This window comes from Mucilaginibacter sp. P1_A3 (genome assembly GCF_056406855.1).
The window spans coordinates 1-115,343 of sequence record NZ_JBFTZJ010000015.1 but is presented as its reverse complement, the minus strand read 5'-3'; the positions used below and the strand labels follow the sequence as shown (position 1 = coordinate 115,343).

91 protein-coding genes and 3 tRNA genes are annotated in these 115,343 nt (G+C 42.4%); 57 read left to right on the top strand and 37 right to left on the bottom strand.

Annotation, left to right across the window (positions count from 1 at the left end):
• Positions 1 to 174 precede the first annotated feature (174 nt).
• Entirely contained in the window at positions 175 to 720 is a 546-nt protein-coding gene (locus AC1D0K_RS27280; protein WP_477392020.1) for a GreA/GreB family elongation factor, read from the top strand.
• A gap of 860 nt (positions 721 to 1,580) precedes the next feature.
• Entirely contained in the window at positions 1,581 to 1,973 is a 393-nt protein-coding gene (locus AC1D0K_RS27275) for an RNA recognition motif domain-containing protein (protein ID WP_477392021.1), read from the top strand.
• A gap of 141 nt (positions 1,974 to 2,114) precedes the next feature.
• Here the strand turns inward: AC1D0K_RS27275 and AC1D0K_RS27270 are convergent, their stop codons facing one another.
• Positions 2,115 to 3,335 (bottom strand): GAF domain-containing sensor histidine kinase, encoded by a 1,221-nt coding sequence (locus AC1D0K_RS27270; RefSeq protein WP_477392022.1) that lies wholly within the window; start codon positions 3,333 to 3,335, stop codon positions 2,115 to 2,117.
• 141 nt (positions 3,336 to 3,476) lie between these two features.
• Between AC1D0K_RS27270 and AC1D0K_RS27265 the strand changes: the two genes are divergently transcribed.
• The 3 genes from AC1D0K_RS27265 to AC1D0K_RS27255 are packed head-to-tail and all read left to right on the top strand — an operon-like array spanning position 3,477 to position 7,255.
• Positions 3,477 to 4,121, top strand: a complete 645-nt coding sequence (locus AC1D0K_RS27265; RefSeq protein WP_477392023.1) for a (2Fe-2S)-binding protein — start codon at positions 3,477 to 3,479, stop codon at positions 4,119 to 4,121.
• Positions 4,118 to 5,098, top strand: a complete 981-nt coding sequence (locus AC1D0K_RS27260) for an FAD binding domain-containing protein (RefSeq protein WP_477392024.1) — start codon at positions 4,118 to 4,120, stop codon at positions 5,096 to 5,098. Before AC1D0K_RS27265 ends, AC1D0K_RS27260 begins: the two co-directional genes overlap by 4 nt.
• Before the next feature lie 6 nt (positions 5,099 to 5,104).
• Positions 5,105 to 7,255 (top strand): xanthine dehydrogenase family protein molybdopterin-binding subunit, encoded by a 2,151-nt coding sequence (locus AC1D0K_RS27255; protein WP_477392025.1) that lies wholly within the window; start codon positions 5,105 to 5,107, stop codon positions 7,253 to 7,255.
• Between the two features lie 393 nt (positions 7,256 to 7,648).
• On the opposite strand, the gene AC1D0K_RS27250 is transcribed toward AC1D0K_RS27255, so the two are convergent.
• The 3 genes from AC1D0K_RS27250 to AC1D0K_RS27240 all read right to left on the bottom strand — a co-directional run bounded on the left by AC1D0K_RS27250 (position 7,649) and on the right by AC1D0K_RS27240 (position 10,667).
• Positions 7,649 to 8,647 (bottom strand): glycoside hydrolase family 43 protein, encoded by a 999-nt coding sequence (locus AC1D0K_RS27250; protein ID WP_477392026.1) that lies wholly within the window; start codon positions 8,645 to 8,647, stop codon positions 7,649 to 7,651.
• A 160-nt stretch (positions 8,648 to 8,807) separates the two neighbouring features.
• Positions 8,808 to 10,055 carry a DEAD/DEAH box helicase gene (locus AC1D0K_RS27245; protein WP_477392027.1) on the bottom strand — a complete coding sequence of 416 codons (1,248 nt, stop codon included), beginning with the start codon at positions 10,053 to 10,055 and terminating at the stop codon, positions 8,808 to 8,810.
• 183 nt (positions 10,056 to 10,238) lie between these two features.
• A complete protein-coding gene (locus AC1D0K_RS27240; protein WP_295715923.1) occupies positions 10,239 to 10,667 on the bottom strand; it encodes a CBS domain-containing protein in 429 nt (142 codons plus the stop codon).
• Positions 10,668 to 11,149: 482 nt separating this feature from the next.
• Between AC1D0K_RS27240 and AC1D0K_RS27235 the strand changes: the two genes are divergently transcribed.
• The 6 genes from AC1D0K_RS27235 to AC1D0K_RS27210 all read left to right on the top strand — a co-directional run bounded on the left by AC1D0K_RS27235 (position 11,150) and on the right by AC1D0K_RS27210 (position 19,211).
• On the top strand, positions 11,150 to 12,124 hold the full coding sequence (locus AC1D0K_RS27235; protein WP_477392028.1) for a hypothetical protein: 975 nt from the start codon (positions 11,150 to 11,152) through the stop codon (positions 12,122 to 12,124).
• Between the two features lie 384 nt (positions 12,125 to 12,508).
• Positions 12,509 to 13,171, top strand: a complete 663-nt coding sequence (locus tag AC1D0K_RS27230) for a 3-keto-disaccharide hydrolase (RefSeq protein WP_477392029.1) — start codon at positions 12,509 to 12,511, stop codon at positions 13,169 to 13,171.
• 129 nt (positions 13,172 to 13,300) lie between these two features.
• Positions 13,301 to 15,037: a GMC family oxidoreductase gene (locus tag AC1D0K_RS27225; RefSeq protein ID WP_295715926.1), complete on the top strand. Its 1,737-nt coding sequence runs from the start codon at positions 13,301 to 13,303 to the stop codon at positions 15,035 to 15,037.
• Between the two features lie 22 nt (positions 15,038 to 15,059).
• Positions 15,060 to 15,695, top strand: a complete 636-nt coding sequence (locus tag AC1D0K_RS27220; protein ID WP_477392030.1) for a gluconate 2-dehydrogenase subunit 3 family protein — start codon at positions 15,060 to 15,062, stop codon at positions 15,693 to 15,695.
• Positions 15,696 to 15,890: 195 nt separating this feature from the next.
• On the top strand, positions 15,891 to 17,579 hold the full coding sequence (locus AC1D0K_RS27215; RefSeq protein WP_477392031.1) for a serine hydrolase domain-containing protein: 1,689 nt from the start codon (positions 15,891 to 15,893) through the stop codon (positions 17,577 to 17,579).
• Positions 17,580 to 17,750: 171 nt separating this feature from the next.
• Entirely contained in the window at positions 17,751 to 19,211 is a 1,461-nt protein-coding gene (locus AC1D0K_RS27210; RefSeq protein WP_477441348.1) for a serine hydrolase, read from the top strand.
• Between the two features lie 63 nt (positions 19,212 to 19,274).
• Here the strand turns inward: AC1D0K_RS27210 and AC1D0K_RS27205 are convergent, their stop codons facing one another.
• Positions 19,275 to 21,773, bottom strand: coding sequence for a M1 family aminopeptidase (locus AC1D0K_RS27205; protein ID WP_477392033.1), 2,499 nt, complete (start codon positions 21,771 to 21,773; stop codon positions 19,275 to 19,277).
• Positions 21,774 to 22,094: 321 nt separating this feature from the next.
• Here AC1D0K_RS27205 and AC1D0K_RS27200 point away from each other — a divergent pair, with 321 nt between their 5' ends.
• From AC1D0K_RS27200 to AC1D0K_RS27160, 9 genes are all read left to right on the top strand, one after another.
• Entirely contained in the window at positions 22,095 to 24,857 is a 2,763-nt protein-coding gene (locus tag AC1D0K_RS27200) for an ABC transporter permease (protein WP_477441346.1), read from the top strand.
• Positions 24,858 to 24,975: 118 nt separating this feature from the next.
• Complete coding sequence (locus AC1D0K_RS27195; RefSeq protein WP_477392035.1) at positions 24,976 to 27,405, top strand: ABC transporter permease; 2,430 nt, start codon at positions 24,976 to 24,978, stop codon at positions 27,403 to 27,405.
• Between the two features lie 113 nt (positions 27,406 to 27,518).
• Positions 27,519 to 29,906: an ABC transporter permease gene (locus AC1D0K_RS27190; protein ID WP_477392036.1), complete on the top strand. Its 2,388-nt coding sequence runs from the start codon at positions 27,519 to 27,521 to the stop codon at positions 29,904 to 29,906.
• A gap of 118 nt (positions 29,907 to 30,024) precedes the next feature.
• Positions 30,025 to 32,397 (top strand): ABC transporter permease, encoded by a 2,373-nt coding sequence (locus AC1D0K_RS27185; protein WP_477392037.1) that lies wholly within the window; start codon positions 30,025 to 30,027, stop codon positions 32,395 to 32,397.
• A gap of 168 nt (positions 32,398 to 32,565) precedes the next feature.
• Positions 32,566 to 34,938, top strand: coding sequence for an ABC transporter permease (locus tag AC1D0K_RS27180; protein WP_477392038.1), 2,373 nt, complete (start codon positions 32,566 to 32,568; stop codon positions 34,936 to 34,938).
• Between the two features lie 185 nt (positions 34,939 to 35,123).
• Complete coding sequence (locus AC1D0K_RS27175) at positions 35,124 to 37,484, top strand: ABC transporter permease (protein WP_477392039.1); 2,361 nt, start codon at positions 35,124 to 35,126, stop codon at positions 37,482 to 37,484.
• A 106-nt stretch (positions 37,485 to 37,590) separates the two neighbouring features.
• A complete protein-coding gene (locus tag AC1D0K_RS27170) occupies positions 37,591 to 39,978 on the top strand; it encodes an ABC transporter permease (RefSeq protein WP_477392040.1) in 2,388 nt (795 codons plus the stop codon).
• A 107-nt stretch (positions 39,979 to 40,085) separates the two neighbouring features.
• Positions 40,086 to 42,485, top strand: coding sequence for an ABC transporter permease (locus AC1D0K_RS27165; protein WP_477392041.1), 2,400 nt, complete (start codon positions 40,086 to 40,088; stop codon positions 42,483 to 42,485).
• A gap of 17 nt (positions 42,486 to 42,502) precedes the next feature.
• Entirely contained in the window at positions 42,503 to 44,029 is a 1,527-nt protein-coding gene (locus AC1D0K_RS27160) for an alpha/beta hydrolase-fold protein (protein ID WP_477392042.1), read from the top strand.
• A gap of 97 nt (positions 44,030 to 44,126) precedes the next feature.
• On the opposite strand, the gene AC1D0K_RS27155 is transcribed toward AC1D0K_RS27160, so the two are convergent.
• Positions 44,127 to 44,537, bottom strand: coding sequence for a BrxA/BrxB family bacilliredoxin (locus tag AC1D0K_RS27155; RefSeq protein ID WP_477392043.1), 411 nt, complete (start codon positions 44,535 to 44,537; stop codon positions 44,127 to 44,129).
• A gap of 197 nt (positions 44,538 to 44,734) precedes the next feature.
• On the opposite strand from AC1D0K_RS27155, the gene AC1D0K_RS27150 reads away from it, so the two are divergent.
• The 7 genes from AC1D0K_RS27150 to AC1D0K_RS27120 all read left to right on the top strand — a co-directional run bounded on the left by AC1D0K_RS27150 (position 44,735) and on the right by AC1D0K_RS27120 (position 52,043).
• Complete coding sequence (locus tag AC1D0K_RS27150) at positions 44,735 to 45,607, top strand: peptidoglycan DD-metalloendopeptidase family protein (RefSeq protein ID WP_477392044.1); 873 nt, start codon at positions 44,735 to 44,737, stop codon at positions 45,605 to 45,607.
• Between the two features lie 94 nt (positions 45,608 to 45,701).
• On the top strand, positions 45,702 to 46,067 hold the full coding sequence (locus AC1D0K_RS27145; protein WP_295715960.1) for a bactofilin family protein: 366 nt from the start codon (positions 45,702 to 45,704) through the stop codon (positions 46,065 to 46,067).
• Positions 46,068 to 46,365: 298 nt separating this feature from the next.
• Positions 46,366 to 47,682: an adenosylhomocysteinase gene (ahcY, locus tag AC1D0K_RS27140; protein WP_295715964.1), complete on the top strand. Its 1,317-nt coding sequence runs from the start codon at positions 46,366 to 46,368 to the stop codon at positions 47,680 to 47,682.
• 323 nt (positions 47,683 to 48,005) lie between these two features.
• Positions 48,006 to 49,895 carry a T9SS type B sorting domain-containing protein gene (locus AC1D0K_RS27135; protein ID WP_477392045.1) on the top strand — a complete coding sequence of 630 codons (1,890 nt, stop codon included), beginning with the start codon at positions 48,006 to 48,008 and terminating at the stop codon, positions 49,893 to 49,895.
• Positions 49,896 to 50,237: 342 nt separating this feature from the next.
• Positions 50,238 to 50,606: a DUF1304 domain-containing protein gene (locus AC1D0K_RS27130; RefSeq protein WP_295715968.1), complete on the top strand. Its 369-nt coding sequence runs from the start codon at positions 50,238 to 50,240 to the stop codon at positions 50,604 to 50,606.
• A 424-nt stretch (positions 50,607 to 51,030) separates the two neighbouring features.
• Positions 51,031 to 51,471, top strand: coding sequence for a DUF4844 domain-containing protein (locus AC1D0K_RS27125; RefSeq protein ID WP_477392046.1), 441 nt, complete (start codon positions 51,031 to 51,033; stop codon positions 51,469 to 51,471).
• Between the two features lie 134 nt (positions 51,472 to 51,605).
• Positions 51,606 to 52,043 (top strand): hypothetical protein, encoded by a 438-nt coding sequence (locus AC1D0K_RS27120; RefSeq protein ID WP_477392047.1) that lies wholly within the window; start codon positions 51,606 to 51,608, stop codon positions 52,041 to 52,043.
• A 271-nt stretch (positions 52,044 to 52,314) separates the two neighbouring features.
• Here the strand turns inward: AC1D0K_RS27120 and AC1D0K_RS27115 are convergent, their stop codons facing one another.
• The 12 genes from AC1D0K_RS27115 to AC1D0K_RS27060 form a co-directional block, all read right to left on the bottom strand.
• Entirely contained in the window at positions 52,315 to 52,542 is a 228-nt protein-coding gene (locus tag AC1D0K_RS27115) for a hypothetical protein (RefSeq protein WP_477438865.1), read from the bottom strand.
• Positions 52,543 to 52,677: 135 nt separating this feature from the next.
• Positions 52,678 to 54,195, bottom strand: a complete 1,518-nt coding sequence (locus tag AC1D0K_RS27110; RefSeq protein WP_477397517.1) for a trypsin-like peptidase domain-containing protein — start codon at positions 54,193 to 54,195, stop codon at positions 52,678 to 52,680.
• 1 nt (position 54,196) lies between these two features.
• Positions 54,197 to 55,324, bottom strand: a complete 1,128-nt coding sequence (locus tag AC1D0K_RS27105) for a redoxin domain-containing protein (RefSeq protein WP_477397515.1) — start codon at positions 55,322 to 55,324, stop codon at positions 54,197 to 54,199.
• A gap of 905 nt (positions 55,325 to 56,229) precedes the next feature.
• Complete coding sequence (locus tag AC1D0K_RS27100) at positions 56,230 to 58,974, bottom strand: ligase-associated DNA damage response DEXH box helicase (protein ID WP_477397513.1); 2,745 nt, start codon at positions 58,972 to 58,974, stop codon at positions 56,230 to 56,232.
• A 179-nt stretch (positions 58,975 to 59,153) separates the two neighbouring features.
• Positions 59,154 to 61,955, bottom strand: a complete 2,802-nt coding sequence (locus AC1D0K_RS27095; protein ID WP_477397511.1) for a PKD domain-containing protein — start codon at positions 61,953 to 61,955, stop codon at positions 59,154 to 59,156.
• Between the two features lie 207 nt (positions 61,956 to 62,162).
• Positions 62,163 to 62,930: a LytR/AlgR family response regulator transcription factor gene (locus AC1D0K_RS27090; RefSeq protein WP_477397509.1), complete on the bottom strand. Its 768-nt coding sequence runs from the start codon at positions 62,928 to 62,930 to the stop codon at positions 62,163 to 62,165.
• Positions 62,911 to 63,957, bottom strand: coding sequence for a sensor histidine kinase (locus AC1D0K_RS27085; RefSeq protein ID WP_477397507.1), 1,047 nt, complete (start codon positions 63,955 to 63,957; stop codon positions 62,911 to 62,913). Before AC1D0K_RS27085 ends, AC1D0K_RS27090 begins: the two co-directional genes overlap by 20 nt.
• A complete protein-coding gene (locus AC1D0K_RS27080; protein ID WP_477397505.1) occupies positions 63,954 to 64,436 on the bottom strand; it encodes a hypothetical protein in 483 nt (160 codons plus the stop codon). Before AC1D0K_RS27080 ends, AC1D0K_RS27085 begins: the two co-directional genes overlap by 4 nt.
• A gap of 2 nt (positions 64,437 to 64,438) precedes the next feature.
• Positions 64,439 to 65,401, bottom strand: coding sequence for a heme-binding domain-containing protein (locus AC1D0K_RS27075; RefSeq protein WP_477397503.1), 963 nt, complete (start codon positions 65,399 to 65,401; stop codon positions 64,439 to 64,441).
• Between the two features lie 201 nt (positions 65,402 to 65,602).
• Complete coding sequence (dnaA, locus tag AC1D0K_RS27070) at positions 65,603 to 67,030, bottom strand: chromosomal replication initiator protein DnaA (RefSeq protein WP_091150538.1); 1,428 nt, start codon at positions 67,028 to 67,030, stop codon at positions 65,603 to 65,605.
• A 432-nt stretch (positions 67,031 to 67,462) separates the two neighbouring features.
• Entirely contained in the window at positions 67,463 to 69,007 is a 1,545-nt protein-coding gene (locus tag AC1D0K_RS27065) for an acyl-CoA mutase large subunit family protein (protein ID WP_477397501.1), read from the bottom strand.
• Between the two features lie 5 nt (positions 69,008 to 69,012).
• A complete protein-coding gene (locus tag AC1D0K_RS27060) occupies positions 69,013 to 69,543 on the bottom strand; it encodes a DUF7935 family protein (protein ID WP_295715998.1) in 531 nt (176 codons plus the stop codon).
• A 93-nt stretch (positions 69,544 to 69,636) separates the two neighbouring features.
• Between AC1D0K_RS27060 and AC1D0K_RS27055 the strand changes: the two genes are divergently transcribed.
• Both AC1D0K_RS27055 and AC1D0K_RS27050 read left to right on the top strand, forming a co-directional pair.
• Entirely contained in the window at positions 69,637 to 69,984 is a 348-nt protein-coding gene (locus AC1D0K_RS27055) for a HesB/IscA family protein (protein ID WP_295715999.1), read from the top strand.
• A gap of 369 nt (positions 69,985 to 70,353) precedes the next feature.
• The gene (locus AC1D0K_RS27050; protein WP_477397498.1) at positions 70,354 to 71,238 is read left to right on the top strand and encodes a patatin-like phospholipase family protein; all 885 of its coding nucleotides are present in this window, start codon (positions 70,354 to 70,356) and stop codon (positions 71,236 to 71,238) included.
• Between the two features lie 81 nt (positions 71,239 to 71,319).
• Here the strand turns inward: AC1D0K_RS27050 and AC1D0K_RS27045 are convergent, their stop codons facing one another.
• Positions 71,320 to 71,475, bottom strand: coding sequence for a lmo0937 family membrane protein (locus AC1D0K_RS27045; RefSeq protein ID WP_295716004.1), 156 nt, complete (start codon positions 71,473 to 71,475; stop codon positions 71,320 to 71,322).
• Positions 71,476 to 71,750: 275 nt separating this feature from the next.
• Here AC1D0K_RS27045 and AC1D0K_RS27040 point away from each other — a divergent pair, with 275 nt between their 5' ends.
• Complete coding sequence (locus AC1D0K_RS27040) at positions 71,751 to 71,981, top strand: DUF4287 domain-containing protein (protein ID WP_477399688.1); 231 nt, start codon at positions 71,751 to 71,753, stop codon at positions 71,979 to 71,981.
• An 84-nt stretch (positions 71,982 to 72,065) separates the two neighbouring features.
• On the opposite strand, the gene AC1D0K_RS27035 is transcribed toward AC1D0K_RS27040, so the two are convergent.
• The gene (locus AC1D0K_RS27035) at positions 72,066 to 73,058 is read right to left on the bottom strand and encodes a hypothetical protein (RefSeq protein ID WP_477399690.1); all 993 of its coding nucleotides are present in this window, start codon (positions 73,056 to 73,058) and stop codon (positions 72,066 to 72,068) included.
• Between the two features lie 115 nt (positions 73,059 to 73,173).
• Here AC1D0K_RS27035 and AC1D0K_RS27030 point away from each other — a divergent pair, with 115 nt between their 5' ends.
• Positions 73,174 to 73,587: a hypothetical protein gene (locus AC1D0K_RS27030; RefSeq protein ID WP_477399692.1), complete on the top strand. Its 414-nt coding sequence runs from the start codon at positions 73,174 to 73,176 to the stop codon at positions 73,585 to 73,587.
• Positions 73,588 to 73,613: 26 nt separating this feature from the next.
• On the opposite strand, the gene AC1D0K_RS27025 is transcribed toward AC1D0K_RS27030, so the two are convergent.
• The gene (locus AC1D0K_RS27025) at positions 73,614 to 74,498 is read right to left on the bottom strand and encodes a PhzF family phenazine biosynthesis protein (protein ID WP_477399694.1); all 885 of its coding nucleotides are present in this window, start codon (positions 74,496 to 74,498) and stop codon (positions 73,614 to 73,616) included.
• A 104-nt stretch (positions 74,499 to 74,602) separates the two neighbouring features.
• Between AC1D0K_RS27025 and AC1D0K_RS27020 the strand changes: the two genes are divergently transcribed.
• Entirely contained in the window at positions 74,603 to 74,971 is a 369-nt protein-coding gene (locus tag AC1D0K_RS27020) for a winged helix-turn-helix transcriptional regulator (RefSeq protein ID WP_477399696.1), read from the top strand.
• 194 nt (positions 74,972 to 75,165) lie between these two features.
• On the opposite strand, the gene AC1D0K_RS27015 is transcribed toward AC1D0K_RS27020, so the two are convergent.
• From AC1D0K_RS27015 to AC1D0K_RS27000, 4 genes are all read right to left on the bottom strand, one after another.
• Positions 75,166 to 75,239 (bottom strand) — tRNA-Cys (locus AC1D0K_RS27015).
• A gap of 81 nt (positions 75,240 to 75,320) precedes the next feature.
• Positions 75,321 to 75,393, bottom strand: a tRNA-Ile gene (locus AC1D0K_RS27010).
• Between the two features lie 3 nt (positions 75,394 to 75,396).
• A tRNA-Pro gene (locus AC1D0K_RS27005) sits at positions 75,397 to 75,470 on the bottom strand.
• A 172-nt stretch (positions 75,471 to 75,642) separates the two neighbouring features.
• The gene (locus AC1D0K_RS27000; protein WP_477399698.1) at positions 75,643 to 75,999 is read right to left on the bottom strand and encodes a hypothetical protein; all 357 of its coding nucleotides are present in this window, start codon (positions 75,997 to 75,999) and stop codon (positions 75,643 to 75,645) included.
• 320 nt (positions 76,000 to 76,319) lie between these two features.
• Here AC1D0K_RS27000 and AC1D0K_RS26995 point away from each other — a divergent pair, with 320 nt between their 5' ends.
• Entirely contained in the window at positions 76,320 to 76,793 is a 474-nt protein-coding gene (locus tag AC1D0K_RS26995; protein ID WP_477394190.1) for a hypothetical protein, read from the top strand.
• A 22-nt stretch (positions 76,794 to 76,815) separates the two neighbouring features.
• Here AC1D0K_RS26995 and AC1D0K_RS26990 read toward each other — a convergent pair whose 3' ends face one another.
• A complete protein-coding gene (locus AC1D0K_RS26990) occupies positions 76,816 to 77,226 on the bottom strand; it encodes a DUF1801 domain-containing protein (RefSeq protein ID WP_477394192.1) in 411 nt (136 codons plus the stop codon).
• A gap of 557 nt (positions 77,227 to 77,783) precedes the next feature.
• Between AC1D0K_RS26990 and AC1D0K_RS26985 the strand changes: the two genes are divergently transcribed.
• From AC1D0K_RS26985 to AC1D0K_RS26940, 10 genes are all read left to right on the top strand, one after another.
• Positions 77,784 to 78,359, top strand: a complete 576-nt coding sequence (locus AC1D0K_RS26985) for a TerD family protein (protein WP_295716023.1) — start codon at positions 77,784 to 77,786, stop codon at positions 78,357 to 78,359.
• 8 nt (positions 78,360 to 78,367) lie between these two features.
• Positions 78,368 to 79,042, top strand: a complete 675-nt coding sequence (locus tag AC1D0K_RS26980) for a TerD family protein (protein WP_477394195.1) — start codon at positions 78,368 to 78,370, stop codon at positions 79,040 to 79,042.
• Positions 79,043 to 79,152: 110 nt separating this feature from the next.
• Positions 79,153 to 79,845, top strand: coding sequence for an HAD family hydrolase (locus tag AC1D0K_RS26975; protein WP_477442016.1), 693 nt, complete (start codon positions 79,153 to 79,155; stop codon positions 79,843 to 79,845).
• Positions 79,845 to 80,690 (top strand): phosphoribosyltransferase family protein, encoded by an 846-nt coding sequence (locus AC1D0K_RS26970; protein ID WP_477394199.1) that lies wholly within the window; start codon positions 79,845 to 79,847, stop codon positions 80,688 to 80,690. Before AC1D0K_RS26975 ends, AC1D0K_RS26970 begins: the two co-directional genes overlap by 1 nt.
• Complete coding sequence (locus AC1D0K_RS26965) at positions 80,680 to 81,234, top strand: TerD family protein (RefSeq protein WP_477394201.1); 555 nt, start codon at positions 80,680 to 80,682, stop codon at positions 81,232 to 81,234. Before AC1D0K_RS26970 ends, AC1D0K_RS26965 begins: the two co-directional genes overlap by 11 nt.
• 4 nt (positions 81,235 to 81,238) lie before the next feature.
• Complete coding sequence (locus AC1D0K_RS26960) at positions 81,239 to 81,853, top strand: TerD family protein (protein ID WP_295716033.1); 615 nt, start codon at positions 81,239 to 81,241, stop codon at positions 81,851 to 81,853.
• A 76-nt stretch (positions 81,854 to 81,929) separates the two neighbouring features.
• Complete coding sequence (locus AC1D0K_RS26955; RefSeq protein WP_477394205.1) at positions 81,930 to 83,072, top strand: toxic anion resistance protein; 1,143 nt, start codon at positions 81,930 to 81,932, stop codon at positions 83,070 to 83,072.
• A 254-nt stretch (positions 83,073 to 83,326) separates the two neighbouring features.
• Positions 83,327 to 84,247 (top strand): hypothetical protein, encoded by a 921-nt coding sequence (locus AC1D0K_RS26950; protein ID WP_477394207.1) that lies wholly within the window; start codon positions 83,327 to 83,329, stop codon positions 84,245 to 84,247.
• A gap of 37 nt (positions 84,248 to 84,284) precedes the next feature.
• Positions 84,285 to 85,106 carry a TerC family protein gene (locus AC1D0K_RS26945; RefSeq protein WP_477394209.1) on the top strand — a complete coding sequence of 274 codons (822 nt, stop codon included), beginning with the start codon at positions 84,285 to 84,287 and terminating at the stop codon, positions 85,104 to 85,106.
• Positions 85,107 to 85,252: 146 nt separating this feature from the next.
• Entirely contained in the window at positions 85,253 to 85,717 is a 465-nt protein-coding gene (locus AC1D0K_RS26940) for a phosphatidylglycerophosphatase A family protein (protein ID WP_477394211.1), read from the top strand.
• A 191-nt stretch (positions 85,718 to 85,908) separates the two neighbouring features.
• Here AC1D0K_RS26940 and AC1D0K_RS26935 read toward each other — a convergent pair whose 3' ends face one another.
• Entirely contained in the window at positions 85,909 to 87,147 is a 1,239-nt protein-coding gene (locus AC1D0K_RS26935; protein ID WP_295716046.1) for an ABC transporter permease, read from the bottom strand.
• A gap of 475 nt (positions 87,148 to 87,622) precedes the next feature.
• Positions 87,623 to 88,303: a LuxR C-terminal-related transcriptional regulator gene (locus AC1D0K_RS26930; protein WP_477394214.1), complete on the bottom strand. Its 681-nt coding sequence runs from the start codon at positions 88,301 to 88,303 to the stop codon at positions 87,623 to 87,625.
• Positions 88,304 to 88,793: 490 nt separating this feature from the next.
• Between AC1D0K_RS26930 and AC1D0K_RS26925 the strand changes: the two genes are divergently transcribed.
• Entirely contained in the window at positions 88,794 to 91,685 is a 2,892-nt protein-coding gene (locus AC1D0K_RS26925; protein ID WP_477394216.1) for a gliding motility-associated C-terminal domain-containing protein, read from the top strand.
• A gap of 475 nt (positions 91,686 to 92,160) precedes the next feature.
• Here the strand turns inward: AC1D0K_RS26925 and AC1D0K_RS26920 are convergent, their stop codons facing one another.
• Entirely contained in the window at positions 92,161 to 92,565 is a 405-nt protein-coding gene (locus AC1D0K_RS26920; RefSeq protein ID WP_477394218.1) for a hypothetical protein, read from the bottom strand.
• A 568-nt stretch (positions 92,566 to 93,133) separates the two neighbouring features.
• On the opposite strand from AC1D0K_RS26920, the gene AC1D0K_RS26915 reads away from it, so the two are divergent.
• Both AC1D0K_RS26915 and dinB read left to right on the top strand, forming a co-directional pair.
• Entirely contained in the window at positions 93,134 to 93,316 is a 183-nt protein-coding gene (locus AC1D0K_RS26915) for a hypothetical protein (protein ID WP_477463124.1), read from the top strand.
• Between the two features lie 76 nt (positions 93,317 to 93,392).
• Entirely contained in the window at positions 93,393 to 94,511 is a 1,119-nt protein-coding gene (gene dinB / locus AC1D0K_RS26910; RefSeq protein ID WP_477394222.1) for a DNA polymerase IV, read from the top strand.
• A gap of 18 nt (positions 94,512 to 94,529) precedes the next feature.
• Here the strand turns inward: dinB and AC1D0K_RS26905 are convergent, their stop codons facing one another.
• From AC1D0K_RS26905 to recJ, 3 genes are all read right to left on the bottom strand, one after another.
• The gene (locus tag AC1D0K_RS26905; RefSeq protein ID WP_295716061.1) at positions 94,530 to 96,053 is read right to left on the bottom strand and encodes a GH3 auxin-responsive promoter family protein; all 1,524 of its coding nucleotides are present in this window, start codon (positions 96,051 to 96,053) and stop codon (positions 94,530 to 94,532) included.
• Positions 96,054 to 96,059: 6 nt separating this feature from the next.
• Entirely contained in the window at positions 96,060 to 96,800 is a 741-nt protein-coding gene (lptB, locus tag AC1D0K_RS26900; protein WP_366087120.1) for an LPS export ABC transporter ATP-binding protein, read from the bottom strand.
• A gap of 276 nt (positions 96,801 to 97,076) precedes the next feature.
• Entirely contained in the window at positions 97,077 to 98,783 is a 1,707-nt protein-coding gene (gene recJ / locus AC1D0K_RS26895; RefSeq protein WP_477394225.1) for a single-stranded-DNA-specific exonuclease RecJ, read from the bottom strand.
• A gap of 85 nt (positions 98,784 to 98,868) precedes the next feature.
• On the opposite strand from recJ, the gene AC1D0K_RS26890 reads away from it, so the two are divergent.
• Complete coding sequence (locus tag AC1D0K_RS26890) at positions 98,869 to 99,642, top strand: MBL fold metallo-hydrolase (protein ID WP_477394226.1); 774 nt, start codon at positions 98,869 to 98,871, stop codon at positions 99,640 to 99,642.
• Here AC1D0K_RS26890 and AC1D0K_RS26885 read toward each other — a convergent pair.
• Entirely contained in the window at positions 99,639 to 100,058 is a 420-nt protein-coding gene (locus AC1D0K_RS26885) for a response regulator (protein WP_477394228.1), read from the bottom strand. The two genes, AC1D0K_RS26890 and AC1D0K_RS26885, sit on opposite strands and share 4 nt — an antisense overlap.
• 442 nt (positions 100,059 to 100,500) lie before the next feature.
• Here AC1D0K_RS26885 and AC1D0K_RS26880 point away from each other — a divergent pair, with 442 nt between their 5' ends.
• The 3 genes from AC1D0K_RS26880 (at position 100,501) to AC1D0K_RS26870 (ending at position 103,957) form a co-directional block, all read left to right on the top strand.
• On the top strand, positions 100,501 to 101,511 hold the full coding sequence (locus AC1D0K_RS26880) for an LLM class flavin-dependent oxidoreductase (protein ID WP_477394230.1): 1,011 nt from the start codon (positions 100,501 to 100,503) through the stop codon (positions 101,509 to 101,511).
• 169 nt (positions 101,512 to 101,680) lie between these two features.
• On the top strand, positions 101,681 to 102,415 hold the full coding sequence (locus AC1D0K_RS26875) for an acyl-CoA desaturase (protein WP_295716071.1): 735 nt from the start codon (positions 101,681 to 101,683) through the stop codon (positions 102,413 to 102,415).
• A gap of 285 nt (positions 102,416 to 102,700) precedes the next feature.
• Entirely contained in the window at positions 102,701 to 103,957 is a 1,257-nt protein-coding gene (locus AC1D0K_RS26870) for a pyridoxal phosphate-dependent aminotransferase (protein WP_477394233.1), read from the top strand.
• Positions 103,958 to 104,134: 177 nt separating this feature from the next.
• Here AC1D0K_RS26870 and AC1D0K_RS26865 read toward each other — a convergent pair whose 3' ends face one another.
• Both AC1D0K_RS26865 and folP read right to left on the bottom strand, forming a co-directional pair.
• Complete coding sequence (locus AC1D0K_RS26865; protein ID WP_477463123.1) at positions 104,135 to 107,032, bottom strand: DEAD/DEAH box helicase; 2,898 nt, start codon at positions 107,030 to 107,032, stop codon at positions 104,135 to 104,137.
• Positions 107,033 to 107,438: 406 nt separating this feature from the next.
• Positions 107,439 to 108,290: a dihydropteroate synthase gene (folP, locus tag AC1D0K_RS26860; RefSeq protein WP_477394237.1), complete on the bottom strand. Its 852-nt coding sequence runs from the start codon at positions 108,288 to 108,290 to the stop codon at positions 107,439 to 107,441.
• A 162-nt stretch (positions 108,291 to 108,452) separates the two neighbouring features.
• Between folP and AC1D0K_RS26855 the strand changes: the two genes are divergently transcribed.
• Genes AC1D0K_RS26855 through AC1D0K_RS26835 form a run of 5 tightly spaced genes read left to right on the top strand, consistent with a single transcriptional unit; the run spans position 108,453 to position 112,531 of the window.
• On the top strand, positions 108,453 to 108,932 hold the full coding sequence (locus tag AC1D0K_RS26855; protein WP_295716905.1) for a DUF1599 domain-containing protein: 480 nt from the start codon (positions 108,453 to 108,455) through the stop codon (positions 108,930 to 108,932).
• A gap of 1 nt (position 108,933) precedes the next feature.
• Positions 108,934 to 110,085, top strand: a complete 1,152-nt coding sequence (locus tag AC1D0K_RS26850; RefSeq protein WP_477394239.1) for a BT_3928 family protein — start codon at positions 108,934 to 108,936, stop codon at positions 110,083 to 110,085.
• A 3-nt stretch (positions 110,086 to 110,088) separates the two neighbouring features.
• Positions 110,089 to 111,147 (top strand): ABC transporter permease, encoded by a 1,059-nt coding sequence (locus AC1D0K_RS26845; protein WP_477394241.1) that lies wholly within the window; start codon positions 110,089 to 110,091, stop codon positions 111,145 to 111,147.
• A 7-nt stretch (positions 111,148 to 111,154) separates the two neighbouring features.
• Positions 111,155 to 111,655, top strand: coding sequence for a shikimate kinase (locus AC1D0K_RS26840; protein WP_477394243.1), 501 nt, complete (start codon positions 111,155 to 111,157; stop codon positions 111,653 to 111,655).
• Positions 111,656 to 111,691: 36 nt separating this feature from the next.
• Positions 111,692 to 112,531 (top strand): maleylpyruvate isomerase N-terminal domain-containing protein, encoded by an 840-nt coding sequence (locus tag AC1D0K_RS26835; protein WP_477394245.1) that lies wholly within the window; start codon positions 111,692 to 111,694, stop codon positions 112,529 to 112,531.
• Here AC1D0K_RS26835 and AC1D0K_RS26830 read toward each other — a convergent pair whose 3' ends face one another.
• Positions 112,532 to 112,717, bottom strand: a complete 186-nt coding sequence (locus AC1D0K_RS26830) for a hypothetical protein (protein WP_295716914.1) — start codon at positions 112,715 to 112,717, stop codon at positions 112,532 to 112,534.
• Between the two features lie 160 nt (positions 112,718 to 112,877).
• Between AC1D0K_RS26830 and AC1D0K_RS26825 the strand changes: the two genes are divergently transcribed.
• A complete protein-coding gene (locus AC1D0K_RS26825; protein WP_477394247.1) occupies positions 112,878 to 113,750 on the top strand; it encodes an SPFH domain-containing protein in 873 nt (290 codons plus the stop codon).
• A 20-nt stretch (positions 113,751 to 113,770) separates the two neighbouring features.
• Positions 113,771 to 114,322, top strand: a complete 552-nt coding sequence (locus AC1D0K_RS26820) for a DUF922 domain-containing protein (RefSeq protein ID WP_477394249.1) — start codon at positions 113,771 to 113,773, stop codon at positions 114,320 to 114,322.
• Positions 114,323 to 114,741: 419 nt separating this feature from the next.
• On the opposite strand, the gene AC1D0K_RS26815 is transcribed toward AC1D0K_RS26820, so the two are convergent.
• On the bottom strand, positions 114,742 to 115,343 hold a 602-nt coding region (locus tag AC1D0K_RS26815; protein ID WP_477463122.1), incomplete at its 5' end, for an OmpA family protein.

The window sequence follows — 115,343 nt, the reverse complement described above, 5'->3', positions numbered from 1 at the left end:
TTCCGGTTCCTTCAGAAATATCATTTTTTTGTCAATTAGTCATGGCTGTTTATACAATTTTCACTAATTTGAACGTTTAACTACTTTGTAGGTTCTAACCTGCAAATAGTGATAAGGTTTAGGTTTAAAGTCCCCAAGCAGCGAGTGCAAGGGGACTTTTATTTTTTAAGGAAGATGCCTGGTGAAACAGCTCATGTATCAGGTAAACCCATCAATTATTGCTTTATTTGCAGCTTACAAAAATATCCGGCACCTGTTAATACACAAATGAGCGATCTGAAAAAAGAATTATATGATTTGTGTGTTGCCCATGTGCGCAGAAGCATGGATGCGGCCGAGCTGGCTATCCAGGAAGCTCAAAAAGCATCAAACGATGATACCAAAAGCAGCGCCGGTGATAAATACGAAACCGGACGCGCCATGATGCAGCAGGAAACCAACCGCAACCTGGCCCAGTTAAATGAAGCCAATAAACTTATGGTTGCCCTAAACCGCATCAGTACCAACGGCACATCTGCCGTTGCCGAGCTAGGGAGTGTAATTATTACTAATAACGGAAATTTTTACCTGGCTATTAGTGCCGGTAGCCTGCCGCTTGCGGGTAAAACCTATTTCGCGGTTTCTCCCGGATCGCCGGTTGGCCTTAAACTTAATGGTAAAAAGAAGGGTGATAGCTTTACGCTGAATGGTAAATTATATGTTATTGAACTGGTAAGTTAAGCGTTATGCTTTTAGCAGGTATACCGGGTGTGAATTTTATGGCATTACCGACCTGGTTTTGGATGATAATATTTAAATGATTTTGCTCTGCAATAACCATTTGATCTCCATCATAGATATGGTGAATATAATTTGCTTATTTTTTTGCCGGGAAGCCGGATACCGAAAGTATCTCATCAACTACGCCAGTAATATTTAAGCTGTTTTTTCAATATTAATTTTTTTTTTGCTGACTGTTTGCCCACGCCGGCATATTATTTACCATATTATTATATCTTCAGAAAGAATGGATTTAATGGGGCGCTTGATAGATGCGAAACAGCCTGGCAGGTCATTGCTGATAACAGAAAATAAAAGATCTTTGGTATGGTTAGGGTCATCAAGCGCTTCCTTTGCCTCGATATTTCCAGGCTTTGTTGTTTTAACTCCTTGTTTAGCTCGGTGTTATGTAAATTGCTTCTGCTGATGATTGAAAGAATTACATCGCCAACCTCTCAGTAGCCATAGTAGGAAGACTTGCCGCAAAATTTTATATAACGTTGTTTTAAAAGAATTGCGAAGGCTAATGGCGTTGAAAATATAAAAATTAATTAATTCATCTCGTTTAAAACAATAAATGGTATTGGTTTTATAATTTATGGTATAAATAGGTCCTTATTTAAAAAGTAACCTATATCATATTTTAATTTTATGTTAAAAAACAAGCCGTTTTAACCTAAAATCGATAAAAATTAACTTTTTTTAAAAATAAAACCCCTCATTCATCAAATGATGCAGTAATCATCAAATATCTATTACTATATTTGATGTTAACAAAACTGGGCAACTAAATAACCTTGCCTTTTATAAATTAAAGATTGATGAACATATTTGTAGGAAGCCTTCCTTTTCAATTAGAGGAAGCCGATTTAAAAGAGCTTTTTGAAGCGTACGGTGAAGTAAGCACTGTAAAAATTATTATTGACAGGGAATCTGGCAGAAGCAAAGGTTTCGGATTTGTTGAAATGTCTGATGATGAGGCTGCACAAACAGCAATCACTGCCTTAAATGGTTCAGAAGTAAAAGGCAGATCAATTGCAGTTAGCCAGGCTGAAGATAAAAAACCAAGTGATCGCAGAAGCGGTGGCGGCGGTGGTTATGGTGGCAACCGCGGCGGCGGTGGTGGCTATGGCGGCGGCGGCGGTAACCGTGGCGGCGGTGGCGGCGGCTACTCAAAAGATAACAGAGGCGGCGGCGGCGGTAGCCGTTGGTAAATTATAATTAAAGTAAAACGCCGGGTAGTTTTACCTGGCGCTTTACTTTAAATGTGCTATCTACTTACGTTATTTTCGGAAATGATTTTGCGGGTTAATTTTACCCGCCGTGATTTTATTTTACCCAAAATCCGGTCTGTATTATTTTTCCTGTTTGGGTTGCTGCGGTAGTTTTACCTCAAAAGTGGCACCATCTCCCTGCGTTGATGTAATATTAAACGTTCCCTTTAGGCTTTCTACCAGGTGCTTTACCAGCGCCAGGCCAAACCCATATCCGTTTTCGCCGCTTGTGCCGTTACTTGATGTGGCATTGCCATTAAGTATGGTTTCAATTAGGTCAATATTTATGCCCACTCCCGAGTCTTTTACCTTTATCTGCAATACGTTTGCATCTTTATTTTCTACCAAATCCAGGCCAACAGTAACACTGCCGTTATCGGGTGTGAATTTTATCGCGTTCGAGATCAGGTTGCCGGTTATCTGCAGCAATTTATTTTTAGAGAAAGGAATGGTTTCTGATGCCGAAGAGGTATTCACCGTAAATCTGATGTGCTTGTTCATGGCCTGGGGCACATAAAGTTTTTCCAACTTATCTTTAAATACCAGCAGGTTAAATTCATTTGCTTTTAGTTCGGGCAAATTTTTGTTTTTATCATCGGCACTTAATATTTCATCTGCAAGCTCCAGTATTGATCTCCCACTTTTGTGAATCAGGTTCATAAACTCCAGTATTTCCTCCATCTGGTTCTCCTCGCCCTGTTCCTGTATTAATTTCGCCAGTCCAATAATTCCGCTTAACGGTCCGCGAATGTCATGAGCAACTTTTCTTTGCGTTTCTTTGGCTTCTGATAAATTATTTTTCAAGTCATCAATCACCTTCATGTAGTTAAGTCTTTTTACTATTTCGGCGGCTATTATCGTAAGCAGCTCAACTTTTTCAGGGTTAAGATTCTTTGCTGCATGCTGGTCAACCACGCAGAGCGCCCCAATATTGTGGTTGTTTACATTTAGGGGGATACCAAAGTAGTAGCGCAGATGTGGTCCGCCGGTAACGTAGGTACGGTCTTTAAAGCGCTCATCGGCACTCAAATCTGTCACCTCCAGGGTTTCATCACCCATGAGCACATACTGACAAACAGATTCTTCGCGGGGCATTTGCTCAAGCTCCAGGTTGTGGCTTGATATTGTCCATTGGGTATAGGAATCTATGAGGTTAATTAATGACATTTCTGTGCCGGCAACCTTGGCCGCCAGTTTAGTAAGATCCTTAAAATTGTCTTTTTGTCCGGCGTAATCTAAATCAAAGTCCGACAAGCTCATCAGCCTGCCCATTTCATTTTCTGGAATCGGGGGAGTTAGCATATAGTCAATTAGTTATACGTTTATACGAAATTTTAACACTCAAGGTTTTGTAAGCTGATACTAACGCCCGGTAAAATTGCATGGCCGACCAATGCTTTTTGTTAAAAATGTTTAACTTAACAATTCCAAAAGCCAATTATTATGGAAAGCAAAAAAACTTGTACCGGACCCGATGATGGGCTGGATATAAAGGACAGTTCGCGCAGGAATTTTCTGAAACAATCTACCCTGCTCACCGCAATTGCCCTTACTCCCGGAACTGCTATTAAAGCAGCTGCCGATCATGTGGACGAGCAGTTTGCCGCGGTTTTTGAAAAAATGCCGTTAAAAATGGAGGTAAACGGAAAGCAGCAAAGTTTATCTGTTGAACCCAGATCAACCCTGCTTGATATTTTACGCGAACAGCTTGATCTTACCGGCACCAAAAAAGGTTGCGATCATGGCCAATGCGGCGCATGCACCGTACATGTAGATGGGCATAGAGTAAATTCATGCTTAACATTAGGCGTAATGGTAAACGGTAAAAAGATCACCACTATTGAGGGTCTTGCCAAGGGCGATCAGTTACACCCCATGCAGGAAGCGTTTATAAAACATGATGGTTTTCAGTGTGGGTATTGTACTCCTGGGCAAATCATGTCGGCAGTAGCCTGCATCCGCGAGGGGCATGCCAATTCCGAACATGAGATACGGGAATACATGAGCGGTAATATTTGCCGCTGTGGTGCTTACCCTAATATAGTTAACGCCATACAGGAAGTTAAAGATGGAGGGATGAAAGTATGAAGCAGTTTCAATACGTTCGCCCGGCCACGCAACAAGGTGTGTTGGATGTTATTAATAAACCCGGTACTAAGATCATAGCAGGCGGCACCAATCTTGTCGACCTGATGAAACGTGGTGTTACTGCACCAGATAAGCTGGTTGATATTAATCAGCTGCCGTTAAAAACCATAGCAGCAACAAAAACAGGATTACACATAGGTGCGCTTGCACTCAATAGTGTTGTATCAGAAAATGCGCTGGTTGGGGAGAAACACCCACTTTTGGCCATGGCGCTTAAAGCCGGCGCATCACCGCAACTGCGTAATATGGCTACCGTGGGTGGTAATATGATGCAGCGTACCCGTTGTGGCTATTTTTATGATGTAACTATGCCTTGTAATAAGCGTGCGCCCGGAACGGGATGCGGTGCCATAGAAGGCATTAACCGGATGCACGCCATTTTTGGTGCGAGCCCGCAATGTATAGCTGTGCACCCAAGCGATATGTGTGTGGCCCTTGCCGCGCTGGATGCTACTGTGATAATTGCCGGTAAAAAGGGCGAACGCCGTTTGCCATTTACTGAATTTCATCGCTTGCCGGGAGATCATCCCGAACTGGATAATCATTTGGCTAAAGAGGAATTGATAATGGGTATAGAGATTCCCGATAACAACTTCAACAAAAATAGCTACTATTTAAAAATCCGCGACAGGCAATCATACGCCTTTGCGCTGGTGTCAGTAGCGGCTGCCCTTGATATAGAAAATGGTATTATTAAAGATGCCCGTTTAGCTATGGGCGGTGTTGCCCACAAGCCATGGCGCTTGTTTGATGCCGAAAAATCGCTCATAGGCAAAAAGGCAACCGAAGAAAATTTTGAGCATGCGGCACAGCTGGCTATGCAGGGCGCCAAAGGCTACGGCAACAATTCGTTTAAATTAAAACTTGCCCCGGCCATCATTGCCGAGGCTTTAAAACATGCAGCAGGCTTAGTTTAACACCCTATGAAAAAAGCGATAGACTCCATTATGCCATCTTCATCAGCAGGCATGAGCCGGATAGACGGGCGGTTAAAAGTAACCGGCGCGGCTAAATACTCGGCAGAATATACACCGGCAGGTTTAACTTACGGGGTTTTGGTGGGGAGTACAATCACCAAAGGCTCCATAACATCCATTGATACCAAAGCCGCCGGGCAAGCGCCGGGGGTACTTGCCGTAATTACCCATTTAAACGCGCCAAAGGTACCGGGCGATCAGCCTGAAAGTGGTAAGCCAGTCCCGCCCAAAGGCGCATTCAAAGTGTTTTATGATGATAAGATATATTACAACGGGCAACCCATCGCCCTGGTAATTGCTGATACTTTTGAGCGTGCTTTGTTTGGCGCATCGCTGGTAAAGGCGCAATACCATACCGATAAGCATATTACCAACCTGCCGGATAATATGAGTAAAGGTTTCCCTCCACGTGGCGAAGGGACTTATAAACGCGGTACAGAAGATGCCTGGAAAGCGGCGCCGTTTAAGGTGGAGCAGGAATATATTGTACCTACAGTGACCCACAACCCCATGGAATTGCATGCCATTATAGCCAATTGGGATGCTGATAATAAATTATCTGTTTGGGACAAAACCCAGGGGGTAAAGGGCACACAGGAAGATTTGGCCCACCTGTTTAAACTCCCTGTTGAAAATGTGCAGGTACACTCGCAGTTTGTGGGCGGCGCTTTTGGCAGCGCATTGCGTACATGGCCGCATGAAGTTGCCGCCATTATTGGTGCTAAGGTTGTTAAAAAGCCGGTTAAGTTGGTTTTAAGCCGTGCAGATATGTTCACTTCGGTGGGCTACCGGCCGTTTACGTGGCAAAAAATTGCCATTGGCGCTACTGCCGATGGTAAACTCACGGGCATTACCCATGAAGCTGCCGGGCAAACATCATCCTACGAAAACTTTACTGAAGGGCCAACGGGTGTGAGCCAGAATTTATATGCCTGCCCAAATGTGAACACTAAATATCATTTGGTTGCATTGGATATTGCCACCCCAACCTGGATGCGCGGACCGGGCGAAGCTACAGGTTCCTTCGCGCTGGAATCTGCGCTGGATGAGCTGTCATATAGCTTAAAGCTTGATCCGGTTGAATTAAGGCTTCGGAATTATGCAGAAAAAGATCCCGATAGCGGCAAGCCGTTTTCCAGCAAGTTCCTGAATGAAGCATACCAGTTGGGTGCCGACCATATAGGATGGAGCGAGCGTAAACAAGAGCCCGCATCAGTGAAAAAAGACGGCTGGCTTGTTGGCTATGGCATGGCAGGGGGCATGTTTGGCGCCTATCGCAGCGGGGCGACTATAAGGGCAAAGATGAATACAGACGGTACATTGTTATTGCAAAGCGCCGTTAGTGATATTGGGCCCGGAACAGGAACCGCAATGGTTTTGATCGCATCTGAACAAATGGGCATTCCGGCCGAAAAGATCAGGTTTGAAATGGGAGATTCATCGCTGCCCAATGCACCAACCCAGGGTGGCTCGGCAACCACGGCCAGTGTTGGGTCTGCAGTATACCAGGCCTGCGCCGATTTGAAAGAGAAATTCCAAAAGCTTGTTGGAAACGGAGGTGCCGATAAGCCCGATTATGCCAAAATATTAAAAGAGCACAGCCTGCCATCGCTTGAAGTGGTTACAGAAACAGGCGGCGGCAATGGGATGGAAAAATATGCCATGAACTCATGGTCGGTTCATTTTGTAAAGGTGTTGGTAAACGCGGCAACCGGTGTTGTTAAAATAGATAAAGTAGCCTGTGTGGCCGACTCGGGCCATATTATTAGTCCAAAAACAGCGCGCAGCCAGGTAGTGGGTGGCGCTATAGGTGGTATTGGCATGGCTTTAATGGAAGAATCCATTATTGATCATCGCTATGGCCGATACATCAACAATAATTTTGCTGATTATCATGTACCAGTAAATGCCGATATCCCGCAGATTGACGCCCTGTTTGTTAACAAACCCGACCCGATCATTAACCCAATGGGTGCAAAAGGTATGGCCGAGATCGCCCTTATCGGCATGGCCGCCGCAGTAGCCAACGCGGTTTATAACGCCAGCGGTAAACGGGTAAGGGATTTGCCTATCACACCTGATAAGGTGATGGCGTAGGGTTAAAATTCGGAAAGCTCTAAAGAATGAAATGAGGTGAGAAGCCTGTGAAATATGCCTCATATCATTGTGACCGCAGCGTGGCAATCGCGAACTATGCAGGATAGACTTGAATGGTTCGCGATTGCTTCGTTGTTCCTTCTCGCTATGGCATGGTCGCAAAAAAAACTTTTTGTCATCCTGAACGCAGTGGAGGATCTGCTATTCGTCATGCTTCTTCGCCCTGTAAAGTCGGCGAATAGATCCTTCGTTCCTCAGGATGACAAACTTTTTAAGGTCATTTCACCTTCAGCGTTTCCCGAAATTTTATCACTCGTAATGGCATTTTTTAATTATTTCATTCAGCAAAGGTTTTTAAAAAATCCGCACATCTGAAATCTATAATCTGCACATCTACAATTTCCTCGCTGCTACACCCTCATTGGTGATCTTAACCGGCTGTATCAATCCATCCTTATCAAAGTATATTTTATCAATACACATTACACGGTGGTTTGCATCGGTTTCGGTTAGCGGGCGACGATGGTAAACAATGTACCATTCATCGGTGCCGGGTACATTGATCATCGAGTGGTGGCCTGCGCCGGTGGCAATACTGGCATCTTGTTTTAATACGGTGGCTATGCGTTTAAACGGACCGAAAGGAGTATCGCCAACGGCATACGCAACGCGATAGTCAGGGCCTGTCCAGCCGCCTTCGCTCCACATAAAATAGTATTTGCCATTGCGTTTAAACATTACCGGACCTTCTACATAGCCTTCTGGAGTTATTTTTTTATAAGTTACACCATCCTCAAACGGAACAACACCTGTAAAATCATTTTTAAGTTTAACGATATTGCACTGGCCCCAGCCGCCATATATCATATAATACTGGCCGTCATCATCTCTAAAAACAAACTGATCAATTGGTTGCGCTTTATTGATGATCTGATCTATGAGTGGTTTGCCCAGATAATCTTTGAAGGGGCCAGCGGGGTTATCGGCTACAGCGACACCAATGCCGCCTTTTTCGTTATTGTTCTGGATATCATTAGCGCCAAAGAAGATATAATATTTACCATCTTTTTGAGTAACTGCCGGTGCCCACAGCGCGCGGCGAACCCATTTTACACCGCTGGTGTCCACAATGTGAGAGTGCTTGGTCCAATGCACCAGGTCGGGTGATGAAAAGGCATCCATGTATACCTGCTCATTGTATTTGGCCGAGTAGGTGGGGTATAGCCAGTATTGGTTATTGAAAATTTTAGCTTCGGGATCGGCGTACCAACCTTCAACAACCGGGTTGCCGGATGTTTTCTTGTCTTGTGCAAAAGCACGGCGTGCCGGCGCGGCAATGGCGGCAACCATTGTTAGCACTAAAACCATTTTTTTATAGAGGCCCTTTTTCATAGTAGATAATTATGTTTTAAGACCGCTAATATAATAGCTAAAATGGTTTAGTTAAACATGCACCCGCTTTTTTCCGTAGAGACGCATCTCATTGCATCTCCAGCGTGCAAATCAACCTTGCAAAGCGGCTCTGTATAGCCGGAGACGCAATTATAGTTCTCTACGAAGCACTGCCGCCGCTATTATTGCTGTTGGTTTTCGGTTTCTTTTGACCCCAGCGTTTGTTGGGCCTGCTTGGCTTTCTTTTATCGTCGGTATGGGATTGCGGAGCTGCTTGTATAGAAGCCAGTTCATCGGGCAGGCCAACTACACGGATAGGTCGCTCTATCAGTTGCTCTATGTTTTTAAGCTTTCGCTCATCGCGGTGGTTAACAAAGGTGATAGCAGTACCGGTGGTTAAAGCCCGTGCTGTACGACCTATGCGGTGGATATAATCCTCCGGATCGCCGGGTACATCATAGTTGATCACCAGGTCGATGCCTTCCACATCAATACCGCGCGAAAGGGCATCGGTACCAATAATAACCGGCAGCTGTTTGTTTTTGAATTTTAACAGGATCTCTTCACGTTCCTTTTGCTCCAGATCGGAGTGGAAGGCCATGGCGTTGATCTTGATAGCTTTCAGTTCTTTGTATAATGATTTTACAATTTCCTTGCGGGATGCGAAAATGATGGTGCTTGCATAAGCCGAATCGCGCAGGATGAGTTGTAGTAAAGGCGTTTTCTGCTGATCATGCAAACGGTAGATCTGCTGATCGATACCCACTGCTGGTTGCGAAATAGCGATATTGATCTGTTGCGGATCTTTCAGGATAGCCTTAGCCAATGAGCGGATACGCCCGGGCATGGTTGCAGAAAATAACAGCGTTTGCCTGGTTTTGGGCAGGTAGCTGATGATCTTCATAATATCGTCAGAGAAACCCATGTCCAGCATGCGGTCGGCCTCATCCAATATTAGGTGCGTTAAATGGTTAAGCTTTAATACGCCAGATGTAAGGTGCGCAATTAAGCGACCTGGAGTAGCTATAATGATGTTTACATTATTTTGGATGCCACGGCGCTGTTGCTCGTAAGCCATACCATCGCCACCACCAAAAACAGCTAAAGAGCTAACACCGGTAAAATAAGCCAAACCTTCAACCTGTTGGTCAATTTGTTGGGCCAGTTCGCGGGTTGGCGCTAAAATAAGCACGCTTGTTTGGTGTTTGGCTGTACCGGTAATGTGGTTTAGCACAGGCAGTAAATATGCGCCTGTTTTACCTGTACCGGTTTGGGCGCAGGCAATAAGGTCTTGTCCGGCCAAAACAACCGGTATGGCCATTTCCTGTATGGGGGTAGGGGTAGTAAAACCCATACTCTCTATGCCTTCAAATAATTGTCCGTTGAAATTAAAATCCTGAAAAGTCACTATATCTTATAAGTAAATTATGCAAGGTATGAAAATTTAATTGGATATGGTTGCCGTTTAAACATGGATGGTGTTTATAGCCAGTATTTAAGATAAAGCCAATGGCAATAAAGCACAGCCGCTATGAACGCTACATGTTAGATAGCTTCGTCAACACTTACCATATACCAATAAATACACTCCTTATGAACTTATATAATCTCTTAGCTGCTCAATAGTTTCCTGTTGATGCAGGATTGTTTCCTTTACCAGGTCATTGATAGAAATGATGCCGCATAATTTATCGGCCATAAAAACGGGCAGGTAACGGATATTACTGTCACTCATGAGGTGCATGCAGGTGTCAATAGAGGTTTCGGGCACAATGCGGGGCAGGCCGGTACTCATGATCTCGCGTACCAGGGTTTCGTACGATGCTTTTCCTTTCAGGATCACTTTACGGGCATAATCACGTTCGGTGAGCAGGCCAAGGTATTCATCATCCTGGGTTACAACTACAGAACCGATATTTTTTTCGGCCATAAGTCTTAGCGCTTCTAAAACTGATACATCTGCATCAATACTAATGGCTCCGCCACCTTTACGGGCAAGTACGGTTGAAACTTTTATCATGGTAAAAAATTTATAATGAGAGGATTGGCCTTTACCAAATATAATAAATCAGAATTAAAAGTATACACTTTTTCATCATTTAATATCAATGATCCGGTAGCTGGTTTTGGGCTTGTATGTTTTTAGGAGTTTTAGTAATCTCTTCCGCAATTAAGGTATAGTTATTAACAACCGGCGATCAACTGTAATTGTACTGTAAAAACCTCCGGATGTAATATGCCGTATCTTATCTAATAGGGCTATTGCTTGTAAGCTTTACGTTGAACTGACAGTGGTTTGCCTGTATAAAAATGATTAATATTTAATATTGCAGCATCAAATTTAACAATGCAGCGATAGGGCATTTGCCGTGCATTCTTGATTAATTCAACAACGATTTATAAAAAATAATACTTACTAAATTGATTTCATCTTTACTTTTTAAGGCATCATTTAAAAATACTGCTTCACCATTTCAACATAAAATTAAGTTAATTTTAAAATTGATTTGCTGCATAGTGTTGCTGGTTTTGTACGGCAGCTTTATAGCAAAGGCCACTACTTTAGGTAGTGATACCAGCAAATCAGATTCGGCGCGTTTAACACGGCACATTATCAATCATGCGTTTGATAATATATTTGAGGAGAACATGAGGTTATCCATAGCCGGTAATGAATATTTCAATAAAGATAAAACACAGCTGACTGCCGATCTTTCGCCAAATTTTATCTTGTTCAGCTCTCCAAAATCGCGGTTCTTTTTTGTGTTCAGTTCAAGGGTGAAAATTCGTTTACTGGATACAAGGGATGCCCCGGTAAAGTCGCCAAGCTATATGCCCAACGCAACAGTATTTTTCAGGGTTAATGAGGATACCTTTAAGCCCAAGTTTTTGTCGTTAGCCTATTCGCACCATTCAAACGGTGTACGGGGGCCATCGTTAAATAAGGATGGTAGCTTTAATACCGATAGCGGTAAATTCACAACTAACTTTTATACCCTTACCTATTTTACAGGTAAACGGGTTGATAAGCCCGGGCTTACCATTAATCGTTATGATAATATAGGCTTAGAGGTACATGCCGGTTTGTTTAACTTAGGGCTATCGCAGGGCTTAAAAGATCACTATGGTTTCATCAGGGTAAACGGCAGCCGGATGTATAATTTTGTAAAAGCCTATAAAGATCCTTTGGAGGAAGGGCGAATGACCTACCAAAACTGGCAGCGCATCCAGTTTGATTTTACTTACATTGCCGATAAGTACGATAACTACTCTACCGTTGATATCAAAAAACGGTTAAACGTGAGCCTTAAATATTATTACTCCTTTCCTTTTATGCAGGGTACGGCATTTATGGTTGGCGGCGGTTACCGCGGGCAGGATGATTATAACCAAAGTTTTCAGGATAGCTATGGCTATGTTACCGTTGGTATAGCAGCGGGCTTATCTTTTGGTTTCCATAAACATGCCAGAGATTAACAAAAAAACGCTTTTAAAGTTAAATTAAAACTTTCACCATAGCGATGGGTTTCAACCCATCGCTATTTGCCAATATTCTGTGCCAAACAGTATCATCTAATAGATTTTTCTGGCATTTGACCCTTAAATATTTTAAAAGCGATTTCCCCAGCAGGGATTAAGTTTTTAATATTTTTTCATTCACTTATTTGCACATTGCCGGCTGGTTTTTAGCTTTCGGCCAGGTACATTATGCCTTCAGTTTTGTATATCCATATTTTTACAAAGCCAATCGTGCTTGTATGTAATTTATTTTTCCGATAATCGTTTTAGCATTAACAAAAAGCAGATATATTTAACCAATTAAAAAGGTATATCTTCCTAATTAATTATAAAACGAAACCAATGAAAAAGATCTTACTAAGCCTTATGGCTATCCCTGCCCTGCATTTTGCTGTATCGGCCCAAACCAAACCATTGTTTGATGGTAAAACAACCACCGGCTGGCACACTTATTTAAAAACAGGTGCCGGTGCATGGAAAGTTGTTGACGGCGCTTTGCAGCTTGACCCAAAAGCCGAACAACAGGGCGACCTGGTTACTGATGGCGAATATGAAAACTATGAGCTAACCCTGGAGTGGAACATCACAAAAGAAGGTAACAGTGGAGTTATTTTTGGCGTTCATGAAGATCCTAAGTTTAACGAAACCTATGTTACAGGTATTGAAATGCAGGTACTTGATAATAAAGATGCCAGCGATAATAAAAAAGCCAACCACCTTGCAGGTTCATTGTATGATATGAAAGCCCCTTCAAAGGATGTTGCGAAACCTGCCGGCGAATGGAACAAAGTGAAATTGCGTAAAAAAGACGGTCATCTTACTTTTTGGCTAAATGGTACCAAAATAGTTGATACCCAAATGGGCAGCGAAGAGTGGAAAACAATGATTGCCAACAGCAAATTTAAAACCTGGACAGATTTTGCCGCCTATCCTAAAGGCCATATCGCGCTGCAGGATCACGGTCATGTGGTAGCGTTCCGCGATATTTCAATTAAAGAATTATAAAATTTTTAACAACATATATTTTACGCACAGCGTTCAATATATTTGTACACACATAATCCCATTCAATTAATGCATGCCTGCAGGGCATGCATTTTCCTGTTTAACAAAAAAGGGTATTTTTGAGATAATATGAGCGATCTACAAATTAAAAAATCATCGGAAACCTACGATGTAGTAATTGTTGGTTCTGGTGCCGGCGGGGGTATGGCCGGTTATGTTTTGGCGCATGCCGGTGTAAAAGTACTGATGCTTGAGGCAGGTGCTTATTTTGATCCGCAGAAGGATTCACAACAATTAAAATGGCCATGGGAGTCGCCTCGCCGCGGTGCAGGTACAACCCGTCCGTTTGGTGATTTTGATGCAGCTTTTGGAGGCTGGGAGATTGATGGCGAACCTTATACCACAAAAGATAAAACCGAGTTTTACTGGTTCCGTTCGCGCATGCTGGGCGGGCGTACCAATCACTGGGGACGTATTTCTTTACGTATGGGGCCGCTTGATTTTCAAGCCAAAGATGGCCTGACCGATGACTGGCCAATAACGTATGATGAAGTTAAACCTTACTATGATAAGGTTGACCGGATGATAGGTGTTTACGGTACTAAAGAAGGTTTGCCAAATGAACCGGATGGTATTTTTTTACCTCCGCCAAAACCACGATTAAATGAATTATATATTGTTAATGGTGCAAAAAAAGCGGGTGTAACTATTATTCCGGGTCGAGGCGCTGTACTTACAGAGGCTTTGCCTGGTAATAAAGATCGTGGTGCTTGTTTCTTTTGCGGCCAATGCGGGCGCAGCTGTAAAATTTATGGCGATTTCTCGGCATCATCATGCCTGGTTATTCCGGCCATAAAAACAGGTAACCTAAAAGTGATCACCAATGCCATGGTGCGCGAAGTGATCACCAATAAAGAAGGTTTAGCAACCGGCGTATCCTATGTTAATAAGGAGGATATGCAGGAATACCAGGTAAATGCAAAAACAGTAATACTTGGCGCCAGTGCCGGTGAATCGGCCAGGATCCTGCTTAACTCCAGGTCAGAAGCCCATCCGGGTGGTTTGGCTAACAGCAGCGGTGTGGTTGGCCGTTATCTGCATGATTCAACCGGATCAAGCGCGGGTGGCTTTTTGCCTCAGTTAATGGATAGAAAACGCTATAACGAAGATGGCGCAGGCAGTGTGCACATTTACTCGCCATGGTGGCTTGATAATAAAAAACTTGATTTTCCACGTGGTTACCATATTGAATATGGTGGCGGTATGCACATGCCATCGTACGGCTTTGGTGGCGGTATCCATAATATGAATGGCGCTGTACCGGGCAGAGATGGTAAAGTGAAAGAAGCCGGTGGCTATGGTGCATCATTGAAAGATGATTACCGCCGTTTTTATGGTACCCAGTTTGGTATGGCCGGCCGTGGTACCGCTATTGCCCGTTATGATAACTATTGCGAGATAGATCCTAACGTGGTTGATAAATACGGTATCCCGGTTTTACGCTTCCATTATAAATGGGCGCCTGATGAAATTAAACAAGCCAAGCACATGCAGGAAACCTTCCAGGAAATTATGCATAATATGGGTGGTGCTATATATGGTGGTCCGCAGGGTCCCGAAACCAATTATGGTTTAGAGGCACCGGGTAAGATCATTCATGAGGTTGGTACAGTACGTATGGGTAACGATCCTAAAAAATCAGCCTTAAACAAGTACTGCCAGGCACATGATTGTAAAAACCTTTTTGTGGTTGATGCCGCTCCGTTTGTACAACAGGGCGATAAAAATGCAACATGGACAATTCTTGCTTTATCTATGCGTACCGCGGAATACATATTACAGGAAAGAAAAAAATTAAACGTTTAACAAGCTAATCCAATAAAATATTATGAACAGACGTGACTCCCTAAAAGCATTAGGCTTTACCACACTTTCAGCAGGATTATTACTGGAAGCTTGTAAACCAGGTGCCCCAAAAGTTGATGAAGCGGCCCCGGCAGCAGAAGCCGCGGCAGGCAGACAGCCCTTTGAGGTTGAACGTGATAAAAAACTTAATGCTGATAAGTTTTTCACCACGGCGGAAATGGCTACCATTACAGTTTTGGTCGATATTATAATTCCTAAAGACGAAAAATCTGGTAGTGCATCAGATGCCAAAGTGCCCGATTTTATTGAGTTTATTGTGAAGGATATGCCCGATCATCAAACCCCAATGCGTGGCGGCCTGCGCTGGCTGGATATGCAATGTCTTAACCGTTACGGTAAAGTTTTTACCGATAGCAGCAAAGCACAGCAAATTGAATTGATAGATATGATAGCTTACCCCAATAAGGCCAAACCAGAAATGGCCCAGGGTGTTGCATTCTTTAACCGCATGCGCGATTTAACTGCATCGGGCTTTTTCACCAGCGAGATTGGTGTTAAAGACATAGGTTACGCCGGTAACACCCCCAACAAATGGACAGGTGTGCCTGATGATGTGTTGAAGCATTACGGTATGCAGGATGTAAAAGCCGGAGTTTAAAATACCAACAAAAAAGAGGCCGTCTCATAAGTGATTATGAGGCGGCTTTTTTGTTGGGTTAGTTTTTTACTAGGGGCAAAGATGTTTTGCCGGATACCTGATCAAATCAAAAAGGTTGAGGTTTTTTTTGTTAAATTTAACCCAGTCCGCTTGCGGCGATTATCCCAACCAAAAACAAACCTAATTATCACGTAAATGCTTAAAACACGTGTATTTTGCCTTTTCCTTTGTTTGATCTTAACAGCGGATACTAAATTAGGTGCCCAGGCATTACCTGAGCCTATTGTTAAAAAAATCAATTCTCTTTTCAAAAGCTGGGACAATGCTCAAAGCCCCGGTTGTGTGGTAGGCATTGTCAGAAACGACTCCCTTATTTTTTCCAAAGGATATGGCATGGCAAATCTGGAATATGCTATACCCAACTCACCAGAAACGGTATATCATTTGGCATCAGTGTCTAAACAATTCACAGCCTACGCTATTGTTTTACTGGCACAGCAAGGTAAGCTTAACCTCGACGACGATATTCGTAAATATCTGCCCTGGTTTCCAAATCTCAAACAAAAGATAACCATCCGTAATCTGCTAAACCATACAAGCGGAATAAGAGACCAATGGCAACTGCTCGGCATTTCGGGAACCCGGATTGATGATGTGATCACCCAGGAACATATCATCAAAATTTTAAGTAAACAGCAGGGACTCAATTTTAACCCCGGCGATAAATTCATTTACTCCAACAGCGGATACACCTTACTGGCAGAAATTGTGAAATCGATATCCGGCCAGTCGTTAAGGAAATTTACAGACTCGGCGATATTTAAACCTTTGGGAATGAGCAGTACTCATTTTCATGATGATTATACCGAGATAGAAAGGAACAGGGCATACTCTTACGACAGGAAAGACAATACCCATTTTAGTAATAGTGTTTTAAGCTATTCTACTGTGGGGCCCACCAGTCTTTTTTCTAATATTAATGACCTGGCCAAATGGGTTATGAATTTTTACGATACCAGGGTTGGGAATCAACAATCCATATTGCAGCTTACTCAAAAAGCCAAACTAAATGACGGAACTGAACTGGACTATGCAGCAGGAATTATTGCTGCAAATTACAAAGGTTGGAAACAATACAAACATGACGGGGCGGATGCCGCTTACCGTACCTATATTACTGTTTTCCCGGAGCTGAAAACAGGGATTATTGTTTTAAGTAATTTGAGTGAAATATATGCGCAGGAAAAAGCCGGCCAAATTGCCGATCTTTTGATTTCGGAAAAAACGGCCGTACCAAAAGCGGAAGAAAAGAAAAGGGATGTCAAAATACCTGTTGCGGAGCTGCCCTTTATGGCAAAACAACAAGGGGATTATTTTAGTAACGAAGTGAATATGACTATGAGTTTGACGCTTAAAAATGATAGTTTGTATCAGCATATGGGAACGAATACCAATGATTACCTGATGACAAGGGAATCGAAAAGCACTTATTCTATTTTTTATGTTCCCAGTATTAAATTCAATTTCAATCAACAATCAGATTACGATTTGACCATGAATACTCCGGGTGATGCGTACCATTTTACCAGATTACCAACTAAGATGCAAGTCGACGATAAAAGCTTGTTGGAATACACCGGTATTTATTATAGCCCCGAATTAGATTGTACTTATAAAATAACATTAAAAGACCATCAGCTTTATTTAACTAACAGCAAATATAACGACACGAAGTTGACGCTATTTGGCCCCGACCATTTACTTAATGATACCTGGTATATGAAGCACCTTTTAGTCACCCGGAATAGAGCAAAGAAAATTACAGGTTTTGAAGTGGATAGCTGGCGGGTAATGCATTTGAAGTTTGTTAAAATTAAAGCTTGATGATTACTACGTAGCCGAACTTTTTGTTTACACCGTTCAATATCGCACAGCGCTGTTCACATGCGAACATATTTATAATGGGATGCTTTGTAATGTATTGATTGTTAATTTGTTAAATACTGGCTTTGTATTTGAGGCGGGATAATTATACACCTATATTTAATCACTCATATGAAAACTTTACGTTTGTTTTTTGTGTTAATGGCATTGGCTTTCAGCCAATCATGTGTTTATGGGCAGGATGATACCAATGATAAAATTAAGCAGGTTGAATCCAATTTAATCAGCACCATACAATTCAAAGATGAAACACCCAAAACTTTGGAGGAACGTATGGCTTATTACAAAGTACATGGATTAAGCCTGGCCGTGATTCAAAACTATCACATACTTTGGGCAAAGGGCTACGGAACGGCAGACGATAGTTTAAAAATACCCGTCACCCCGCAAACACTCTTTCAGGCTGCTTCCATCAGTAAATCTATCAATGCCGTTGGCGTTCTGAAACTGGTGCAGGAAAAGAAAATAGACTTATATGCAGATATTAATACCTATTTAAAAAGCTGGAAATTTCCTTACGATAGCCTTGCCAAGGGTAAAAAAATAAATATGGCAAACCTGTTGAGCCATACCGGCGGCTTAACCGTTCATGGTTTTCCTGGTTATGAACAAGGCAAGCCATTGCCATCAGTGGTTCAAATATTAAACGGACAAAAGCCGGCAAACTCCGACCCAATTCGTTCGATGTATCAACCTGGTTTAAGGTCGGAATATTCCGGTGGAGGTATTACCATTTCTCAAATGATAGTGATGGATGTTACCCAACAGCCGTATGCAGATTATATGAAAAAAAATGTGCTGCAGCCTTTGGGCATGACCTCCAGTACTTATGCACAACCTCCGGTTGGTGTAGCACCCTCTTTGTTATCTGCCGGTTATGATCCCAATGGAAAGACTATTCCCGGTAAGTACCATATTTATCCCGAGCAGGCCGCTGCCGGTTTGTGGACAAATCCAACAGATCTGGCTAAGTATATTATTGAAACGCAACTGGCTTATGAGGGTAAGTCGGCTAAGGTATTGGATCAGGAAACTACAAAGCTCAGGTTAACGCCCTTCCAAAATGCCGATGCGGCTTTGGGCGTATTTATTACAACCACTAATGTGGATAGTACAAAATACTTTCAGCATGGGGGCGCAAATGAAGGTTTCAGGTGCCAGTATTACGGAAGCCTTAAGGATGGTAATGGTATCGTTGTGATGGTTAACTCGGATAATGGTGAAATTTTGCAGGAGGTGATTAACAGCGTTGCCAAAGTTTATAACTTTAAAGGCCTGCTTTTAAATACCGTAAAAACATTGGTGAAGGTTAGTGACTCGGATCTGGAGAGTTATACAGGTCAATACGCGCTTAAACCCGATTTTATTATAACGCTAAGCAGGGATGGAAACCAACTGTATGCGCAAGCTACAGGTCAGCCTAAATTTCCTATCTACCCCGAAGCGCAGAATAAATTCTTCCCTAAAAATTTCCTTGCCGATTTAGAAGTAATTAAAGATGCCACAGGGAAAGTAACTTCGGTTATCCTCTATCAAAACGGGCATAAAAACGAGGCAAAGAAAATTAAATAAGGAGGTGTTATTAAAGCCATATGAAGTTTTCAAAACTTCATATGGCTTGTTTTATTCATCAGTCTACTTAGCGTCTGTTATCAGTTTTATCGCCTCCTCGGCAGCTTTTATTGTTGCATCATCATGCAGCTTTTCGCTGTGGGCTTTAATATCAGTAATCAGTTTAATAGCGATATCGCCGGCGCCAAAGGCTTTGTATTTTATGCCAAGGTCCTTAAGGTCATTGATCCCTTGCTGGGCGTATGCCGGTTTTTCAACGCGGGCAGCCAACGCTCCAAATTTTCTTACCGTATTAAATTTACCCTGGGGGGTAGCATCCTCAAATTGCTTAGCTACAAACGGCCATTGGGCGTCGTTGCCATTGGTGCTGTAAACATCCATTATGGCAACGGTAAGGTTGCCTTTGTTATCCTTTTCAAAACCATTGGCCAGTGTCATAGCCTGTGCAGGATCTAACAAGGCAATAGCATTTAAGGCAGCGCCTTGTACCGCGTATGATTGGCTGCTTAATGCCTGTTTAAATATATTCATATTACCTGATGCCTTTAAACCACCTAAAGCGGTAATGGCTGCAGCACGTACCAGTGTATTATCATCTGTTTGCGCCAATGAAGCCAGGATAGGCTGGGCAGCATTGCGGATTGCATCATTATCAAGCTTTAACGTTCTGATGGCTTTATTGCGCAAACCGTAGTGTTTATCCTTTAATGCGGCAATCAATATCCGTTGTCCATCTTTTTCTGTTTGCTTATCAGCGGCAGCGTTAATGGCTTCCAGCCTGTCTAAATAAAGCGGCGCGTTAAAGTATTGGAACGCAAATTCTTCCAGTGTTTTATGGTCGGTTTTTTTGGTCAGTAATATTTTATCGCCATCAACATTCACAAGGTCTGGTTTTGAGGCCAGTTTAAAAGTGAGTGTATCATTCTGGTCGTTCATCCATACTTTGTGGCGTGTTTTTTTGCCGCCCGCGTAGATGTCAATAGCCATTGGCAGTTTAAAGATCTGTCCGTCCTGGCTTTGCTGCAGGTAAACGGTTTGGGTTTTAGTGGCATCATCCCATTTATAGCTAATATCCAATATAGGGTGACCAGCACCATAATACCATTGATTAAAGAACCAGTTAAGGTCAATGCCGCTGGCTTGTTCAAGGGCTAATCGTAATTGCTGGGCTTCGCCATTTTTAAAGGCGTTGGTAGTAAGGTAAATGTTCAATCCTTTATAAAAGGCTTCATTACCTAAATAGTTGCGCAGCATATTCAGGATCCTGCCGCCTTTTTGATAGGTAACTACATCAAAAACATCCTCCTTATCGGCATAATGAAAACGAACCAGGTTCTTGTTGCGGGCATCAGGCGATCTTAAATAGTTTTGCATATCAGCATAGTTATGCTCATCGGCCACATCTTTGCCATATTTATGCTCGGCCCAAATGGTTTCGCTAAAGTTGGCGAAAGACTCATTAACGGTAAGGTTGCTCCAGCTTTCGGCGGTTACATAATCGCCAAACCATTGGTGGAAAAGTTCATGAACAATGGTGCTGCGGCCATCATTGTAATAGGCATCCAAAAGCTCGCGCGGAGTGGCCTGTACGTAAGCGCCATGCAAGGTAGCAGAAGTGTTTTCCATAGCTCCGCTTACATAATCGCGCACTACAATTTGCGAATACTTGTTCCACGGATAATCAACCCCTAATGTTTTGGAGTAAAATTCAATAGCCTCGGGTGTCATCCCAAAAATTTCTTTGGCGTATGGGGCATATTTGGGTTCCAGGTAATAGCTCACCTCTTTATTGCGCCATTTATCTTTATATATTTTAAAATCACCAACAGCCATCATGAACAGGTATGGCGAGTGCGGCAATTCCATTTTCCAGGTATCAGTGCGGGTGCCATCGGCATTCTTCTGTTGCGATGCCAGCCTGCCGTTTGATAGCGTAACGTATTTGGCAGGTACGGTCATGCTGATCTCTTCGGTAGTTTTTTGACTTGGCTTATCAATGGTAGGGAACCAGGCCGATGAGCTTTCGGTTTCGCCCTGTGTCCATATCTGGGTTGGTTTATCCTTTTCTGTACCATCGGGATTAATAAAATACAGCCCCTTGGCATCATTTATGGCAGCGCTGCCTTTTTCTTTCAGCTCGTTTGGCTTGGCGGTGTAATCAATATAAATGGTATAGCTTTCGTTGTCATGATAAACCTTATCCAGTTTAATGGCAACGCTCAGGCTATCCTCATAAGTAAACTTAAGCGGGATATTTTTGCCGTTTTTTACAACCGAAATGTTTTTAAGGTCCATACCCTTGGCATCAAGCCTAAGGCTATCGGTAGGGTAAAAATGAGGTTTTAAAGTAACCCATTCTTTGCCATACATATAGCGTTTTTTGTAATCGAAACGTACATCAAGTTTGGTGTGAATTAAATCGTTAACCTTTTTTGGTGTTTCGCGGTAAATTTTCAGTGCCGGGTTTTCGGCCGGGGGCGCTTGCTGCGCCTGGGATGAGGTGAAAACTGCTGTGAGCATGCATGATAGCAGCAGTGTGGAAATGGGTTTCAGATCAGTCATATTTTTTTGTAATGATGCAAGGTAACAATGGATGGATAAAACAAATATACATCCGCAGGGCCAAAAAGTTTTCGGCCATAAAATACCTAAGACGCTGCAAAATATTTTATGTTACCAACGATAGCATTTTTTTGCCCGCTCTATCTGGTCCGGAAAAAACTATACACCATGTAAAAGCGTACACCACCTGTTCGTATTCGTACAGTAAGGAGGATTAAAATCATATAATATACTGATAGTAAGTTATTTAAATAAATGGCACATATTTTATTCTATGTGTTTGGTAGAATATGCGCATTTACCTTAAGCAATTTACAAAGTATGAACATAGAAGATCATGTTTGGAACCTTGCAGCAAAAAAAATGGCTAACGAAGCGTCGGAAGATGAGCTGCAGGAGTTAGATAGGCTGCTAATGAAAAATCCACACCTGAAAACTGCAGTAATGTTAATGTATGACTGGTGGGAGGATGAGCCGCAAGATAACGAAACCAATAATTATTTGCTTTTTGAGCGAATAATGAAAAAGATAAAACCGGTTGAAGAGGGTGCAAAACTAAATTCAATTACACCTGAGCCTCCGCGACCCAAATATATAGAAACAAAGAAGCCGATAAATAAAATTCACTTTTTAATTAACACGGGGATGATTAAAAATTATGTAAAGATCGCTTTTAGGCAATTGCGCAAACAAAAAATGTACACGGCTATAAAAATTGGTGGCTTTGCATTTAGCATTGCTGCTTGTTTACTCATTGCCTTGTATATCCGTAACGAAGTTAGCTTTGACAAAAGCTACCCCGATGCCAACCGAATTTACCGTATTGTGGGAGAGTACCAGGATGTTGGCATTCACGAAAAAGGTGTGGATTGGCCCGCGGTGATGGGCAGAACGGTAAAGTCTGATTTTCCGGAAGTGGAGAAGTTTGGCCGGCTGATGCCTAATTCGCTGTTTTGGGGCGCCGGCAGCAATGAGCTTAAACGTGCCGATGGAGTGGAGAACACGCACGAAGAAGGTTTTGCTTATGCAGATCAATCATTGCTGGATATATTAAAATTACCTATGGCTTATGGTGATAGGGCGCATGCGCTTACCGAGCCTTTAACCATGGTGATATCAAAAAGCAAAGCCAGTAAATACTTCCCTGGTCAAAACCCTGTTGGCAAGGTAATGTACCTTAACAATAATAAAAACAGGCCATATAAAATTGGCGGTGTGATGGAGGATCTTCCCGAAACATCGCATTTACGCTATGATTTTTTACTGACACTTACCGGCGTTGAGTATTGGAATGGCGAGCAGACAACCTGGGGAGCAAGCAACTATAGCGTTTACCTGCTGATGAAACCGGGAGCCGATATCCCGGCTTTTAACAAAAAACTAACCGATGGCATCATTAAAAATTATTATATCCCCGATATGTTAAAGAACGGGGATAAAAACGCGCTTAGGATTGCCGGACATATGAAAATGTTCATGCAGAATGTAAAAGATATCAACCTTAAATCATATGATATTCATGATGGCATGTCGCATGGGGATATTCGTTTTGTATGGCTGTTTGGTGCTGTTGCTGGTTTTATATTACTTATCGCTTGTATCAATTTCATCAACCTTTCTACTGCTAAATCTGCCAACCGGGCAAAAGAGGTGGGCTTACGTAAAGTGGTAGGCTCGCAGCGCAGCGGGCTCATCAGCCAGTTTTTAACAGAATCATTATTGTATAGTTTTTTCTCGTTTGTGCTGGGCTTAATATTGGCTGCAATACTGCTGCCTTATTTTAATGTGCTGGCGTCAAAAACACTCAGCATACCATGGCAACAATGGTGGTTGCTGCCCACGGTATTGGTTTCGGCAACGGTAATTGGGGTTGTTGCGGGTATCTACCCGGCATTTTACCTGTCGGGCTTTAAGCCTGTAGAAGTGCTTAAGGGCAGGCTAAGCGTGGGCAGTAAAAGTTCGGTGCTTAGAAACGGCTTAGTGGTTTTTCAATTTACCACATCCATTATTCTCATCATTAGCACAGTTGTTATTTATAACCAAATGCAGTTTATCCTCAATAAAAAGGTTGGATTTGAGAAAGACCAGGTATTAATGATCCAGGGTACAAACACGCTGGAAAATGAGGTGAAGAATTTTAAAAACGAATTGCTAAAACTCTCATCGGTAAAAAGTGTATCCATCAGCGATTTTCTGCCTGTATCGGGCACCAAGCGTAATGGCAACGAGTTTCACAACGAAGGGAAAGAAAAAATAGAGGCGGGTGTCGGCGGGCAGTTCTGGGATGTAGATGCGGACTATATCAAAACCTTCGGCATGAAGATAGTTGCCGGGCGTAACTTCAATCCAACCATGAAAACCGATTCGGACGCGTATATCATCAATCAAACGATGGCTAAAAAGCTCAACCTCAAAAATCCGATAGGAAAACGGATCTCCAACTACGGGCGGCCAAAGCTGATCATCGGTGTGGTACAGGATTTTAATTTCGAATCGCTGAGAGACAGGTTAGATCCTTTGGTAATGCACCTCGGTAACAGTAATTCCATTGTATCTGTAAAAATAAAAACCGGCGATGTGAAAAGCACACTGGCGCAGATCACCTCAACCTGGAAAAACTTTTCGCCTAATCAGCCTATTCGTTACACTTTTATGGATGAGCGCTTTGCCAATATGTATGCCGATGTACAGCGCATGGGCCGCATATTTACCAGCTTTGCCATACTCGCCATTATTATAGCCTGCCTTGGCCTCTTTGCTTTAGCCGCCTTTATGGCCGAGCAGCGCAGCAAGGAGATAGGCATCCGCAAGGTGCTGGGCGCAAGCATCGGTAACATAACAACGCTGCTGACAATGAATTTTATAAAACTGGTATTCCTGGCCATTATTATAGCATCGCCAATAGCCTGGTGGGCTATGAACAAGTGGCTGCAGGATTTTAACCCCAGCAACCGCATCAGCATAAGCTGGTGGATGTTTGCACTTGCGGGGATAACGGCTATACTGATAGCGGTATTTACGGTGAGTTACCAAAGCATAAAAGCAGCGTTAATGAACCCGGTAAATAGTTTAAAGGCGGAGTAGAAAAGAATCAAGAGTTAAGAGTCAAGAATCAAGATAGAAAGCATTGTGGATTTAGGATGGCAATAGCCAGCAGACAAGACCAATGAACTAATGAACATTGAACCAATGAACTAAAATTATGTTAAAGAGTTATTTAAAAACAGCATGGCGGTTTTTGTTGAAAAACAAAACATTTAGCTTCATCAATATTATTGGCCTGGCTACGGGCACATTGTGTTGCCTGTATATTTTGTTGTATGTACAGGATCAGTATAACTACGACAAGCAACATAAAAATGTAAAAGACATTTACCGTATTACTACCGATTTGGAGTTAACCGGCGATAAGCACCATGGCGCGGCAAGCTCGCCACCTATTACACCGGCCATGAAAAGTGATTTTGCCGAAGTGGTACAATATACCCGAGTGGTAACTACAGAAGGCTTTGGGGCCAAACAACACCTGCTGCGCTACAAGGAAAAATCATTTTATCAACAAGACGCGGCTTACGTCGACTCTACTTTTTTTGATATGTTTAACTATCACTTTGTTGGTGGTAACGCCTCAAGAGTATTGGCCGAACCTTACTCCATTGTGCTTTTAAAACCCGTTGCCGATAAGCTTTTTGGGAAAGAAGAGCCGGTAGGTAAAATGATATCCATCGATAACTCATTTGGTAAACATGATTTTAAGGTAACCGGCGTGATTGATGAAAGCGCAGGCAAAACGCATATTCATGCCAATATGTTTATGGCGATGAACAGCGGCGGTCTGGGCCAATATGTGCGCCAAAACAATACCTGGGGCGGCAATAACTTTTTGTATGCCTACATTAAGCTGCGCCCGGATGCCAACCCAGCGACATTTGAAAAAAAGCTGCCCGAGTTTTTAAATAAATACGGCGCCGCCCAAATGAGGGAGATAGGCATGAAGAAATCGCTGCACCTGCAGCCGGTTTCTACTATACACACCACGCCTGGTTTTGAACATGAGCTTACCAAAACGCTCGATCCTTCGTTTCTTTATATCCTGATATTGATTGCAGTAATGATCCAGGTTATTGCCTGTATCAATTTCATGAACCTGTCTACCGCCCGCGCATCCAAACGGGCTAAGGAAGTTGGCGTGCGCAAAGTAATAGGCGCCGGCCAGGGCGATTTGATTAAACAGTTCTTGGGTGAATCGTTTCTGCTGGCGTTAATTGGCGTAGCTATAGCGCTGCCATTGTTAATGGTGTTGCTGCCGTATTTAAACCAGATCACCAATACCGAGATCCGCTTGTCTCTTTTTACCAATTACAAGCTTTGGATCATGCTGATCAGCCTTGTGTTGGTTACCGGGTTGGTGGCGGGCAGCTATCCTGCATTTTACTTATCGGCATTCAAGGCTATAAAAGTGATAAAAGGGAATTTTACCAGTCATATCTCGGCAGCGGGTATCCGCAAGTCGTTAGTGGTTTTCCAGTTTGTGTTATCCATAGTGCTGGTTACCGGCATCATTGTTATCTACAGTCAGCTTAGTTTTATTAAAAATAAAGATTTAGGCTTTGATGTAAAGCAAAAGCTCATCTTCAACTTTTATACGGGTGGTACACAAGCCAAAATGAAAAATTTCGCGAATGATTTAAAGTCGTTGGCCGAGGTTAAGATTGTAAGCAACGCCGATAATTATTTAAGCCAGTTTGTACCGCACGACCATGGCGTTTACCCGGCAGGTGGTAACATGACCACTGCTATTGATGCCCAAAATATAAATACCGACGAATTTTTTGCAAAGGCCAATGGCATCAAAATCATCAGCGGCCGCGATTTTCGGGATCATGATTCAACCCGGGTGCTGATCAACGAAACGCTGGCCAAAAGGCTGGGCTTAAACCCGCAAACCGCGCCAGGTAAAAGATTGTACACCAAATACGAGCCAAACCCCGAAACATTCGTTGAAGTGGCCGGCGTAATGAAGGATTTTAATTACAACTCGCTGCACAGCGAAGTAAAACCATTTATGCTGGTGTATGATAAAAGCATCAACGATTTTAATACCATGGTTGTAGCTACCGATAGCAAAAATTATAAGGCATTATTAACCAAAATAGAAGCCCTTTGGCGTAAAGATATTGCCGATGCCCCTTTTGAATACTCGTTTTTAGATACCGAAGTACAAAAACAGTACGAAAACGAGGTCATGCTATCGCGCATCATCAACACCTTCACGCTGGCAGCCATTGTGATTTCATGTTTGGGCTTGTTTGGTTTAGCCGCATTTAGCGCCGAGCAACGGAGTAAAGAAATTGGCATCCGTAAAGTATTGGGCGCAAGCGTAACCGGCATCGTGCAACTATTATCAACCGACTTTTTAAAACTGGTTACTATAGCCTTCGTTTTAGCCACACCTTTAGCCTGGTGGGGCATGAACAAGTGGCTACAAGCATTTGAATACCGCGTGCCCATCAGCTGGTGGATGTTTGCCCTTGCGGGCATCCTGGCGGCTATTGTTGCCCTGTTCACGGTAAGTTTCCAGGCCATAAAAGCCGCGCTGATGAACCCGGTGAAGAGTTTGAAAACGGAATAGGGAAAGAGTTAAGAATCAAGAATCAAGACAGAAGCATTGTGGATTTGTGGTGACCTTAGCCAACAGACAGGACTAATGAACCAATAAACCAGTGAACCAATGAACTAAATATTATGATAAAAAACTATTTAAAAACAGCCTGGCGTAACCTTATAAAAAACAAGGTTAACTCATTTATTAATATCGCGGGCCTATCTGTTGGTATGGCTGTGGCTATCCTTATTGGGCTATGGATCTGGGACGAATTATCGTTTGATCAATATCACCAAAACTATAACCGCATTGCCCTGGTTGAGCAAAATTTAAAAAATAACGGCAACATCGATACCTGGGCAGCTACGCCCTACCCATTGGCTAATGAACTGCGCAAAAATTACGGCAGTAATTTTAAAGCTGTGGCAATGGCAGCAGGTTTGGGCAATCACCTGTTAAGTTTAGGCGATAAAAAGCTGAATAAAAGGGGCGTTTATTTTGAGCCGCAAGCACCCGAAATGCTTACACTAAAAATGTTAAAGGGAACCCGCGATGGGCTTAAAGATCCTTACTCGGTTTTAATATCCGCATCAAATGCTAAAGCCTATTTTGGTGATGCTGATCCGATGAATAAAATTTTAAAGATTGATAACAAGCTTGATGTAAAAGTAACCGGGGTTTATGAGGATCTGCCCCGTAACTCAACCTTTGCCGATGTCTCGTTCATTGCGCCATGGCAACTCTATTTTAATAATACCGAATGGGTGCGCACGGCAACCGACCCATGGCGGCCAAATGCTTTCCAGATCTTTGTCCAACTGATTGATAATACCAGCTTTGCCGATGTATCGCTAAAAATAAAGGATGCCAAATTGCGCAACCTCAATACCGAACTGGCCAAAAAGAAGCCGCAGCTATTTTTACAGCCCATGAGCAAGTGGCATTTATACAGCGATTTTAAAAATGGTGTAAACATTGGTGGTCGGGTTAAATACGTTTGGTTGTTTGGTATTATTGGGGTGTTTGTATTGCTGCTGGCATGCATCAACTTTATGAACCTGAGTACTGCCCGGAGTGAAAAACGAGCCAAAGAGGTAGGTATCCGCAAGGCTATTGGTTCATTACGCAGCCAGCTCATTTACCAGTTTTTTAGCGAGTCGCTATTATTTGTGGTATTGGCGCTTGCCTTATCTATATTGCTGGTTCAGCTCAGCTTACCATTTTTTAATTCGGTATCTGATAAAAGCATGTCTGTTTTATGGAGCAGCCCTTTGTTTTGGTTAATGGTCGTGGGCTTTAGTTTATTTACCGGGTTAATAGCCGGCAGTTATCCCGCATTATACTTGTCATCATTTGAGCCTATTAAAGTTTTAAAAGGCTCGTTTAGGGTAGGTCGGTTTGCCGCGGTACCGCGCAAGGTGCTGGTTGTAATCCAATTTACGGTATCTATTACGCTCATCATCGGTACTATAATTGTTTTCAGGCAGATCCAGTTTGCTAAAGACAGGCCTATCGGCTATAGCCGCGATGGCCTGGTTTCTATACCGGTACTTAATGAGGATATTCATAAGCACCTGGATGTGGTAACAGCCGAATTGCTAAAGAGCGAAGCCGTTGTATCTGTGGCCGAAGCTGGTGCCTCCCCAACAGAATATAGTTCAAGCAGCAGTGGCTTTGACTGGAAGGGTAAAGACCCTAATATGAGCGTTGATTTTCCGACTGAAGGCGTTTCTTATGATTATGAAAAAACCATTGGCTGGAGCTTTAAGCAGGGCAGGGGTTTCTCCCGGTCGTTCCTTACGGATTCCTCAGGCCTGGTCATCAATGAAACCGCTGCGCGCTTTATGGGCTTTAATAATAATGCTGTTGGCGAAACCATTAAGTGGAACGGCGATCAATTAAAAGTAATAGGCGTAATTAAAGATATGATTGTAAACTCGCCTTATGAAGAGGTAAGGCCGTTCATTTACTACCTCTCCAAAAATTCGGAATCTACCATACTGTTAAAAATTAACCCAAAAGTTAGTGCAACCGAAGCCCTTGGTAAAATTGAGCACGTTTTTAAACTATATAACCCTTCACAGCCTTTTGAATACCATTTTGTTGACGATGAATACGCCAAGAAGTTTGGCAACGAGCAACGGATAGGTAAGCTGGCGGCTTGTTTTGCCGGTTTAGCCATCTTTATCAGTTGTTTGGGTTTATTCGGCATGGCATCCTTTTTAGCAGAGCAGAGAATTAAAGAGATAGGTGTGCGCAAGGTTCTTGGCGCATCGGTATTTAGCCTGTGGCGTTTAATGTCTACAGATTTTGTGGTGCTGGTTATTATTGCCATACTGATAGCAACCCCGGTTTCTTATTACTTTATGTATGGCTGGCTGCAAGGTTACCAATACCACGCCGGCATGGCCTGGTGGATATATGCCGCTGCTGCTATTGGCGCCATGGCAATCACTTTATTAACAGTGAGCTATCAAAGCATCAGGGCAGCCATGCTAAACCCGGTGAAGAGCTTGAAAACAGAGTAATTGAGGTGAATAGTGAATGGTGAATAGAGAGTAGTGAAAATTCAGGATACCATGTTTGGTTTCAATTTTAGAGTTTATTTTTTAGCTTTTGGGGTTTAGGTTTTAGAATTTATATATCATGATCAGGAATTATTTAAAAATAGCGTGGCGTAACATCATCAAAAACAAGGCGCACACTTTTATTAATATCGCGGGGCTGTCGGTAGGCTTGGCTTGCAGCCTGCTCATTTTGCTTTGGGTGCAAAACGAATTGGAGATTGATGCGTACCATAAAAATAGCAAATGCCTGTTTTCGGTATTTGAAAGGCAGTACTACGATAACAAAGTTTTTGGACAATATGGTACACCTGGATTGCTGCCCGATGAACTTAAAAAACAAATACCCGAAATTGAAGCCGTTACCGGGATAGCCTATGGTGGCGATAATACCTTTAAGGTTGGTGACAAAGTTTTGAAGATGAGCGGTACTTCCGCCGGCGAAGATTGCTTTAAAATGTTCTCCATCCCTTTATTACATGGCGACGTTAAAACAGCATTAAGTTCTCCTTTAAGTTTAGCAATATCGCGCAAAATGGCAGAGGCTTTTTTTGGCAGCGCACAAACGGCTGTTGGTAAAACTATCCGCTACGAAAACCGAAAAGACTTTACCGTTACCGCTGTTTTTGAAGATATGCCCAAAACATCCTCGCAACGCTACGATTTTTTAATCAACTGGACCAGCTTTTTGGCCGACAACAGCTGGGCTGCACAATGGGGGAACAACGGGCCGGCAACTATTATAATGCTGCGGGCTGATGCCGACCCAGCAAAAGTTGAAAAAAAGCTGACTCATTTTTTAGATAACCTGAATAAAGACCAGAAGAAGGGCACGTTTACTCTTGAGCTTGGCATGCAGCCTTTTGCCGATGGATACCTGCATGGTAATTTTGAAAACGGCAAAATTACAGGCGGGCGAATAGAATATGTACACCTGTTCTCTATTGTAGCTGTTTTTATATTACTGATAGCCTGTATCAATTTTATGAATTTGAGTACGGCACGGTCGGTAAAACGGGCACGCGAAATAGGTGTTCGTAAAGTAGTTGGCGCTGTTCGTTCTGTACTGGTAAAACAGTTTATAGGCGAATCTATGCTCATCACTTTATTGGCAGTTATAGTTTCGTTGCTGCTATTGGTGTTGCTATTACCTGTATTTAATCAAATTACCCAAAAAGAGATCGATTTGCCGTTTCGCCAGTTTGATTTTTGGCTTAAGCTTGTAGGATTAACACTTGTTACCGGGTTTATATCCGGCAGCTATCCTGCCTTGTTTTTATCATCTTTTAACCCGGTGAATGTTTTAAAGGGGACAATTAAATTAGATAGCGGCACCACTATATTTCGCAAGGGCTTGGTAGTATTTCAGTTTACTTTATCAGTAATATTGATAACTGCCACCATTATTGTTTCAAAACAAATGGCCTTTGTACAATCAAAAAACCTGGGATATGATAGGGAAAACCTGATCTATATTCCAATGGATGGCGAGCTTATACCCAAATATGCCGCCTTTAAAAACGAAGCGCTTAAAACGCCGGGCGTTCAATTGGTGACCCGGATAACCGCTACGCCAACTAATATGCAAAACGGCACAGGAGGCGTAACCTGGGATGGTAAAGATCCTAATGTAAATATCGAGTTTACCCAGGCATCTGTAGGATACGATTTTGTAAAAACCATGAAATTAAAAATGGTAACGGGACGCGATTATTCTACGGCTTTCGGCACCGACTCGGCCGGATATCTTATCAACGAAGCCGCTTTAAAAAGAATAAATTATAAAGATCCGATAGGTAAACCGCTTACACTTTGGGGTAAGCACGGTAAGATCATTGGCGTACTAACAGACTTCCATTTCCGATCGATGCATGAGCAAATTCCACCCTTAGTGATCAGGTTTGGCGAAAAAGAGGGTTATGGCAATATCCTGGTACGTACACAGCCAGGCAAAACCCGCGAAGCTTTAGCCGGTATCGAAAAACTTTGTAAACAGCTCAACCCTTCGTTCCCTTTTTCCTATACCTTTTCGGATGAAGAGTACCAGAAAATGTATCAAAACGAACAGATCATCAGCAAGCTGTCGGATGCATTTGCTTTCCTGGCCATATTTATATCATGCCTTGGCTTGTTAGGTTTGGCCATGTTTACCGCCGAGCAGCGAATTAAAGAGATTGGCATCCGTAAAGTATTTGGCGCAAGTGTACGTTCGCTGTTTAGCCTGCTATCGTCGGAGTTTTTAATATTGGTAGTGATATCCTTATTTATAGCCTTGCCTGTATCATGGTATGCTATGGGGGCCTGGCTGCAGGGTTTTGCTTACCAAACGCCCATGCAATGGTGGGTATTTGCCCTGTCTGGGGGTATCATCATGATAATAGCCCTGGCAACAGTAAGTTTCCAGGCTATAAAAGCGGCATTAATCAACCCTATAAAAAGTTTGAGAAGCGAGTAGGAAAGAGTTAAGAATCAAGAGTCAGGAATCAAGACGGAAAGCAACTGGGAAGGGCTGATAAAAAGTTTGAGAAGCGAGTAGGAAAGAGTTAAGAATCAAGACAAAAGTTAAGTATGGTTATTGAAAGCTCAGCAAATTGACAGAACCAATGAACATTGAACCAACGCGATGATAAAAAATTATTTAAAAATAGCGTGGCGCAATCTTGTTAAGAATAAGGCGCACTCGTTTATAAATATTACCGGTCTTTCGGTTGGCCTGGCTTGCAGCCTGCTTATTTTATTATGGGTGCAAAATGAGCTGAGCATTGATGGCTATCATCAAAATGGCGACCGGCTATATAAAGTTTATGAACGGGAATATTATGATCATAAAATAGATGGCAATTATGATACACCGGGCATGATGGGCGCCGAATTGAAAAAAGGACTGCCCGAAGTGGAATATGCCATCAACATGGAGGATGGAAATGATGATCACACTTTTAGGGTAGGTAATAAAATATTGAAGGTGAATGGCACTTTTGCCGGGGCCGATATTTTTAATATGTTCAGCTACCCGCTTGTAAAGGGCGAAGCAGGTACGGCATTAAATTCGCCTTTGAGCATGGCTATATCGCAAAAAATGGCAGCTATGTTTTTTGGCAATCCCGATATGGCCATGGGCAAAACCATCCGGTTTGAAAACAAGAAGGATTTTACAGTTACAGCTGTATTTAAAGATCTGCCGGAAAATACTTCACGGAAATTTGAATACGTAATTAATTGGGACGCCTATTTAGCCGAAAATCCCGGTTCGAAAAGTTGGAATAACAGCGGGCCTTTAACGTTTGTAATGCTACGCAAGGATGCAAACCCCGTGTTGGTAGATAAGAAAATAACACACTTTTTAGATACTTACCGGACCCAGGAAAAAAGCTATCGTGTTGAACATGGCCTGCAGCGTTTTGACCAGGTTTACCTGCACTCCAATTTTGAGGATGGCAAAATAACCGGCGGCCGTATTGAATATGTACGTCTGTTTAGTATCATAGCCTTATTTGTATTGCTTATTGCCTGTATTAATTTCATGAACCTTACAACAGCACAATCTGTTAAAAGGGCCCGGGAGATTGGAGTACGCAAGGTAATGGGCGCTGTAAGAGGCGTGTTGATCAGGCAGTTTATTGGCGAATCGTTACTGCTTACCATGCTGGCTGTTTTAGTTGCATTGGTTTTAACGGCTGTGCTTTTGCCGGCATTTAACCAAATTACCCAAAAGCAAATAGTTATGCCTTTAGGAGAGGCTTCTTTCTGGCTAAAACTAATTGTAATTACGTTAATTACCGGCTTAATTTCTGGCAGTTACCCGGCCCTTTTCCTGTCATCATTTAACCCGGTTAAAGTACTGAAGGGGACATTAAAGCTTGATGCCGGTGCGGTATGGTTTCGCAAGGGACTGGTTGTAATGCAGTTTATATTGTCCTCTGTATTGATCATTGCTACCATAGTTGTATCAAAACAGATAAGCTTTATCCAAACCAGGAACCTGGGTTATGATCGTGAAAACCTGGTGTATATTCCTATCGAGGGCGATTTGGGTGCCAAATACGATATTTTTAAAAACGAAGCTATGGGTATGCCCGGTATTAAATCGGTTAGCCAAATGTCAAATAACCCTACATTTATTGATAATAGTACTATTGGTGTTACCTGGGAAGGTAAGGACCCTAACAACACGGTGGCTTTTCCGAATATTGCAGTTGGGTATAATTTTGTGCATACCATGAAGCTGAAAATGTTGTTGGGGCGCGATTTTTCTGAAGATTACCCTACCGATTCCAATAACTATATCATTAACCAGGTAACGCAGCAAAAATTAGGTTTTGCAGATCCCGTTGGAAAATCGATAACGATGTGGGGGAGGAAAGGAAAAATTATCGGGCTGGTAAAGGATTTTCATTTTCAATCACTACATAAACAAATCCTCCCGTTGATCATTCGCCCGGTTCGGGGAAAACTGGATCGCGGCAACATCCTGGTACGCACGCAGCCAGGAAAAACAAAAGAGGCATTAGCAGCCCTTTCAAAACTTTGTAAAGAGATAAATCCAAATTTTCCTTTCAACTATAATTTTTCTGACGAGCAATATCAAAGACTATACAAGAGTGAACAGATCGTTGGTCGCCTGTCGAACATATTTGCGTTCCTGGCCATATTTATATCGTGCCTGGGGCTGTTAGGTTTAGCCATGTTTACGGCCGAACAGCGGATTAAAGAAATAGGTGTACGCAAGGTACTGGGAGCGAGTATTGCATCCATATTCGGATTACTGTCGTCAGAGTTTTTGGCCTTGGTAATAACTGCGATGCTCATCGCAACGCCTATTGCCTGGTACGCCATGAATAGCTGGCTACAAGGTTTTGCTTACCGCACTACTATACAGTGGTGGATGTTTGCCCTATCGGGAGCACTTATAGTATTAATAGCCCTGGCAACAGTAAGTGTACAGGCCATAAAGGCTGCGTTGGTTAACCCGATAAAAAGTTTGAGAAGCGAATAGAAAAGAGTTAAGAATCAAGACAGGGAACAAGACAGGGAACAACAGGGAAGGGCTGAAAGAACGGCTTGAGAAGCGAGTAAGGAGCTGAAAGCCGAAGGCTTAAAGCTAAAAGCAATGGACAGGATTATATTATATAAAAGGCTTTAGGCTTTTGGCCTTTAGCATTAGGCTTAAAAATCAACACGATGATAAAAAATTATTTAAAAATCGCATGGCGCAACATTGTAAAAAATAAGGTTCATACCTTCATCAATGTGGCGGGGCTTTCTGTTGGTATGGCGGTGGCCATGCTTATCGGGCTGTGGATCTGGGATGAACTATCCTTTGATAAGTATCACCAAAACTATAATCATGTGGCGCAGTTGATGACCACTCAAACGGCCAACGGCGAAACGGTAACTTTCGGATCAACCGTGGTGCCGCTTAGTGCAGAACTGCGAACCAAATACGCGGCCGATTTTAAAATGACTGCCCTTACTTGGGAAGGTACACATATACTGGCCGTTGGCGATAAAAAAATCTCGCAAAACGGAATGTGGGCCGAGCCTGATCTGCCATCTATCCTCTCATTAAAAATGATAAAAGGGAGCTATGCCAACTTTAAAGATCCTTCATCTTTTGTATTATCACAATCTGTAGCTATAGCCCTTTTTGGCGATGCCGATCCTATAAATAAGGTAGTACGGATTGATAACAAAACCGATATGAAGGTAGCCGGCGTTTACCAGGATCTGCCTCATAATACCACCTTTTATCCAACTAAATTTATGCTGCCCTGGAGCAGCCCGGCAAATTGGTGGAACACGCAAAGTGGTGCATGGGATAACCATGGCTGCCATTTATTCGCACTGATGAACGCGAATGCCGATTTTGATAAAGTATCGGCAAAGATCAGGAACATTACCAAGCCTCATTTTAAAATGAACGACGAGGTAATGCAGATACATCCCATGGCCAAATGGCACTTGTACAGCGATTTTAAAAATGGTAAAGCAGTTGGCGGCCGTATTGAGCTGGTATGGTTGTTTGGGATCATCGGCACGTTTGTATTGCTGCTGGCCTGTATCAATTTTATGAACCTGAGCACCGCCCGCAGCGAAAAACGTGCTAAAGAAGTGGGAATCCGCAAAGCGATTGGCTCTGTTCGCTCGCAACTGGTGAAACAGTTTTTGAGCGAATCGCTGATGTTTGCGTTTTTGGCTTTGGGGGTTACGTTTGTTGTTGTTTTAGTGGCTCTGCCATATTTTAATAACCTTGCCGATAAGCAAATTGCCATGCCATTTGCTAACCCCTGGTTTTGGGCAGCCGCTTTGAGCTTTACCTTTTTTACCGGAATTATTGCAGGTAGCTACCCTGCATTTTACCTTTCGGCCTTTGAGCCAATAAAAGTATTAAAAGGAACTTTCCGCGTTGGGCGCTTTGCTTCGCTGCCACGCAAGGTTTTGGTGGTTGTACAGTTTACGGTATCTATTGTGCTCATTATCGGCACCATTATCGTTTTTAGGCAAATTCAGTTTGCGCGCAGCAGGCCTATCGGCTATACCCGCGAGGGCTTAATTACGGTTGGTATGAACACCCCTGAAATTTATGGCCACTATGAAGCCATGCGGAACGACTTGATCCAAACGGGCGCGGTTGCCGATATGACGGAATCAAACAGTTCAACAACCCAGGTATGGTCAAACAATGGTGGCTTTGAATGGGCTGGTAAAGCCCCCGGCTTCGATCCAACATTTGGTACCATTGCTGTAACTTATGATTATGGTAAAACTGTTGGCTGGAAGATAATTGAAGGCCGCGACTTTTCAAGAAGTTTCCCTACAGATACCGGGGCGTTTATATTAAATGAATCGGCAGTAAAACTAAGCGGACTTAAAAACCCTATTGGCAAAATCATGCATTGGGCAGGTAAAAATCACGTAGTAACCGGTGTGGTAAAAGATATGGTAATGGAATCACCATATAAATCTACTATCGCTACCGTTTTTCATATGAATCCGACCTGGGTTAACGTCATCACCTTGCGCATAAACCCTAAAATGCCTATGCGTGAAGCCTTAAGCAAAATTGAGCCCGTATTTAAAAAATATAACCCCGGCAGCCCCTTTGAGTTTAAATTTAATGATGATGAATATGCGCACAAGTTTAGCGACGAGCAGCGCATAGGTAACCTGGCTACCGTGTTTGCGGTGCTGGCCATCTTTATCAGTTGTCTTGGCCTGTTTGGGCTGGCCTCGTTTGTTGCCGAACAACGCATAAAGGAGATAGGGGTGCGTAAAGTGCTTGGTGCATCGGTAGCAAACCTGTGGCGTTTACTTTCAACAGAGTTTGTGGTGCTGGTGGCTATTTCATTACTTATTGCAATCCCTGCCGCTTATTACTTTATGAGTGGCTGGCTTCAGCAATACCAATACCGGTCGCCAATATCCTGGTGGATTTTTGCACTATCTGGTACCGGGGCAATTGCCATTACTTTAATTACGGTAAGCTTTCAGGCCATCAAAGCAGCGCTGACTAACCCGGTTAAAAGCCTGCGCTCGGAATAGAGTCAAGAATTAAGAGTCAAGAATCAAGACAGAAGTTAATTGGGGTTATTACAGGCTCCACAAACTGACAGAACCAATGAACAAGTAAACTAATGAACCAACAGTGATGATAACAAACTATCTGAAGATCGCCTGGCGAAACCTTACCCGTAACAGAGCGCATACTTTTATAAATATAACTGGCCTTTCGGTGGGTATGGCTGTGGCTATGCTTATTGGTTTGTGGATATGGGATGAACTATCATATGATAAATATTTTAAAAACTATGACCGCATTGTGCAGGTTATGCAGCATCAAACCTTTAATGGTAACGTAGGCACACAATCGGATATACCTATGCCATTGGGTTATAAACTGCGGGATGACTATAAGAATGATTTTAAGTACGTGGTACTATCTACCTGGACATACGCACACATTCTCGCATTCGGTGATAAAAAATTAACCCAACAGGGAAACTATATGCAGGCCGAAGCGCCAGACCTGTTCACCTTAAAAATGATCAAAGGCACACGATCGGGGCTAAAAGATCCATCGTCTATCATTCTCTCTGCATCACTGGCTAAGGCCCTTTTTGGTGATGCTGATCCCATGTTTAAAGCCTTAAAGATCGACAATAAATGGAACGTTAAGGTTACCGGCGTTTACGAAGATCTGCCGCATAATAACAGCTTAGCTGAAATAACATTTATTGCACCCTGGGATCTGTACATGACTACCTATGAAAAAACAAACATTACAAAATGGGGTAATAATTCATGGCAGCTATTTGCACAGCTAAGCCCCAATGCAGATATAAACAAGGTATCGGCGAGGATAAAAGATTTGAAACTGAATGCTTTTACCGCTGAGGGCAATAAGCTGGGTTTATCTTTTAAGCCAGCTGTGTTTTTGCACCCAATCAGCAAATGGCATTTATATTCGGAGTTTAAAAATGGTATTAATACCGGTGGTGCCATACAATTTGTATGGATGTTTGGCATTATTGGTGTATTTGTATTATTGCTGGCTTGTATCAATTTCATGAACCTAAGCACGGCCCGGTCCGAAAAACGGGCCAAAGAAGTAGGTATACGCAAAACGGTAGGATCGCTGCGAAGCCAGCTTATTGGTCAATTTTTGGTAGAGTCGGTGCTGATCTCGGCATTTGCGTTCCTGTTTTCCATACTTCTTGTACTGCTTATTTTACCCTGGTTTAACCAGGTAGCCAATAAAACCATGCAGGTATTATGGGCCAACCCGATGTTTTGGGTACTGGGAATTGGCTTTAGCCTGGTAACCGGCCTTATTGCGGGCAGCTATCCTGCCTTTTACCTGTCATCGTTTAAGCCGGTGAAAGTTTTAAAAGGAACATTTAAGGCCGGGCGTTTTGCTGCTTTGCCGCGTAAAGTATTGGTGATATTGCAATTTACGGTTTCGGTTACTTTAATCATAGGTACTATCATTGTTTTCAGACAGGTGCAATTCACCAAGAACAGACCAATAGGTTATGATCGCACCGGCCTTATACAGATAGAAATGAAAACGGATGCCATTCATCAGCACTTTACAGCAGTAAGGAATGACCTGCTACAGTCGGGAGCGATAGTTGAAATGGCCGAGTCTGATAGTCCGTTAACAGGAGTATATTCCAATAATAGTGGCCTTACCTGGAGGGATAAGGACCCCAGTTTACAGGATGATTTTGGCACTGTTGCTGTGAGCCCCGAATTTGGAAAAACAGCTGGCTGGAAACTTACCGACGGACGCGATTTTTCAAGAGATATTTTAACAGATTCATCTGGAATAGTACTGAATGAAGCGGCTGTAAAATTCATGAACTTTAAACACCCGGTTGGCGAAACCATTAAATGGTACAAAACTTTTAAAGTTATAGGCGTAGTGAAGGATATGGTTATGTCATCACCATATGACCCCGTAAAACCAACTATATTTTATATAATTCCCTACGCTCCAGGGATAGTTAATGTCAGGCTGAACACCGGCAAAAGCGCCAGCGAAGCATTACATAAAATTGAAGCTGTATTTAAACAGTATGACCCGGCCAGCCCTTTCGAATATAAATTTACAGATGATCAATACGCCCAAAAATTTGCGAATGAAGAGCGTGTTGGCAAGCTGGCGGGTTTCTTTACCCTGCTGGCCATTTTCATTAGTTGCATGGGCCTGTTTGGTATGGCATCGTTCATGGCCGAGCAGCGTACAAAAGAGATTGGTGTGCGCAAGGTGCTTGGTGCATCAGTATTTGGTTTGTGGCGCTTACTGTCGTTAGATTTTGTGGTGCTGGTTTCTATATCATTACCGATAGCTATACCAACGGCCTACTATTTTATGCAAGGCTGGATAAAGGATTACAAGTACCACGCCGAGCTTTCCTGGTGGATTTTTGGGGCGACTGCCATCGGTTCTATCACGATCACCCTGCTTACGGTAAGCTACCAAAGTATTAAGGCCGCTTTGATGAACCCCGTAAAAAGTTTGAGGAGCGAATAACAGCAAAGAATTAAGAATTAAGAGTCAAGAGTTAAGACAGCGGCGGTAGGAACTGGGGCGGACAGAAAGGTATTAATGAACAAGTGAACCAATGAACTAATACAGCAATGATAAAAAATTATCTGAAGATCGCCTGGCGAAACCTTACCCGTAACAGGGCGCATACTTTTATTAACGTTGCCGGCCTATCGGTGGGTATGGCAGTGGCTATGCTTATTGGTTTGTGGATATGGGATGAGTTATCATATGATAAATACTATCAAAGCCATGACCGTATTGTGCAGGTAATGCAGCATCAAACCGTTAACGGTAATGTGTTTACCCAAACCGCTATTCCCCTGCCTTTAGGTGCAAAACTGAGGCAGGATTACAAACGCGATTTTAAATACGTGGTATTATCGACCTGGACAGGCGGTCATATCATTGCAAATGGTAATAAAAAACTAAAGCAGCAGGGTAACTATATGCAGTCCGAAGCCCCTGATATGCTCACTTTAAAAATGCTGAAGGGAACCCGCTCTGGCTTAAAAGATCCATCGTCTATTTTGCTTTCAGCATCACTGGCTAAGGCATTGTTTGGGAATGCCGACCCCATGTTGCAGCCTGTAAAAATTGATAATAAATGGAACGTTAAGGTTACCGGCGTTTATGCAGATATGCCCCATAATACCAGTTTTAGCGAATTGGCTTTTATTGCCCCCTGGGATCTGTACATGACCACCGAGCCGTGGTTAAAAAGAAATATTGCAAATTGGGATAATAATTCATGGCAGATATTTGCTCAGCTGGTCCCCAATGCTCATATAGATAAGGTATCTGCTCATATAAAAAACATAAAATGGGATGCTATTATTGCCGAGCGGGCCAATAAGTTATTTCTCGCTTCTAAACCCGCCATTTTTTTACATCCAATGAGTAAGTGGCATTTATACTCGGAGTTTAAAAACGGTATTAATACAGGAGGGGCTATACAATTTGTATGGATGTTTGGTGTTATTGGGGTATTTGTGCTGTTGCTGGCCTGTATTAATTTCATGAACCTGAGCACTGCCCGCAGCGAAAAAAGGGCAAAAGAAGTAGGTATTCGCAAAACGGTTGGCTCATTGCGCAGCCAGCTCATAGGTCAGTTTTTTCTCGAATCGCTATTGATCACCTCATTTGCCTTTTTGTTTTCAATATTGATTGTACAGCTTATTTTGCCATGGTTTAACCAGGTTGCTGATAAAACCATGTATATACTTTGGGGCAACCCGGTGTTTTGGCTGTTAGGTATAGGCTTTAGTTTGCTAACCGGGTTAATAGCCGGCAGTTATCCGGCCTTTTACCTGTCGTCGTTTCAGCCTGTAAAAGTGCTGAAGGGGACATTTAAGGCGGGTCGTTTTGCGTCTATTCCCCGTAAGGTACTGGTGGTTTTGCAGTTTACTGTTTCGGTTACTTTAATTATAGGTACTATCATCGTTTTCAGGCAGGTACAGTTTGCCAAAAACAGGCCAATTGGTTATAACCGTACCGGGCTGATACAGGTTAGTATGAATACTGATGATATTCATAAACATTTTAGCGCTGTAAGGAATGAGCTGCTTCGATCGGGCGCGATAGTTGAAGTTGCTGAATCTAACAGCCCGTTAACAGCGGTATGGTCAAACAGCAGCGGGTTTAGCTGGAAAGATAAAGATCCCAATCTGCAGGATGATTTTGGAGTTATACCGATAAGCCCCGAATTTGGAAAAGTGGCCGGATGGCAAATTACTGACGGTCGTGATTTTTCGAGAACGATTTTAAGCGATTCATCGGGTGTAATACTGAACGAGGCAGCAGTGAAATTCATGAACCTGAAACACCCTGTAGGTGAAATTATAAAAAACGGAAGTCAGGGTATTAAGGTCATCGGTGTTATAAAGGATATGGTAATGTCATCGCCCTATGAACCTGTAAAACCAAGCATGTTTTTTATGATCAATTATGCAGGTGAGTTGATTGATATCAGAATAAACCCTAAAATAAGCGCCAGCGAAGCATTGGGCAAAATTGAACCTATATTTAAGCAATACAACCCGGGCAGCCCCTTTGATTTTAAGTTTACAGATGAAGAGTACGCCCAAAAATTTGCGAATGAAGAGCGTGTTGGCAAGCTGGCGGGATTTTTTACCCTGCTGGCTATTTTCATTAGTTGTATGGGCCTGTTTGGTATGGCATCGTTTGTGGCCGAGCAGCGTACTAAAGAGATTGGCGTGCGCAAGGTGCTTGGCGCATCAGTATTTGGTTTGTGGCGCTTACTGTCGTTAGATTTTGTGGTGCTGGTTTCTATATCATTACTGATAGCTATACCCATCGCTTACTATTCTATGCAAAGTTGGATAAAGGATTACAAGTACCACGCCGAACTTTCCTGGTGGATTTTTGGGGCGACTGCTATCGGTTCTATCACGATCACCCTGCTTACGGTAAGCTACCAAAGTATTAAGGCCGCTTTGATGAACCCGGTAAAAAGCTTGAGGAGCGAATAACGAATAATACAATAAAAATGAAAAATACAATTCGCGTTTTTTTGATCCTGCTAACAATGATTGGTAGCCTGGGTAACATGGCCAAAGCGCAGGATACTGTTCTTCGAATACCCGTTAACGCAAGACTCGACTCTTTAAAGTCGGGTATATTAAACCAGGAAAGGCTTATACAGGTATTTATTCCACCCAAATATAAACCGGGGAGTACCGATAAATATGATGTGCTGTATGTGCTTGATGGTGGCAACTGGAATACAGGTTTAATAAACGAGGTTCAGCGCTTTTTAGAGGGAGAAGGCAATATGCCTCCAACCATAATTGTAAGCGTTTTGGGTATCGACAGAAACAAAGACCTTACCCCAACTCATTTAGAAGGTTGGAAAACATCGGGAGGGGCAGATAAATTCCTTGGCTTTATTAAAAATGAGTTGATCCCCTATGTTGATAAAACATACCCCTCCAATGGCGATAATACGCTTTGGGGGCATTCATTGGGTGGCTTGTTTGTGATGTACGCGCTGTTAAATGAGCCAAAAGTGTTTAAATCGTATATCGCGGTCGACCCCAGTTTTTGGTGGGATAATAACTATCTGCCAAAAATAGCGGCCGGTAAGCTGCCCGCCTTAGCCGGTTCAAATACCACACTTTTTATAAGCGGCCGGGAAGGTAAGGATGGTAAATCGATGAAAATTGATACCATGGATACCATTCTTCAAAAAAGTGCTCCCGCAAGTTTAGCCTGGAAAATTCTGATGTATCCCGATGAAACACATAGTTCGGTAAGGCTGAAAAGCATTTATGACGGGTTAAAGTTTACCTATGCCGGCTCCTCCGGTTCTATTGAATTTCACCCGATGAATGGTATTGTTTTGAAAGAGAAACCCATTAAAATATGGTATTTTAACGATACCACCAAAGTGCGTTATACGCTTGATGGAACAGTCCCCACCATCTTATCTGCAAAGGCACAGCCCGAGATAACCTTAACCGGCGCTGCCACGATTACTTTTAAACGTTTCACCCGGCGTAACCGCTATGATAAAACCTCAACGGGTAATTTTACTGTCGAAAAAATGCTTCGCCCTGTTTCAAAGCAGAACAACGCAAAACCGGGCGGGTTTAACTTTGCCTATTATGAGGGAGAGTGGGATAAATGGCCGGATCTTAAAAACGTAAAACCTACGAATACAGGGATAACAAACAAAGAGTTTGATGTAAATAATCTTCCGCGGAAAAATAATTTCGCCCTGGTTATTGATGGATTATTGGAAGCAAAGGAAGATGGTTATTATATTTTTGCATTAGATGCCGACAACGGATCAAAACTATCTCTCGGTAATAAGCCATTGATAATTACGGATAGTTTACATCGCGACGGAAAATCATTCATAATGCCGCTAACAAAGGGTTTTTACCCTTTCAGGCTGGAGTACCTGCATAAAACCGGCGACCGTAAATTGAAGCTGGTGTACCTTACTCCCGGTAGCATGGCTGCTAAAAATCCTGTCACAATCCCCCTGGATTTGCAATATAACCGTAATTAGTGGGGAACGATTGATAAAAGAAAAGATCCGGTATTTTCACACCGGATCTTTTCTTTTATTCTTTCTTTTTAGCTTTCAGCCATCGGCTTTAAGCTAATTAGCAGTATTGCTCAAAAGCACCGATCAGGTTATCGGCTATCATTTGTGCTGGGCGGCCTTCTATCTGGTGACGCTCAATAATGTGTACCAGTTTGCCATCTTTAAATAAAGCCATTGCCGGTGATGATGGAGGATAAGGCAACATGTAGTTACGTGCAGCATCAACAGCCTCTTTTTCCATACCTGCAAAAACAGTCACAAATTTATCTGGGTGTTTCTCATTGGCAGCAGCAATCCTGGCAGCAGGACGCGCGTTAGCAGCAGCGCAGCCGCATACAGAATTTACCATTACAAACACAGTTCCTTCGCTTTCAATTGCGTTTTTTACTGCGTCGGCATCTTTCAACTCCTCAAATCCTACCCTGGTCAAATCTTCCCGCATTGGGGCAACTAAATATTCTGGATACATAATGTGTTTCTTTTTTACAATTTATCAATAACAAAAATAAGAAATGATTAACAGTTTACGTTTAAAAAACGCAATAATAACATTTTGCTGACTATATACATTTTAACGTAACCATCAGGCGATAAGTTGTTTGTTTATAATCATATTGATTTATACACAGTAATAGTTATATTGCAGACCCTAATTAATTGATTTTGATGAAACAAAAGACATCTGATATCAGTACTGTTGTTATTATTAACAAAAATCAACAGCCTACCCGTTCTTTACAAATAAAAACAAAACACCTGAGCAGGCTTAAGCATTATGCGCTCGGCATCTTGTCGGTAATAGTGGTTTTGGTGGGATGTATTATTTATTTAAGATCGCAAAACACGCAGCAGGAAATTGAAAAGCAAAAACTGCTACAGCAAATAGTAAAGCTTAAGGGTGCCATCCCGGTACAGGTTGTGGCGCCGGCCAACAATAAAGAAGGGAGCGCACAATCCTATATTCAGGCTATTGAAGGCAAGTTAAAAACCATCAATGATTATTTACGCCGTCGTGGACTAAAAGGTTTCAGCACCAAAGGGCTTGGTGGCGATAGCAATGCCGAAGGTAAAAAACTATCAGACAACGAAGTCTACTCCCTGTATAACGATTACCTCAATCACCTAATGGGTACCATTGCTTTTACACCAATGGGATACCCCCGCATCAGTTCATTCACCTCGTTTTTTGGTTACCGCAGCGATCCATTTGATACCGGTAATGCCGAGTTTCATCCGGGTATTGATTTTAAAGGCAAACGGGGTGATGAAGTAAAATGTACCGCAAGCGGCAAGATAGTTTTTGCAGGCTGGGCTGGTGGTTATGGCAACTGCATCCGCATTCAGCACATCAATAATATCCAAACCGTTTACGGGCACCTATCCAAAATAAAGGTAAAAGTAGGGCAGGAAGTAAACGTAGGCGACGAGATAGGCCTGGTAGGGTCAACCGGCCACTCCACCGGTGCGCATTTACATTACGAGGTACGCGTGAACGGCAAACCTGTAAACCCCGTTAAATATCTAACACTGAATAAATAGTGAAAGGGGAGTGGTGAATAGTGAGTAGAAAATCTTCTCGCCAATTACTAACCACTCACCGTTCACTGCTCACCATTTCACCCCTCACAACAACATGTCTATTTTCGGAAAAAAAGATAAAGTGGCACTTGATCTTCAGGCAATATCAACCCTTATAAGCGAGGGCAGTATTTTAGATGGCAGTTTGAATGCACCTGCATTTGCCCGTATTGATGGATTGGTAAATGGCGACGTAACGGTTGACGAAGGCCTGATCCTTGGTGAAAAAGGGCAGGTAAAGGGTAACATCATCACCAAGGAGATAGTTGTTTACGGCACCGTTAACGGCGATATCCAAACAGGATCCCTGGAAATAAAAGCAAGCGGCGAAATTACCGGCAGCATAAAAACCCAAACCCTGCTGGTTGAAACAGGCGGCGTTTATAATGGACAGTTAACCATGCAGGCGGCAACGAAATAGGGGAAGGTGTTTTTTTAATTTCCCCTATTTGAAAATACTTTGTGTGTGCACATCTTTTTTAATAAAAGAAATGACAATTTGGTTTTGAAGTTTGGCTTTTGCGCCACGCTCAGTCTCTCCCTTGCTCACTCGACAAATCTGTTTATAAACTTTTTCTTTCACCCAAGCTTTTCCTGCCCCGCTCTATCGAAATGGGCAATTCGATTTTTACAACTTTTCGTATAACAGCAAATGCCCACTATTCTTCATTTCATTTTCACAAACTTATAAGTTAAATTTGCATCAAAATTGAAATGATATGTCATCAGTAGAAACAGCATTTGTTAAATACAAAGTAAAAGACCTTTCGTTAGCCGAATGGGGCCGCAAGGAGATTGAACTGGCCGAGGCTGAAATGCCGGGCTTAATGGCTTTACGCCAGGAGTACGGACCAAGCCAGCCTTTGAAAGGTGCACGTATTGCAGGCTGCCTGCACATGACCATCCAAACAGCTGTATTAATTGAAACATTGATTGAGCTTGGCGCCGAAGTTACCTGGTCGTCATGTAATATATTTTCAACCCAGGATCATGCCGCCGCCGCTATTGCTGCTGCAGGTATTTCTGTTTATGCCTGGAAAGGTATGAACGCCGAAGAATTTGACTGGTGTATTGAGCAAACCTTATTTTTTGGCGAAGACCGCAAACCATTGAACATGATTTTGGATGATGGCGGCGATTTAACCAACATGGTATTAGACAGGTTCCCGGAACTGATCGCCGAGATCAAAGGTCTTTCTGAAGAAACTACTACAGGTGTTCACCGCTTATATGAGCGCATGAAAGCCGGTACATTGCCAATGCCTGCAATTAACGTGAACGATTCTGTTACCAAATCAAAATTTGATAATAAATATGGTTGCCGCGAATCGCTGGTTGATGCTATCCGCCGTGCAACAGACGTGATGATGGCCGGTAAAGTAGCCGTAGTATGCGGTTATGGCGACGTAGGTAAAGGTTCTGCCGATAGCTTAAGAAACTCTGGTGTGCGCGTTATTGTTACCGAAATTGACCCTATCTGCGCATTACAGGCAGCTATGGAAGGTTTCGAGGTTAAAAAATTAGGCACCGCCATTAAAGAAGCCGATATTGTGGTTACTGCAACAGGCAACAAAAACATCGTTCGCGAAGAGCATTTCCGTGCCTTGAAAGATAAAGCCATTGTTTGTAACATCGGTCACTTTGATAATGAGATTGATATGGCCTGGTTAAATGGTACTTACGGTAATACCAAAATTGAAATTAAACCACAGGTTGATAAATACACCATTGATGGCAGCGATGTTATCGTGTTGGCCGAAGGCCGTTTGGTTAATTTAGGTTGTGCTACAGGTCACCCAAGTTTTGTAATGAGTAACTCATTCACCAACCAAACTTTGGCCCAGCTGGAGCTTTGGACAAACAATGCAGCTTACAAAAACGAGGTTTACACCTTACCAAAACACCTTGATGAAAAAGTAGCCCGTTTACACCTTGCTAAAATTGGTGTAGAGCTGGAAGTACTTGATCAGGATCAGGCTGAATACATCGGCGTAACCGTTGATGGTCCGTTTAAACCGGAATATTACCGTTATTAATTTTTAAGTGAAAGGCAAAAGCCGAAAGGTTTTTGCATGGATATATAAAAGGCATGGTTTTAGGATCATGCCTTTTTGTTGACAGGCAGATGGGGTTAATTTACGAATGCCGCCGGTTCTGCTACTTTCGTAAAGGAGGTGTTGTTTATTGCACAACGCCATCTCTTAATGAACAAACAAATTAAGTTATGCTATGGTTACGATACACTTACACCGGGTATGAGGGAACGATATCATGTATTTTTAATGGTATTATATTTATCAGCTTTAAAAAACATTATGGTAGTTAATGTTATTTTTAATATGCAGGTTAACAAAACTGCATGAAAAAATATCTGCGTTTAATAAGCGCCATTATATTTTCACTGATTACTACAGTTGGTGCGCGGTCCGCGCAGCAGGTAAAGCATATATTATCAACAACGGCTACGCCGCAAATTATTGTTGGCGATGTATCAGGCGTCATTTCGGCCTGTGCCGGTACAGCATCTGTAAGTCCGGCTATCCAGCAATTCCCGGTTTCGGGAAGTGGTTTATCTGCCGATGTAACGGTTACAGCCCCCAATAATTTTGAGATTTCGCTTGTTGCCAATGGAACTTATAGCAATAGTGTAACGCTTACCCAAAACTCCGGACTGATCTCCAATATAATCATTTATGTGCGATCATCGGCGCAGGCCGTAACAGGCAATATATCCGGAGATGTCATGCTAAGTTGGGGTTCGGTTAGCCAAACAGCAAAGGTAACTGGTTATATCACCGTGTTACCTGTGGTTGATCCGGTCGCTAATCAAACCAAACAAAACGGGCAACTTACAGATGCCGTTAATTTTACCGGTACAGCAGGCAGTTACGCTTGGACAAATGACAATACAACTATTGGTTTAGCCCCCAACGGTACCGGGAATATCGGCAAATTCATTGCGGTAAATACAGGCACCATGCCTGTTACTGCTAATATTACGGTTAGTCCGGTGCCCGCAAACTATGCCTATGCGCCCAACGCTTTATCAAATTCGGTTTCATTAATAAATACCATTACCAACAAAGTAGAGCAAGATATCACGCAAGGAATACCGGATCATTCAAACCCGTCGAGGGTGGTGCTGAGCCCCGATAAAAGCCTGCTTTATGTGGCCAATCCGGGCTCAAATACAGTATCTGTAATCAGTACCGCTACCAATAAAGTACTTACTGCTTTTGCCGCAGGGGTTAACCCAACAGGCATGGTGATAAGTCCAGATGGCAGCAGGCTGTATGTTACAGGTGGTACATCTAACCGCTTAAGCGTTATCGATGCCAATACACACGCCATTGTAAAAACGGTTACAACCGGCCTTAACCCTGCTGATCTGGCCATCAGTGCCGATGGTAAAAAACTATACATCATCAATGAGGGTTCAAATGCAGTTCAGTTTTATGATACTGCCACTAATATCTTTGAATATGGTTTAGTTACCGGAATAACCCCAAACAGTATCACCATAAGCCCGGATAACAAGAAGCTGTATATAGCCAATTATAATTCACATGATATAGCTGTGGTTGATATTGCCAGCAGGTTACTTACTTATAAAATTGACGTTGCAACGCCGGCAGGGGGCATTGCCATAAGTCAGGATGGCACCCGGTTATACGTATCAAACATAACAACAAAAAAGGTTACCGTTATCAACACGTTAGCCAATAACATACTAACTACCGTAGATGTTGGCGATAACCCGGCCGGTATTACCATTAACAGCGACGGAAGCAAGGTTTACGTGGTTAATTCGCTTTCGGCTTATATATCGGTTATAGATGCGGCAACCAATATAGCTACACAGCAAATCCCTGTGCAACCCGGCGGAAATTTCATGGCTATATTTAGTGATAATTTATGCGCCGGTTTGCCGGTGCAGTTTACAATCACTGTTGATCCTTTGCCAACGCCTCCTGCAACTCCGGGGGATATCAGCATTCCCAATAGCTTTTCGCCAAATGGCGACGGCAGAAATGATCTGTGGGAGATAAAAAATTTAAGTGCTTACCCTCATGGTACAGTTGAAGTATTCAACAGGTACGGGCAAAGGCTGTTCAGATCAATTGGTTACAATATAGCCTGGGATGGTACTTTTAAGGGACAGCCCGTTCCGGAGGGTACCTATTATTATATTATCAATCTTAAAAATGGCAACAAATCGTTGTCGGGGAGTGTAACCATCGTCAGGTAATCGGGGCGGGTTGAAAAAAGGGGTAAAAAAAGAAAATAGCGGACGTGGTGCCGTCCGTCGGCTGACGGATCGGCATTCCACAGGACAGATAAACCACCTGCAATGTTCGCTGCTTAATATCTCCGCTACTTGATACTAATTACTTGCTACTAATGTGGGCGTTCCCTGCGGGCCGGGTTTTACGCTCATACTACACAGGCCTTAATCACTTTGGCCGGTATCCGCTGCACCCCTAACGCAAGAAAGGGATGACATCGGGCGCCGGTAAAAAAACTAAATGTTTCGGACTCGTTAAATAGACTGTAATTTCCTAAATTAGAAAAACCTAACCAATTAGAAAACATGGAGATAATAGCCAAAATTTTAGTAGGACTCGTTGCAGTCGAACACTTATATATCCTTTATATGGAGATGTTTGCATGGGAAACGCTTGGCCGAAAAACATTCAAGGGCGCTCTTCCCGATAGCTTATTCTCCCCGACAAAAGGACTTGCCGCTAACCAGGGCTTGTATAATGGTTTCTTATCTGCAGGTTTAATCTGGACCTTCTTTATTTCGGATAAATTATGGGCGTTTAACATCAGCGTGTTTTTCTTAAGCTGCGTAATTACTGCAGGTTTATACGGAGCGCTTACAGCAAGCAAAAAAATATTTTTTTCACAGGCATTGCCAGCAATTATTGCTCTTGCTTTTGTGTTGCTTAGTAGGTAATAGGCTTTACAGGATGCTTCAGCCAGTTAAAGGAAGTGTACTGCATCAAACCTAAACAACTTTGAAAGTATAATCTTTCTTATCAGCCTAATATTCATATGCTAATTATCGTTTTCATCCTTATTATTACAACTACGTTATTACTGGCTAAACATACCAGGAGTCCCCAAATATGGAAGTTTTGTTGGATAAACTTTTTGATTATTTTAACCTATAATTTAACAGGGTGGTTGTATATCATCAATTTTTTAAATGCCGGAGGCGGGAGTTTAGGGCCCGGACTGTTGTTGATGTTTATTACCGCATTACATATTGCACTACTGTTAATAGTTATTATAGTGATGACAATGAGAAAGGCCGTAAAAGAACAGCTACGATAATGAAATGACCTGTGAATTTTAAGTTTTGTACATTCGGTCGCCTTATGAAATCACTTTTAACATTAATGTTCGTAGCTGTAATGACAACAATTTGCGCCCAGGAGCAATCAACAATGAAAGTAAATCCTGACGCCCGGCAAAAGCTCAGCCAGTTTATTCAGCAATCGAAATTTGACGGCGAGCCTAATACCTCATTTAATGGTCTATCGAATCCCAAATTAAAACCTCAGTTGAATACCCTTTTAAACCTGGCCGCGAAAGATTTTTTAGCAACAGTGAGTATGCATCCAACCGAAAAGAAATTCCAGGATAATATAAAAAAGGGTTTAGACAGGTTTAATACTTACGCTGATGAACTGGATACGGAAGACAAGGAAAGGATATGCCATTATTTTGAAGAGTTAATGGATTGCGTTGGCCTGCAAAGCTCCAATGGTCTGTTAAATAAATGGATTTACGGTTTTGACCCGACAAAGAAGAATTAGGCTCAAAACGACGATAATTTCAGGCTGATACCAGTTAATAACATACCGCGTCCCGAGTACCCCAACGCATATGGCCGGCGTTGCATACTCGCGCCAGTCAGCGATAAGATTCAATTAAATATAATTCAAGCCAAATGAAATTAACTTACAAAGTTGAGAAAACAACTTCGACAGATATCTCAATCTTAATAAATAAAGCTTTTTTCTACTTAAAAGAGTTAGATTACCGTATCACGAGTAATAAGAATAATAACATCACTTTTAAATTTGGGGGCGGTTTGAGCTTTGCACCAAGAGGGCAAAATATGAATAGGGTAGACAGCGGCATAATTGAATTCGATCGACTGAAACAAGAAAATGTTGTTAAACTAACCTATTCGATATCTATAACACTTCAATTGTTATTCACACTCCCTCTTTTGATTATAGGTGTTTTTAAAGGTGTGTTTATGCTTGTTGGGATTGTAGCCCTTGTCGTATGCATAATCTCGTTCTTTATTACTAAAGTGAGGGCAGAAGAAATGATAAATGAAATACTAAATAGAGCTAAAAATGACAGCATTGTGGCGTAATTCCTAAACGCTACATAGCCCGTCACGAGTACCCCAACGCACATGGCCAGCGCTGCATACTCGCGCCAAATAGTGTCGGGGAACTTTACGACCATAACGGAAAGTCTACTTTTCACATCACCGTGTCCGGTCAGATCAATTTTGCAGCGCATTTAAAAAAAAAACACATACAACTATTCAAAAATGCATTAGCTTAAACAAATTAACTAATTAAACCCCGGCGAAAATGCAGAAAAACGCCGGAGTAATAATTTATGTGCAGTTTAACTGTTTATTTATAAACCAGAATCACCAGTTCAAGTACCTTTACATAACTCAAAACGATCTTTGACCGCACCGCATTGAGCTGTTTTTTACAGATCCGGAAAATGTTGCGGTGATTGGTGCTATCCTTGTCCATCAGGTCGTAACACTCTGTAACTTCTTTTACGACGCTTTTCTTGATTTGTTCATCGAGCCAGGTCTTGACCTTTGCATTCAACGCTGCTTTATTAAACATCCTGCTACTTTATTTTATAATGGCACTAATATACGGCTATTTGAATTCAGCACCCCGGATTATCTAAATGATCAAACATATGCTAAAGTGCATGACCTATAATCTTAAGGCTTTAGAGATTTATGCTCCATGATATTATCGCGAATTGACTACGATAAAGTCTTTGATAACTTGTGTGCTAATCAATACAGAATTAGCTCTGCTAAATCGTGCTATATTAATGCCTATGAAATGATTCTGCATATCAAATACAGGGCCTCCGCATTGTTCGGGGCGCAAGATCAGGTCGGTACTGTAAATATTCCTGAACCCATCATTACGCTGGCTGCTGCCACCGGCAAAATGGTAAGCCGGATGATCATGAAGCATTAATGGCGGATAAGTGAGCACGACGCTTTTCAATATGTTTTTTGAGCCTCTTTGCAGTTTAAGTTGCAGTGTGTCGCCTGGCCAATGAGCTTTCAATGAGTCATTCAGACCAGGGATTATATCCCCGGAGCGAATATCCAGCTGCGCCGCCGGTGAACCAGGGCGAACAAAATAAATTTTTTCAGGGCTGCTGCCATGTTGAGGTGTAGCGCCTAAAAAGCCAGCACTATTAATTTTTCTAAGGCCGATCGGGCCACCGCTAACTATACCTGTCACCACTGAGTCTATTACAGGTGCAAACAAGACCTCCCCAGGATCAGGGCTGATGATCTGCTTAATTTTTAGGCCCTTAAGCTTTTGCGCCGGACGGATCAGCACAAGGTCATGTTCTTTGTCCCGCGCTATTACTATGCCCGGTTTACCAAGAATAAAAACTGAATCGCCGACTATTGAACTCTTTGAAACTACGAACGATTGAATCACTGTCCCAAGCACTGTTTGCGCTTTACCATCTAACCGACTCGTGATCCTGATACAGGTACCGGTATAAGTTCCGGCTTTGGGCCAGGTAAACTCCAGAGTTCTATTATCTTTCTGGACGGCGTCTACCCGCTCAGGCCAGTTTCGATAAATAACCGGTTTCTGAAGCGCCGACCAATATTCCTGGTACAAATTTACTGGCACATCATAATTTTCCGATTCCGGGATTCCGATCGCACTGTGTAACCCTATGAGCTCTCCACTTAAATTAAAGAGAGGACCGCCTGAATCACCTGGTTCCATCAAAGCTGTTGACCGGATAAATCCGCGGCTATTCAATGGTTCGATAACCTTGCCAAGACGAATAGTGGGCTGTTCCTGGTCAAGGCTTTCAGGGTAGGCAATGCTAAGGCAGGGTTGATCCTTATGCAGATCAGCTAAACTCATCACTACTCCCGGATGGTTTGTGCCTTTCAAAATTCTCATGAGCGCTACGTCAGGACGTGTTTTGTCTTCAGACAATTCAATCTTTCCCAGCGCCTCCGCGATGGTTTCTTCACCGTTTGGAAAAAAGATTTTGTAGGTGCTGCCGGGCGTAATAACATGAGCGGCTGTAAGGATATAATTGCCTTTTACCACTACGCCACTGAACTGTGCACTGGTGCGTTGTTGTTGCAAAGTATCGAAACCCCATATACGGACACAGGCGGGCCTGACTTTGTCCACTGTTGATTTAAGATCCTGAGCAGCTGCATAACGGTTAATTATGAAACTACACAGGATCAGGAGAAAGCGTGACTGCATCTTAATTCTTAAAAAGTTCTGCCAGTTTCTTATTAAGATCTTCGCCGCGAAGATTGGTGCTAATGAGTTTGCCTTCACGATCTACCAGGAAGGTTGCAGGTATCGCTGAAACACCATAAAGACGGGCGACGCTGTTGCTGCTGCCATTCAGATCACTGACTTGCGCCCATCCCATGCCTTCCTGCTGCACAGCCTTCAGCCATTTGTCACGGCTGCTGTCCAGTGATACAGATAGGATCTCGAACCCTTTATCTTTATACATTTTATACTGGCTCAAGAGGTTTGGGATCTCCTGGCGGCAAGGTGAACACCAGCTGGCCCAGAAATCAACCAGCACGATCTTGCCTTTATAGCTGGCTAAAGAAACCGCTTTACCTGCCGGGTTTACTTGTGTGAAAACTGGTGCAGCCGCTCCAATTTTAAGGCGGTAATGCGCCTCTATAAGCTCCTTGATGGATTTGCCATTATCTGTTGCCCGGATTGCCGGGCTGAAGGTTTTGAATACCTGTTCGGCTATCGTAACAGTTTTATCATTAGCAGCGGTACCGAACAGCGCAACCGGTGCAAAGAAAGAATCCGGATGGGTTTTGGCGAATTCCAGGTTATTGGCTTGAAGATCAGCAACCATTTTATAGTGGTGGCGGGCCACCTGGTTGGTGAACGCGGTATCGTTCGCAAGTTCGGGTGCAGCAGCGATCTCGGCATTGGAAATATGGTCAATATCCCATGGCATCGGACCTACGGCTTTCACATAAGCCGAATATTCTTCATAGGTTTTAGAGCCGCTCATTCGCGCGTTTGCCAAAGAGTCCTTAGAGTCAATATTCAGCGTTTCGTTTGCAAAATTAAAATAGATAACATCCCCGCCATGAGTAGCGATTTCACGTCCAAGGCCTTTATGATCAAGTGCTAACCGTACTGAACTGTAGGGATTCATCTGACCGGTAAAGTGAAAAGTCCCGCTGGCCAATGTAGTCGAATCCTCATGACCTTTACCATCTGTCATAAAGCTTAAATAAACTTTTTTACCGTTGAGATTACCAATCTGCCCGTTAATAGTAAAGTGGGAAGTTTGTGCCGCAGCGTTCAATGCAGCCATGCTTAAAATAATGCTTAATAGTTTTTTCATACATTTTTTGTGAAATCTTTTTAATACATGATCTCCGAAAACGAAAAGAGCCCATCAGATGTAAAACTTTATTTCGCTATCTTGATTAACAGGAAGTCAATCTCCGCTTCTGTTCAATAAATTGACCAGGTGAATCCTATCAAGAACTGAAGAAGCCATGCGGTTTTCAAGCCATTCAGAGTCTCAGTAAAAACGCATAGCCTCGAGGCAGCCCGTGAAAACCTATTTTAGGACAAGACAGGGTAGAGTCGCTAAAATGTTTTTCCTTCTATTTCATTAGCATATTCAGGTGATTTATAAAATAACTTGAGATTTGTTCCACAATATGGGCAGAAAAAAATGTGTCTTATGACTATTTGCATAATGTCAAACTTCTGATAACCAAGTGTTATAAAATATCCCATATATATTCTGTTTTTTTTTCCAATTGGGTTGTGGTAAAAATTGTACTATTCTAATGTTAGGAGCGGTTGTTGATGGAACTTTAACATCAAATTCAAATTCTTCACAGCAGTACTTCATAATTACGGTTTTATTGATCTTAATAATAGTTGTTTAACAGCCTCGTTATTAATAAAATATTCTAATCCTTTTTGCCCCAGCTCTCCGAAGTCTTTCCGCTGTTCGAATGTCTCCAACTTCGAACGACTATGCTTGTAGTTTAAAACTACGGGTATATAATTATAACAACGGTAGCCACCAGACTCCCCCTGTTTCGGTTTTTGTTTCGGTTTTTATTTTATGACAATTCTTAATGTATTGATTGCTAAACAGATATAATTTTTCACTGTTTCACCTGTTGCGAACGCAACAGCTTTTAAAATCTTGATTCTAAATTATAGCTTCCTGTTTTTGTCAGTGGTCGGGATACTCTCGAAAAAGCGAACGCCGATTTCCCCATCTGCCTAAAACCCTTTCTTCCGGGTAATCCCCGGCTTCCTGCTTTTCTTATTTTCATTAACCTCACCAACGCCTTCGGCCCCGTAGCTCCGGGCCATTTTGGCAATGCGTTCTTCCATGGTTTCGGTGGTTAAACGTTCTCTCCCCAGGCTGTCAACCATAATGGGGAAAGCAAATGGGGTAGGGCGTTCAATTGTTTTCAGGATGATGGTTTGGGTGCCGATGCGCTGTAAGGCGGCTCTCAATCTAAACTCTTCCAACTGAAAAGCCAGGGCCTCATTATAGGCCTGCCTTACCAGCAGGTTATTTGGCTCGTATTCGCTAAATACCTCGAACAGCAGCGAGGTAGACGCCTGCAAATGCTTGTTCTTCACCTGCTGACCGGGGTAGCCTGTAAATACCAGTCCGCCGATATGGGCGATATCCCTGAAACGGCGACGGGCCATTTCGTTGGCGTTCAGGCTGTGCTGGATATCATCTATCAGGTTATCTATAGAGAAAAAACTGGCATCTTCCAGCACCCGCTCAATGGGTACGTCCTCATCGGTAAGCAGTTCGAAGCCATAATCATTCATGGCGATAGAGAAGCTGGCATTCTTGATCTTGCTGATGCGATAGGCCAGTAGTGATGCCATGCCCTCATGCACCAACCGCCCTTCAAAGGGGTAGAACAACAGGTGATGCCCTTGGCGCGACTTAAATGATTCGATCAAAAACTCATGGCTTTGCGGCAAATGCGATAGTTCCTGCTGTAATTTAAATAAAGGTTTAAGGGCTATCACTTCTATATCTTTCTCGATACCATGAGCCACCTCATCCAGCTTATCGCGGAATACAGCCGATAGTTGTGACGACAAAGGCATGCGGCCACCATTCCAACTCGGTATAAGCCCCTTGGTTGAGTTTGATTTTTTAACATAGGCGGTCATCTCCTTCACCCGGATAAACTCCAGGCTACGGCCTGCAAACCAAAAGGTACTGCCCGGTTTGAGCTTGGATACAAAGGATTCTTCGATAGTGCCTAAACTGCCACCGCTAAGCCATTTTACCCTGATACTTAATTCGCTGGTAATGGTGCCTATACTTAACCTGTGCCGCATAGCCACCCGGCGGCTGTTCACCTTATATAAGCCATCCTCAATCTCCACCTTTAAAAACTCATCGTATTGGGCCAGCGTTTTGCCGCCGCTGGTTATAAACTCCAAAAGCTCGCCAAATTCCTTGCTGGTAAGGTCGGCAAAGGCATAGGTGCCTTTTACTTCTTTAAACAGTTCGTCGGCCCTGAAACCATCCGATACCGCCAGCGTAACCATATACTGGATCAATACATCCATGGTAAGCAGCATGGGGTCGCGGCTTTCAAAAATACCTTTCTTGATGCCTTCCTTAAGGGCCGCACCTTCCAAAAGCTCCAGCGAGTGGGTGGGCACAAAATAGGCTCTTGATACTGCCCCGGGGCGGTGACCGCTTCGCCCGGCACGCTGCATAAACCGGGCAACACCCTTGGGGCTACCTACCTGCACTACGGTATCAACCGGCCTGAAATCAACCCCAAGATCCAGGCTCGAAGTGCATACTACTACTTTCAGCGCTTCGGCGTGCAGGGCCTGCTCCACCCAGTTGCGTAACTCGTTATCAAGCGAGCCGTGGTGCATGGCCATGATACCGGCATACTCCGGGTAATTATCTAAAATAGCATGGTACCAGATCTCTGATTGCGAACGGGTATTGGTAAATATCAGCGTGGTTTTACTGCGGGCCACTATCTCCATTACCTGCGGCAGCAATTTTAAGCCGATATGCCCCGCCCAGGAATAATTCTCTACGTTATCCGGGATGATGGATTTTATCTCCAGTTTCTTTTCCAGGTTGGCCCGTACCATTTTAATCTGCTCCGGAGGGAAATCGTTACCCAATAAAACTTCGGCCGCCTGTTCCAGGTTGCCAATGGTGGCACTTATACCCCAGATTTTGAGTTGGCGGTTTGCAGTTGGCAGTGGGCGGTTCTCAGTTAGCAGTGAGAAGTTGGCAGAGGGCAATTCTTGGTTTGCAGTCTTATCCAGAGATTCATTTTTATTCTTTTTTCTCGCTGCTGACTGAGAACTGTCCCCTGCCAACTCTTCACCTCCCATTGCCGGCTGCTCCCTGTTAACTGCTAACTGAGAACTGCCCACTGAAAACTGCCCACTGCCAGCAGAAGCAAGGGCCTTAAGCCGGGACAAACCCAGTTCCACCTGTACCCCTCGTTTAGTGCCTAACAGCTCATGCCACTCATCAATGACTACTACCTGCAGGTTGCTGAATATTTTTGGATATTCTTTTTGAGCCAGCATCAGGTGCAGGCTTTCGGGTGTGGTGAGCAGTACTTCTGGCAACTTTTTCTTGAGGGCTGCTTTTTCTGCAGCCGGGGTATCACCTGTTCGGGTCGCAATGCGCCAGGGTAATCCCATTTCGTCGCAGGCTTCCTGCATGGCTTTGCGGATATCGTTGGTTAAAGCCCGCAGCGGGGTTATCCACAGCATGAGTAAGCCGTTGTTTTTTTGCGTAGTATAAGTATCCGGGTGTTTATTAATAAAATCGGCCAGGAAGGGTAAAAACAAGGCATAGGTTTTACCGCTGCCGGTAGGCGCGTTCAGCAAACCCGAATAGCCGGCAAGATAGGTGTTCTCCATTTCCTGCTGAAACGGGAACTGATGCCAGTTTTTTCCCTTGTACCATTGCTGTATAACCTGCCGGCCTTTTCCTATCATCGTTTAATTAACAAAGGAATAACACTTTAGTTGGATAATCAAAAAATTAGCGTGCCGCAAGAGGTTATTTGTGTACGTGACCTGATTTACCCGCCATGGTTGTATTCATGGGCTCGATAAAATAGCAGGATGCGCGTTAGAGGTAGTATAATTTCGGCGGAGAAATTACACCTTGCATTTTACCTGATGATGGTTAAAGAGCCAGATAGGGTGCTTCGCCCGTGTTTGGGGTTGATGATGTAATAATACACGCCGCCGGGTACCTGCGTGCCGTTGTAAGTACCATCCCAGGGCACGGTGTAACCTGTTGATGCAAATAGTTTGGCTCCATAGCGGTTATAAACTTCAACCGTGCAGTTGGTGTAGGTATCAAGGTATTTAATATTCCATTGATCGTTAACGCCATCGCCATTGGGCGAAAACGCATTTGGCACTACCGGCCCCTGCAATACCGAAACGTTTACCTGCCCGCTTACCGAACATCCGGCGCTGTTGCTTACCGTTAGGGTGTAGGTAATATCCTGGAGTGGGGTAACCGTTGGGTTTAATACGGTTGCATCGTTCAGGTAAGTAGTCGGTGTCCAGGAATAAGTAAGGCCGTCGCCCTTCGCTGTTGCGGGGAGATTTGCACTTCCGCCGGCGAGTACGGTGATGTCTGGTCCAGCGGTAATAACCGGTATGGGATTAACCGTAATGGGTTGGCTTACCGTAACAGGGCAGCCATTTGTCGCATTATAAACGTAATTGATGGTAAAGGTACCTGCCCCGGCTGTGGCCGGATCAAACAATCCGGTATTGCTTACGCCGGTGCCGGTGTAAACACCTGTACCGGCTACCCCTGCAATTTCCTGCGCTGCCAGCTGCACGGTACCGCCATTAATGCACACGGCCGATGGCGCGGTGAAAGTTAACTCGGGCACAGCAAGCAAAGTAATAGTTTTATCCATGACAGATACGCAGCTGCCGCCCGAATAAGCTACCATACGTACCTGGTAATTTTGTGTGGCCGGGGTATGGAAGGCAGTGTAGGTATGGTAGTAAATTTTACCATAGGCCGGGCTTTGGTCTGTAACTACAGTGGTAGGGTTATTGCCATAATCATAATACCATTCTACTTTGGTAATGCTGCCAAAATCTACTGTTGATGTATTGGTAAATGTAACCTGTTGATCGCTGCAAAGCGTTGATGTGTTGGCTACAGTAAATGAGGCTACGGGAATTGATCCGTTTACGGTAAAGTTTTGGGTTAGGGTGGAGGTACAGCCGCTTGCCGATGTTACCGTAAGCGTAACCGGGTACACTGCTGCCTGTGTGTATTTATGCGATGGGTTTTTTAATGTGGATGTGTTGGGGTTGGCTGTTGTAGCGTTGGCATCGCCAAAGTTCCATAGATAGGTAAAGCCGCGGGCGGTATTGTCGGCAATGGTGCTGTTATCTGTAAAAGTTGCAGAGGCATCGGCCAGGCAAACATCGGGCATAGTGAATGCGGCAACAGGCGGGGGACTTATGGTAATGCTTTTTGTAGTGGTGGCCATGCATCCGCCGGAGTTGGTTATGGTAAGCTTTATACTATAGGTGCCGGCAGTGTTGTATAGGTGTTCAAATGCCGTGCTGCTGGTTTTTGTTTCGGTAGCCCCTTCGCCATAGTCCCAAAGTCGGCTGGTTATGGTTCCGGTGGTGGTTGTGGATTGATCTGTAATAGTAACCGCTTTGGTTAAACAATCCGGTGTGGAAAAGCCGAAGGCTGCAACCGGCAGGGCGCTGATAGTTATGGTTTTAGTTGCTACAGACGCTGTGCAGCCCGTATTGCCCGCCACGGTGAGTGTCGCTGTATAGGCACCGGTTTGCGAGTATGTATGGCTTGGGTTTTGCAGCGCCGAGGTTTGCCCGTCGCCAAAATTCCAGGCCCATGAGGTTATGGTTGATCCGTTGGTAACAGAAGCATCGGTAAATACGGTGGCGGTGCCCAGGCAGGTAGCGTTGGGTACGGTAAAAGCGGCTATAGGTGATGGCGTTACTACTAAAGTAAGGTTGTTGGATGCAACTACACAGCTGGCCGAAGTAATGTTACCAGTTGTAGCCGAAACCAGGCGGTACTTATAGGTGCCTGCCGTGGCGGGCGAGCTTATGGTAAACGTGGTTGCTGTACCGGCGGTCCCCAGGTCTGTCCAGGCACCATTAGTATACATTTGCAGTTTTTGTACATATCCGCTGGCCAGGGTGCTGGTGGCTTTAATAGTATAGCTTTGTGCCGAACCTGCGCATGTGGTAACTGTACCACTGGCCGACGCGGTAAAAACGGCCGAAACCGTTGATCCATACGGGCTAAAGGTAATATCATCTACCGCGAAATCATTACCCTGTGTGCCGCTGGCATTGCTAACCAATTTAATAATCACATCGCCTGTGCCCGCGGGTAAAGTAAAGTTAGCCGTATAATTATGCCATACGTTACCAGAGGGCACATCACCGGTTGGTACCCCGCTGCCCAGTTCTGTGACACCATCGGCCGCGTATATATGGAAAATCATATTGGGTAATATGCCTCCCGATGCCAATACATTCTTAATCCACACGCCAAACTGGTATTGTGTATTACCACACAAACCCGGCACGGTTCGGGTGTATACGGTACCGGCAGTCAGGTTGCCGTTTACCACCATCATATAGCCGTTGGTATTGCCGGTGGTTTCGTAATCATGGTCGTAACTGGTAACAAAACCTCCGTGAACCGTGGTGGTACTTTGATTGGTGATGGTATAATAATTTTCACCAATCTGGCCGCTGCCGCTGTAAACATAAGTGGTGGTGCCCGAGTCGGCAGATAACGCACCAGCACGGGAGGCCGTGCCCGATCCAAAAGTTATTTTAACAACCGGATCGCCCAGGCTTTGCGCCTGCGCGCTGTTACCTAAAAATAGCGCAAGTAAAAAATATACAACAAAGACAAGGGATTTTTCGGGCTTTAAGGCAACCAACATTTATAAGCATCATTAATTATGGTGGATTAACGCGCCAACGCGCGCCGCCGCTTAACCAACATGCGCAGGTAAGCAGCTCTTGAGGCTTAAAGATGTTTTAACAATTGCACATTCAAAGGTAGGTATCGATTAATGGGGCAATTGAATCGGTAAATGATTCGCTATGAAAGTGCTGTTGGATTGTTAAGCATTACGGCGGCTTGGGTTTTACCGGTTTTCCAGCCAGTCTAAAAAAGCTGTTGCCTTGTCTTTTCCTATTAGTAACTGATCAGGACTGGGTATAACCAGCCTGATTAATAATTTACGTGCAAAATAATGTTCTACTTCTTTTACCGCGTTGAAGTTGATGAGGTATTGCCTGCTTAATCTGAAAAATTGACTGGCTGATAAAAGTTTGTGTACTTCATCTAAAGATTGTGATATGGGATACTCCTGGAGGTCAAATGTGGTGATGGTAGGTGTTTCGTTCCGGATATAAAAAAAAGCGATATTCTCTGTTGCAATAGTAAAATACTTGTTGTTCTTAAATACCAGGAAACTCTTTTTATCCTGTTTATTATCAAGCCGGTTGAGCAAGGCTTCAATTTCAGGCAGATCATTCTTGGGGCCCTGGAAAAAGCTCTGTAACTTACTTACCTTATCAAAAGCCTGCAAAATGTTTTCCTTTAAAAATGGTTTAAGTATATAGTCTATACCATTTGCTTTGAAGGCGTCTATGGCGTAATCGTCATAAGCGGTACAAAATATTATGGGCGATTCAATTTTCACCTCTTTAAATATCTCAAAGCATAAACCATCTGCCAGCTGGATATCCATAAAGATCAGATCGGGCCTGGCATTGGTATTAAGGAAGCTGATGGCTGTGGCCACACTTTGTATCGAGGCTATTATTTGCGCGCCCGGTTGTACCGCAACAATAAGCCGGGCAAGTGCTTTCGCGGTTTTAACCTCGTCTTCAATGATGAGTATAGTCATATATTACAGGTAAATAAACCTTAAAGGATGTACCATCGGTAACTACATCTACTTTTTTATGCAAAAGGTGCAGGTAACGCTGGTTAATATTTTCTAACCCTACCCCGGTAGATGATTCCGGCGTTTTTTTGAGTTGCAATTGATTTGTTATCACCAGCATTTCTCCTTCAGAATACAAGGCAATGTTTAAAGGCTGCTCCAACGAAACTACATTATGTTTAATACAATTTTCAACCAGTAACTGTAACGTAAATGGTGGTATGTATGATGATAGATGTTGGTTGCTAATTTTAAAAGTAATTTGGATGCCATCTTCAAAACGGGCCTTTAGTAAATACAGGTAGGCATTTAGTATGTCTAATTCTTCGGATAGTGGAATGATATCCATTTTTCTGCTTTCTAATGAAAAGCGATAAAAATCAGCCAATTTAACTATAAAATCGGCTACATGCTCATCTCCAATATCCACCATTGACTTCAGTGTTGTAAGACTATTAAACAAAAAATGGGGATTTACCTGCTGTTTCAACAATTCGTACTGCGCCCCAAGATTGTCTGTTTTAATCCTATCCATTTCAAAGCCCATTAACTGCGCGCTATAACTTTGGTATAGCAAATACAGAAACATGTAGATGGTTAAGTTGATTAGTATCCCCCTAAACTCATACATCAACGTCATGGATTGAAAATGGTAATAAGGGAATAGCGCCTGGTGAACAGCAACAAGTATCAGCATCAGCATAATGCCTAAAAACAAACTGCTACTTAGCCGGCGGTTAAAAAAACGCGTAGTAATTTGCTGGTTAGAAAATTTGGGCAGGCTGTAAATGTTAAAATACCAAACAAACAACGAAAATAAAAAAGCGATGGATGCATCTACAACCAGCTCAATTCCCCGGATGTGTAACTGAAGTATTTTGGGTATCGATGCCAAGATCCCCATGAACAGCGAGCTGAACCAGATGATGCGGGCCGATACCCTGAATACTTTTTTGTTATTAGTTTTAACGTACCCGGTAAAAATCATGGCATTACAGATGGTTGCTGCTCAAATATATACTTAATTCTATCTTGCTGATGAAGTGTATCCGGGTTTGCAACCAAATCTTTACCTTCAAATTTTTTATAGCTGATTACGGTATGGCTGACTATAGCCGTAGTTTTTACAAGTTCCACACTACTCAGGTCGCCGGGAATTTTAGCGCCAAACCAATGGTCATCGTCCTGTTGTTTCCAGGTAACTAATGCAAATACTTCGCCCGCCGGATGGTTTTTTAAGCCGGCTATTGCATTTTTTAAACCAAGCTCATTGGCATACAGGGTTGACATGGTACCCCGTTTTTTATTGATTGACGACGACATCACTTTTAAGCCTAAGGCTTCAAAGTGAAATGATGGGGGAAGCGAGGCTTTTTTGTTGATCAGACCGGCACTGTTAGTTTTATGACCGCAGGCAGATGATAACATAGTCAATCCTGCTAATAATATATATATTGATCTTTTCATGATTATTGGTGTTTAAGGGGTTGGGTAAATACAAAATCCTCATCGGCCAAAGGTTTATGGCAGCTTACACATTCGCGGGCAAACATCACATCGGTACCATAAGGCACCAGTTTAGGGGTTTTAAATCGGGCGAAACCCCAGCCCTTGGTTGTTTTATATTTTTGATCGTCTTTAATCATGTATTCTATCTGCTTAAAAGCGCCGGTATGCACCTCCCCGTCTTTATCGGCAAGCTGGTCCCAGGCTACTTTGGCAAATATGGTTCCGTTTGGCCATGGATTAATATGGTTTTCTTTAATGGCTTTAGTAGCCACATCATTACCAAATATCACCCGCATGGTACCATTATCAAAACGCTCGGTTGTACTTATAGGCTGCCAGTTTTTGTAATCGGGAATGTAGGTAACGCCGTTAAGCGCGGTGGGCAGTTTACCCGCAGCAACTTTTCCTTTTTGCCAGTGCTGGTATTGTTTATCCAAAGCATTTATTTTTGCGGTATCCGCGGGTTTATTTACAACCATATCTGCCATGTACTTTTTTAACACGGCAAGATCATTAGCCGACACCTTTGCCGATGAATGTACCAGCACATAATCTTTAACCGGCATTGCGCCTGCCGAGATCTGGTTAACAGCCTCCCATAGTTTCGCTTTCTGATCGGCAGGGGCAAGGTTTTTCCATGTAGAAAAATTAAGACCCGCCCGGCCATCCTTAACATGCTGCGCCACCTGCCAGTAAATGGGGGCTACTTTATCATACCATCGCAGGTTTGTTTGGTTGGAGTGGCAATCATAACAGGCACGTATAATAATGGCTTTAACGTCGGCAGGAGCTTCAAAGTCGCCAGTTGCCGGTGAGTTTTTAATTTCGGGATGAATAAATTGGATCCCGGAAAAAGCGATAATTAAAACAATAGCCAGTATGAAATAATTTCGCTTGCTGGTTTGGTTTACTAACTTCCTCATTGTAAAATACTTTTATACAAAAGAAGCATGAATACAGCGGATAGCAAAGCGCTTTTATGTTCAATACGGCAAAATAACAGGGCAAACCGGCATTGCGGAGGTTGATGGTGGGGATTGCCTCTTGTATAGGAAATTCTTTCCCCACAAAAAAGCCTTGCATAGTTTATGCAAGGCTTGTAGTAATATGGTTAGCAGGTTAGTTTATGACATTTTTAGTTTTTTCTGAATATCAGCAACGTAACCTTTAAATTTCTTGTCGGTGTCGATAAGGTCTTCAACAGTTTGGCAGGCATAGATCACGGTAGAGTGGTCGCGGCCGCCAAAGAAATGGCCTATTGATTTTAATGAACTTTTGGTATGGGCCTTTGCAAGGTACATTGAAATTTGGCGGGCCTGCACAATTTCGCGTTTGCGGGTTTGTGATTTCACCATTTCAATAGGTACTTCAAAGTATTCGCAAACCAGGCTTTGTATGTACTCCATCGAAATTTCTTTTGATGAGTTCTTCACAAAGTTTTTCAACATTTGTTTAGCAAGGTTCAGGTCTATCTCCTTACGGTTAAGGGTTGATTGTGCCAGTAATGATACCATAGCACCTTCCAGCTCACGTACATTGTTATCAATGTTATGGGCTACATATTCAATAACATCGTTTGATAGTTCAATACCATCCTGGTAGATTTTGTTCTTGAGGATAGCCATACGGGTTTCCAGATCAGGGATCTGTAAATCGGCGGATAGGCCCCATTTAAATCTTGATAATAGTCTTTCTTCTAAACCGGCCAGGTCTTTAGGGGCTTTGTCTGATGTAATGATCAGCTGTTTGCCGCTTTGATGCAGGTGGTTAAATATGTGGAAGAAGAAATCCTGTGTTTTTTCTTTACCGGCAAAGTTGTGCACATCATCCATGATGAGTACATCGATGGCCTGGTAAAAATTCACAAAATCGTTAATGTTGTTATGTTTCAGCGCGTCAACAAATTGTTGAGTAAATTTCTCGCATGATACATAAAGTACCAATTTATCGGGTAGCGAACGTTTGATCTCGTTACCGATGGCCTGGGCAAGGTGAGTTTTACCTAAACCTACACCACCATAGATCATTAAAGGGTTAAATGAAGTGCCACCCGGTTTTGCGGCTACAGCATAGCCTGCAGAACGGGCCAAACGGTTACAGTCACCTTCAACAAAGTTTTCGAAGGTGTAGTTCCTGTTCAGTTGCGGATCTACATTTAATTTTTTCAAGCCGGGAATCACAAAAGGATTTTTAATATCCTTATTGATTGAAATAGGTATCGGCATTGACTGATACTTTGACTCGGCGCCATTTCCGTTCGAGGGCATATTAGTTGTATAGGGTTTGCTTGATGATGATTGCTCAACAACAATATTATATTCCAAACGTCCTTCGTCCCCTAATTGTTTTTTTATTGTTTTGCGCAGCAAGCCTACGTAGTGCTCCTCAAGCCATTCGTAAAAAAACAAACTTGGTACTTGTATGGTTAAAACACTTCCCTCCATCCTTAAGGCTTTTATCGGCTCAAACCAGGTTTTGAAGCTCTGTGCCGGTATGTTGTCCTTTATGATCTGAAGACAGCTATTCCAAACGTTAGTACAAGTTTTTTCCATGTATATATAAGTAATTATTTGATTTCCAACCCCTCAGCCAACATCTTTTGGGACTGCTACGGAACATCGAATATTGCCAAAAAAAGCTTATAAAAAAATTAAATTTTCACTTTTTTAACATTTCTCAAGTTATCAACAAAAGTTGTTTTTAAATATAAAATTTGTATATAAGGCTTTATTTTGTATTGAGAAACGCAATTGTATAAATTTTTAATTAATTTTTTTTCTTTTTCTTTCAGAGCAAAAAACGGTAAAAAAGTGGCTTTTTTTTGACGTTGTTATACGCCAAAATTGAGGCAATTGTTGAGCCATATTAGCCGTTTGTACTAAACTAAAAACTAAAGCGCTGGAACAGTGCCGAATACAATTAAAATCTGATATTTATTAAATGTGGCAAGCTATCTGCACAATTTCAAAAGCCACGGCACGATATCAATATTCTCCAAAAACGCTGCGTAGTGTATCTGCGATCTCTCCTAAGGTAGCGTAGTTTTCAACCGAAGATACTATAAAGGGCATCAAATTTTCGGTGCCCGAAGCAGCCATCTTCAATAGTTGCAGATTATCTTTAACAGCGTTGTTGTTTCTTTTGTTTTTAAGTTTTGTGATTTTTTCCATCTGCATTTTGCGGATGGAGTCATCAACCCTGAACACGTTGCGGGGAGCATCTTCCTGCTGGACGAATTTGTTTACGCCAACCAAAACTTTCTCGCCGTTTTCGATGTCAATTTGGTACTGGTAGGCAGATGCAGCTATTTCCTGCTGTATATAGTCTTGTTCAATAGCTTTCACTGCGCCGCCCATGGCGTCTATCTTATCTATATACAATTGTGCGGCGGCTTCAACCTCGTTGGTGAGCGATTCTATAAAATAAGAACCAGCCAGCGGATCCACGGTATCGGTAACGCCGCTTTCAAAAGCGATGATCTGCTGGGTACGCAGGGCTATTTTTGCAGCAGCTTCGGTAGGTAATGACAAAGCTTCGTCATAACCATTGGTATGTAGTGATTGTGTGCCGCCCAATACAGCTGCCAGCGCCTGGTTGCTTACACGTATAATATTATTTAGTGGTTGCTGGGCGGTTAAGGTGGAGCCACCGGTTTGGGTATGGAAACGGAGTTTTTGCGCCCCTGCATCAGTAGCGCCCAACTCCTTGGTTATATGCGCCCACATTCGCCTTGCGGCCCTGAATTTGGCTATCTCCTCAAAAAAATTATTATGGCAGTTGAAAAAGAAAGAGAGGCGTTTGGCAAATACATTTATATCAAGCCCTTTATCCAGGGCTGCTTTTAAATAGGCTTTGCCATTGGCTAAGGTAAAGGCCAGCTCCTGCACGGCCGTTGAGCCGGCCTCGCGGATATGGTATCCCGATATGGATATGGTGTTCCATTTGGGCACCTCTTTACTGCAATATTCAAACACATCGGTAATGAGCCGCATGGATGGGGTAGGCGGGTATATATATGTACCGCGCGCGGCATACTCCTTTAATATATCGTTTTGTACTGTTCCCGAGATCTGGTGCAGATCGGCCCCTTGCTTTTTGGCGAGAGCAATATACATGGCCAGCAATATAGGCGCGGTGGCGTTAATGGTCATGCTGGTGGTAATATCCTTGAGTTGGATACCATCAAACAGAATCTCGATATCTTCTAACGAATCAATGGCTACGCCTACTTTGCCAACTTCGCCCTCTGATAGTTCATGGTCGCTGTCGTAACCAATTTGTGTGGGAAGATCAAAGGCGACAGATAAGCCGGTTGTGCCCTGGCTTAATAAATAATGGTAACGTTTGTTTGATTCTTCGGCTGTTGAAAATCCGGCGTACTGGCGCATGGTCCAGGCTTTACCCCGGTACATGTCTTTCTGGATGCCTCGTGTAAATGGGAACTCGCCGGGGAGTTCATCCATTTGCGATGGCCCGGTGTATACTTCCTTAATTTCGATACCAGATGTGGTGCTGAATTTTTTAGCCATTGCGTTTAAAATAATTCTTCCAGATCCTGCCTAACCAGGTTGACGGCTATCTCGTACGGATCATCTTCCAGCTGACTTAAATGGATGAGCACGGTTTTGCTCAACTCCATGCCGGTTGAATTTTCGGGCATGGCCTTTACCGCATTGTTTACCAGGCTCAGGGTATCTTCTTTAACACGTTTTAGTACAGCCCAAACCCTGCTGCTCACGTATATTTGTTGCGTAACATTATGCTGAAATTCGTTACGGATCTCGTTTACCACGATGATATGCAATTCGGCTGCCGATAAGCCGCCAACGTTGAGGCGGATAAGCATATTAGCAGGGTTAATACGCTCAATAAATAATACAACCCGCTCATACGCCTGCAAGCGTAGAGGCAATGTTTGTGTACTAACACTGCGTTTGAGCTCCAATATTTGTAACTGGCTTTGTTTATCCAGGTAAGGTTTAAACAGGTAAAAAGCTATCCATACTACACCGGCCCCGGCAATGGTGAATTTTAAAATATCAAGTAAATAAAGAGGTGTTAGCATGGTTTTTTAAAATGTTAAGCTGAGGTCATAAAATACCCGTGGATGTAAAAATCCACATTTTACCTTATATTTGTGTAGTTAAATAAAAATAAGATGAGCACTGCTGTTGAAATTGCACCGGTATCCTTTACAGAGGGAGCCGTTAAAGAACTTTTTAAATTGAAGGATCAGCAAGAGATAGGCGAAGACTTTGGCCTGCGTGTAGGTGTTGAAGGTGGTGGCTGCTCTGGCATGAACTACATTTTAGGTTTCGATCAGAAAAAGGATGGGGACCAGGAATTTATCATTGATGGCATTAAAGTATTTATGCATAAAGCACATGGCATGTACCTGATGGGGATGCAGATTAATTTCCAGGATGGTTTAAACGCCCGTGGGTTTACCTTTAATAATCCTAACGCTGCCAGTACCTGTGGTTGCGGAACTTCGTTTTCGGTATAAATAAATAAAATCAGGATATAAGAACCGTGTGCATCAGGCATGCGGTTTTTATATCATATAATATCTCCACAGTTTAGCTATGGTATTTGCTGCTCATAGCCTGTATGCCTTCCTCTTTCTTAGTTAGTTTCTTATTTCGGGTGCTTATCGTTGTGATGCGCTTTTTACTGTGGCTGCATTTCATAAATGTATTTGCCGTTATAAATCATAGGCAAAAGATGCTTCAAAACGGAGTTATACAATAATTGCACAGTTACTATACAATTACTGGTAAGGTAAGTTTCCAAACAATTTTGCTGTTATTTGTTACATTTACTATACGCATTAATAGTTTAAGCAAGGCTATCAATGCAACCAATTATTTGTTAAATGAAACAAAATATATCCTTAGTATTATCGGGTGGCGGGGCCAGGGGCATAGCTCATATTGGTGTAATTGAAGAATTGGAGCGACAGGGATTTAATATAATTTCGGTTGCCGGTACATCAATGGGGGCTGTTGTTGGCGGTGTATATGCTTTAGGGCAAATGGAAGCCTATAAAAGCTGGCTTTACACACTTGATAAACTAAAAGTGTTCGGTCTTATTGATTTTAGTTTTAGTGCACAGGGGATGGTTAAGGGGGATAAGCTTTTTAATACCATAAAAGCGTTTATCAATGATGCCAATATTGAAGATCTTAGCATACCGTATGCAGCCGTAGCGGCCGATATCATTAATAAAAAAGAAGTGGTTTTTACGGAGGGAAGTATTTATGATGCCATCAGGGCGTCAATTGCCATTCCTACTGTTTTTACGCCGGTAAAGTATGCAGATGGTTTATTGGTTGATGGGGGTATTATCAACAATCTGCCTATTGAACATGTAAAAAGGCAGCCGGGAGATATATTAGTGGCCGTAAATGTAAACGCGATGATTCCTGTTGATAAGCCGGTGGTATGCCAAAATGTGATGGAAGTAAAACATTCCCTTTACCGCCAAAAAATAAAAGATTTTTATCGTCAGCTTTACACGGTGAAGCCACCCAATCACGAAGAAAAGCTGGGCTATTTTAACGTGATCAATAAAACCTTAAATTTAATGACCTATCATACCACGAAGCTTGCCCTTGAAAAATATTCACCCAATATCCTGGTCAATATATCGCATGAGTATTGTAGTACCTATGATTTTTATAAGGCCGAGGAGATGGTTGAAGCTGGCAGGTACGCAGCCAAAAATGCCATCGACGCATATAAAGAAGGCCTTGATTAAAATTTAAAACCCCGGCTTACCTTGGCAAACCGGGGTTGTTTCAGCCTCGCTGATGTTTTTATTACTGATTGGTTAGCAGGTTTATATAGCTGTATCCGTGCGTAAAAAGCCCAGAATCAATGCAATAATAGCAATAACCAATAGTACGTGGATTAAGCCACCTACTGAATAAACAAATGCGCCTACTGCCCATCCTATAATGAGGATAACGGCAACGATATACAAAATTGATCTCATGGTAGATATTTTAAAGTGTTAGTAAATGATTGTTAAGAACTGATTCGATTAATCAATTGCAATTTAAATACCAATTACATTTTTTACTTTGAAGTGTAGTATAACCTGTCGCGGAGAGGTGAATTTTGTACTCAAAATAAGTTATATAGCTTAGTATTCTATACAACTTTAAGGGATAAGCCGCTATATGATACCCAATTAAGGGGGAGACGTAATTTTATTGACCTTTCTTTACAATTTTATATATTTAGGCTGATAAACCTATAATACCCATTATGTCATTCCAGGGATATTTAAATACGATAAAAGCAAAAACGGGCAAAGGCCCGGCAGATTTCAGGGCACTTGCCGAAGAAAAAGGCATCACCCAAAATGGCGAATTAAAAGCAGCTGTAAAAGCAGGTGATATTGTAAAATGGCTTAAAGAAGATTTTGAACTGGGACATGGGCATGCCATGGCCATTTATGCCCTGCTCAAAGGAATCAAGAACGAGGATAGCGAATAATTGGCGGGACGTGAATTGTCGTCCCGCCAATTATTCATCCATATCCGGGCCGGGCTTTCAGCTTTATGCCTTCTGCTTTAGGCTTTATCTCAGCTTTTGTTTCATATCAAAATGCTCCACCGTTTTGATGCCTGTGGGCCATTCATTAAAGGCAGAATACATCACATATTTGTTCTCCTTGTCCAATCCTGGAATGGTATTGCCAATCACTTTCCTTATTCCTTCGTTTTCCTTTTTTAGGGCCGTGGTGTCCTTTAGCTTGATATTGGTAAGATAATATATCATCGGGAAATCACCCTCGGGGGTAGCTTGGTTAAATATTCTTATGATCTCCAGGTGGGTGGGGGCGCCCTTTATCGTCATAGGAATATGGTATTTACCTGATACCTCATTTAAAACCGTGCTGTAGAAGCCGCTCATTTCGGTTTCAGCGTCATATTTCCATATGGTGCTTGGACGGGTACAATTAATGGCCGATGCGGCAGTATTAAGCGCATTTACCAGGTAGCCTTTAGCATAGCTTGCTTTGGCAGCGGCATAAAGCTGCGGTGCGTTTTGGCCATTTTTGGCGTAGGCGCTTTGATCAAGCTGGTTAAGTTTCCACCCATAATCAAACTTGCAATAAATTGCCGTGATCATGTACTGATTGGCAATATTTTTAGGCACAAAACAGGCTATGTACATTTCTTTAACGCCGCCGGGGCAATACAATTTATAATTGTTACTACCCTTTAAATTAGCGTTAATGGTATCGCCATGTATGTAGTGGTTTACGATGTAATATTCATCAAGCAGGGAGTACTCGCCTTCTTTAAAGCGGTTGCTTGCCAGCTCTACCTGTCGTTTCCGGTAGGGAGCGGCAATAAAATCCTGCGACATGATAAACTCCAGCTGTATTTCATCATTAGTTTTTAGTGCGGCAAATAACTTTTTATTTAAATCGTGAAAACGAGTTTGATCTCCGGAGCTTATTTTGTCATTTTTATAAATTCCCGGGCCGGGTGGCGCGCAGCTTTGTAAAGTAAAAACAGTAAACAAAAAGATGGATATCCTTGTGAAGGGCTTAGTGTATTTCATTATAAATTGCAATAGGTTATTGTTACGATGATACAGATTTATTAGCTACTTAGCAAAATTTACTGTAGCATTTTCATTACCGTAGCCGTAATATCATTAACAAACCTGAGTATCAATGAGAAAATTACTATTTGTAGTGCTGGCGGCTATTGTTATGATAAGCTGCCATAAAGAAAATAAAATTAATAAGGCCGATAACCTTAACATTACAGGCAACTGGGAATACCGCGGAACCACATGTTATTGCGTGCCCCCAACTGATACCAATGCCTATAAACCCGGCAATGGAACCATTTACAGCTTCATCGGAGGTGCTTACAAGTATTCGGTTAAACATCAATTGCAAAAAAGCGGTACCTTCAAACTGTTTAAAGAAAACGTAAATGGCACCGAGCTTAACCGCATCATTTTTGATAATGATAATAGTGGCGAGGCTAAATATATAGGACTTAACGGGAATAAATTTAGCCTTGGTGGAGCCATAGGGAGTGCCGCCGATGCACCGGTGGATTTTTATGAAAAGCTATAAATACTTATTAGTCGCCTGAGTACCCTTTACAGGTACAGTGTTCCTTCCATAATGATAACTGAAGACCCGCTTACCCAAACGCCATCGCCGGCAACTTTAACATGGATTGATGATGGGTGTTGAACTGCTGTGCCCTGCAAAATGTGGTAGTCATGGTTTTGTTTAATATGGCCAAGTTTTTCCAGGTAACCAGCCAAAGGCCCCGCTGCCGTACCTGTTGCCGGGTCCTCGTCAATCCCTATCCCCGGATTAAAAAACCTCGCTTCGGCAATATACCGCGCATCCGGCTGATTGGTGGTAAACAGGTAGAAACCCTCGAAGTCATATTTTTTAGAAAGCTGTTTTAAAATTGATTTATCGGGCACTGCTTTTTGTAATGCGGCCAGATTTTTTACCGGTACCATCAGGTGTGCAACCTCTGTTTCAACTATATTAATTTCCCAGCCATTTAAATTTAAGTCGCCAGGGGGTAATCCAATAGCTTGAGCAACCAGGTCGGTAGGTATGGTGCTGATCACTTTAGCCGGTTGCTGTTTCATGGCAACGTATGGAAGGCGGTCAATTTCGGTAACCCGGAGTGGAATCCTCGTGTCCTTAATAATTACCGATGGCTCCCCATCCTGGTGTTTAAAAATACCCCAGCCTTTTATTAAAGCCAGGCATACGGCACCTAACAGGTTATGCCCCGCGCCAATTACTTCAAACTCCGCAGGTGTAAATGAGCGTACCTTTAGCGCGTTTTCTGTTGTTGAATAGTTCACAAAAGAAGTTTCGGAATAGCCAAACTCCCTTGATATAGCATGGTACTGGCTTAGTTCAAGTTCTTCCTCTGTATAAACTACTGAAAGTTGATTGCCTTTATATTTTGTATCTGTAAATACATCGAGCACATAATAATTGAGCTTTTTCATTTTGTTATTTAATTAACGTGCAATCAAAATTAAAGGCTAATAGTTTATTTTTGTTATGGGTTAACTAAAGGTTACCAGTTACCTTTAGTTAACTATCAATTACTATGGCCACAATCAACATCAACGGAATTATACAGGAAGCCAGCTGCGACCAGGAATTAGCTGCTATAAAAGACAGTCTGGAAATATTAGGTGGAAAATGGAAGCTGAGAATCATGCGGCACTTGAATAACCGCCATGCCGAGAAAAATACATTTAAAAAGCTTCAGCGCGAAATTGAGGGGATTTCGGCCAAAATGCTGTCTAAAGAATTGCAGGACCTGGAGATGAACCTGCTTATTTCCAGGACAGTGATGGATACCAGACCAATCACCGTAAATTATGCCATTACAGAATATGGACTGAGTGTTTTACCTGTTACGGAAACATTGGTGCAATGGGGCTTAAACCACAGGCAAAAAATTAAAGCATAATATTGAAAAACCACTCGGTAAATTATACCCTTATATTTTTTTAAATACGCAATATTGTGTATAAAATACATGCAATATCAATTATTATAATATTATAATAATTGATATTGCATAGGCCTTCCTGCACGAATCTGTCTCGTGATTACTAAACCCAAATCAACGGTGTAGCCATTTACACCGCAGAAAACATAAAGAGGTCGGTACAAGATTCGAACTTGCGAACATTCCTTTTGCAGAGGACTCCCTTGGACCACTCGGGCAACCGACCCATTTTTTGATAGCCTAAGCTATCCTGTTAAAATAAATACATTCATTACGTGTTTAATTATTGTAAACCAATTCATTATAGTGGAAATAAAAGGACTTTAACCTTTAACCGACACCGTATAAGGGTGCTGCTCTGACCATTGAGCTATATTTCCAAGTAGGGTAACCCGGGCTCGAGCCGGGAGCCTCCACATCCCAAATGTGGTAATCTGACCAATTGATATACTACCCTGAAAACAAAAAATCCCCTTAGATTTATCTAAGGGGACCTGGTTACTTTATATCTTTTTTATGAATACGTAGCTACCTCCTCTGATAAATCAGTTGCGGGAATCGGCTGGGTATACATATTGTATTTTTCATGATGCAATGATACATAAATATTTATTAAACAAGAAAAAATATTAATTTATTTTTTCAATTTGCCCGTTTAGTATTTCAAGTAGTTTGATTTTTGCCTTATGGGTGCCTTTTCTAAAAATAACGATTGCAAATCCATAAAAGAACAGTACCGCTACAAAAGGCAAATATTTTGCAATTATGGGCTGGTCTATGCTGCCAACCTTGGTTAGATGGTTAATTGATGTTATTGTAACGATCGAGCACATCAGCAATAATAAAATCAGTACCAATCTAAATAGTGTCACTGTAATTTGTATCCTGCTGCCGCTTAAATTTGCGTCTACTATTCCCCTTATTTTGGGTGTAAATGAGTTTCGGCCAGCAAAGCGAGGAACTATTTCAAATTCATTACTTTTCAATCTTTTTTTGAAAAGAATTGGAACCGGAGAAAACAAGCCTTTATCCGGCGCAAGGTTATCGTTTATTCTAAGTTTTACTTCCTCGGGCTTTAATGGGCTTATTATATAGAAGTTTTGGTAGGGTATAAGTATCATGATAATTGACTGCGGTTACCTACTGTATAAATACCACTCATTTTTCATTCTTTAATAAAAAATAAAAAATAACTTTTACTAAGCAAATAGCATGGTTAGCACATAATTGCCATCTTATCTTCCCCTTAATTCCCTTGCTCTTTAAATTTTATCTCGATATATTTAAAGTGCCAAACCACCCAATCATGCCAAAAGAAGAAGTATCCGATCTGCTTAGATTCCTGTATGAGTTTTCGCCGGAGGTAAGGGAGAAAGTATTATGGCTGCGCGAATGGGTATGGGATTTATATCCGCAAGCCAACGAACTCATTTATGATAATTATAATGCGCTGGCGTTTGGCTGGTCGCCTACAGAAAAACTGGGGCAAACCTTTTGTTCAATAGCAGTATATCGTATTAATGAAGGCATCCATTTTGGCTTTTATTGGGGAGCCGACATTGCCGACCCGCAAAAGCTTTTATTGGGCAAGGGCAACCAGTACAGGTATGTGCCAGTTAATAACCTCGATAATTTTCCGTGGGATTACATTTCAGGGCTTGTTGAGCAGGCCTGGGAAAACTCTTTGGCAAAAGTTAAAAGCCCCAAAGATATTGTTAAGGGCAAAACCATTACCAAAATGACATCGCCTAAGAAAAGAGAAAAGAAGCTGAAGAAATAATTCAGCCATAATCTTAATTCCTCTACTTCTCTACCAAGGCCAGCCAATCCAAAATCACTTTTCTGATGCCGCCTTCTTTGCTTTTCAGATCATCCATATCCTGTATGTATACCAACCTGCGGCCATCGGCATAATCGCCGGTTAGTAATCCGCTGGTATCATTAACCTTTGCACCACTTGGAAATACCAGCAGGATGCGTTTGTGCAGGTTCATTACAATGATATACCTTTTATATTCCTTTGGGTTAAAGAGTTTCATATCGCCCGTATACAAAAAACTCGGGGCGTTCCATTTTATTTCTTCGCCAATTTCAGGATTGGTGCTTAATACTATCTGCCTTATAGTTTCCACTATTTCGGCTACCGGGCCATCCAGCTTTTGGATGTATTCGGTTACCTGTTCGGTATTTGATTTAGGTGGTATTTTTGCCATATTGCTTGCAGGTTTATACAAAGTTGTTGAATACCAGTGAATAATAAAAATGTTGTATACGTTGCAGGTGCTCATGCCCATTTTTAATAGTAGCGCCACGAGTAATGCCATTAAATTAAGGCTTTGCCTGCTCCAGGGGAGCAAAAGCTTTGTAGCACAGATAAATCAACAAATTTTAGCGTGCCAGAGGTACGCTACATCATGGGCCGCACCTCTGGAGCGGAAAATATCCGGTTTGATTTTTTCTACAAAGCTTAGACCTCTCTGAGGTCCTATCACCTTAACTTATTAGCATCGCTCTGCGAGGCAAAGGATGCTATTTCTACAAGAGGTCACTCTGCTGATGGTGATTGGTATAGATAAGTACAACAGATTAGCTTAAACCCCTTTACAGCAATTGTGTTTTTACATCAAATTCCCTTCATTTTTATTTCATTTATCGCAATCAAAAAACATATATCTTAGTTTAATCTTTCGGATCACAATTAAAGCAAATTACACCTGCATTTCCGTAACATTATAAGGGTTTGCAAGTCTTTTATATAAACAATTATACCATGGCTATTAATCTTCAAAAAGGGCAAAAAATAGATATCGGGCTGTCAAAAATGACAGTTGGTTTGGGCTGGAACCCAAACGAAGGCACAGGTTATGATTTCGATTTGGATGTATCGGCAATCATGATAGATGCCAACCGGTTTGTGCCCCAGGACGAGTTTTTCGTTTTTTATAACAATGTAGATTCTCCCGATACGGCTGTTCACCATACCGGCGATGATCCGTCTGGCGGTAACAGTGATGGCGGCGATGACGAATCCATCAATATCGATCTTACTAAGGTAGATTCCAAGATACAGGAAATATTATTTGTGGTAACCATCCATGAAGCGCAGGCCCGCAGGCAAAACTTTGGCCAGGTGCGCGATTCGTACATCCGGATTATTGATGAGCAAACCGGCGCCGAAGTTTGTAAATATGAATTGGGCGAGGATTTCTCTATCGAAACCGCTGTTGAATTTGGCAGGCTATACCGCCGTAGCGGCGCCTGGAAATTCGAGGCATCTGGTGTGGGCTATAAAGAGGACCTTGCCTTCTTTTTAAGCAAGTATTTTAAAGGGCAGATCATTAAATAAGTAATACAATGGCAATAAATCTGGTAAAAGGTCAAACTATTGATCTTCGTAAAAATGATAAGGGCGAAAGCTTCGATCTGTCTTCGGTAACCATTGGTTTGGGTTGGGATGTAAGACAAAGCCATGGCGGCGGAGGCTTTTTAGGCAAACTGTTTGGCGGCGGGGCCGAAGAGGTGGAGTACGATTTGGATGCTATAGCGTTCCTGCTGGATAAAAACGGCAAGGTAGCCGATAGGGGCCGTACCTGGCAAAAACCTAATGGCAATAAAGTGAGTTTATATGAAGGTGATGTAATCTACTTCAACTCGATGAGGCACCCATCAAACCACATCTGGCTTACCGGTGATAACCGTACCGGCGCCGGCGATGGCGACGATGAGCAGATCATTGTAAAGCTGGATTCGCTCGACCCAAAATTCGACCGTATATTGTTCATCGTAGCCATATACCAGGGGCAAAAAAACAATCAGCATTTTGGCATGGTAGAGAATGCCTTTATCCGGGCGGTAGATAATAGTGGTAAAGAGATAGCCAAATTCAGCCTATCCGGAGATTCAACTTTTAACGGCATGTGTTCTATGAAGTTTGCCGAGGTTTACCGCAAAGATGGCTCCTGGAAATTCCGCGCCATTGGCGAACCGCATACCACCGATAATTTTTTAGAATTACTTAAACAGTATTAAAAGACAGAATCAAGAGTTAAGAATCAAGATTCAGGAAGCTGCACTTATCTGCCAGCTTTTTCCTGTCTTGATTCTTAACTCTTGATTCTTGACTCCCTCTAAACCTGCCTATGTTCCTCCACTATTCCTTCGATCTTTGGCTTACACTGATCAAATCAAATCCTTATTTCAAGATTGAGCGTACCAAGATCTTTCATCGCGATTTTAACCCTGGGGGTAAAAGCATAGATGAGGTTGCAAAAGCATTCAGGCAGGTAGATCTGATGTGTAATGCCGTAAACGAAAGTACCGGGAAAAATATTGATGCTGATGAAATGTACCTCATGGTAATCAGCCTGATTAATGACAACCAGTTAAGCCTTGCTGATATTGATACAGCCAAATTGTACCAGGATATGGATAAGCTGCTGTTTTACTATTTACCGGTTGTTTACTCATCTGTAACAATTCCAACGTTGCAGCATCTAAAAGAAAAAGGCGGTAGTACCTTTAGTTTGTTAAGTAATACCGGCTTTATTAAAGGGGCAACATTAAGAAAAGTACTGGTTGAATTAAAGATGAATGAATACTTTGATTTTCAGCTGTATTCTGACGAAGTGGGGATGTCAAAACCAAACCCGTCTTTGTTTTTTTTGATGATGCAGCACATAAAACGGATCAATACGGGTGAAACTATCAATTTAAATAAAATCATTCATATAGGCGATAACCCTAAGGCTGATATAGAAGGCGCCAACACTGCAGGCATTAAAAGTTTGCTCATCAACTCAAACAACCAATCCATTTTAAGCTTAATAAGTTAATGAACGCTACCTGGTCATTACATCATATTGATAACCCTACCCAATTTGGCTTTTGCCCAGACAGCTACAGCCGTTTCAAATTTGGGGACGATGCCGTATCCCGCAAATTTGGCACCGCCCTGGCCGATGGATTTATAAAAAACCAGTTGACCGGCAAACCTGTATCACAGCAAATTGTGGTAATATCAAGCCCGTACTCGTTTATTCCTACAGCTACATTTGCCATGAAAACCTGGTTTGTGTATGAGCTTAACCGTTGGCTGGCGCAGCATGGCTACCCCGTAGTGCAGGAAACCAAGGTACACCGTACCATAACTTACAAAGAGGATTATGGAGAGTTGAACGCCGAGCAAAGAATGAATTTGATAGGCAACGATTCGTTTCATATTGATAAAGATTTTTTGACCAATAAAACGTTGATATTTTTGGATGATATTAAAATCACCGGCAGCCACGAGCGCATGATCATGAAAATGGTTAAGGCCTATGGTTTAAGCAACGATATTTATATGCTTTACTTTGCCGAACTGGTGAACCAAAACATCCACCCCAACATCGAGAACTTTTTGAACTATCACCAGGTAAAAACGATATTTGACCTGGAGCCTATTATTCAAAGCGGCAACTTTTGTATCAATACCCGGATAGTAAAATATATCCTGAATTATAATTCCGATTGTTTCGGCATTTTTATACAAAACCAAACCATGGATTTTGTAAACTTGCTTTACGATATGGCTTTGGGCAATGGCTATCATACTATTGACGCTTATGCCAAAAACCTTAACTTTATTACCGAAAACCTATTTATAAACAACAAAAATTTAATTAAACATGGCAATTAATTTGCAAAAAGGCCAGCGCGAGGCAATACATGCCCCAAAATTCACCATCGGGCTGGGCTGGGATACCAATAGTTCATCAACAGGCAGCGCGTTTGATTTAGATGCCTCTGTTTTTATTTTAGGTGATAACAAAAGATTGGTGGCCGATGAATATTTTGTATTCTACAACAACCTTAAATCGCCGGATGGCTCGGTTGAACATACTGGCGATAACCTTACCGGTGCCGGAGATGGCGATGATGAGCAGATAAAGGTTGATCTGTCAAAAGCGGACGCTAAAGTATCCGAGATCTGCATTGTGGTAACCATTCACGAGGCCGAGGCCCGCAAACAAAACTTTGGCCAGGTGCGTAATTCTTTCATCAGGATATTTGATGCGGAGACAGGTGCCGATATTTTAAAATACGAGCTGGAAGAGGATTTCTCTATAGAAACAGCGGTTGAGTTTGGCCGTATCTACAAAAAAGACAACAACTGGAAATTTGAAGCTGTTGGTGCCGGTATGAAAGGCGGCTTGCAGGATTACTTAACCAAATACCAATAAAATTATGGCAATCAATCTTCAAAAGGGACAGCGCATCAGTCTCGAAAAAAGTAATGGCAGCAAATTGCAAAGTGTTTGTATAGGCATCAACTGGGGCGCCATAGAAAAGAAAGGCCTCTTTGGTTTTGGTGTAACCAAAGAAGCGGTAGATCTGGATGCCAGCTGCGCCTTATTTGATGAGAACAAGCACCTGGTAGATGTGATCTATTTTGGTAACTTAAAATCAAAAGATGGTTCTGTAAAGCATAGTGGTGATGACCTTACCGGCGATTTAAACGGGAATGACGGCCTGGACAACGAAGTGATTACAGTTAATCTTTCGGGCCTTGCGGCATCAGTAACTTATGTGGCTTTTATGCTGAACAGCTTCCGCGGGCAGGATTTTGGGTCGATCCCTTTTGCATCCATCCGCATTTACGAAGGTACGCCTACCCGTGTAAACGAGGTATTTGCTACTTATGATATTGCGCACAGTAAGGATTTTGCCGGCCATGTAGCTATGGTGTTGGGCGTTTTTTATAAAAAGAACGGCGAGTGGAAATTTAATGCCATTGGCGAACCAACCCGCGACCGTAAGCTGGAAGAAACCGTTAAAACAGTAACGAATAATTATTTATAACAGAAATTAAGCACCAGGGTATATATTGGTTATCCGGGTGCTATAATCGATCAACTATTTCAACAGAAAAAAAATCATGGAAGGCACACCTAATAACAACCCAATAAATATAACCCCGGTTAACCTGGATATTAATCCTGCCCCGGGTACTACCACTCCGGTAAAGCTGCTGGATAAAGAAGGCAATGTAGACCTGAGCAATATCAGCACTACCGAGGTGCAAAAATACAGTGAGGTAGCAAAAGCGCTGGATCCCAAAGATGTTAACTCCATTCTTAACTATGGCACCGATGTGCAGGCTTCAATGGAGAAGTACAGTAACAACTTTTTAACATCGGTACGTACCTATAACTCGGGCGAGGTTGGTCTGCTGATCAACGATCTGCTTACCGAGCTTAATTACATCGATGTGGATGAGTTGAACCAAAATGCGTTTACCTCATTTATATCGCATATTCCCTTTGTTAAAAAGCTGGTATTTGATGCAAAAAAACTTTTCCAGAAATACGATACCGTAATTAACAATATTGATAAGATCACTAATAAGATCAAAGCTGGCCGCGTAAATTCATTAAAGGATAACAGCTCGTTACAAACCATGTTTGATAGCAATGTAACCTACATCCACCAGATGGAGGAGCTTATTATATCGGGCCAGTTAAAATACAACGAACTGAACGAGCAGCTGGCACAGATGGACGCCAATCCATCAGCCTATAATGATTACGAAATTGCCGACCTGCGCGATTTTGTGAACCGCCTGGATAAACGCCTTGCTGATTTAAAAGTGGTTCGCTTTATCATGATGCAATCGCTGGCTCAAATCAGGATAGTGCAAAGTAATAATACTACCATTGCCGAAAAAGCACAATCAATAGTATCAACCACCATTCCGGTTTGGAAAAACCAGTTAACCATAGCCGTTGCCCTAAACAGGCAAAAGGAAAATGTGGAGATGCAGAAAAAGATTTCGGATACCACGAACACCATCCTACAAAAAAATGCCGAGCTGCTTAAACAAAACAGTATTGACGTAGCCCGCGAGAACGAGAAAACGGTAGTATCATTGGATACCCTGAAACGCACCACCGCATCGTTGATAGAAACCCTTACCGAGGTAAAACGCATCCACAATGAAGGTACCGCAAACCGGAAAACACTGAATACCGAACTTCAATCGCTGGAAACTGAGTTGAAGAAACACGTGACGAACGCGTAAAAGCAGACATTCCCTTCATGTCATTGCGAGGAACGAAGCAATCGCGAACTTTGCAAATCCGCTCTGTAAAGTTCGCGATTGCCGCGCTGCGCTCGCAATGACATCATTTTATACCTAATCGCCTGTACCCACAGGCGATTTTGTTTTTAAAGTCATCTCCTTTGGCGGGGCTTTGGGCAAGGCTTCTTTTTTCGTAATTTTGTGCTCAGTACATGGATGAAAACCGGTTAAATATTCTAAATCAATCCAACAGAATGCTCAGTAAGCTGCAATTGCTTTCTGTGTATTTTGGCGACGATATTATTTATAAAATTTACCTGCGCAGTCAGGTGATCCATAAACTGTTTGAGAGCAATCCCGAACTGGATATCAACAAACTCGATTTGTTTCACCTGCAATTCACCCAAAGTTTGATTGATCTGCTCCGCAAGATCAAGAAAAATAACGAGGGCAATATTAGTCTGTTGTTTGATGAGATCCAGATCAATAAAGAAATGATTGAAAGGTTAAATGATCCAACCTATACCCTTGCCAATTTTAACATAGAAAAGCAAAGGCAGGCGTTAAAAATCAATCTTTCATTGCGCAAATTATTTCAGGTGTTGTCTGATAGCGCTAACGACAATCCGCTTTCAAAAAACATCAACTCTTTCAGCTCCCGGTTTGCCGCTGATTTTTTCTACACCATCAGTAATGACCTGGTGGAAGAAGTAACGGCTTACAATCTTCCCGATGTTTACAAAAATGAGTACGCTACCATACAGCGCAAACTGATGGGCGTATTGTGCAAATATGATTTTAAAACCGAGTTTTATTGCGGGTTAAAATCGGGCAGCCAGGTTATTGAGATATATAAGTTTGTGGAGGTTGATCGTTATTTTTTATATGCCCCGCAGGATAGCCTGTTTGTGTTTTTTGATAAAGCCAAAATAGCGGATATAGATATGTCAACCAATCTATCTAAAAAAGAAAAACTGGTTTACGAACTTAAGAACAAGAACGACAAGCTGGAGGGTAATGCCGCGGCCATGAAAGTATACATGCCCGCCGAAATTACAAGCCTGCTTGCCGATAATTATAAAAAGATCTCGGATATCAGTTTCCTTGATGATATTACCAATATTGATGTTCAGGCCAATATTTTAAAAAGTATGCTGAATACCGATTTAATTTAGTTTATTTAACATTAACAAAAATACATTACCTGCTACCATGGATTTTTTTCACTACATATTAGGCCCGGATATTAAAGCGGGCCTCCTCATTATTTTAAACCTTATTTTAATTGAGAGTCTGCTTTCTGTTGATAACGCTGCCGTACTGGCAACCATGGTATTGGATTTGCCAAAAGATCAGCGAAAAAAAGCTTTAAGATATGGTATTATCGGCGCGTACGTTTTGCGCGGCGTGTGCCTGTTTTTGGCCGCCTGGCTGGTAAAAATCTGGTGGTTAAAACCTATTGGCGGTTTGTACCTGTTATACCTCAGCTTTGATTATTTTAAAGGTAAAATACAAGCGGCAAATGCCGGCGGCGAAGAACCAGAGGTAGATAAAAGCAAGAACTGGCTATACAAGTCAACCGTTGGGGTGTTCGGCGTATTTTGGGCTACAGTGGCTTTGGTTGAGTTGATGGACCTTGCCTTTTCTATAGATAACGTATTTGCTGCAGTGGCCTTTACAGATCATGTGGTTTTGATCTACATCGGTGTATTTATTGGTATCCTGGCTATGCGTTTTGTGGCCCAGGCATTTGTAAAGCTGATGGAGAAGTTTACTTTCCTGGAAACCGTAGCTTTCATTGTGATTGGTGTATTGGGTATTAAATTATCTTCTTCCTTATACATTCACTTTTATCCGGAAGCGCCTTTCTCCAAAATGATGGAAGGCGAAAGCGCCGATATCGTAACTTCGGTATTTACCGTGGCCATATTCATTATCCCGGTATTAACATCGTTACTGTTCAATTTTCCTAAACGCCATACCATTGAACCAGAAGTGGCCGAGGCTGCCGAGGACGTGCTGGATAAGCAGTAGGCGGATAGCAGTTTGCGGATAGCACCAATTGCATCAAAAATATAAGCTGGGGACGGGTGATTCTCTCCCTTGGGAAGGGATGCGGTTAAGTTACGTTTGTAAATTGAAACGGCACAACCTGGACTGCCTTAATATCTAATGACAAAATGAAATTCAACAAAATAATAGCCTCCATCTTCGGTATAGGTTTTTTAAAGGGGGGCGGCACTTATGCTGCTATTGTTACCTGTGGTGGCATCTGGCTGTTGTGGCAATGCGCTGCTCTTCAAAATCCATTTTATTTATTAGCTATCACTATTATTATAACTCTTTGGGGTGTTTACGTAAGTAATAAAGTTGAAGCCGACTGGGGCGAAGACAGCTCGCGCGTGGTGATAGATGAAGTGGCAGGAATGCTTATTACCATGGTGTTTATTCCGCAAAACCTTTACTTTTTATTGGCGGGGCTGGTACTATTCCGCTTTTTTGATATTGTAAAACCCCTGGGTATCCGTAAGATGGAAGCCCTCCCCAGCGGTACCGGCGTGATGATGGATGATGTATTGGCGGGTGTTTATTCCAATATTCTGCTATGGGTTGGATATTTGGTTTGGATGAAATTTGGCGGGTAGAGGCGTTAAAAAAAAGGCTTTTTGTCATCCTGAACGCAGTGAAGGATCTATTATTCGCTATGCTTCTTCGCCCTGTAAATCTGCGAATAGATCCTTCACTGCGTTCAGGATGACAAATCTTTTAAAACGTCGTTCCCATTCAGTTTCCCCGGGATTTTATATCAAAGGCAATCGCATAGTAAATTTAAACCTTACTCGTAACGCAGAGCCTCAACCGGATCAAGTTTGGCGGCTTTTTTGGCAGGGTAATAGCCCGATATCAACCCGATAAAAGTACATAGTACCACGGCAAATACAAGCCAGCCATATGGTATTGCAAATGTCCCGCTTATTTGAACGGCAATTACGTTACCTGCAGCCATCCCAAGCACTATGCCCGCCGCCCCGCCCATGAGGCAGATTACGATAGCTTCAATTAAAAATTGTTTGCGGATCACCGATTGTGTGGCGCCAACCGCTTTACGTACACCAATTTCGCGGGTACGCTCGGTAACGGATACCAGCATAATATTCATGAGTCCTATTGCAGCGCCAATAAGGGTAATAATACTGATGGCAAAACCACCTGCCGTAATGCCGGCCAACTGGCTTGAAAGCTCCTGCTGAACAGAATCACTCCGTGAAATTTCAAAATTAGTCGCATTAACCACATTAAGGCTGCGCACGTTCCTGAATAGGGATGTTGCCTCACCAATTGTTGCATCCAGGGCTCCGGGACCTTTTACCTTAACGGTAATGGTATATGATGCCTTCTTATTGGTATCTATCTGTTTGGCTTTCAATATGGGAATAATACAAAATTTATCTCCCCCAAATGAGCTTGAACCTTTTGATGCTATAACCCCTACTATTTTATATTTAATACCCCCGATAAAAACGTTTTGATTAACAGGATCGGAGTGTTTAAAAAGTTTTTGTTTAATCTCATCACCTATAAGCACCACATTTGAGCCGTGTTCCAACTCGGAGGTTGAAAAATTACGGCCAAAGGATAATTTTTTACCGCTGGTGGCCAGGTAGTTTTCGTTTGATCCGGAAACAGAGATATTCTGATTTGTTTTTTCGCTGCCAAATTTGGCTATCGCTATGCCTGTGACATCTAAATTAACGGCAACTATTACGGGTAGTTTAAAGGTTTTTTTAAAACGATCAGCCTGGTCATAAGTAATGGATGGATATATTTTACGATGACCGCCGTTACCAAAATTTAAGCCCTCGCCACGGTTTTGGATAGTGAAGGAGTTGGCGCCCAAATCAGCAAAGGCATCATTGGTAAACTGCCGTATGCCCTCAATAGCCGTTAAGATACTCACTAGTGCCATAATCCCTATAGCAATAATTAACGCGGTAAGCGAAGTGCGCAACCTGTTACCGGCTATGGATTGTAACGCTATCGAAATATTTTCGCTAAGAGTGGTTTTTACCGGCATGGGCGTAATTATGTAATAAGCATCTATATGACTAACAACCCTATAGGTTTGTTACAGTCATCATTAAAAAGAATGAGGAGGCAAGATAAGATGAAAGACTAAAAGATAAAAGGCAATTCAAATATAAAATAATTGTGAATTTTATATTTATTACTTCAGTTATGATACGATGTGGAATGTTTATTTGCTCCTGATGTGGGCCATCTGCACAGCCTTGGGTTGGCTGTATGTTTTCGCTTAATTAATAGATAAGGGGGAATTAGTTCCCCTAAACTAATCCCCCTTTGGTATTAACTAAAGCTTTTCAAATATGAAATTTACTTTCTTATTATTCAAACTTTGTGTGAAATTGTAAAGAAAGTGTGAAATTATACGAAAAGGTGTAAAGTAAAGCACCTCCTATGTGGATACAACTCCAAAAATTGGACTAAAGGAGGGCAAAAGGCGCATTTGGTTGACGGGTGTATTTGCTTGGTTATATAAGGTCAAACGCCATAGCATATTGCGATAGATCAAAAAACGAATTCACTTTTAGTTTGTGCTTGATTTTTTTGCGATGTGTTTCTACTGTACCTACGGCAATAAATAATTGATCGGCTATTTCTGACGAGCTTTTACCCAGCGCCAATAAACGCAAAATTTCGCGTTCGCGTTTGGTGAGGTTAGAGAACAGCTGGTAGTTTTTACGCAAAAACGTGTTTTCTTGCAGCATTCGCTCTACTTTGACGGTGATATGCTGTATGGGATCAACCTTAAAAGCCATATTGATCGTTAGTAACGGTAGCCCCTCATCATCGCGCATCAAAATTTTCATCGTACTTAAATGCCACACCCAATCCGGGTTACCATTTATTTTTACCTGCTGAAAAAAGGTAATATCTTCATCGTTGTTCCGCTCAATCATAAGTTTGATCTTAGGCACATACGTTTCTGCGTCCTCGGGACTAAAATAGTTAGCTATATACTCTGAAGGCGTATAATTGCGAAACTCTGCCAAGCTGATCCCCAATTGATTTAACCCACTTGGCGACATATATTCGAGAATAAAATTGGGCATACGGTGAATAATGGTAACACCTGGCAGCAAATGAGCAACGGCATGTATTTTATCAATCTCGGCTTTAATTTTTTGTTCTAAATCGTTTGATGTAGCCATGCAGTAGTAAAAATGATTAAAAGATAGCCAATATAATAATTGTTTTAGCAGCAGGCAATTGTATTGAAGGATATGATTTTTATGCACAATATACCCAGAAGTAGGTATTGTTTTACGCTTGATTTTTGTGATACTTTGGAGCAGGTAAATAGTCAGTTTAAAGATTGGCTCATCCTGCTTAAAGTTTGATGGTATAGCTACTATTTACTGATTTTCAAAAAAACGCTTTAAGCCTAAACCTTATCATAAAAAATTGTTGCGGATAACAGCTGTTATAGCAACAATGAGCAATTCCCCCGCTTCACAAGGGTAAGCCCTTGCTGTTGCGGGGAACATTCCTGCGGGAATACCAGGAAAGCTGGGGGGGGTAATTGGGGGCTGCTGACGCATCACATTGGGTCAGCAAGCCATCGGAGAAAACACTAGGAAAGGCAGAAAAGTCAGCATCCGAAAAGGTAATATTTCTATATTTGCCCGCAAAACTTATTCCTTGTCTTATACTATTACATCTCCCTTTAAAAGCGCATTACTTTTTTTTGCCATTTTCTTTTTAACGTTAGTTAAGGGATATTGCCAGCAATTTTATATTGCAGCGTACGGCGTGCCGCTGGAACGCGTTACCTTAACATCTAATGGTCCATTGTCGGTGCCTGTTGGAGGATGTGGAACCAATGAGTTTTTTTCTATAGCCATATTAGGCAATAAATTGTACTACAGTAACGGCTCTTCGATGTTTGCTGGAGATATAACGGGTGGTAATTCACCTGTTATTACCAATTGTGTTTTTTTAGGCGACGGTAATTTTGGTAATGCACTTACTGTTGACAAGCAGGGAATTTTATACTATGCAATAAGTAGCGAGCTATATTCATTTAATCCGGCCAACAAAAGAACAATTTTTATAGGAACGATGCCCTATAGTGCACAGGGAGACCTGATGTTTTATAACAATGAATTATATATGGCTGCAGGTGAGGGCATAGCCAAGATCAATTTGGCAAATGTTGCCCTTAGTACACTATACATACCCATACCCGGTGAAACTATTTACAGTTTAACAGCAGCAACAATAAATGGAGTTACTAAAGTATATGCCTTTACCGAATATCCGGTACGGCAGATTTATGAGCTTGATATGCAAAAAAGGGTTATTAAGGATGTTGTTGGTGTGCTACCCTATCAAACTCTGGATGCCGCAAGTGACGCGGAAGCAGGAACCGTACAATATATCGAAATCGATCATGTGGGTATAAGTCAGGAATGTAATGTGTTTAATAAAGGGCGTGCACAAATTGTTGCCAAGCCGCACGCATCCCGCTTCACATATTACCTAAATAATGGGCAAAATAATTTAACCGGCATTTTTGATAATCTTAGTCCGGGTAATTATACGGTAACTATTTCATCAAATGGTACCGAACCTCCAAACCAGGTTTATTTTACAGTGCCGGATTTTACAATTGGTAATCCCGTTATAACCTTTACAAAGACAAATCCAATGTGTTCAAAAAAGGGAAGTATTAAACTTGATGCGGGTAATGCAAACGCAACACATAGTATTAAGTTTAATGATCAGATTTTTAGCTTTGACCATACTTTTACCGACTTAATAGCAGGGAATTATCACTTTACCATATTGAATGAAAATGGCTGCGTAACCGACGAAAAAGATTACGTCCTGTTGCCGGGTAACTGCCCGCCAATACCAAATATTGATAAAGAGATACTGCAGGAGTGTGATGTTTACAATCAGGGTAGCGTAAAAGTGATTACCCCTCCTCATACAGATCATTATACTTATACTTTAAATGGTATAACTAATACAACCGGGGTTTTTAATAATCTGAGTCCGGGAAACTACACCGTAATTGTAGAATCAGACGGACTGTTCAGCGCAACAAGCTTGCAATTTGTGGTCCCTGATTATTCAATTAACAAACCGGTTATAACGTTTACCAAAATCAATCCTGTATGCGATGTTAAGGGTAGCCTTAAACTGGATGCAGGCATAGCCAATGCAACCTATAATATCAGGTATAATGGGCAGATTTTTAAATTTGATCATCCATTTACCGACTTAACCGCAGGCAACTACCATTTTACTATTCTAAACCAAAACGGCTGCATAACCGATGAAAGGGACTACAACCTGCAGCAGGACAATTGCCCGCCAATAACCATCATGGATGTTCAAATGCAGGCCGAATGTAATGTGTATAGGCAGGCCAGCGTAAAAGTAATTACCCAGGATCATCCGGACACTTACACCTATATCCTAAATAATGAGAGCAATAATACGGGGATATTTGATTTTCTGACGCCCGGTACCTACACATTAATAATTAATTCATCGGGTGGCGACCATAAAGAACAACAGGTAACAGTTCCTGATTTTACCTTAAACAATCCGGCTATAACATTTACCAAAATTAATCCTTTATGTGATGCTAAAGGCAGCATTAAATTCGATGCGGGAGCGGCCAATGCAACTTATAATATCAGGTACAATGGCCAGGTTTTTAATTTTGATCACACATTTACCGGCTTAACCGCAGGCGACTACCATTTTACTATTCTAAATCAAAATGGTTGCATAGCCGATGAAAAGGACTATACCCTGCAACAGGATATTTGCCCGCCAATAACCATAAATGAGGTACAAATACAGGCGGAATGTAGTGCCTACGGGCAGGCCAGTGTAAAAGTAATTACCCAGGATCATCCGGACACCTACACCTATACCCTAAATAATGCGAATAATAGTACGGGGGTATTTAATTTTCTGATGCCCGGTACTTATACATTAATAATCAACTCATCCGGGGGCGATCATAAAGAGCAGCAGGTAACAGTTCCTGATTTTACATTGGATAAACCGGGCCTGATTTATAAGGTTAAGGCCCCAGTTTGCAAATTACTTGGCGAAATAAAGTTTACCATAAGTGGAGATGGCAAAGGTGCTGTAAAAGTAAAACACGGAAATGACGTGTTTTCAATTGATCAAACCATTAAAGATTTACTCCCTGGCCCTAATCATTTTACAATATTTAACCAGCAGGGCTGTATTTTAGATGAAATTGATATTGATATAATTCAGGATCAGTGTGAGCCGGTGGTTTTCCCCAACACATTTACCCCTAATGGCGATGGTGTAAACGATGTTTTCAGGCCTAACCAGGAAAGTAACCCGCTCAATTTTAAACTGGTAATATATAATCGCTGGGGTAATCAACTGTTCCAATCCCGAAGTATTTTCCAGGGTTGGGATGGAACCTATAAAGGTAGCGCGGTAGCTTCTGGAGTGTACTATTGGATTGCCACTTATAACATGCCAGATGGTACAAGCGCCCGTCAAAGCGGATCTGTTACGCTGATCAGGTAGGGGAATGAGTTTGCAAAAACACATTTTGTCATCCTGAACGCAGTGAAGGATCTAATATTCGCGTTGCTTTTTCGCCCTGTACAGTCTGCGAATAGACCCTTCACTGCGTTCAGGATGACAAACCTTTTAAAACGTCATTTCCCTTTTAGTGCCCTCTGGATTTTATACCTCCACGGGTTGGAGAATAGAGGCCCGATGAGCGTCCGCCCCAAAAACAAAAAAAACTACCTGCTTAGCAGATAGCTTCCGTAATATATGATGGACTTTTGCAAAAGTCGGGTTTACATGCCCATTGTGTTGCCGCCCATACCGGCAGTATAAATGGCTTTGTTTTCAACTAAATGGCTCACAGCAAAGTTGTTACTTTTAACGTTTGACTGGATTGCCCTGTTCAGGTTTAATTCTTCTGTGGCGCCTTTTAAATCGGCCGTTGCGTTATCTTTTACGGTTAAGGTAGTACTAAACGCGTCTAAGTTTAACTGGCGACGGCGTTGTTGTGCAAATCCACGTTGAACTCAATTTTTGATAGTTTACCGAATGATTTTACGGTGGAGTTATCAAATACCGAAACGGAACGCAGGTCGGCAGCGCTTACCCAGACTACCAGTTTTTCGTTGGTGTATGAGGCAATGCTTAGCACGCCATTTTTGCTTTGCACTAATGCGCGTTCGGCGTAGTATTTATTGTAAACTTTTACCTGGTCTTGAGTTGCATCAGATATGTATAACTCTACATTGCCGTGAACTTCTATTTTATTGATGGCGCTGATATCATTTAATAGGGTGAAGGCATCCATTGTTAATGAGTTGGCGTAGGTTGATTTTGTTAAACCTAACACCATAACAAACATTGTGATTACGGATAAAATTTTGGTTTTCATTGTTTTATTTTTTAATTGTTATGTTAATTAATTGTATTGCTTATCTATGAATACAACCAAAAAACGGGGCCAATTTTAACCCGATATTGTCGCCCTTAGGGTTATATATTGGTGTCCTATTTTTCACTGCAAAGGTGTGGTTTTCCTGGATGATATTATTCATCTTAGTGTAATTATTACACTAAGATTTTTGATGTGTTTTTGGAGGTGTATTTGCCTGTAATTTATTGATTTAAAGTTTGTTGAAATAAATTTAGTGAAATTAATAGCACGTATTTGATTGCTTTTTGCTGAAATATTTGCCACGGATGTTATTTTCGGTGGGCGTAAAACGGCAGGATGTGAGGAGCTTTTTTTTGCCCAATAGTCTTGCTTTCGGCTCCCGGCGTTCAGGAGTAACTGTTTTTGTGATTATCCTTGCTTATTGAGCTGTTTTGCCCGCGCAAAAGTTCTTGATTTTTGAGGATTAAATGAGGATGTTACTAAGCCCTGCAAAAAGCCGGCATAACGACACAATTGTTTTTGGCAACCGGCATTGTGATGAAAGGCTGCATTAATCAGTATGACTATGCAAAGCGGATATAAACTAAACCTCGAATGGATTCCTTCGGTCTATAGCAAGGGGATAGACACAAACGGCAAAGATGATAAGCCCGGCATCAAGGCCAATGCAGGGCAGGAGGTTACATCTGCCAAATTACGGCTAAAGGGGATTTATAAGCGGGGAGCAAAAAAGCCTGGTCATTATTAAGGTGTTATGCCGCATCATTGAATAAAAATTATAGATACCTTTTTGCGAAGCAGGGCAGCTTATATTTGCAATACCGATGCCAGACCAACCTACACAGATCATCCGTAAAATTATCCATATTGATATGGATGCATTCTACGCGTCTGTTGAGCAGCGGGATTTTCCGGAATACCGGGGCAAGCCTTTGGTAGTTGGTGGTTTGCCGCAGGGCAGGGGCGGGGTAGTAGCCACAGCCAGTTATGAAGCCCGCAAGTTTGGTATCCGCTCGGCCATGTCATCAAAAAGGGCTTTGCAGTTATGCCCCGATGCCTTGTTTGTAAGGCCACGCTTCGCGGCTTATAAAGAGGTTTCGGAACGGATCAGGGAGATCTTCAGCCGATATACCGATCTGATAGAACCGCTCTCTTTAGATGAGGCTTATCTTGATGTTACCAACGATAAACTCAACATCGGCTCGGCCATTGATATTGCCAAACAAATAAAACAAGCCATTAAAGATGAGCTGAACCTAACAGCCTCGGCAGGTGTATCTATCAATAAATTTGTAGCCAAAATAGCATCCGATATCAATAAACCCGATGGCCTGAAGTTTATAGGGCCATCAAATATTGAAGCTTTTATGGAGGCTTTAGGGGTTGAAAAGTTTTTTGGCGTAGGCAAGGTAACTGCCCAGAAAATGAAACAAATGGGCCTGCACACCGGCGCCGACCTAAAAAGGCTGAGCGAGGAGGAAATGACCAAACACTTTGGCAAGCCCGGCAGGTTTTACTACCAGATAGTACGCGGTATTGATAACAGGGAAGTACAGCCCCACCGCGAAACCAAATCATTAGGTGCCGAGGATACCTTTGCCTATGACCTTACCACCCTGTCCGAAATGGAGGCCGAACTGGATAAGATAGCCCTTACTGTTCATAACCGTTTGCTAAAGTATGAGCTGAAAGGCCGAACGCTTACCCTCAAAGTAAAATACAGCGATTTTAGGCAGATCACCCGCAATCAATCATTTACTACCGCGTTTAACGATTTGGAAACTATTAGCCAAACGGCTAAACAGCTGATGGCTGCTACTAACCCGGAAGATACCCGCATCAGGCTGTTAGGCATTTCGCTATCCAATTTTGGTGATATTGTACCCAAGCATAAAGAAGAAAAAGAAATCGGCCCCGGAGATCAGCTGACTTTAAAGTTATAAGAATTGAAGATATAGCGTCTATAGCCCTACCGGTTCCATTATCTTCAAAATAGCATCCACATACTCACGGTCGTTTGCTAAACGCGGTACTTTATGTTGGCCGCCCAGTTTTCCTTTTTCCTTCATCCAGTTAAAAAAGGTGCCCTGGGGTGCAACGCGAACTATCGGCCGGCGCAGGGCAAGGTCTTTAAAACGCTTGGCATCATAGTCGGAATTGATGCGGCGCAGGGTTTCATCCAGCAGGTCAACAAAACGTTCAAATTCGGCGGGCTTCTTTTCAAACTCTATGATCCATTCATGAGCGCCACAGTCGTTACCGTTAAAGTATACCGGGGCAGCGGTGTATTCACGAATGATAGCGCCGGTTTGGTGGCAGGCTTCTTCAAGCGCCTGCTCTGCATTGTCAATGATCACTTCTTCGCCAAAGGCGTTAATATAATGTTTGGTTCGGCCGGTAACCCGGATCCGGAAAGGTGCTAGCGATGAAAATTTGATGGTATCGCCAATCATATATCGCCAAAGGCCCGCATTAGTGCTGATGATGAGGGCATAGTTTTTATCCAGCTCTACTTCATCAAGCGTAAGCGTTTCGGGGTTTTCATGATGCAGGTTTTCTAAAGGTAAAAACTCGTAAAAAATACCATAGTCAAGCATCAGGAGCATATCTCCGGGCTCTTTGGTATCCTGGATGCCGAAAAAACCTTCGGATGCATTATAATTTTCCAGGTAATACATGTCATCGCTGGGAATCAGTTTTTTAAACTGCTCGCGATAAGGGGTAAAATTAACGGCGCCGTGAAAATACATTTCCAGGTTGGGCCAAACCTCCAGCAGATTTTTTTTGCCGGTGATCTCCAGTACGCGTTTAAACAATACCAGGTTCCAGGTAGGTACACCGCTGATGCTGGTTACATTCACATCTTTGGTGGCATAAGCCATCTTTTCAATTTTCTCCTCAAAGTTTTCAAGCAATGCGATATCCATATCAGGCGTGCGGTGAAATTCGGCCCAAAGGGGCAGATTTTTCATGATCACTGCGGATAGATCGCCGAAAGAAGTATCGGCACTTAGCTGGCTCACCTGGTGACTGCCACCTAAGGTAAGTATTTTACCCGTGAACATACGGGCATTGGGTTGATTGTTAAAATAGATGGTAAGCAAATCCTTACCGCCTTTAAAATGGCATTCTTCTAAGGCCTCCTCGCTTACAGGTATAAATTTGCTCCTATCGCTGGTAGTGCCCGATGATTTTGCAAACCAGCGGATCTCTGACGGCCACAGCACATTTTTTTCGCCCTTGAGCATCCGCTCGATGTAGGGTTTAAGCGTATCATAAGTTTGGATAGGTACCCGCTCTTTAAACTGGTTGAGGTTTTCAATACTTTTATACTGATACTTGCGGCCCCATTCGGTGCTTTCGGCCATAGATATGAGCTGCTCAAACCATTCCTCCTGTACTTCATTAGGGTATTTCATAAAAAGCTCTATCTGGTGGATACGCTTCTTCATAAACCATGTAAATACAGAGTTGAAAATTGTCATATAAGCTTATTGAGGGAATACTTTTCTTTTCAAAACAAAGTTTGCACCCAGGTACACCTTACGTACCATTTCATTTTCGGCCAATACCTCGGGCACGCCCGATTCCAGTATCTTGCCTTCAAAAAGGAGGTAAGCGCGATCTGTAATGGATAGGGTTTCCTGTACGTTGTGATCGGTAATCAGGATGCCGATGTTGCGGTGCCTCAGTTTTGCTACCATGGCCTGGATCTCTTCTACCGCGATAGGGTCAACCCCGGCAAAGGGTTCATCCAGTAAAATAAAATTAGGTTCGGCGGCAAGGGCGCGGGCAATTTCGGTACGACGGCGTTCACCTCCCGATAGCAGGTCGCCACGGTTTTTACGCACTTTATGTAAGCTAAACTCGTCTATCAGCTCCTCCAGTTTATCGCGTTGCCTGTCTTTAGGCATAGTGCCCATTTCCAGTACCGCTTTAATGTTATCTTCTACAGAAAGCTTGCGGAAAACTGATGCTTCCTGCGCCAGGTAACCAATACCTTTTTGAGCCCGGCGATACATGGCATCACCGGTAATATTTTTATCATCCAGAAAAATAGTACCCTCATTAGGCTTTATCAATCCTACGATCATATAAAATGAGGTGGTTTTCCCGGCTCCGTTAGGCCCAAGCAAACCAACTATCTCGCCCTGTGCTACCTCGAACGATACATCGTTAACAACGGTGCGCTGTTTGTATTTTTTTACTAAATTTTCTGCTCTTAGTATCATTATTTTATTTTTCCGACCGTCATTGCGAGGTAAGAAGCGATTCCTAACCGTACAGGGCTGACCTGCAAATCGGGGATTGCTTCGTACCTACCTACGACGTTTTTTTTAATTTTTTGTCATCCTGAACGCAGTGAAGGATCTATTATTCGCCATGCTTCTTCGCCCTGTAAATCTGCGAATAGATCCTTCGTTCCTCAGGATGACAAACCTTTTTAACGTTATTTCCTTTTCAGTGTCCTCCGGATTTTACCACTCGCAATGACAGGTATGTGTAGCTTACGCTCCTATCCTTATTCCTTTTATATTTAACTGTATAGTCCTTCTTTCCCGCCAAACGTTTTCTTCAATGCTGTAGCAAATATCAAACGGAACACCGCTTTTCAATTGTGGCAGATATTCGCCATGGTTAAAGGCAATGCAATCAAAAGCCGGTGAGCCTTCCTGCATTACAGCCATTTTTATATGCGCCGAACCTACCAAACCCGCGTTACCGCTAACATACACATTTTTACTAATGAAAATGGGCGCCATATTCTCGGGGCCGAAGGGGGCAAACTGGTTCAGTATTCTAAAAAATTTAGGTTCTATGTGGCTTAAACGTAATTCGGCGTCAATTTGTATCTGTTGAATTAATTGTTCTGGTAATATGGTGGCGCTTACCACTTCTTCAAACCGGATTTTAAACGCTTCAACGTTCTCAGGATGCATGGTGAGGCCCGCGGCATACTTGTGGCCACCAAACTGGATCAGCAGATCTTTGCACTCGCAAAGAGCCTCATAAAGATCGTAGCCGAGCACAGAGCGTGCCGAACCCGCCACATGACCGTTGGATTGAGTGAGCACGATGGTTGGCCGGTAATATTTTTCAGTAAGGCGGGATGCTACAATGCCGATAACGCCTTTATGCCAGTCTTTATTAAAAACCACGGTTGATTTTTTGCCAATCAGGATCTCGTCATTATCAATCATCCCCAGGGCTTCATCGGTGATATTAAGATCGTGGCCCTTTCGTTCGGTATTGCGGGTATTGATCATGAGGCCTTTTGCTTTGGCTGCATTTTCATCGCAGGCTATCAGCAGCTCCACGGCATGTTTGGCATCATCAATACGGCCGGCCGCGTTAATGCGCGGCCCAATCAGGAACACCACATCAGATATGGTTAAATTACCCGGGGTTCTGCCGGCTATTTCTATTAATGTTTTTACGCCGATGCAGGGATTGGTATTTATTTTTTGCAGGCCAAAATGTGCCAGTACCCGGTTTTCGCCGGTGATGTGCACAATATCGCAGGATATGCTGATACAGGCAAGATCAAGGTATATGCTTACTTCCTCAAAGGGAATATCATTTTTTTCGGCATAAGCCTGTATCAATTTAAAGCCAATGCCACAGCCGGATAATTCTTTGTAAGGATATTCGCAATCTGCACGTTTGGGGTCAAGTACGGCTGCGGCGGCAGGCAGTTCGGCACCGGGCAAGTGGTGATCACAAATAATAAAATCAACACCCAAAGTATTGGCATAATCAATTTTATCCACCGATTTTATTCCGCAATCCAGCGCGATAATTAGGCTGAAGCCATTTTGGGCCGCATAATCAATTCCCTGGGTTGATATGCCATAACCCTCTTTATACCTATCGGGAATATAATACTCCAGGTTGGTATAGCGTTTGCTAAAAAAGCCGTAAACGGTGGCTACCGCGGTTGTGCCATCAACGTCATAATCGCCATATACTAATATCTTTTCGCCGGCAGCCATGGCAAGTTCTATGCGTTCAATAGCCTTCTCCATATCCTTCATCAGGAATGGATCATGCAGGTGTCGCTGATCGGGTCTGAAAAAGTACCGGGCTTCCTCAAAATCACTTATCCCCCTGTTAACCAGCAGGGTACTTAAAACGGTATCAATATTAAGTTCGGCGGCTAATTTGCTTACCAATCCTTCGTCAGCATTTTCCCTTACCGCCCAACGTTTATTCATATCTTTGTAGCTTTTAAAACAGTAAATATAATTATTGACTTTTTAAACAGACAAAGTTACATTCAAAATCTGACACATTGCATCTATGGAAATTTTCGCGTTAGGAGAGGGCTCATACTCAGTTGATTCAACTAAAAAATTTATTCCCTTTAACCCCGAGACTGACAATTTCAGGGACCGACCGGGTTCATTGTTTATCCATGTAAACCCTTTCCTGATCAAAACCAGCCGCGATCTTATCGTGTTAGATACCGGTCTTGGCTTTAAAGATACCCGCGATGAGCTGATCCTGCATCAAAATATCCGTAACGCAGGTTTTGACCCGGAAGATGTAACTTTGGTGCTCATGTCGCACCTGCATTATGACCATTCTGGCGGCCTGGTGGTTGAGCGTAATGGCAAACTGGTACCCAGCTTTCCGCAGGCCAGGCATATCATACAAAAAGGAGAATGGGAGTTTGGGATAACCGGCAAATCATCATCATACCATAAAGAGATATTTAAGGCCCTGCAGGATGCTAACATTACCCTTGTTGAGGGGAGTGGCGATTTGATACCCGGCATAAGATATGAACTATCCGGCGGGCACTGCCCTTTTCACCAGGTTTTCTGGATAGATATAGAAGGTACAAAAGTGCTTTTTGGTGGCGACGAACTACCGGAACCAGAGCAACTGATAAGAAAGTTTATAGCTAAATATGATATGGATGGGCGTAAGGCGATGCAATTACGTGAAGAGTACGGGAAATTAGCATCAGAAGAAGGTTGGACCTGCCTGTTTTATCATTCCAAATCATTTGCAATTGGTAATGTAAGCAGTGATGATGGCGGCGAGCATTTTAAAGTTACGCCCGCTTAATCCTGTGGCTGTACGTCAAAAAGTTCTTTAATTTTTTCTACGTTAAGCGGTTTGCTGATAAAGTCTTTTACCAGTGGGTACGAGCGCGCTTTATTAATGTCGTTACTAAATACAGAAGATGATATGATAAAAATTTTGCTTTTGCCCAGCGGATCGAGGTTTAAGCGTTTGTATTCGTCCAAAAATTCCCATCCGTTCATGATAGGCATATTAATATCCAAAAGTATATAATCGGGCAATTTATTGGGGTCCTGGTTCTGTATCTCAGCTAATTGCTCAATAGCAAATTTACCGTTTAAGCAGGCCATGATCTCTGTATTTAATAAAGCCTTCTTTATTAATTTAATGGAGATGAAATTATTGATCTCATCGTCATCAACCAATAATACGCTAACGGATTTTGTGTTAATTGTCATAATTCGCTTAAATCGATATTCTTTATACGGAACAATAAATTAAAAGGTTATACCCCTAAAAGTTGTAATTTCTGTAATTGTTTGCATACAAGGGAGATAAAAATTTAATTAAAAAAGTTTTATAGTTTTTTTAATTTTTTGAGCTGATGAATGGGGCTTTTCAACTATAAAAATACCGAATTTTTAACTGCATAATCCCTTCTTTTGGTATCTGAGATGGATAAAAATGACATTTTATTGATGGGGTTGACGCGTAAGCTCCAATTTGAAATTTGATTTTTATTAATTGAGAAAATCTACATCCATTTTTAAACACGTTTAAGCAAAATTCACTGGTGTCCGGATGGCTATTTGTGCCTGTTTAAAAGTAATTCCAAAGCCATAAAACCCCATTGTAATATCCACAGGCAAACCTATGCTTATTTTTGTGTTCATATATAATATGGACACAAAGAAAATTCGCTTAAGTGTGCTTGATCAGTCGCCTATTAGAAAAGGCGCTACTGCCGAGCTCGCAGTAAAAGAAACTATACAACTGGCAAAGCTTGCTGATGAATTAGGATATACCCGTTATTGGGTATCTGAACATCATAACACCGGTAGTTTGGCCGGCTCAACCCCCGAAGTATTGATAGCCCACCTGGCGGGGCAAACCCACCGAATGCGTATCGGTTCGGGCGGTATCATGATGCCTAACCACAGTACCTTAAAGGTGGCCGAAAATTTCAGGATGCTGGAAGCATTGTTTCCCGGTCGTATTGACCTGGGCATGGGCCGCGCACCCGGCACCGACCGTATCACGGCATCGATACTAAATCCATCCAATCAGTTTAAGGAGCAGGATTTTGTGGAGCAGCTGGCCGATTTAAATAACTATTTTCATGATACTTATGAGCCGGGTACCATACAGGCTAAAATAAGGGCTATACCGCAGGTAAAAACGGTGCCTGCGCAATGGTTGCTAAGCTCAAGCGGGCAAAGCGGCTTATTTGCCGCGCATTTTGGCATGGGCTTTTCCTTCGCCCATTTCATAAACCCCAATGGCGGCCCGCAGAACGTTAAATTGTACCGCGAGCGTTTCCAACCATCCGATGACCTGGCACAGCCGGCGGTTAACGTAGCCATTTTTGTTTTTTGCTCTGAAGATGAGGAGAAGATTAAGCAACACCGGGCGGTTATGGATCATCGTTTCCTACAGTTTGAAAAAGGCGGACCAATTATTCCCATAGCTTATGATGACATTAAAAACGAAGTTTATACCGCACAGGACCAGGAACGTATCCGTCATAACCGCTACCGGGTTATTACCGGTACACCATCCGAAATTAAATTAAAGCTGGGCTGGCTGGCAGATGATTACAATGTTGATGAAATTATGGCCGTTACGATCACCGAAAACTTTGAGGACAGACTGGAATCCTACCGATTACTTGCCCGGGAATTTAATTTATAATAACAATAAAAAAAATATTTCTTAGTAAGAAAGGCTGCTATTTAAGGGGAATATAGCCTTTCTTCATAAAAAATTCACGTCAAAAAATTCGCACAAAAACTTTTTATCGGTTTTAATCGTACCTTTGGAAAGATTATAAATAACAGTTCATTCTAATTATTCTAATTCAGTGGTAATAATAATATTCTTCATAGCGCACTGGTTCTTGTCGCTATTTTTTCAAACGTTCTTCTTACACAGGTACGCTTCACACAAAATGTTCACAACAAACAAGTTTTTTGAGGGAACATTTTATCTGCTGACATTCATTTGCCAGGGATCTTCTTTCTTAAATCCTCGTGCTTATGCTATAATGCACCGTGAGCATCATGCTTACAGCGATACCGAAAAGGATCCGCATTCACCACACTTTTTTAAGGATGTTTTTCAGTTGATGTGGCATACTGTATTAAGTTACCGCGATCACGTTAAAAGGTTAAAAGAACCCGAAGAACGTTTTAAAGGTAATTACCCTGAATGGCGCTTTTTGGATTACGTTGGATCGTCTATCGCATCACGCCTTACATTTGGCGCATTATATATCGCTTTTTACGTAGCATTTGCTACCCAATGGTGGATGTACCTGTTAATTCCTATCCATTTTATGATGGGCCCTATCCATGGCGCAATTGTTAACTGGTGTGGTCATAAATACGGTTACGCTAATTTTGATAATGGCGATAAATCAAAAAATACAACCCCGTTTGATTTCTTTATGCTTGGCGAATTGTTTCAGAACAATCACCACAAGCGCCCCAATAATGCAAATTTTGGAGCCAAATGGTTCGAAATTGACCCTGTTTACCCTGTAATGAAACTGATGCACTGGATGCATATCATCAGGTTAAGGAAAGCATATTTGTAAGGGATTAAGGAACAAGGATTTTTGATATAAGGATCAGAGATTTTTGGAGCAAGGAACATAGATTTTCGGAGAAAAGACGTTGTATAAATTATAAATAGAAAAAGCAATCTAAACGATTGCTTTTTCTATTTACTAACTTTTTTGTCCTTGCTCCAAAAAAACTTTGGTTCAAAAGATACTTGTTCCTTAATCCCCAAATCCTTAATCCAAAAAAAATCCTTGCTCTTTGCTCCAAAAATCCTTGCTCCAAAAATCCCTATATTTGCCGCTCATAAAATCAACAACATGAGTGTTTCTGTATTAGCTCAAAATTTACGCGGATCCGAGATCATCAAGATTGCGGGCGAGATAAATGAATTAAAACGTCAAGGACAAAATATCGCTAATTTAACAATTGGTGATTTCGACTCCAATATTTACCCTATACCTGCCGATTTAAAAGCAGGTATTGTAGATGCCTATAATCAAAACCAAACCAACTACCCGCCAGCTGATGGGATGTTAAATTTGCGCGAAAGTGTTTCGGAGTTTTTGAGCAGCAGAATGGGGCTTCATTATAAAGCAAACGAGATACTGATCTCTGGCGGTTCGCGGCCGCTTATCTATTCCACATTTTTAGCATTGGTTGATCCGGGCGATAAAGTGGTTTTCCCCGCACCTTCATGGAACAATAATCACTACAGCGATCTTACCGGCGCCGAAGCGATAATTGTAGAAACTAAGCCCGAAAATAACTTTATGCCTACTGCGGATGAGATTCGTCCGCATTTAAAAGGAGCAACATTACTGGCACTTTGCTCGCCCCTGAACCCAACAGGTACCATGTTCAATAAAAAGGACCTGGAAGAAATTTGCGACCTGGTTATTGCCGAAAACAAAACACGTGCCGCCGGCGAAAAGCCATTGTATTTGCTGTATGATCAAATCTATTCGCAGTTAACGTTTGGCGATTTTAAACACTATGATCCCGTTACCCTGCGCCCGGAGCTTAAAGACTATACCGTATTTATTGATGGTGCATCCAAATGTTTTGCCTCAACAGGTGTACGTGTGGGCTGGGGCTTTGGTCCGGCAAACATCATCGATAATATGAAAGCCATTGTAGGCCACATGGGTGCATGGTCGCCAAAGGCCGAGCAGGTTGCCATGGCACACTTTATAATGGACAAACCAGCTGTTGATACTTATTTAGAAGACCTTAAGGGAAAGATCCGGGCCAGCCTGACCACTTTGCACGAAGGCTTCCAGGTGCTTAAAGCCGAAGGTTTTCATGTAGATTCAATTACCCCGATGGGAGCAATCTACCTGACCCTTAAAATTGATTACACAGGTAAAACCACACCTGATGGAACGGTATTGAACAACTCTGCTGATATTAACTTTTATTTGATCAAAGAAGCTAAAGTGGCCTTAGTGCCGTTTTCTGCCTTCGGTACCGATGATTCCGTTAATTGGTTCCGTGCTTCGGTAGGTGCAAGCACGCTGGAAGAAATTCAGCAAATGATACCAAGAATTAAAGAAGCGTTGGGTAAGTTGAAGTAGGTAGCCCCACTTTTTGTCATCCTGAGCGATAGCGAAGGATCTGTTAGCGAACTATGCATATCGGATTTGCATGTTGTAAAATAGATCCTTCGTGCCTCAGGATGACAATTTTTTTGTGACAATGATCAGTTTACATCATCTGCACATCTGAAATTTAAAATCTGCACATCCGAAAGCCTACCCCAATATCTCCTTAATATCATCCGCAGAAAGCGACTTGATAAAGCTCTCCTCCGTAGTGATTAAAGCGCGGCTGAGGCTTAGTTTGCGCTGCTGCAGGGCAAGAATTTTCTCCTCAACAGAATCTTTGGTGATGAATTTATAGATAAACACGTTTTTGGTTTGGCCAATACGGTGAGTACGGTCAATAGCCTGTTGTTCTACAGCTGGGTTCCACCATGGGTCAAGGATGAAAACATAGTCGGCCTCGGTAAGGTTAAGACCCACTCCTCCGGCTTTTATCGAGATCAGGAACACCCTTGTCTTTTTATCTTCCTGGAATTGCTTTACCACATCACCGCGGTTTTGGGTGCTGCCATCTAAATAAACGTATGGCACACCTTCTTTATCAAAATGCTCGCGGTAAATAGTAAGCTGTTTTACAAATTGAGAGAATATGAGCACTTTATGCCCGCCATCCAGTACGTTGGCCAGGGTATGCACCACGTCTTCAAACTTGCCGCTATCGCCCTCATAATCCTTATCAATCATAATGGGGTGATTAGCTATCTGCCTTAGCTTAGTTAATCCCTGTAATACCTGTATCTGGCTTTTGGCAAATGTGCCGTCTTCCAGGCTTTTAAGCAGTTCGTTGCGATACTCTGATTTTACTTTTTCATATACCGATGACTGTTCTTCGCTCATCTGCGAGTAGAAGAGGTTCTCGGTTTTTGGAGGGAGCTCTGTAGCTACCTGTTCTTTGGTTCGGCGTAAAACAAAAGGCTTTATCAGGGCCTGCAGCTTGCGGGCTTTGTCTTCGTCCTTTTTCTTCTCGATAGGCGAAACAAATTCATTTTGAAAAAACTGCTGACTGCCCAGCAAACCGGGGTTAATGAACGACATTTGGGTCCAAAGGTCATTCACCGAGTTTTCTACCGGGGTACCGCTCAGGATCAGTTTAAAGCGCGATTTGAGTTGTTTTACCGCCTGGAATGATTTAGATGAAGGGTTCTTGATATTCTGGCTTTCATCCAGGATCACATAATCAAAAAAGTAATCCTTAAACATCTCTATATCTATCCGGCTGATGCCATAGGTAGTTATCACAACATCGTAATTGGCAAACACCTCTGCCGATCGGTACCGTAGCGTGCCGGTATGTACCATAAGCCTAAGCTGCGGTGTAAACTTTTTAGCCTCATTAAGCCAGTTGTATATCAATGAGGTAGGCATGATCACCAGCGATGTGCTTTTGCCGCCTTCGGTCTCGGTAAATTCTTTGTGCTTTTGCAGTAATGCAAGGGTTTGTATGGTTTTACCCAAACCCATATCATCGGCAAGGCAACCGCCAAAATGGTATTGCTTTAAAAAATGAAACCAATTGTAACCGGCTTTTTGATAAGGCCGTAAATGACCCTCAAAGTTCAGGGGCATGTCCACCTCTTCCAGTTCTTCAAAATTGCTGAGTTTTTGCAACTTGCGGGTCATGGTAACGTTGGCCATTTCTCCTTCGGCAAGCTCTGTTACCAGGCCTATATGGTGACGGCGTAGTCTTAATTCCTTGCCGCCCTCGGTAAAGTGCAAAAGATTGCCATATTGCGAAAACCATTTTTCAGGTATCACCGCAATTTCGCCGGATGGTAGCGTAAACTCCTTTTTATGGTTAAGGATATGATTTTTAAGCTGTATAAAAGGGATACGATACGGGCCGAAGCATACAATGGCGTTAATATCAAACCAGTCGTTATTTTCTTTTACCTCAAGATCAATCTTGCTGTTACCAAAAACGTAACGCTTTTGGCCTTCGGGCTGTTCAATTTCAAACCCTTGTTCAATCAATTGATCATGATGCTGGTTAAGCCATTCAAATACTGAAAAGGAGTGGTCGGCATCTTCATCATGCTTATTATCCACCTCCAGGTTTTGGAAAAGGGTTGATACCGTTTTAAGGCCAAGCTGTTCCAGCTGGCACATTTTCCCTTTTTCCCAGGTAGTTGAACGTTTAATGCGATGAAACAAGTAATCATCGTCATTTTTTTCCATCCTTACGGACACTGTACGACCATCGCCATACGGGAAAGTATAACCCGCGTATTTAAAATAAAGTTGCAGCTGCGATGTGCCTCCCTCAACATAAATAGGTTTTAGCACCGGCCGGGCATCATACTTTTCGGTATTGATGGTAAATCCTTCGGCATAAACATTATGTTTTTCTATGAGCGGAGCAACAAATTTTTCAAAGTACGATTGTTCCGATGACCGGGGAATTGCGATAAAGCGCTTATTAAGAAAGGGAACTAATTTTTTGCCTTCTATCTCCTTGTCAAAATAATACAGTGTATCATCCAGCAGCATCCAGGCCGGGTGATTGCAGATGATCTCGGCATTTTTAAACATAAATTCAATACGCATTCCCTGGTATTTGATGGTAGGGAAGTAGCGTATCTCCTCCTCGTTGCGCCTGAAGTGAAACAGTACCGAAGCGGCTTCCGTAGCTAATTGCAGCTTCCGCTCGCCGGGATACCCTTCCTTGCTCATTTGATACACCTGTTTGCTGCATAGCAGGCTCAGCGCCTCGGCCATACGCTTCTCCAGTTTGGGGCGAATGGTATCAAACAGTTGCTCGGTGAATATTTTTGAGAAGAACTCGAACGGACGGATCGGCTTTTTATAAAACTTTTTGATCACGTTACCCTGCTCCATCTCTTCCAATATCTTGATGAGTTTCAAATCAACCTCATCAATACAATGGATAAATTCTTTAGCTGTATTGGAAAATAACCGCTGGTGGGTTAAAGAAAATTCGCCGTTGGGGTTAAGCTGAACGATGTGCGGTTCAATAACATAGCCAAGGTAATCATGCCTAGCAATGGCATAAATGATCTGGCATGGTTTGGTACTGTCGACTCGTAGCATTAACTTTTGATAAAAAATTTAGAGAAGCTACATCAACAAAAAATTCAAACGTAATGAGAATTTGCTGCAATTGAAAATTTTTTGCGCTTTTTATTATTAACTGAAGGGTTTAATGAGCCAAATTGATTGTAACAAATAGGCAAGGATAAATAAGAAGTTAGCTTAATTTCATATTTTGCAGTATGAAAAACATGCCAATAAAAAACGAAAAAAAGGTATTAATCGCAGTTTCGCCAATTTTTATATTCCTGCTTTTTTTGGGCGTTAGAGGATTTATCAAGGGTATCGAAACTCACAGCGTACTCCGTATTACAACGTCATCTATAGGGATATTAATATTTGTGTTTTTATACATTTTGCTATTAATAGGCCGTAAACGAAGATCGGCATAGCGTATTAAACTTTTTTACTTGCAGTTCTCCCAAATCTTCACCGCCTCAACGGCCTCTTTTACATCATGTACCCTTAAAATATTGGCTCCTTTACTTAACGCAATTGTATTTAATACGGTGGTCCCGTTTAGGGCATCGATAGCGGTGCCGCCCAACAAACCGTAGATCATTTTCTTACGTGATATGCCGGTTAATAGGGGTAGGCCCAAAATGTTAAATTCCTGCATCCTGCGCATCAGCATATAGTTGTGCTCCTGTTTTTTAGCAAAGCCAAAACCAGGGTCGATGATCACATCATGAACGCCCATCTGTTTTAATTGCTGGTATTTAGAAACAAAATAATCAAGCACCTCACCAAAAACATCGTTGTACTGCGCCATTTGTGTCATATTTTGCGGGGTTCCCTTCATGTGCATCAAGATATAAGGCACCTGCAAACGGGCTACGGTATTAAACATATCGGTATCCAACATCCCGCCCGATATATCATTAATTATATGTGCGCCTGCCTTAACAGCGGCCTCTGCAACCCGCGAGCGAAAAGTATCTATAGATAATACAGCATCTGGAAAAGATTTTACAATTGCTTCAACAACAGGAAGTAAGCGGTCACATTCTTCGTCAGCAGAAATATCTTCGGCGCCGGGGCGGGAAGAGTAAGCGCCAAAATCTAAAAAAGCGGCGCCATCTGTCAGCATTTTTCCGGCTTGCGCCAGCGCGTCATCAACAGCGGGTTTGCGACTGTTGCTGTAAAAAGAATCGGGAGTGATGTTGATGATTCCCATCACTTTTGGGGTGGATAGATCAATTAGTTTACCACCCGCATTTAGGGTAACCTTTTTACGAAAAAATGTATCTTTAGCCACGTTAGTTTAAGGTTGCAAAGTTTAAATGTTGTAAAGTTAATTTAACTTTGCAACATTGGCGACAGCCCAGCATTCAAAGGTTTCAACATTCAAACATTTCAGCATTTGGCTAATACATCAGCAGAGTACGACGCGGTAATTAATAATTGTAAAGGGCTTTTTATGAAAAAAACCCGCGACTATGGTACCGCATGGCGCATCCTCCGTCCGCAATCCATTACCGATCAAATTTTTATAAAGGCACAGCGTATCCGCACACTCGAAGAAAAAAAGATTTCGAAGGTGGGTGAAGATATTACAGGCGAATACATAGGCATTGTTAACTACTGTGTAATTGCTATGATGCAGCTTGATAGCACAGCAGATACCCCGGTTGAGCTGGCGGTTGACCACGTTGAACGCTTGTTTGACGAAAAAGTATTGGAGACTAAAGAACTGATGTTTGCCAAAAATCATGATTATGGCGAAGCCTGGCGCGATATGCGGATCAGCTCGTTAACTGACCTGATACTCATGAAGCTGCTGCGTGTAAAACAAATTGAAGATAACAAAGGCCTTACCGAAGCATCAGAAGGAGTAAAGGCCAACTATCAGGACATGCTGAACTACTCGGTATTTGCGCTTATAAAATTGGGATTATAATATGAAGAATGGCCTTATTTGGTTTTGCAGGATAGCGGTAGGCTTACTGTTTATATTTTCGGGCCTCATAAAAGCGAATGACCCATTGGGTTTTTCCTATAAACTGGAAGAATACTTTGAGGTTTTCCATATTACCTTCCTTAACAACTTAGCGCTTACCAGTGCTATTTTGCTTTGTGCGCTGGAAATGCTGCTGGGTTTTGCCCTGCTTATTGGCGCACGTGCTGCAAAGGTTGCCTGGGGATTACTGCTGCTCATCATCTTTTTTGGCTTTTTAACTTTTTACTCCGCCTTTTTTAAGGTAGTGCAAACCTGTGGCTGCTTTGGGGATGCCATCCCGCTTACGCCATGGCAATCATTCGGTAAGGACATGATTTTGTTGGTTTTGGTGGCCGTGCTTTTTGTAAACCGCACCAAAATAAAACCATTGTTTAGCGCTAAGGCCGGCGATAAATGGCTCATAGGCGCTACCGTTGTTTCGGTAGGTTTTGGCTTGTATACCTATAATTTTTTACCAATAGTAGATTTTTTGCCTTATAAGATAGGTGCTAACATCCCCGCAGAGATGGATACGCCACCCAATGCGCCCAAGGATGTATTTGTACTTACCTATCACCTAAAAAATAAAAAAACCAAAGAAACCAAGGTAATGACCGATAAGGAATATCTGAGTACCAATATCTGGAAGGATGCCAATTGGGAGGTGATAGGCGATCCGGAAAATCGCCTGGTTAAAAAGGGTTATGAACCTAAAATACGCGATTTGTCTTTACAGGATGCGCAGCGCAACGATTTTACCAAAGAGTTATTTGCAAGTCCATTCTACACCATTATTATAGTAGCCTATGATTTGGATAAAACGAATGACGCGGCAATAAACCGCTTAAATGCGCTGGCCATCAACGCTACAGAAAATTTTAATATTCGTACCATATTGCTAACCTCCAATTCGGCGCAAAGTGCCCAGGCCTTTGCCAAAGCACATAAGCTGGTAAGTGAAATTTTTTATGCCGATGGCGTACCACTTAAAACCATGATGCGCTCAAATCCGGGCGTTATCTTGCTAAAAGGGGGAGTGATAGTTAATAAATGGCACTATCATTCGGTACCTACGTATGACTATTTTGTTAAAAACTATTTTCAAAAGCAGTAGATCATGATCAGCTACCTTATCCGCAAATTATTTTACGGACTGGCGGTTATGCTGGGGGTGGTGCTGGTAGTTTTCTTTTTGTTTAACATCCTGCCGGTTGATCCTGCCCGTATGACCCAGGGGCAGCGTGCCGATGTGCAATCATTACAAGCTGTACGTAAAGAGTTTGGCCTGGATAAGCCTAAGCCTGTACAGTTTGCCTACTACCTGAATGATCTTTCGCCGGTAGGTATTCACCTGAATACAGCCGAAGAACAGCAGCGATATCGTTACGCAAAACTTTTTGCGGTAAGTAAGGCAAAGGTACTTGCTTTAAAATGGCCTTACCTGCGCCGGTCATACCAAACACGTAAGGATGTTACCACTTTGCTTTTGGAGGTTATTCCCAATACCCTGGTGCTGGCAACCACCGCCATGATATTTGCCATTGTTATAGGTGTGTTTTTAGGCGTGCTGAGCGCGGTACATAAAGATACCTGGATAGATAAGCTGGCCATTGGTTTTTCTACCCTGGGGATATCCGCGCCTTCATTTTTCGCGGGTATCATCATAGCCTGGATCTTTGGCTTTGAGCTAAGTAAATACACCGGACTGAACATGTCTGGCAGTTTGTACAGTTATGACCCCTTTAAGGGGGAGGTGATTACGCTGAAAAATTTAATATTACCCATGATCACTTTGGGCCTGCGGCCGCTGGCAATTATTGTGCAGTTAACACGCAACGCCATGCTTGATGTTCTGGGGCAGGATTATATCCGCACAGCTAAGGCAAAAGGACTAAGTAACCGCACCATTATATACAGGCATGCGCTCAAGAATGCACTGAACCCCGTTATAACCGCTATAGCCAACTGGTTTGCTTCACTGCTGGCAGGTTCCTTTTTTGTGGAATATGTTTTTGGTTATAACGGTTTAGGCAAAGCCACGGTTGATGCCCTCGAAATGTCGGATTTTCCCGTTGTAATGGGCTCTATACTTTTTATCGCGTTTATTTTTGTGGTGATTAGTATTTTGGTAGATATTATTTATGTTTGGATTGATCCGCGGGTAAAATTAAGCTGATATTATTATGAAATACTTTTTAGTCGGGTTTATGGGCTGTGGCAAAACCACCTGGAGCCGTAAACTGGCTGCCAAATTGGGCTACGAATTTATTGATCTTGACCATGTACTGGAAGAGCATGTTGGCATGAGTATAGCTGAATATTTTTCCAGTTTTGGTGAGAGCGCGTTCCGCCAAATGGAATCAGATTTGTTAAAACACACAGAATATCCCGAAAATGTGGTTGTATCAACAGGAGGTGGCCTGCCTTGTTTTTTTGATAATATGGATTGGATGAATGCCAATGGCGTAACGCTGTACGTAAAACTATCGCCCAAAACACTGGCCGACAGGTTAGAGAGCAGTAAAACTATACGTCCGGTGCTTCAAGGCAGAAAAGGGGATGAGTTGGTTGAGTTTATAACCGGTAAACTGGCCGAACGCGAAAGCTTTTACCTGCAAGCTGTCCATCACGTTGATGGGATTGATTTATCGGTTGAAAAATTGGAGGATGTGATAACTTCGTAGTATACTTATTATTATTGTAAGCAAATAATTTATGCCATGATGACGAATGAACCTATAGCCGTCAAACACCTTTTTAAGCCTTTAGATGATAAGCTGATAACCCTCTTGGATTCATTAAATCCTGATGACTGGAATAAACAAACCGTAGCGAAAGCATGGAAGGTTAAGGATGTTGTATCGCATTTGCTTGAGGGGAACATTCGTACATTATCTATGCAACGAGATAAATATTATGGCGAGGAACCTCCCGCTATCAATTCATATACCGACCTGGTAAACTGGCTCAATTTGCTGAATGCCGATTGGATAAAAGCCTCCAAAAGAATCAGCCCTGATGTTTTGATCCTGCTTCATAAAGCCACGGGGGACCTTACTACCCGATATTACGAATCACTGGATCTGTATAGCCCGGCTGTATTCGCCGTTAATTGGGCGGGTGAATCCGAAAGCCTCAACTGGATGCACCTTGCGCGCGACTACACCGAAAAATGGCACCACCAGCAACAGATCAGGGAAGCAACCGGACGGGAAGGTATCCTGACCAGGGAGTTTTTCTATCCTTTTATTGATACATTCTTTAAAGCATTACCGCATACTTTTAAAAATATCGGTGCACCAACGGGCACCAAAATTAAAATCACTATTACCACAAATATTGGTGGTAATTGGTACCTGCAGAAGTTTAAAGACAGCTGGGGGGTATTAAAAGATATAGACGCGGAAACCTTTGCCGCCACCATAAGAATTCCGCCAGAAATTTCCTGGAAACTATTCTCCAAAAGCATTCGCCCGGATGAGATCAGGGGCAGGGTTGAAATAACCGGTAATAGTGATCTGGCCGGGCAAGTGCTTAATATGGTATCTGTAATGGCTTAATTACACTTCATCTTTGGTGGTGCGCACCAGGCTGATACCTGTAAAGAAAAATACGACAGCTATAATGCCCACAACCACCAATGTGGTGGCCTGGCCACTGTGATTTATAACTCCAATGCCTGTATAAATTAAGCCGATGATACCGAGCACGGTAAGTATGGCTCCGAAAGTGCGTTTTAAATTCATAATATATGTATGCTGTTTTAGTAAGCATTTTATATAAAAACAAATAGCACACCAATAATTTATCCTATATTTATTTTATCTAATAATATCACTTATGACCGGCCAGATCCTCACAATTACTATTGTATTTATTTTATTGATAATAATCCTAGCATCGTTTGTGTCTGTAAAACAGGGCACTATAGTGGTAATTACTGTATTTGGTAAATACCGTCGCATACTTACACCGGGACTAAATTTTAAGCTGCCTTTTATTGAGAATATCTATTCTAAGATATCAATCCAGAACCGTTCGGTCGAGCTGGAGTTCCAGGCAGTAACTTTTGATCAGGCTAATGTTTATTTTAAAGCGATGCTTTTGTATTCGGTACTTGATCAGCAGGAAGAAACTATCAAGAATGTAGCTTTTAAGTTTGTTGATGAGCGTAACCTGATGCAGGCGCTTATCCGTACGGTGGAGGGGTCTATCCGTGCCTTTGTGGCCACCAAACGCCAAAGCGAGGTATTGATATTGAGGCGCGATATTGTAGAGCATGTAAAGGAGCAACTGGATGTGATATTGGAAGGCTGGGGTTACCACCTGCAGGATTTACAACTGAACGATATTACCTTTGACGACGTTATCATGAAATCAATGAGCCAGGTGGTTGCATCAAATAACCTGAAGGCTGCGGCCGAAAATGAGGGCCAGGCCCTGTTGATCACCAAAACAAAAGCTGCCGAGGCTGAAGGTAACGCCATCAAGATTTCGGCGCAAGCCGAACGCGAAGCGGCCCAGCTGCGGGGTCAGGGTATTGCGCTGTTCCGCGAGGAAGTTGCGCGCGGTATGACTGTTGCCGCTAAAGAAATGGCTGGTGCAAATATGGATACCTCTGTAATCTTATTCACCATGTGGACAGAATCTATCAAACACTTCTCAGAAAACTCAAAAGGGAACGTAATATTCTTGGATGGTTCAACCGATGCTATGCAGCATACATTAAAAGAAATGATGGCTTTAAACCTTTTACATCCTGACAGCGTCAAAAAGTAAAAGTTTTAACCTGTATTTGAATGAAAAAAAGATCAGTGATGTGGATTGGCCTGATAGCCATTGGTTTAGGTAGTAATAAAGTAAAAGCACAGCAATACCAGCAATATCACCAGCTAACTGTTAACGAATTTTTGGGTACGCCGCGGGCAAATGCCGGCGGCGTAGTTGCTTATACCAACTGCACAATTGATTTTAAATATGAGGTAAGTAATCGTGGCGGAAATTATATTATAAACGCCATAGTTAATCTTGTACTTAACAGTAACCGTTCATGGCTTGATAGGGGCAGGGTTGCATCACAGGAAATGATGGCCGAAATTTTAAAGCATGAGCAAGGCCATTATTTGATCGCCTACCTGGAGCAGCAGGAACTACTAAGGCAAATAGGGAAAACCCGCTTTAGTCGTAATTATAGATATGAAGCTATGGAGATTTTTAACCGCATTGATGGCAGGTACAAAAGACTTAACGCGGATTACGACGAAGATACTCAACACATGACCAACCGCCAGCAGCAATACAGCTGGGACTTGTATTTTAAAAAACGGTTGGAGTTTATGCCGCAGGAATAGAGGCGGTATTGGCATACATACCGATTCCTTTAAACTGATCCTGTTTTACGGTGAGGCTTGTCGACAGTCTCCTTTATTATGTTGACATGGTGCCTTTGAGCCGCCTATTTCAAATCAAGAATGTTTAGCTGTATTATTCTGGCTGTTTTATAGAAAAACTGCGGCATGTACAAAAGGGAAAAGTCATGAGATGATTTGTCGCAACCACTGTTTTGTGGTAATTGGCAACTGATTCATTTGCCCAATGCGGTTGGTTTCCTCTTTTTAAATGATTTGACCGCAAAGATAATTCCGGAGTTGAATCCCGTGAACACGCATTTGGTTGGTAGAAAGATATCACAGCTTGATCCGGGTGACTGCATAAAACAAAAAAAGCTCCGGGTTATCCGGAGCCTTTTCAAATAATATTTTATTAAAGATTATTTTTGTTTGAACTGAACACGACGGTTTAATACACGTCCTTCTTCAGTTGAGTTATCAGCAATTGGGTTGGTTTCACCAAAGCCTTTTACTTTCACTTTCTTAGCATCAACACCAGAGTTAACTAAGTAAGTTTTTACAGAGTTAGCACGGTCTTTTGATAAAGCGATGTTGTGAGCAGCAGTACCTTCAGATGAAGCGTAACCGTCTATTTCTACACCTTTACCAGAAGCCCTAAGATCAGCTGAAGTTGCATCTAACACTGGGTAAGATGAAGTGCGTAATACTGAGCTATCAAATTCAAACTGGATGTTTGAGTAAGCAGTACCTTTAACGGCAACTGAATCAGCAGCTGGTTTAGGGAATACGATAACGCAACCAGAACCATCAACAACGCTACCAGCAGCAGTACCTGGGCATTTGTCAAACTGATCAGCAACACCGTCACCGTCTGAATCTTTTTTCAGGTCGTTAACCGCAGTTTCTACGTTGGTAACACGGCCTTTTAAAGCTTCAACTTCCTGGCGTAAAGCTGCATCGTACAATTCATCATACATTTGAGCAACTGGGTTTACCCACTCTAAGTTTTGTTTTGATTTAG

What these genes read in the sequence shown, in the direction of transcription:
- AC1D0K_RS27085 (WP_477397507.1), bottom strand. Translation starts at nt 63,957, where the DNA reads ATGATTTTTACCGGGTACGTTAAAACTAATAACAAAAAAGTATTCAGG.
- AC1D0K_RS27165 (WP_477392041.1), top strand. Translation starts at nt 40,086, where the DNA reads ATGATAAAAAATTATCTGAAGATCGCCTGGCGAAACCTTACCCGTAAC.
- AC1D0K_RS27270 (WP_477392022.1), bottom strand. Translation starts at nt 3,335, where the DNA reads ATGCTAACTCCCCCGATTCCAGAAAATGAAATGGGCAGGCTGATGAGC.
- dnaA (WP_091150538.1), bottom strand. Translation starts at nt 67,030, where the DNA reads ATGGAAAAAACTTGTACTAACGTTTGGAATAGCTGTCTTCAGATCATA.
- AC1D0K_RS27205 (WP_477392033.1), bottom strand. Translation starts at nt 21,773, where the DNA reads ATGACTGATCTGAAACCCATTTCCACACTGCTGCTATCATGCATGCTC.
- recJ (WP_477394225.1), bottom strand. Translation starts at nt 98,783, where the DNA reads ATGAATAAACGTTGGGCGGTAAGGGAAAATGCTGACGAAGGATTGGTA.
- AC1D0K_RS27035 (WP_477399690.1), bottom strand. Translation starts at nt 73,058, where the DNA reads ATGAAATACACTAAGCCCTTCACAAGGATATCCATCTTTTTGTTTACT.
- AC1D0K_RS26995 (WP_477394190.1), top strand. Translation starts at nt 76,320, where the DNA reads ATGCCAAAAGAAGAAGTATCCGATCTGCTTAGATTCCTGTATGAGTTT.
- AC1D0K_RS27275 (WP_477392021.1), top strand. Translation starts at nt 1,581, where the DNA reads ATGAACATATTTGTAGGAAGCCTTCCTTTTCAATTAGAGGAAGCCGAT.
- AC1D0K_RS26850 (WP_477394239.1), top strand. Translation starts at nt 108,934, where the DNA reads ATGAAGAATGGCCTTATTTGGTTTTGCAGGATAGCGGTAGGCTTACTG.
- AC1D0K_RS27225 (WP_295715926.1), top strand. Translation starts at nt 13,301, where the DNA reads ATGAGCGATCTACAAATTAAAAAATCATCGGAAACCTACGATGTAGTA.
- AC1D0K_RS27025 (WP_477399694.1), bottom strand. Translation starts at nt 74,498, where the DNA reads ATGAAAAAGCTCAATTATTATGTGCTCGATGTATTTACAGATACAAAA.
- AC1D0K_RS27145 (WP_295715960.1), top strand. Translation starts at nt 45,702, where the DNA reads ATGTCTATTTTCGGAAAAAAAGATAAAGTGGCACTTGATCTTCAGGCA.
- AC1D0K_RS26945 (WP_477394209.1), top strand. Translation starts at nt 84,285, where the DNA reads ATGGATTTTTTTCACTACATATTAGGCCCGGATATTAAAGCGGGCCTC.
- AC1D0K_RS27185 (WP_477392037.1), top strand. Translation starts at nt 30,025, where the DNA reads ATGATCAGGAATTATTTAAAAATAGCGTGGCGTAACATCATCAAAAAC.
- AC1D0K_RS27050 (WP_477397498.1), top strand. Translation starts at nt 70,354, where the DNA reads ATGAAACAAAATATATCCTTAGTATTATCGGGTGGCGGGGCCAGGGGC.
- AC1D0K_RS27160 (WP_477392042.1), top strand. Translation starts at nt 42,503, where the DNA reads ATGAAAAATACAATTCGCGTTTTTTTGATCCTGCTAACAATGATTGGT.
- AC1D0K_RS27190 (WP_477392036.1), top strand. Translation starts at nt 27,519, where the DNA reads ATGATAAAAAACTATTTAAAAACAGCCTGGCGTAACCTTATAAAAAAC.
- AC1D0K_RS26975 (WP_477442016.1), top strand. Translation starts at nt 79,153, where the DNA reads ATGTTCCTCCACTATTCCTTCGATCTTTGGCTTACACTGATCAAATCA.
- AC1D0K_RS27265 (WP_477392023.1), top strand. Translation starts at nt 3,477, where the DNA reads ATGGAAAGCAAAAAAACTTGTACCGGACCCGATGATGGGCTGGATATA.
- AC1D0K_RS26935 (WP_295716046.1), bottom strand. Translation starts at nt 87,147, where the DNA reads ATGCCGGTAAAAACCACTCTTAGCGAAAATATTTCGATAGCGTTACAA.
- AC1D0K_RS27115 (WP_477438865.1), bottom strand. Translation starts at nt 52,542, where the DNA reads ATGTTTAATAAAGCAGCGTTGAATGCAAAGGTCAAGACCTGGCTCGAT.
- AC1D0K_RS27215 (WP_477392031.1), top strand. Translation starts at nt 15,891, where the DNA reads ATGCTTAAAACACGTGTATTTTGCCTTTTCCTTTGTTTGATCTTAACA.
- AC1D0K_RS26865 (WP_477463123.1), bottom strand. Translation starts at nt 107,032, where the DNA reads ATGCTACGAGTCGACAGTACCAAACCATGCCAGATCATTTATGCCATT.
- AC1D0K_RS26885 (WP_477394228.1), bottom strand. Translation starts at nt 100,058, where the DNA reads ATGACAATTAACACAAAATCCGTTAGCGTATTATTGGTTGATGACGAT.
- AC1D0K_RS27255 (WP_477392025.1), top strand. Translation starts at nt 5,105, where the DNA reads ATGAAAAAAGCGATAGACTCCATTATGCCATCTTCATCAGCAGGCATG.
- AC1D0K_RS27090 (WP_477397509.1), bottom strand. Translation starts at nt 62,930, where the DNA reads ATGACTATACTCATCATTGAAGACGAGGTTAAAACCGCGAAAGCACTT.
- AC1D0K_RS26920 (WP_477394218.1), bottom strand. Translation starts at nt 92,565, where the DNA reads ATGAAAACCAAAATTTTATCCGTAATCACAATGTTTGTTATGGTGTTA.
- AC1D0K_RS27280 (WP_477392020.1), top strand. Translation starts at nt 175, where the DNA reads ATGCCTGGTGAAACAGCTCATGTATCAGGTAAACCCATCAATTATTGC.
- lptB (WP_366087120.1), bottom strand. Translation starts at nt 96,800, where the DNA reads ATGATACTAAGAGCAGAAAATTTAGTAAAAAAATACAAACAGCGCACC.
- AC1D0K_RS26880 (WP_477394230.1), top strand. Translation starts at nt 100,501, where the DNA reads ATGGACACAAAGAAAATTCGCTTAAGTGTGCTTGATCAGTCGCCTATT.
- AC1D0K_RS27230 (WP_477392029.1), top strand. Translation starts at nt 12,509, where the DNA reads ATGAAAAAGATCTTACTAAGCCTTATGGCTATCCCTGCCCTGCATTTT.
- AC1D0K_RS27020 (WP_477399696.1), top strand. Translation starts at nt 74,603, where the DNA reads ATGGCCACAATCAACATCAACGGAATTATACAGGAAGCCAGCTGCGAC.
- AC1D0K_RS27155 (WP_477392043.1), bottom strand. Translation starts at nt 44,537, where the DNA reads ATGTATCCAGAATATTTAGTTGCCCCAATGCGGGAAGATTTGACCAGG.
- AC1D0K_RS27260 (WP_477392024.1), top strand. Translation starts at nt 4,118, where the DNA reads ATGAAGCAGTTTCAATACGTTCGCCCGGCCACGCAACAAGGTGTGTTG.
- AC1D0K_RS27075 (WP_477397503.1), bottom strand. Translation starts at nt 65,401, where the DNA reads ATGAGGAAGTTAGTAAACCAAACCAGCAAGCGAAATTATTTCATACTG.
- AC1D0K_RS26845 (WP_477394241.1), top strand. Translation starts at nt 110,089, where the DNA reads ATGATCAGCTACCTTATCCGCAAATTATTTTACGGACTGGCGGTTATG.
- AC1D0K_RS27040 (WP_477399688.1), top strand. Translation starts at nt 71,751, where the DNA reads ATGTCATTCCAGGGATATTTAAATACGATAAAAGCAAAAACGGGCAAA.
- AC1D0K_RS27110 (WP_477397517.1), bottom strand. Translation starts at nt 54,195, where the DNA reads ATGCAGTCACGCTTTCTCCTGATCCTGTGTAGTTTCATAATTAACCGT.
- AC1D0K_RS27065 (WP_477397501.1), bottom strand. Translation starts at nt 69,007, where the DNA reads ATGGCTAAAAAATTCAGCACCACATCTGGTATCGAAATTAAGGAAGTA.
- AC1D0K_RS26840 (WP_477394243.1), top strand. Translation starts at nt 111,155, where the DNA reads ATGAAATACTTTTTAGTCGGGTTTATGGGCTGTGGCAAAACCACCTGG.
- AC1D0K_RS27250 (WP_477392026.1), bottom strand. Translation starts at nt 8,647, where the DNA reads ATGAAAAAGGGCCTCTATAAAAAAATGGTTTTAGTGCTAACAATGGTT.
- AC1D0K_RS26905 (WP_295716061.1), bottom strand. Translation starts at nt 96,053, where the DNA reads ATGACAATTTTCAACTCTGTATTTACATGGTTTATGAAGAAGCGTATC.
- AC1D0K_RS27130 (WP_295715968.1), top strand. Translation starts at nt 50,238, where the DNA reads ATGGAGATAATAGCCAAAATTTTAGTAGGACTCGTTGCAGTCGAACAC.
- AC1D0K_RS27030 (WP_477399692.1), top strand. Translation starts at nt 73,174, where the DNA reads ATGAGAAAATTACTATTTGTAGTGCTGGCGGCTATTGTTATGATAAGC.
- AC1D0K_RS26940 (WP_477394211.1), top strand. Translation starts at nt 85,253, where the DNA reads ATGAAATTCAACAAAATAATAGCCTCCATCTTCGGTATAGGTTTTTTA.
- AC1D0K_RS26960 (WP_295716033.1), top strand. Translation starts at nt 81,239, where the DNA reads ATGGCAATCAATCTTCAAAAGGGACAGCGCATCAGTCTCGAAAAAAGT.
- AC1D0K_RS27105 (WP_477397515.1), bottom strand. Translation starts at nt 55,324, where the DNA reads ATGAAAAAACTATTAAGCATTATTTTAAGCATGGCTGCATTGAACGCT.
- AC1D0K_RS26930 (WP_477394214.1), bottom strand. Translation starts at nt 88,303, where the DNA reads ATGGCTACATCAAACGATTTAGAACAAAAAATTAAAGCCGAGATTGAT.
- AC1D0K_RS27125 (WP_477392046.1), top strand. Translation starts at nt 51,031, where the DNA reads ATGAAATCACTTTTAACATTAATGTTCGTAGCTGTAATGACAACAATT.
- AC1D0K_RS26990 (WP_477394192.1), bottom strand. Translation starts at nt 77,226, where the DNA reads ATGGCAAAAATACCACCTAAATCAAATACCGAACAGGTAACCGAATAC.
- AC1D0K_RS26835 (WP_477394245.1), top strand. Translation starts at nt 111,692, where the DNA reads ATGATGACGAATGAACCTATAGCCGTCAAACACCTTTTTAAGCCTTTA.
- AC1D0K_RS26820 (WP_477394249.1), top strand. Translation starts at nt 113,771, where the DNA reads ATGAAAAAAAGATCAGTGATGTGGATTGGCCTGATAGCCATTGGTTTA.
- AC1D0K_RS27195 (WP_477392035.1), top strand. Translation starts at nt 24,976, where the DNA reads ATGTTAAAGAGTTATTTAAAAACAGCATGGCGGTTTTTGTTGAAAAAC.
- AC1D0K_RS27180 (WP_477392038.1), top strand. Translation starts at nt 32,566, where the DNA reads ATGATAAAAAATTATTTAAAAATAGCGTGGCGCAATCTTGTTAAGAAT.
- AC1D0K_RS26980 (WP_477394195.1), top strand. Translation starts at nt 78,368, where the DNA reads ATGGCAATAAATCTGGTAAAAGGTCAAACTATTGATCTTCGTAAAAAT.
- AC1D0K_RS26915 (WP_477463124.1), top strand. Translation starts at nt 93,134, where the DNA reads ATGCAAAGCGGATATAAACTAAACCTCGAATGGATTCCTTCGGTCTAT.
- AC1D0K_RS26985 (WP_295716023.1), top strand. Translation starts at nt 77,784, where the DNA reads ATGGCTATTAATCTTCAAAAAGGGCAAAAAATAGATATCGGGCTGTCA.
- AC1D0K_RS27120 (WP_477392047.1), top strand. Translation starts at nt 51,606, where the DNA reads ATGAAATTAACTTACAAAGTTGAGAAAACAACTTCGACAGATATCTCA.
- AC1D0K_RS26890 (WP_477394226.1), top strand. Translation starts at nt 98,869, where the DNA reads ATGGAAATTTTCGCGTTAGGAGAGGGCTCATACTCAGTTGATTCAACT.
- AC1D0K_RS26970 (WP_477394199.1), top strand. Translation starts at nt 79,845, where the DNA reads ATGAACGCTACCTGGTCATTACATCATATTGATAACCCTACCCAATTT.
- AC1D0K_RS27095 (WP_477397511.1), bottom strand. Translation starts at nt 61,955, where the DNA reads ATGTTGGTTGCCTTAAAGCCCGAAAAATCCCTTGTCTTTGTTGTATAT.
- AC1D0K_RS27175 (WP_477392039.1), top strand. Translation starts at nt 35,124, where the DNA reads ATGATAAAAAATTATTTAAAAATCGCATGGCGCAACATTGTAAAAAAT.
- AC1D0K_RS27240 (WP_295715923.1), bottom strand. Translation starts at nt 10,667, where the DNA reads ATGATAAAAGTTTCAACCGTACTTGCCCGTAAAGGTGGCGGAGCCATT.
- AC1D0K_RS27055 (WP_295715999.1), top strand. Translation starts at nt 69,637, where the DNA reads ATGAGCACTGCTGTTGAAATTGCACCGGTATCCTTTACAGAGGGAGCC.
- AC1D0K_RS26855 (WP_295716905.1), top strand. Translation starts at nt 108,453, where the DNA reads ATGAAAAAAACCCGCGACTATGGTACCGCATGGCGCATCCTCCGTCCG.
- dinB (WP_477394222.1), top strand. Translation starts at nt 93,393, where the DNA reads ATGCCAGACCAACCTACACAGATCATCCGTAAAATTATCCATATTGAT.
- AC1D0K_RS27045 (WP_295716004.1), bottom strand. Translation starts at nt 71,475, where the DNA reads ATGAGATCAATTTTGTATATCGTTGCCGTTATCCTCATTATAGGATGG.
- AC1D0K_RS26870 (WP_477394233.1), top strand. Translation starts at nt 102,701, where the DNA reads ATGAGTGTTTCTGTATTAGCTCAAAATTTACGCGGATCCGAGATCATC.
- ahcY (WP_295715964.1), top strand. Translation starts at nt 46,366, where the DNA reads ATGTCATCAGTAGAAACAGCATTTGTTAAATACAAAGTAAAAGACCTT.
- AC1D0K_RS27080 (WP_477397505.1), bottom strand. Translation starts at nt 64,436, where the DNA reads ATGAAAAGATCAATATATATATTATTAGCAGGATTGACTATGTTATCA.
- AC1D0K_RS26955 (WP_477394205.1), top strand. Translation starts at nt 81,930, where the DNA reads ATGGAAGGCACACCTAATAACAACCCAATAAATATAACCCCGGTTAAC.
- AC1D0K_RS27170 (WP_477392040.1), top strand. Translation starts at nt 37,591, where the DNA reads ATGATAACAAACTATCTGAAGATCGCCTGGCGAAACCTTACCCGTAAC.
- AC1D0K_RS27100 (WP_477397513.1), bottom strand. Translation starts at nt 58,974, where the DNA reads ATGATAGGAAAAGGCCGGCAGGTTATACAGCAATGGTACAAGGGAAAA.
- AC1D0K_RS27135 (WP_477392045.1), top strand. Translation starts at nt 48,006, where the DNA reads ATGAAAAAATATCTGCGTTTAATAAGCGCCATTATATTTTCACTGATT.
- AC1D0K_RS26830 (WP_295716914.1), bottom strand. Translation starts at nt 112,717, where the DNA reads ATGAATTTAAAACGCACTTTCGGAGCCATACTTACCGTGCTCGGTATC.
- AC1D0K_RS27150 (WP_477392044.1), top strand. Translation starts at nt 44,735, where the DNA reads ATGAAACAAAAGACATCTGATATCAGTACTGTTGTTATTATTAACAAA.
- AC1D0K_RS26965 (WP_477394201.1), top strand. Translation starts at nt 80,680, where the DNA reads ATGGCAATTAATTTGCAAAAAGGCCAGCGCGAGGCAATACATGCCCCA.
- AC1D0K_RS27210 (WP_477441348.1), top strand. Translation starts at nt 17,751, where the DNA reads ATGAAAACTTTACGTTTGTTTTTTGTGTTAATGGCATTGGCTTTCAGC.
- AC1D0K_RS27060 (WP_295715998.1), bottom strand. Translation starts at nt 69,543, where the DNA reads ATGCTAACACCTCTTTATTTACTTGATATTTTAAAATTCACCATTGCC.
- AC1D0K_RS26950 (WP_477394207.1), top strand. Translation starts at nt 83,327, where the DNA reads ATGCTCAGTAAGCTGCAATTGCTTTCTGTGTATTTTGGCGACGATATT.
- AC1D0K_RS27200 (WP_477441346.1), top strand. Translation starts at nt 22,095, where the DNA reads ATGAACATAGAAGATCATGTTTGGAACCTTGCAGCAAAAAAAATGGCT.
- AC1D0K_RS27220 (WP_477392030.1), top strand. Translation starts at nt 15,060, where the DNA reads ATGAACAGACGTGACTCCCTAAAAGCATTAGGCTTTACCACACTTTCA.